Source organism: Undibacterium sp. Ji83W (genome assembly GCF_049340385.1).
Taxonomy (GTDB): Bacteria; Pseudomonadota; Gammaproteobacteria; order Burkholderiales; family Burkholderiaceae_D; genus Undibacterium.
Map to the genome: position 1 here is coordinate 1 of NZ_JBMPOZ010000001.1, position 115,343 is coordinate 115,343.

The 115,343-nt window shown below is 49.7% G+C and carries 96 protein-coding genes and 3 tRNA genes (1 of these 99 running past the window's edge); 26 read left to right on the plus strand and 73 right to left on the minus strand.

Annotated features, from left to right (window positions below; all coding sequences use genetic code 11):
- Positions 1-175: 175 nt before the first annotated feature.
- Positions 176-1,300, minus strand: a complete 1,125-nt coding sequence (locus tag ACO0LD_RS00005; protein ID WP_423002532.1) for a response regulator — start codon at positions 1,298-1,300, stop codon at positions 176-178.
- A gap of 71 nt (positions 1,301-1,371) precedes the next feature.
- Positions 1,372-5,664 carry a response regulator gene (locus ACO0LD_RS00010; RefSeq protein WP_423002534.1) on the minus strand — a complete coding sequence of 1,431 codons (4,293 nt, stop codon included), beginning with the start codon at positions 5,662-5,664 and terminating at the stop codon, positions 1,372-1,374.
- Between the two features lie 547 nt (positions 5,665-6,211).
- On the opposite strand from ACO0LD_RS00010, the gene ACO0LD_RS00015 reads away from it, so the two are divergent.
- The 3 genes from ACO0LD_RS00015 to nth all read left to right on the plus strand — a co-directional run bounded on the left by ACO0LD_RS00015 (position 6,212) and on the right by nth (position 8,899).
- Positions 6,212-7,447 carry a polyhydroxyalkanoate depolymerase gene (locus ACO0LD_RS00015; protein WP_423002536.1) on the plus strand — a complete coding sequence of 412 codons (1,236 nt, stop codon included), beginning with the start codon at positions 6,212-6,214 and terminating at the stop codon, positions 7,445-7,447.
- A gap of 103 nt (positions 7,448-7,550) precedes the next feature.
- A complete protein-coding gene (gene rsxB / locus ACO0LD_RS00020; RefSeq protein ID WP_423004030.1) occupies positions 7,551-8,255 on the plus strand; it encodes an electron transport complex subunit RsxB in 705 nt (234 codons plus the stop codon).
- Positions 8,252-8,899, plus strand: a complete 648-nt coding sequence (gene nth, locus ACO0LD_RS00025; RefSeq protein ID WP_423002538.1) for an endonuclease III — start codon at positions 8,252-8,254, stop codon at positions 8,897-8,899. Before rsxB ends, nth begins: the two co-directional genes overlap by 4 nt.
- Before the next feature lie 93 nt (positions 8,900-8,992).
- Here the strand turns inward: nth and ACO0LD_RS00030 are convergent, their stop codons facing one another.
- Entirely contained in the window at positions 8,993-9,574 is a 582-nt protein-coding gene (locus ACO0LD_RS00030; protein ID WP_423002540.1) for a malonic semialdehyde reductase, read from the minus strand.
- A gap of 111 nt (positions 9,575-9,685) precedes the next feature.
- Between ACO0LD_RS00030 and ACO0LD_RS00035 the strand changes: the two genes are divergently transcribed.
- A complete protein-coding gene (locus ACO0LD_RS00035) occupies positions 9,686-10,114 on the plus strand; it encodes a DUF1841 family protein (RefSeq protein WP_423002542.1) in 429 nt (142 codons plus the stop codon).
- A gap of 96 nt (positions 10,115-10,210) precedes the next feature.
- On the opposite strand, the gene bamC is transcribed toward ACO0LD_RS00035, so the two are convergent.
- From bamC to ACO0LD_RS00135, 20 genes are all read right to left on the minus strand, one after another.
- Positions 10,211-11,374 carry an outer membrane protein assembly factor BamC gene (bamC, locus tag ACO0LD_RS00040; RefSeq protein ID WP_423002544.1) on the minus strand — a complete coding sequence of 388 codons (1,164 nt, stop codon included), beginning with the start codon at positions 11,372-11,374 and terminating at the stop codon, positions 10,211-10,213.
- An 83-nt stretch (positions 11,375-11,457) separates the two neighbouring features.
- Positions 11,458-12,342 (minus strand): 4-hydroxy-tetrahydrodipicolinate synthase, encoded by an 885-nt coding sequence (dapA, locus tag ACO0LD_RS00045; RefSeq protein ID WP_423002546.1) that lies wholly within the window; start codon positions 12,340-12,342, stop codon positions 11,458-11,460.
- Between the two features lie 99 nt (positions 12,343-12,441).
- A complete protein-coding gene (locus ACO0LD_RS00050) occupies positions 12,442-12,960 on the minus strand; it encodes a class I SAM-dependent methyltransferase (RefSeq protein ID WP_423002548.1) in 519 nt (172 codons plus the stop codon).
- Between the two features lie 145 nt (positions 12,961-13,105).
- Entirely contained in the window at positions 13,106-13,765 is a 660-nt protein-coding gene (locus ACO0LD_RS00055; protein ID WP_423002550.1) for a site-2 protease family protein, read from the minus strand.
- A gap of 82 nt (positions 13,766-13,847) precedes the next feature.
- Positions 13,848-14,471 carry an L-threonylcarbamoyladenylate synthase gene (locus tag ACO0LD_RS00060; RefSeq protein WP_423002552.1) on the minus strand — a complete coding sequence of 208 codons (624 nt, stop codon included), beginning with the start codon at positions 14,469-14,471 and terminating at the stop codon, positions 13,848-13,850.
- Between the two features lie 51 nt (positions 14,472-14,522).
- The gene (gene htpX, locus ACO0LD_RS00065; RefSeq protein WP_423002554.1) at positions 14,523-15,398 is read right to left on the minus strand and encodes a protease HtpX; all 876 of its coding nucleotides are present in this window, start codon (positions 15,396-15,398) and stop codon (positions 14,523-14,525) included.
- 75 nt (positions 15,399-15,473) lie between these two features.
- Positions 15,474-16,328 (minus strand): 3',5'-nucleoside bisphosphate phosphatase, encoded by an 855-nt coding sequence (locus ACO0LD_RS00070; RefSeq protein WP_423002556.1) that lies wholly within the window; start codon positions 16,326-16,328, stop codon positions 15,474-15,476.
- 167 nt (positions 16,329-16,495) lie between these two features.
- On the minus strand, positions 16,496-18,790 hold the full coding sequence (locus ACO0LD_RS00075; RefSeq protein WP_423002558.1) for a TonB-dependent receptor plug domain-containing protein: 2,295 nt from the start codon (positions 18,788-18,790) through the stop codon (positions 16,496-16,498).
- A 179-nt stretch (positions 18,791-18,969) separates the two neighbouring features.
- Positions 18,970-20,289: an ABC transporter permease gene (locus ACO0LD_RS00080; protein WP_423002560.1), complete on the minus strand. Its 1,320-nt coding sequence runs from the start codon at positions 20,287-20,289 to the stop codon at positions 18,970-18,972.
- A 60-nt stretch (positions 20,290-20,349) separates the two neighbouring features.
- Complete coding sequence (locus ACO0LD_RS00085; protein WP_423002562.1) at positions 20,350-21,297, minus strand: ABC transporter ATP-binding protein; 948 nt, start codon at positions 21,295-21,297, stop codon at positions 20,350-20,352.
- 225 nt (positions 21,298-21,522) lie between these two features.
- Positions 21,523-23,043, minus strand: coding sequence for an amidophosphoribosyltransferase (purF, locus tag ACO0LD_RS00090; RefSeq protein ID WP_423002564.1), 1,521 nt, complete (start codon positions 23,041-23,043; stop codon positions 21,523-21,525).
- 22 nt (positions 23,044-23,065) lie between these two features.
- Positions 23,066-23,554, minus strand: coding sequence for a CvpA family protein (locus ACO0LD_RS00095; RefSeq protein ID WP_423002566.1), 489 nt, complete (start codon positions 23,552-23,554; stop codon positions 23,066-23,068).
- A gap of 20 nt (positions 23,555-23,574) precedes the next feature.
- Positions 23,575-24,645, minus strand: a complete 1,071-nt coding sequence (locus ACO0LD_RS00100; protein WP_423002568.1) for an SPOR domain-containing protein — start codon at positions 24,643-24,645, stop codon at positions 23,575-23,577.
- A gap of 80 nt (positions 24,646-24,725) precedes the next feature.
- Positions 24,726-26,015: a bifunctional tetrahydrofolate synthase/dihydrofolate synthase gene (folC, locus tag ACO0LD_RS00105; RefSeq protein ID WP_423002570.1), complete on the minus strand. Its 1,290-nt coding sequence runs from the start codon at positions 26,013-26,015 to the stop codon at positions 24,726-24,728.
- Between the two features lie 55 nt (positions 26,016-26,070).
- Positions 26,071-26,946, minus strand: coding sequence for an acetyl-CoA carboxylase, carboxyltransferase subunit beta (gene accD / locus ACO0LD_RS00110; protein WP_423002572.1), 876 nt, complete (start codon positions 26,944-26,946; stop codon positions 26,071-26,073).
- Positions 26,947-27,031: 85 nt separating this feature from the next.
- Entirely contained in the window at positions 27,032-27,829 is a 798-nt protein-coding gene (trpA, locus tag ACO0LD_RS00115; RefSeq protein WP_423002574.1) for a tryptophan synthase subunit alpha, read from the minus strand.
- 124 nt (positions 27,830-27,953) lie between these two features.
- Positions 27,954-29,222 (minus strand): tryptophan synthase subunit beta, encoded by a 1,269-nt coding sequence (gene trpB, locus ACO0LD_RS00120; RefSeq protein ID WP_423002576.1) that lies wholly within the window; start codon positions 29,220-29,222, stop codon positions 27,954-27,956.
- Between the two features lie 60 nt (positions 29,223-29,282).
- A complete protein-coding gene (locus ACO0LD_RS00125) occupies positions 29,283-29,948 on the minus strand; it encodes a phosphoribosylanthranilate isomerase (protein WP_423002578.1) in 666 nt (221 codons plus the stop codon).
- A gap of 88 nt (positions 29,949-30,036) precedes the next feature.
- Positions 30,037-30,300, minus strand: a complete 264-nt coding sequence (locus tag ACO0LD_RS00130; RefSeq protein ID WP_423002580.1) for a hypothetical protein — start codon at positions 30,298-30,300, stop codon at positions 30,037-30,039.
- Between the two features lie 45 nt (positions 30,301-30,345).
- The gene (locus tag ACO0LD_RS00135) at positions 30,346-30,615 is read right to left on the minus strand and encodes a hypothetical protein (protein ID WP_423002582.1); all 270 of its coding nucleotides are present in this window, start codon (positions 30,613-30,615) and stop codon (positions 30,346-30,348) included.
- Positions 30,616-30,842: 227 nt separating this feature from the next.
- On the opposite strand from ACO0LD_RS00135, the gene ACO0LD_RS00140 reads away from it, so the two are divergent.
- Positions 30,843-31,634, plus strand: coding sequence for a WecB/TagA/CpsF family glycosyltransferase (locus tag ACO0LD_RS00140; protein WP_423002584.1), 792 nt, complete (start codon positions 30,843-30,845; stop codon positions 31,632-31,634).
- A 145-nt stretch (positions 31,635-31,779) separates the two neighbouring features.
- Here the strand turns inward: ACO0LD_RS00140 and aceA are convergent, their stop codons facing one another.
- On the minus strand, positions 31,780-33,078 hold the full coding sequence (gene aceA / locus ACO0LD_RS00145; RefSeq protein ID WP_186951700.1) for an isocitrate lyase: 1,299 nt from the start codon (positions 33,076-33,078) through the stop codon (positions 31,780-31,782).
- A gap of 379 nt (positions 33,079-33,457) precedes the next feature.
- Positions 33,458-35,851, minus strand: coding sequence for a capsular biosynthesis protein (locus ACO0LD_RS00150; RefSeq protein WP_423002586.1), 2,394 nt, complete (start codon positions 35,849-35,851; stop codon positions 33,458-33,460).
- Between the two features lie 68 nt (positions 35,852-35,919).
- Here ACO0LD_RS00150 and ACO0LD_RS00155 point away from each other — a divergent pair, with 68 nt between their 5' ends.
- The gene (locus tag ACO0LD_RS00155) at positions 35,920-37,239 is read left to right on the plus strand and encodes an O-antigen ligase family protein (protein WP_423002588.1); all 1,320 of its coding nucleotides are present in this window, start codon (positions 35,920-35,922) and stop codon (positions 37,237-37,239) included.
- Here the strand turns inward: ACO0LD_RS00155 and ACO0LD_RS00160 are convergent.
- From ACO0LD_RS00160 to ACO0LD_RS00180, 5 genes are read right to left on the minus strand one after another with little or no spacing between them, the layout of a single operon-like run.
- Positions 37,228-38,277 carry an acyltransferase family protein gene (locus ACO0LD_RS00160; protein WP_423002590.1) on the minus strand — a complete coding sequence of 350 codons (1,050 nt, stop codon included), beginning with the start codon at positions 38,275-38,277 and terminating at the stop codon, positions 37,228-37,230. The two genes, ACO0LD_RS00155 and ACO0LD_RS00160, sit on opposite strands and share 12 nt — an antisense overlap.
- A gap of 3 nt (positions 38,278-38,280) precedes the next feature.
- Positions 38,281-39,234: a glycosyltransferase family 2 protein gene (locus ACO0LD_RS00165; RefSeq protein ID WP_423002592.1), complete on the minus strand. Its 954-nt coding sequence runs from the start codon at positions 39,232-39,234 to the stop codon at positions 38,281-38,283.
- Between the two features lie 6 nt (positions 39,235-39,240).
- A complete protein-coding gene (locus ACO0LD_RS00170) occupies positions 39,241-40,176 on the minus strand; it encodes a polysaccharide biosynthesis tyrosine autokinase (RefSeq protein WP_423002594.1) in 936 nt (311 codons plus the stop codon).
- Positions 40,166-41,593: a Wzz/FepE/Etk N-terminal domain-containing protein gene (locus ACO0LD_RS00175; protein WP_423002596.1), complete on the minus strand. Its 1,428-nt coding sequence runs from the start codon at positions 41,591-41,593 to the stop codon at positions 40,166-40,168. Before ACO0LD_RS00175 ends, ACO0LD_RS00170 begins: the two co-directional genes overlap by 11 nt.
- Before the next feature lie 5 nt (positions 41,594-41,598).
- Entirely contained in the window at positions 41,599-42,558 is a 960-nt protein-coding gene (locus ACO0LD_RS00180) for a polysaccharide biosynthesis/export family protein (protein ID WP_423002598.1), read from the minus strand.
- A 206-nt stretch (positions 42,559-42,764) separates the two neighbouring features.
- On the opposite strand from ACO0LD_RS00180, the gene ACO0LD_RS00185 reads away from it, so the two are divergent.
- Positions 42,765-43,682 carry a glycosyltransferase gene (locus ACO0LD_RS00185; RefSeq protein WP_423002600.1) on the plus strand — a complete coding sequence of 306 codons (918 nt, stop codon included), beginning with the start codon at positions 42,765-42,767 and terminating at the stop codon, positions 43,680-43,682.
- A gap of 79 nt (positions 43,683-43,761) precedes the next feature.
- On the plus strand, positions 43,762-45,180 hold the full coding sequence (locus tag ACO0LD_RS00190; RefSeq protein ID WP_423002602.1) for an undecaprenyl-phosphate glucose phosphotransferase: 1,419 nt from the start codon (positions 43,762-43,764) through the stop codon (positions 45,178-45,180).
- Positions 45,181-45,198: 18 nt separating this feature from the next.
- Here the strand turns inward: ACO0LD_RS00190 and ACO0LD_RS00195 are convergent, their stop codons facing one another.
- Together ACO0LD_RS00195 and ACO0LD_RS00200 are read right to left on the minus strand one after the other, a co-directional pair.
- The gene (locus tag ACO0LD_RS00195; protein ID WP_423002604.1) at positions 45,199-46,269 is read right to left on the minus strand and encodes a GNAT family N-acetyltransferase; all 1,071 of its coding nucleotides are present in this window, start codon (positions 46,267-46,269) and stop codon (positions 45,199-45,201) included.
- Positions 46,270-47,523, minus strand: a complete 1,254-nt coding sequence (locus tag ACO0LD_RS00200) for a YihY family inner membrane protein (RefSeq protein WP_423002606.1) — start codon at positions 47,521-47,523, stop codon at positions 46,270-46,272.
- A 74-nt stretch (positions 47,524-47,597) separates the two neighbouring features.
- Here ACO0LD_RS00200 and wrbA point away from each other — a divergent pair, with 74 nt between their 5' ends.
- Genes wrbA through ACO0LD_RS00215 form a run of 3 tightly spaced genes read left to right on the plus strand, consistent with a single transcriptional unit; the run spans position 47,598 to position 50,064 of the window.
- A complete protein-coding gene (gene wrbA / locus ACO0LD_RS00205; protein WP_423002608.1) occupies positions 47,598-48,209 on the plus strand; it encodes an NAD(P)H:quinone oxidoreductase in 612 nt (203 codons plus the stop codon).
- Positions 48,206-48,607, plus strand: a complete 402-nt coding sequence (locus ACO0LD_RS00210) for a DUF2069 domain-containing protein (protein WP_423002610.1) — start codon at positions 48,206-48,208, stop codon at positions 48,605-48,607. The genes wrbA and ACO0LD_RS00210 overlap by 4 nt, the downstream gene beginning before the upstream one ends.
- 5 nt (positions 48,608-48,612) lie before the next feature.
- Positions 48,613-50,064 (plus strand): FAD-binding oxidoreductase, encoded by a 1,452-nt coding sequence (locus tag ACO0LD_RS00215; RefSeq protein ID WP_423002612.1) that lies wholly within the window; start codon positions 48,613-48,615, stop codon positions 50,062-50,064.
- A 59-nt stretch (positions 50,065-50,123) separates the two neighbouring features.
- Here the strand turns inward: ACO0LD_RS00215 and ACO0LD_RS00220 are convergent, their stop codons facing one another.
- Positions 50,124-51,740 (minus strand): methyl-accepting chemotaxis protein, encoded by a 1,617-nt coding sequence (locus tag ACO0LD_RS00220; protein WP_423002614.1) that lies wholly within the window; start codon positions 51,738-51,740, stop codon positions 50,124-50,126.
- A gap of 378 nt (positions 51,741-52,118) precedes the next feature.
- Positions 52,119-53,201, minus strand: a complete 1,083-nt coding sequence (locus ACO0LD_RS00225; RefSeq protein WP_423002616.1) for a metallophosphoesterase — start codon at positions 53,199-53,201, stop codon at positions 52,119-52,121.
- Between the two features lie 188 nt (positions 53,202-53,389).
- Here ACO0LD_RS00225 and ACO0LD_RS00230 point away from each other — a divergent pair, with 188 nt between their 5' ends.
- Positions 53,390-54,283 carry a WYL domain-containing protein gene (locus ACO0LD_RS00230; RefSeq protein ID WP_423002618.1) on the plus strand — a complete coding sequence of 298 codons (894 nt, stop codon included), beginning with the start codon at positions 53,390-53,392 and terminating at the stop codon, positions 54,281-54,283.
- A 64-nt stretch (positions 54,284-54,347) separates the two neighbouring features.
- On the opposite strand, the gene ACO0LD_RS00235 is transcribed toward ACO0LD_RS00230, so the two are convergent.
- The 5 genes from ACO0LD_RS00235 to ACO0LD_RS00255 form a co-directional block, all read right to left on the minus strand.
- Positions 54,348-54,424, minus strand: a tRNA-Arg gene (locus tag ACO0LD_RS00235).
- A gap of 113 nt (positions 54,425-54,537) precedes the next feature.
- Positions 54,538-55,884, minus strand: a complete 1,347-nt coding sequence (gene glmM, locus ACO0LD_RS00240) for a phosphoglucosamine mutase (RefSeq protein WP_423002620.1) — start codon at positions 55,882-55,884, stop codon at positions 54,538-54,540.
- Between the two features lie 14 nt (positions 55,885-55,898).
- Complete coding sequence (gene folP / locus ACO0LD_RS00245; RefSeq protein WP_423002622.1) at positions 55,899-56,738, minus strand: dihydropteroate synthase; 840 nt, start codon at positions 56,736-56,738, stop codon at positions 55,899-55,901.
- An 85-nt stretch (positions 56,739-56,823) separates the two neighbouring features.
- Positions 56,824-58,713, minus strand: a complete 1,890-nt coding sequence (gene ftsH / locus ACO0LD_RS00250) for an ATP-dependent zinc metalloprotease FtsH (RefSeq protein WP_423002624.1) — start codon at positions 58,711-58,713, stop codon at positions 56,824-56,826.
- Between the two features lie 123 nt (positions 58,714-58,836).
- Positions 58,837-59,481, minus strand: a complete 645-nt coding sequence (locus ACO0LD_RS00255) for an RlmE family RNA methyltransferase (protein WP_423002626.1) — start codon at positions 59,479-59,481, stop codon at positions 58,837-58,839.
- 32 nt (positions 59,482-59,513) lie between these two features.
- On the opposite strand from ACO0LD_RS00255, the gene ACO0LD_RS00260 reads away from it, so the two are divergent.
- Positions 59,514-59,990: a YhbY family RNA-binding protein gene (locus tag ACO0LD_RS00260; RefSeq protein WP_110253841.1), complete on the plus strand. Its 477-nt coding sequence runs from the start codon at positions 59,514-59,516 to the stop codon at positions 59,988-59,990.
- 152 nt (positions 59,991-60,142) lie between these two features.
- Here ACO0LD_RS00260 and greA read toward each other — a convergent pair whose 3' ends face one another.
- From greA to ACO0LD_RS00280, 4 genes are all read right to left on the minus strand, one after another.
- On the minus strand, positions 60,143-60,619 hold the full coding sequence (gene greA, locus ACO0LD_RS00265) for a transcription elongation factor GreA (RefSeq protein ID WP_423002628.1): 477 nt from the start codon (positions 60,617-60,619) through the stop codon (positions 60,143-60,145).
- Between the two features lie 129 nt (positions 60,620-60,748).
- Positions 60,749-63,967 carry a carbamoyl-phosphate synthase large subunit gene (gene carB / locus ACO0LD_RS00270; RefSeq protein ID WP_423002630.1) on the minus strand — a complete coding sequence of 1,073 codons (3,219 nt, stop codon included), beginning with the start codon at positions 63,965-63,967 and terminating at the stop codon, positions 60,749-60,751.
- Between the two features lie 4 nt (positions 63,968-63,971).
- Positions 63,972-65,126: a glutamine-hydrolyzing carbamoyl-phosphate synthase small subunit gene (carA, locus tag ACO0LD_RS00275; protein WP_423004032.1), complete on the minus strand. Its 1,155-nt coding sequence runs from the start codon at positions 65,124-65,126 to the stop codon at positions 63,972-63,974.
- Positions 65,127-65,449: 323 nt separating this feature from the next.
- Entirely contained in the window at positions 65,450-65,854 is a 405-nt protein-coding gene (locus ACO0LD_RS00280) for a heme-binding protein (protein WP_423002632.1), read from the minus strand.
- A gap of 440 nt (positions 65,855-66,294) precedes the next feature.
- On the opposite strand from ACO0LD_RS00280, the gene ACO0LD_RS00285 reads away from it, so the two are divergent.
- Positions 66,295-66,834 (plus strand): C40 family peptidase, encoded by a 540-nt coding sequence (locus ACO0LD_RS00285; RefSeq protein ID WP_423002634.1) that lies wholly within the window; start codon positions 66,295-66,297, stop codon positions 66,832-66,834.
- 151 nt (positions 66,835-66,985) lie between these two features.
- Here the strand turns inward: ACO0LD_RS00285 and ACO0LD_RS00290 are convergent, their stop codons facing one another.
- Positions 66,986-67,945: a patatin-like phospholipase family protein gene (locus tag ACO0LD_RS00290; protein ID WP_423002636.1), complete on the minus strand. Its 960-nt coding sequence runs from the start codon at positions 67,943-67,945 to the stop codon at positions 66,986-66,988.
- Positions 67,946-68,334: 389 nt separating this feature from the next.
- Between ACO0LD_RS00290 and ACO0LD_RS00295 the strand changes: the two genes are divergently transcribed.
- Positions 68,335-70,458, plus strand: coding sequence for a bifunctional 2',3'-cyclic-nucleotide 2'-phosphodiesterase/3'-nucleotidase (locus ACO0LD_RS00295; protein WP_423002638.1), 2,124 nt, complete (start codon positions 68,335-68,337; stop codon positions 70,456-70,458).
- Between the two features lie 75 nt (positions 70,459-70,533).
- The gene (locus ACO0LD_RS00300; protein ID WP_423002640.1) at positions 70,534-71,268 is read left to right on the plus strand and encodes a tetratricopeptide repeat protein; all 735 of its coding nucleotides are present in this window, start codon (positions 70,534-70,536) and stop codon (positions 71,266-71,268) included.
- Here ACO0LD_RS00300 and ACO0LD_RS00305 read toward each other — a convergent pair.
- The 25 genes from ACO0LD_RS00305 to ACO0LD_RS00425 form a co-directional block, all read right to left on the minus strand.
- Positions 71,262-72,551 carry an NRAMP family divalent metal transporter gene (locus ACO0LD_RS00305; RefSeq protein ID WP_423002642.1) on the minus strand — a complete coding sequence of 430 codons (1,290 nt, stop codon included), beginning with the start codon at positions 72,549-72,551 and terminating at the stop codon, positions 71,262-71,264. The genes ACO0LD_RS00300 and ACO0LD_RS00305 overlap by 7 nt on opposite strands.
- Before the next feature lie 36 nt (positions 72,552-72,587).
- On the minus strand, positions 72,588-73,412 hold the full coding sequence (locus ACO0LD_RS00310) for a response regulator (protein WP_423002644.1): 825 nt from the start codon (positions 73,410-73,412) through the stop codon (positions 72,588-72,590).
- 50 nt (positions 73,413-73,462) lie between these two features.
- Complete coding sequence (locus ACO0LD_RS00315) at positions 73,463-76,198, minus strand: PAS domain S-box protein (protein ID WP_423002646.1); 2,736 nt, start codon at positions 76,196-76,198, stop codon at positions 73,463-73,465.
- 61 nt (positions 76,199-76,259) lie between these two features.
- Entirely contained in the window at positions 76,260-77,066 is an 807-nt protein-coding gene (locus ACO0LD_RS00320; protein WP_423002648.1) for a Crp/Fnr family transcriptional regulator, read from the minus strand.
- Between the two features lie 361 nt (positions 77,067-77,427).
- A complete protein-coding gene (locus tag ACO0LD_RS00325) occupies positions 77,428-78,237 on the minus strand; it encodes a Crp/Fnr family transcriptional regulator (protein WP_423002650.1) in 810 nt (269 codons plus the stop codon).
- Positions 78,238-78,461: 224 nt separating this feature from the next.
- A complete protein-coding gene (locus ACO0LD_RS00330; RefSeq protein WP_423002652.1) occupies positions 78,462-79,181 on the minus strand; it encodes a Crp/Fnr family transcriptional regulator in 720 nt (239 codons plus the stop codon).
- Between the two features lie 402 nt (positions 79,182-79,583).
- A tRNA-His gene (locus ACO0LD_RS00335) sits at positions 79,584-79,659 on the minus strand.
- Positions 79,660-79,828: 169 nt separating this feature from the next.
- Complete coding sequence (locus ACO0LD_RS00340; protein ID WP_423002653.1) at positions 79,829-80,362, minus strand: hypothetical protein; 534 nt, start codon at positions 80,360-80,362, stop codon at positions 79,829-79,831.
- A 235-nt stretch (positions 80,363-80,597) separates the two neighbouring features.
- A complete protein-coding gene (dusA, locus tag ACO0LD_RS00345; RefSeq protein ID WP_423002655.1) occupies positions 80,598-81,644 on the minus strand; it encodes a tRNA dihydrouridine(20/20a) synthase DusA in 1,047 nt (348 codons plus the stop codon).
- 184 nt (positions 81,645-81,828) lie between these two features.
- Positions 81,829-82,218 (minus strand): cupin domain-containing protein, encoded by a 390-nt coding sequence (locus tag ACO0LD_RS00350; protein WP_423002657.1) that lies wholly within the window; start codon positions 82,216-82,218, stop codon positions 81,829-81,831.
- 72 nt (positions 82,219-82,290) lie between these two features.
- Entirely contained in the window at positions 82,291-82,722 is a 432-nt protein-coding gene (locus tag ACO0LD_RS00355; protein ID WP_423002658.1) for a GNAT family N-acetyltransferase, read from the minus strand.
- A gap of 95 nt (positions 82,723-82,817) precedes the next feature.
- Positions 82,818-83,141: a DUF1294 domain-containing protein gene (locus ACO0LD_RS00360; protein ID WP_423002660.1), complete on the minus strand. Its 324-nt coding sequence runs from the start codon at positions 83,139-83,141 to the stop codon at positions 82,818-82,820.
- A 30-nt stretch (positions 83,142-83,171) separates the two neighbouring features.
- Positions 83,172-84,002, minus strand: a complete 831-nt coding sequence (locus ACO0LD_RS00365; RefSeq protein WP_423002662.1) for an amidohydrolase family protein — start codon at positions 84,000-84,002, stop codon at positions 83,172-83,174.
- 77 nt (positions 84,003-84,079) lie between these two features.
- A complete protein-coding gene (yegQ, locus tag ACO0LD_RS00370) occupies positions 84,080-85,444 on the minus strand; it encodes a tRNA 5-hydroxyuridine modification protein YegQ (protein ID WP_423002664.1) in 1,365 nt (454 codons plus the stop codon).
- A gap of 102 nt (positions 85,445-85,546) precedes the next feature.
- Complete coding sequence (locus ACO0LD_RS00375) at positions 85,547-86,416, minus strand: DMT family transporter (protein ID WP_423002666.1); 870 nt, start codon at positions 86,414-86,416, stop codon at positions 85,547-85,549.
- 139 nt (positions 86,417-86,555) lie between these two features.
- Positions 86,556-88,388, minus strand: coding sequence for a translational GTPase TypA (typA, locus tag ACO0LD_RS00380; RefSeq protein WP_423002668.1), 1,833 nt, complete (start codon positions 88,386-88,388; stop codon positions 86,556-86,558).
- 123 nt (positions 88,389-88,511) lie between these two features.
- On the minus strand, positions 88,512-89,444 hold the full coding sequence (gene truB / locus ACO0LD_RS00385) for a tRNA pseudouridine(55) synthase TruB (RefSeq protein WP_423002670.1): 933 nt from the start codon (positions 89,442-89,444) through the stop codon (positions 88,512-88,514).
- 55 nt (positions 89,445-89,499) lie between these two features.
- Positions 89,500-89,889 (minus strand): 30S ribosome-binding factor RbfA, encoded by a 390-nt coding sequence (rbfA, locus tag ACO0LD_RS00390; protein WP_423002672.1) that lies wholly within the window; start codon positions 89,887-89,889, stop codon positions 89,500-89,502.
- Positions 89,890-89,946: 57 nt separating this feature from the next.
- Positions 89,947-92,847, minus strand: coding sequence for a translation initiation factor IF-2 (infB, locus tag ACO0LD_RS00395; RefSeq protein WP_423002674.1), 2,901 nt, complete (start codon positions 92,845-92,847; stop codon positions 89,947-89,949).
- A gap of 47 nt (positions 92,848-92,894) precedes the next feature.
- Positions 92,895-94,454, minus strand: coding sequence for a transcription termination factor NusA (gene nusA / locus ACO0LD_RS00400; protein WP_423002676.1), 1,560 nt, complete (start codon positions 94,452-94,454; stop codon positions 92,895-92,897).
- Positions 94,451-94,936: a ribosome maturation factor RimP gene (gene rimP / locus ACO0LD_RS00405; protein ID WP_422953239.1), complete on the minus strand. Its 486-nt coding sequence runs from the start codon at positions 94,934-94,936 to the stop codon at positions 94,451-94,453. The genes nusA and rimP overlap by 4 nt, the downstream gene beginning before the upstream one ends.
- A 298-nt stretch (positions 94,937-95,234) precedes the next feature.
- Positions 95,235-97,226 carry a pseudouridine synthase gene (locus tag ACO0LD_RS00410; RefSeq protein WP_423004034.1) on the minus strand — a complete coding sequence of 664 codons (1,992 nt, stop codon included), beginning with the start codon at positions 97,224-97,226 and terminating at the stop codon, positions 95,235-95,237.
- Complete coding sequence (gene scpB / locus ACO0LD_RS00415) at positions 97,216-98,472, minus strand: SMC-Scp complex subunit ScpB (RefSeq protein WP_423002678.1); 1,257 nt, start codon at positions 98,470-98,472, stop codon at positions 97,216-97,218. Before scpB ends, ACO0LD_RS00410 begins: the two co-directional genes overlap by 11 nt.
- Positions 98,473-99,057: 585 nt before the next feature.
- Positions 99,058-99,471, minus strand: a complete 414-nt coding sequence (locus tag ACO0LD_RS00420; RefSeq protein WP_423002680.1) for a lysozyme inhibitor LprI family protein — start codon at positions 99,469-99,471, stop codon at positions 99,058-99,060.
- Between the two features lie 51 nt (positions 99,472-99,522).
- Positions 99,523-99,909, minus strand: coding sequence for a VOC family protein (locus ACO0LD_RS00425; RefSeq protein WP_423002682.1), 387 nt, complete (start codon positions 99,907-99,909; stop codon positions 99,523-99,525).
- A gap of 216 nt (positions 99,910-100,125) precedes the next feature.
- Between ACO0LD_RS00425 and ACO0LD_RS00430 the strand changes: the two genes are divergently transcribed.
- The 3 genes from ACO0LD_RS00430 (at position 100,126) to ACO0LD_RS00440 (ending at position 106,141) form a co-directional block, all read left to right on the plus strand.
- Positions 100,126-101,658: an ATP-binding protein gene (locus tag ACO0LD_RS00430; RefSeq protein ID WP_423002684.1), complete on the plus strand. Its 1,533-nt coding sequence runs from the start codon at positions 100,126-100,128 to the stop codon at positions 101,656-101,658.
- Between the two features lie 804 nt (positions 101,659-102,462).
- Positions 102,463-103,992, plus strand: coding sequence for a hypothetical protein (locus tag ACO0LD_RS00435; RefSeq protein ID WP_423002686.1), 1,530 nt, complete (start codon positions 102,463-102,465; stop codon positions 103,990-103,992).
- A 28-nt stretch (positions 103,993-104,020) separates the two neighbouring features.
- A complete protein-coding gene (locus tag ACO0LD_RS00440) occupies positions 104,021-106,141 on the plus strand; it encodes a hypothetical protein (protein WP_423002688.1) in 2,121 nt (706 codons plus the stop codon).
- 851 nt (positions 106,142-106,992) lie between these two features.
- Here the strand turns inward: ACO0LD_RS00440 and aac(6') are convergent.
- Together aac(6') and ACO0LD_RS00450 are read right to left on the minus strand one after the other, a co-directional pair.
- Complete coding sequence (gene aac(6') / locus ACO0LD_RS00445) at positions 106,993-107,436, minus strand: aminoglycoside 6'-N-acetyltransferase (RefSeq protein ID WP_423002690.1); 444 nt, start codon at positions 107,434-107,436, stop codon at positions 106,993-106,995.
- A gap of 153 nt (positions 107,437-107,589) precedes the next feature.
- A tRNA-Met gene (locus ACO0LD_RS00450) sits at positions 107,590-107,666 on the minus strand.
- 129 nt (positions 107,667-107,795) lie between these two features.
- Between ACO0LD_RS00450 and ACO0LD_RS00455 the strand changes: the two genes are divergently transcribed.
- A complete protein-coding gene (locus ACO0LD_RS00455) occupies positions 107,796-108,365 on the plus strand; it encodes an NUDIX hydrolase (RefSeq protein WP_423002692.1) in 570 nt (189 codons plus the stop codon).
- Between the two features lie 89 nt (positions 108,366-108,454).
- On the opposite strand, the gene ACO0LD_RS00460 is transcribed toward ACO0LD_RS00455, so the two are convergent.
- Positions 108,455-109,657 (minus strand): ammonium transporter, encoded by a 1,203-nt coding sequence (locus ACO0LD_RS00460; protein ID WP_423002694.1) that lies wholly within the window; start codon positions 109,655-109,657, stop codon positions 108,455-108,457.
- A gap of 187 nt (positions 109,658-109,844) precedes the next feature.
- On the opposite strand from ACO0LD_RS00460, the gene aat reads away from it, so the two are divergent.
- The 5 genes from aat (at position 109,845) to ACO0LD_RS00485 (ending at position 113,971) form a co-directional block, all read left to right on the plus strand.
- A complete protein-coding gene (gene aat, locus ACO0LD_RS00465) occupies positions 109,845-110,561 on the plus strand; it encodes a leucyl/phenylalanyl-tRNA--protein transferase (protein WP_423002696.1) in 717 nt (238 codons plus the stop codon).
- Entirely contained in the window at positions 110,558-111,289 is a 732-nt protein-coding gene (locus ACO0LD_RS00470; RefSeq protein WP_423002698.1) for an arginyltransferase, read from the plus strand. The genes aat and ACO0LD_RS00470 overlap by 4 nt, the downstream gene beginning before the upstream one ends.
- Positions 111,290-111,350: 61 nt before the next feature.
- A complete protein-coding gene (locus ACO0LD_RS00475; RefSeq protein ID WP_423002700.1) occupies positions 111,351-112,397 on the plus strand; it encodes a quinone-dependent dihydroorotate dehydrogenase in 1,047 nt (348 codons plus the stop codon).
- 15 nt (positions 112,398-112,412) lie between these two features.
- Positions 112,413-113,456, plus strand: a complete 1,044-nt coding sequence (locus tag ACO0LD_RS00480; RefSeq protein WP_423002702.1) for an aldo/keto reductase — start codon at positions 112,413-112,415, stop codon at positions 113,454-113,456.
- A 116-nt stretch (positions 113,457-113,572) separates the two neighbouring features.
- Positions 113,573-113,971, plus strand: coding sequence for a hypothetical protein (locus ACO0LD_RS00485; RefSeq protein ID WP_423002704.1), 399 nt, complete (start codon positions 113,573-113,575; stop codon positions 113,969-113,971).
- Positions 113,972-114,028: 57 nt separating this feature from the next.
- On the opposite strand, the gene ACO0LD_RS00490 is transcribed toward ACO0LD_RS00485, so the two are convergent.
- On the minus strand, positions 114,029-115,003 hold the full coding sequence (locus ACO0LD_RS00490; RefSeq protein ID WP_423002706.1) for a peptidylprolyl isomerase: 975 nt from the start codon (positions 115,001-115,003) through the stop codon (positions 114,029-114,031).
- 232 nt (positions 115,004-115,235) lie between these two features.
- Between ACO0LD_RS00490 and yiaA the strand changes: the two genes are divergently transcribed.
- Positions 115,236-115,343 carry the 5' end (the start) of an inner membrane protein YiaA gene (gene yiaA, locus ACO0LD_RS00495; RefSeq protein ID WP_423002708.1) on the plus strand. It continues 333 nt past the right edge of the window, so 108 of the gene's 441 nt are visible here — the first part of the coding sequence; the start codon lies at positions 115,236-115,238; its stop codon lies off the right edge, out of view.

Consider the following 115,343-nt stretch of genomic DNA (forward strand, 5'->3'; position numbering starts at 1 on the left):
TCAGGCAATCTATCGATATTTACAACAACGAGAGGCCTCATTTAGCCCTCCAATACAAGACGCCCAATGCGGTGCATCGGGCGTCTTTTTTACAATTCTAACTGTCAACCTATTTTAGGACTGGACACTGAAACCTGATCCCGCTCTGAATCTCAGGTAACAGCTGGTCAGCTCCCTAATTCACCGGCACATGCGAATCCGATTCCTTGAATTGATTGGCAATTTGCCGGAACTCTTCAGTAATCTCCAGGAAGGCATCCAGGATATCAGGATCAAAATGCGATCCATGTCCCTTGCGCATGATACTGATTGCCTCTTCATGCGAAAACGCGGGCTTGTAGACACGACGCGATATCAAAGCGTCATATACGTCAGCCACGGCCATCAGGCGCGCAGACAAGGGTATGGCATCACCGACCAGGTTTTCCGGGTAACCTGAGCCATCCCATTTCTCTTGATGCGAATAGGTAATTTCACGGGCAAAGCGCAGAAACTCATTACTCTCGCCCAAATACTTCTCCACCGAGAGGATGGTTTCACGTCCATACACTGTATGCAGTTTCATGACTTCAAATTCTTCAGAAGTCAGCTTGTCGGGTTTCAGCAAAATATTATCGGGAATTCCGACCTTGCCTATGTCGTGCAGTGGTGCCGACTTGTACAGCAAGTCTATATTTTCATCGGTCAGCTCATTGTTGAAGCGCGCATGGTTTTTCAGCTTGCGTGCCAGCGCTGCAACATAGTTCTGGGTGCGGCGAATGTGGTTACCGGTTTCATTGTCCCGGGTCTCGGCCAGCGAGGCCATGGCCATGATGATGGCGTCCTGCATCTTGCCCAGTTTGCGGGTACGGTCCTGCACCAGGCTTTCCAGATGCTTGTTCTGGTCTTGCAATAAATGGCGCGCCCTGACCAGATTCAATTGCGTTGCGACTCTCGCCAGCACAATGGGTGGACTGATGGGCTTGCTGATGTAATCAACTGCCCCCAGACGTAGCCCCATTTCTTCATCCTGCACCTGGCTTTTAGCCGTCAGGAAGATAATGGGGATATCCGAGGTGGCAGGATCTGCCTTCAGACGGCGGCAGGTTTCATAACCATCCATTTCCGGCATCATGACATCCAGCAAGATCAGATCAGGGCCGGGTAAACTGGATGCAATCTGCAAGGCTTTCAAACCATTGGTGGCGATCTTGATTTTGTACTGGTCTTTCAACAGGCCCGACAACAACGAGATATTGTCAGGAGTGTCGTCAACTATCAGGACTACCTGTTTGGCATTTTGATCGAATACTTCATTCATACGTCACCTCGATAAGAAGTAATTGCCCCGCATTCTCGTGAACGCCATGCATCAAACTGGATACCATCAAATCAAAGTATTTCATAACCGAGGTTTTTCGCACTATTGCTTAATAAATTCAGGGCCACATCGTAGTCAAATTGTCTGACTGCGCGCATGATTTGCTTTTGCACGTCGACGCCAAAAGCGTTGGCAATCATATCTCCTGACTCTAACAGCAAGTCGACCGCTTCGCCATCGTAATCACGCAACAAGTTACAGCATTTTACAAGTAAGTCTTGCATGAGTTCATGATCAACCGGTGACAGTTCTACCACCTTGGCTTCGGTTTTGTTTGAGGATTTTTCCAGCGCCAATACCTGGTCTATGGCATTGATGGTGATCAGCATGGTTTGCTCGCACCCAGCAAGCGCAGGTGCCAGTTCCACTATATTGGCATTGTCATGCAATTTCAATTCAAGTTCTGTCGCAAAAGGCTGTATGGCTTTGGCACCTATCAAACCAGCCACTCCCTTGAGCGTATGCGCCAGACGCTCCGCCAGCAAATGGTCACCTGCCTCCAGCGCATTACGGATATGTTGAACAACATTGCGCTGGTCATCGCAAAAACGTGATAACAGCTCAAGATAAAATGAACGGTTGCCAAGGGTGCGACTCAAGCCCTCTTCAACATCAATTCCCTCAATCAGCAAGCTGTTGCTGATGTCTTGTATCGGCACTTGCACATTATCAAAATTGCTGCCAGTTACGTGATCCGGACACCAGTGCGAAATCGCGTGGTACAACTCTTTGGGATTGATGGGTTTGGCGAGATGCGCATTCATGCCGGAGGCAAAGCAGAGTTCGCGCGCCTCCACCATCGCATGTGCCGTCATGGCGACGATGGGCAAGTCATCAAAGCGGGTATCTGCACGGATTAAGCGGGTGGCCTCATGGCCATCCATTTCTGGCATCTGCACATCCATGAAGACCACGCCGTAGTACTCAGGATTGGTCTTGTTCACCATGTCCACAGCAATTTTGCCGTTACCGGCAATATCGACGGCAACACCAGCAGCCTCCATCAATTCACGGGCAATTTGCTGATTGATTTCATTGTCTTCGACCAGCAACACACGCAAGTCCGTATATTTTGGCACCAGGATGCCGTGGCTGACAGGTATCGCGTAATTGGTACTGGAAAATAATTCAACCAGACAATCCACCAGGGTAGAGGCATTCACGGGTTTGGTTAAAAATCCATCGGGTAAAGCAATATCATCGCGGTAGCTGACCTCTTCACGTCCATGCGCGCTGACCAGAACCATCAAGGGAGCCGGTTGCAGGGAACCATCACGTTTCAAATAAGTAATGAGTTCCAGCCCATCCATTTCTGGCATGCGCAGATCAGTAAATACCACGCCATAAGGGTGAGTGAGGCTACATTCCCTGACGGCCTGCAAGGCGGCGGCACCACTATTGACGACATCAATATCGACAGGCAATTCGGATAATATTTCCTGCAAAATTTCAGCAGCAGCAGGATTGTCATCGACAATCAATAAACGCATGCCATTGATGGCACCAGGTACCACCTGGCGCTGCACGACTGGCTGGGCAATACCAAACCATCCGGTGAAATATACGCAAGTGCCGCGCCCGGCTTCACTGCGCAGGGCGATCTCGCCCCCCATTAATTCAACCATGCCCTTGGAAATCGACAAGCCCAATCCTGTGCCACCAAATTTGCGGGTAGTCGATTCATCAGCCTGGCTGAAGGGGCGGAATAATTTATCCGACTGCTCTTCCGACATGCCTATGCCGGTATCTCGTACCTCAAACTTGAGCTTGACCTTGCCGCCCGCCATTTCCAGCGTCTGGCAAGTGACATAAATTTCACCCTGCTCGGTGAATTTAATGGCGTTGTTGATGAGATTGATCAAGACCTGCCCCAATCTCAATGGGTCACCATTCAAATAACGCGGGATATCCGGCGGTGCGCGAAACAAGAATTCCAGCCCTTTTTCATCAGCCTTATCGGTCGTTACTGCAGAGATATTATTGAGCACATCATCAAGATTGAAATCCACCTGTTCAATATTCAGCTTGCCTGCTTCGATCTTGGAGAAATCCAGAATATCGTTGATGATGCCCAGTAAGGAAATCCCCGCCTTGTGGATTTTGTCCACATAGTCTTTTTGCTTGGGATTGAGTTCAGTTCTCAAGGCCAGATGTGCCATGCCTATGATGGCATTCATTGGCGTACGGATTTCATGGCTCATATTCGCCAGGAACATGGATTTGGCTTCGGTCGTCTCTTCTGCGTGACGGCGCGCCATTTCGGCTTCCTTCAACTCATTTTGCATTTGCAGGGTTTGCAGGCGTATCTGCTCAGCCATGCTTTCCTTGAGTTGGGACTCAAGCAGTTTTCTCTGCGTGATATCCGAGACGAAAGACAGGGTAGCCGGACGCCCTTCCCAATCAATCATTACTGCAGACAACTCTACCCAAATGATGGAGCGACTCTGATTATTTTCAATACGGAAGTGATAGTACTGCTCGACATCTTCACCACGCAAACGCCGCGTGTGATGGTCTATCACCATCGGCCTGTCATCTGGATAAATCGCCGTGATGAAAGACATTTGCGCCAGTTGTTCGGCACCATAACCTGTCAGGCTTTGCACACGCGGATTGGCAAAAACAATGCGGCCATCCTGTACCACCAAAATACCTTCTGTCACATTATTGATAAGTTGGCGATAATGCTGCTCAGACTTGCTCAAATCTTCTTCGAGCTGGCGACGGGCAGAGATATCCATGACCACCCACACCGTGCCATGGGTCAGGTTGGTTTTATCAACGGCACGACCTGAAAAATGCACCCAGAACAAGGTGCCATCACTGCGCCGCATTTTCAGCTCAGTCTCGAACGCTTCACCCTTCAGGACAGACTGATTAACCAAAGCCCCTGATTCCAGATAGGCCTCACGCGACTCATAAAATGGCTCCAGCGAAGCACCCAGCACATTATCGCGCGCGACACCAAATATCTGACACAAAGGTGTATTCACCCATTGCACGCGCCCCTGGTTATTCAGGAAAACCATGCCGACGATGGAATTTTCCAATATGGTTTCACGCTCGGCCAGTATGCGCTTAAGCTCGTCTTCCAGTTGGCGGCGCTCAACCATGGCACGTTCAGCCATGCGGCGTGCCAGCTCTGCCTCTTTTAACTCATTCCTGATGTGCAGGGTTTGTACATGCACGCGCGTCGCCAGCCCTTGCGCCTTGGCAAACAAATCCAGGTAACGCTTTTGCTCGTTATAGGCTTCATTCCAATCACCCAGCTCAGTAAATATCTCGGACAATTCCTTGATTGCCCGCAAGGGCATATAGATATAGCCATTGCCACCGACTTCATCAACGGCACGGCGTAAATCACGTATGGCTTCTGGATAACGTTTGTGGCTGCGATGCAGATGGCCACTGACCCACCAGCTATACGGCTTCAAGTGTTTATCCTCAAAGCTGTCCAGCAGGCTCATGGCGGTTTCACTGAGCTTGTCGGCTTCTTCCACCTGGCCACGCATGGCCAGCGTATAAGCAGCTACTGACAGGCAAAATGCGCGGCTGGAATTATCGGCATTCTCACCACTCTTGATGCCGCCTATATACGAGGCGATGGCCTGATACGCCTCTTCATATTTGTCGAGTGATACCTTGCATAAAGCCAGCATGGTCGACACAAAAGGTGCAAGCCAGCGTTCGCTGGAATTGACAGCGATGTCCCTGGCTTCTTGCAACAGGACTTCGGCATCTTCTGCATTGCCACTGACGTAAAAAATTTCACCCAGGTTGGCTGTCACTTGCGCGACGCGATTGGGTATTTGCAATGCACGTGCATCATTCAATGCAGTGTAAAAATGACGTATGGCTTCTTCGGTATATCCCAGCTCCTGCGACAAGATACCCAGGGTGTTATAGACAACGACAGAAATACGGCTGACCTTCATGCGCAAGGCTGGCACGATGCGTGAATGACATAGGGCATAAGCATCCTGCACCTGGCCACGGCGACGCCAGACCGCTACTGTGCCAAACAGTGCAAATGCCATGCCTTCATGCTCATCCACTGATTCAAACAAAGTCGCTGCACGATCAAATACGGGTGCAGCCTGCTCCATGTGGTCATCAAAGTAATCGGCAAAGGCATCAATCAGGTCCGCAGCAATCAATGCTGTAGGGTTGGATTTACCAGGTTCCTGCTGGCGCATGGTGATGGCAATCTTGCGGCCATCTGCCGGGTTATCGCGCATCAAGTCCAGGGCGTCGAGACAAAGCTCACGCCAATGGATTTCTGCTAGAGAACTATCTTTACTCATTCTACTCAGCTCTTCAGAAAGAAATGATGCAATGAAAAATCAAATTGAACCGATGAAAACCTATACATCTCTGCACACGGCCGACACACAGGCTCTGGCGCAGATAGCTATTCTTTTGCCAGGATCTATATTTCACCAGACGCTATACATACTGCAATATTAATGCGAGTGACCTGCTTATGGATGAACATAGCCAGAAACTGTGTCTTTTAACTGAATAAATAAGCAAATCAACCGATTTTAAGTTTTGCTTGAACCAAAGAAAGGATCAAATGAATGGCCAGTTCATGAAAAATAACTTAAATTTCAACATTTCCACAAGAAATCATTGCATATAAATCAATAATTTAACATTAATTCACACCAACAACTTGCGCAAGTCTTTTGCTCAGCCAAAAATTTTTAAAACTGGTTTATGATGCATTGCAACAGTTCGCAACAGTTTGATTAAGTGTTTTTTCTAAGCTTGCTTCGCCCTGTGTCATTTGACCTTAGCTATCCTGTTTTTGCCAAATGAGTGCACGGCCCCCTATTTGAAAGATTCACTATGCTTTATCAATTTCATGAGCTCAATCGCGCCTTTCTGAATCCCCTGACTCAATGGGCAGAAGCATCTTCAAAACTGTTCACCAATCCAGTCTCACCTTTGGCGCACACGCCCTATTCGCAGCGCATAGCTGCCGGCTATGAACTATTGTTCCGCCTGGGCAAAGACTACGAAAAACCAGAATTCGGTATTACGTCTACCACCATAGACAAGCAAGAAGTCGAGATCGCGCAAAGCACTGCCGTCATCAAACCTTTCTGCAAATTGCTGCACTTTAAAAAAGTCCTGAGCGACAAGGAACTGACTAAACTGAACCAGCCCAAGGTATTGCTGGTTGCCCCACTGTCTGGTCACCATTCAACGCTGTTGCGCGATACTGTACGCGGCTTGCTGCCCAAACATGATGTGTATATCACTGACTGGACTGATGCGCGCATGGTGCCCTTGTCTGCCGGCCCTTTCCATCTGCATGATTATATTTATTACGTCCAGGACTTTATCCATTACCTGGGTGCAGGTACACATGTGATTTCAGTCTGCCAGCCAACTGTACCGGTATTGGCTGCAATTTCCCTGATGGCGACTGCCAAAGATCCTTTGTTGCCAAAAACCATGACACTCATGGGTGGCCCTATTGATCCACGCAAATCACCAACACAGGTGAACAACCTGGCAACGGAAAAGAAATTCTCCTGGTTTGAAAACACGGTTATTTACAATGTGCCAGCAAATTATCCTGGCTATGGCCGCAAGGTCTACCCTGGCTTCTTGCAGCATACCGGCTTTGTTGCCATGAATCCTGACCGCCATGCGCAGAGTCACTGGGACTTTTACCAGCACCTGATACAGGGTGATGATGAGTCTGCCGAACAGCATCGTAAATTCTATAATGAATACAATGCCGTACTGGACATGCCAGCTGAATACTATCTGGAAACCATTAAATCCGTGTTCCAGGAATTCCGCCTGCCGACCGGCACCTGGGAAGTTGAAGGCAAGCTGGTCAGGCCGCAAGATATCAAGAACGTTGCCCTGTTCACGGTAGAAGGTGAACTTGATGATATCTCTGGCCCTGGCCAAACCCAGGCTGCGCATGATTTGTGCAGCGGCATACCTGCCAATATGAAACAGGATTATGTAGCGCCGGGCGCAGGACATTATGGTATTTTCTCTGGCCGTCGCTGGCGCGATATCATTTGTCCGAAAATCGGTGAATTCATCAAAGAACATTCTTGATCAATATCTGCCTGGATAAAGCCACGACCCAAGCGTCGTGGCTTTTTTGTTTGTAGGCCCCGATGTTTAGGGGGATAATCACGGCTCCCTATTGTTTCTTGTGATCACCGTGCCAGATTCTCTTGCAGACCAGCTGGAAAATGCCCTGCCGCAAACCCAATGCACCAAATGTGGCTACCCTGCTTGTCGCCCGTACGCTGAAGCCATCGCCAATGGCACAGCCAACTACAATCAATGCCCGCCAGGTGGCCAGGAAGGTGTAGTACGCCTTGCCGGCATACTGGGCAAAGCAGTAATTTCACTGGATATCAGCCACGGACTTGAGCGCGAAAGACCTGTCGCAAAGATAGAAGAAGCCTACTGCATAGGCTGCACCCTGTGCATACAGGCCTGCCCGGTCGATGCCATTATCGGTGCGCCCAAACAAATGCATAGCATCATCAGTGAGTTGTGCACCGGCTGCGACCTCTGTGTTGCCCCCTGCCCCGTCGATTGCATCAGCATGCTCCCCATCACGACAGGGCAGACTGGCTGGAATGCCTGGAGCCAGACACAAGCAGATCAATCACGCCAACTCTATACTTTACGCAATCAACGCTTGGTACGAGAAAAACAGGAAAATGATGACCGCCTGGCTGCCAAGGCTGCCGCCAAGCTGGTTGCACTGGAAGCAGAACCTGCGATGAGTGAGGAAGACATCGCCAGCAAAGAGCGCAAGAAAGCCATCATTGCAGCAGCCATAGAGAGAGCACGCATCAAGAAGCTGCAAGCGCAATCCGAAGATAAAGCAGAAGGTAATGAACAATGAATGCAGCAAAGCGCCAGGTCATTTTTGAACGACTGCGACAGCAAAACCCTCATCCGACCACAGAGCTGGAATACACAACGCCATTTGAATTATTGATTGCCGTTCTGTTGTCGGCACAGGCCACCGATGTGTCGGTGAACAAAGCCACCCGCCTGCTTTATCCGGTGGCCAACACGCCCATGAAAATCCATGCTCTCGGTGTTGATGGGCTGATCCCCTACATACAAACCATAGGCCTGTTCCGCACCAAGGCCAAGAACGTGATCGAGACTTGCCGTATCCTGATGGCTGAGCACAACAGCGAAGTGCCGCGTCAGCGCGAAGCGCTGGAAGCCTTGCCGGGTGTAGGCAGGAAGACCGCCAATGTAGTCATGAATACGGCATTTGGCGAACCAACCATCGCTGTGGATACGCATATCTTCAGGGTATCGAACCGCACTGGCATTGCACCCGGCAAGAACGTCGATATCGTCGAACAGAAATTAATGAAGTTTGTTCCGGCAGAATTCAAACAGGATGCCCATCACTGGCTAATACTGCATGGCCGCTATACCTGCATCGCCAGAAAACCCAAGTGCTGGAATTGCATGATTGCCGATCTATGTGAGTTCAAGCAAAAAACACCCCTGCCTGAAACGGTCTGAACAATCTGGAAAACGAAGACAAAAAACAAAGCGCCTGCAAAAAATTGCAGGCGCTTTGTTTTATTTCAAATGTTTAAGCAGCAGGCAAGATGATCAGACGATCTTGCAAGCCTCATCAAAACTCAAACGTGGTGAACGTGGGAACAGTTGCTGCGCATCGCCATAACCCAGGTTGCAAATGAAGTTCACCTTGATGGTGGTACCAGCGAAAAATGCCGCATTGAGCTTGTCTGCATCAAAACCTGACATAGGACCGCAATCCAGCCCTACTGCGCGCGCTGCCAGCATGAAGTAAGCCCCTTGCAGCGATGAGTTACGGAAAGCCGTCGCATCGATGTTGGCCTGGTTGCCAGCGAACCATGAGCGGGCATCCGCATGCGGGAATAACTGTGGCAACTTTTCAAAAAACTCCATATCCATACCTATGATGGCAGTTACGGGTGCTGTTTTGGTTTTTTCAAAATTGCCTTGCGAAACGCAGCCCAGCAATTTTTGTTTTTCTGCATCTGACCTGACAAACACGATACGTGCCGGTGAACAATTGGCGGAAGTAGAACCCCACTTCATCAAATCATATATTTCTTGCAATTGGGTATCTGTGACCGGTTTATCCAGCCAGGCATTATGAGTCCGTGCATTGGTGAACAAGGTGTCGAGTGCGTCTTTGGATAACATGGAGTGTTCCTTTCAAATAATCGGTGGATAATAACCCAAGTCGTCAAAAGCTTCAGGGCAGCAAAAGAAAATACCTTTTACAATAGGCGCACTTTTTAATTTGGACTTGCCATGTTCACCCCTAGCCAGCACGATGTACGCCGTTTTTTTTGTGAAACCTTCAGGAAAACCCGCGAAAACCTGATACTGACGCCTCTGGAAATCATTGCCTCTGACTGGATCAGACAACATCCTGAATATGACCATGATCTGGCAGACGTAGAGCAGGCCCTGCAAGCCAACTACAGCGTGGATCAGGGGCAGAGCAATCCATTTCTGCACCTGTCCATGCACTTATCAATCGCCGAGCAAATCTCGGTTGATCAACCGCCTGGCGTCAAACAGGCATTTCAGATACTGGCCAGAAAACATCAGTCTGAACATGAGGCACACCATGAAATCATGGAATGTCTGGGTGAGATGATCTGGAATTCACAAAGGACAGGCCTGCCACCAGATGGACAAGCGTATATTGAATCGCTAAAGATGCGCTGCAGTTAAGCTAGCAATCGGCTATACCAGAATTTGCAGATACATTTTCTGGCAGCACATAGCAAAAAAGCGAGGCTGAGCCTCGCTTTTTCATGTGACAAGCAATTACTTCAGTTGATCGTTCAAGAGTTGCAGGATCTTGTCTGCTACTGGTGAAGACTCCACCTTGCCGTCGCTGCCATGCACGGATACCTGACTGGTTTCGCCGGTAGTCGTGTTCTTGACCAGGATGCGGTATTTCTGCGCATTCTTGGCGGCATCGCTGGATGAGCCGAACGAGAACAGACGGGAGAAGAAGCCTTCGCTGGCACCTTTGGTCTTGGCATCGATGTCCTGGTCAACATAACGGACAAAGTACAAGCCCTGGGAACGGTCACGGTCTTCTACTGTGAAGCCTATGCGATCCAACGCCAGGCCTACCCTGCGCCATGAGCGGTCAAATGCCTCATCCACCTCAACAAAAGTTTTGCCATCGACCTTCAGCAATTGCGCGTGTGGTTTGCCTGGTGCGCTAGGTGTCGCCACTGCTGTCTTGGCTTTTTCACCATCAGAACCCAGACGCACCATCAGGCGCGACAGGAACTCTGCTTCGAGACCAGGGTCAGCGGCACGTGGTGTCCATACCGTACCATCTTTTTGCGCACCAACCAGCACTTCTTGCGCGCCGCGGTGGCTGATATAAATTTCTACTTCGCCATTTGGACTACGTTCAATACGGGTGCGGAATTTATCGCGCTCGCCTGTGGAGTACAGAGAGTCCAGCACTTTACCCAGGGTACTACGGATAATATCCTGAGGGATTTTGGCGCGGTTTTCTGCCCAATCGGTTTCCATGACGCCAGCTTCCTGATTTTCTACATTGATCAGGAAACCCAGTTCTTGCCAAAAGTCTTTCAACTGCGGCCACAAGGCTTCAGGTGTGTCTTTGACTACCAGCCAGCGGGCATTGCCATTGCGCTCTATACGCATGTTCTGTACTTGTTTGACCGCAACTACGCCAGAGTTGCTGGCGACTTTGTTTCCTCTTTCCAGGTTATAGCTTGAGGCTGTAGCACTGCTTTTGTTTGCTTCAGGGACGGAAAAACGACTGTCGCGTCGAATTTGCGTCAAGTCTGGTGGCACCTCAAGGGATGCGGTCGTTGCCTTACTGGCGCTTCTATAGTCGATCCGGTTTGGTTCGAGAATATTGCCGATTGAACTACAGCCAGTCAAACCTGCCAGCGCTAATGCGCCTATGATGCCGTTTTTAGCAACAAAGCTTTTTGCCATGTGAAAGTCCCTACGTATTAGTATCAAGTATCAATTAAAACTGCGTGAAGCAAACGTGCAAGTTTCCCTGCCGTTCAGGGGAATCATTGTAATACACCAGCCTCACGCATCGCTGCGCGAACCGTTTCATGATATTGCTCAGCCATGGTCACTAAAGGCAAACGAATACCAGTTGGTATCAAACCCATTTCCACCATCGCCCATTTCACTGGCAATGGATTGGGTTCAATAAACAATTTATTGTGCAAAGGAATCATGCGGTTATTGATGGCAACGGCTTCCTTGACATCACCGCGCATGGCAGCTGCACACAATTCATGCATGGCTTTAGGGGCAACATTGGCCGTGACGGAGATATTGCCTTTACCACCATACAACATCAGCGCCACTGCAGTTGCATCATCACCCGAATAAACGGCAAAAGATGCAGGTGCAAGGCGTATCAAATCTGTGCCTCTGGCAATATTACCTGTTGCATCCTTGACACCAATAATGCCAGGAACTTGCGCCAGACGCAGTATAGTCTCATTCGACATGTCTGCAACCGTACGGCCAGGTACATTGTACAAAATGACAGGGATATCAACCGATTCAGCAATCTTTTTGAAGTGCTGATACATACCTTCCTGAGTAGGACGGTTGTAATACGGTACGACTTGCAAAGAGGCATCAGCACCCGCCTGCTTGGCGAACTTGGTCAGGTTGATTGCTTCTTCCGTCGAATTACCACCGGAACCGGCAATGATAGGGATGCGTTTATTGGCATGTTCTACCGCCACGCGTATTAATTCGCAGTGTTCCTCAACAGAAACAGTGGGAGACTCACCTGTCGTACCAACGATGACGATGCCGTCTGTGCCTTCGGCGATATGCCAGTCTATCAATTTGCGCAAACAAGGCAAATCAAGACTGCCATCTGCATGCATGGGGGTTACGATCGCAACCAGACTACCCTGAATCTTTGTCATGTTAATGCAAGAAAAAAGTAAAACCCTGATTGTAGCGGATACGCTGCTAATCGGGGCGCAAATAGCTGGAATAAGCCTCTAAACTTGTGAGCATTTACTTCAAAGTTTATCCAAAACACTGATTTTTTCAGTTTTCCTGGCACAAATACGCTGCACCATGGCCGGTTTTGGCAGCCCGACATAGCCATCTTCGTAAGCAATGACAGACATAGTCACTGTGGGATTAGACTGCATTTGCGCGAGAAGTTCGGCCGGACGCAATAAAAAAGCGGGATTAGAGGGTTTACCAAAATTTTCATTACCGGTAGCAAAGGTTTCGTAAATCAGCAGACCATCCGGCTTCAGGCTGGCGAGCAAATGCGGGAATAATGGCCGATGCAGGTAATTGCAGACGATGATAGCGGCAAAACGATGCTCAGCAAAAGGCCAGTCGTATCCGGCATCTCCAGCTTCCAGATCATGGAGCTGCGTCTCGATACCAATATCATTCAGCGCTGGGAACCCTTGCCCATCCCTGTCCAGCCCAAGAACGCGCACATCCAGGGAGTGAATGTAAAAACTATTTCTACCGCTGCCGCAGGCCAGATCCAGCACCAAGTCACTTTGTGCCTGCAGCAAATGAGAAAACCGCTGCAACCATGCAGAAGGAGCCCCGCCCTGATGAGCAATAACCTCAGCCAGCCTGGTCTGCGTCATCAGGTGCCCGCCCTTGCAAAATCAAAACTTTGCATAATCAGTACAAATCAGTGTGCGATCAGAATACTTAAGTCAACAACATGATAAAAGGAGATGCCAGCAACTGCAAAACATAGCCACCCAATGTCATCACTGGAATCATCCAGTACTGCAATACCTGTAGCAATGCCAAGCCTATCAGGATAAAGAAACAGTAAGGCTCTATCTTTGCAAACTTGTACGCCTGCGCATGAGGCAACAGGCTCAGCAATATCTGCCCACCGGCCAGAGGTGGCAGCGGCAATAAATGAAAGGCAAACATGGCCAGGTTAGTCACCACACCAGCACGCGCCATTTTTGCAAAAAAAGGCTCCTCAACCGCCAGGGCAACCAGTGCAATGGACAACAGCAGCCACACAAAGCCCATCAGCAAATTAACTGCAGGTCCAGACAGGGCTATCCATTTCAAATTTCTTTTAGGATCGCGCAGCATGGAATAATTCAAAGGCATGGGTTTGGCATAGCCAAACAAAAAAGCACCCTGTGTCACCAGATAAAGAACGACAGGAATGACCAGCGTTCCCATAGGATCAATATGCACCAGGGGATTAAAACTCAAACGCCCTTGAGCCTGCGCCGTTGTATCACCGAAATAGCGTGCTGCATAACCACGTGCAGCCTCATAAAGCGTAATCGCAAAAACGACAGGTAGTGCATAAACCAGAACGGTTTGTATCAGTTCATTCATGAATCAGCTCTAAGTGGTTACAAAGCAAAAAAAATCTCATCAGTGGTGCAACGGAACAAGTTTGTCACTTATCCCTTGCAACTTAAAGACCAAAAAGAGCAATATCGCCACGTCCCTGGCGTACCAGTTCCGGGGTGCCGCCAGTCATATCAATCACGGTCGTCGGCACCAGACTACAAGCCCCGCCATCGATCACCAGATCAACCATTTTCGACAGTCTGTCCCTGACTTGTTCAGGATCAGTCAAAGGCTCTTCTTCATCAGGCAAAATCAGTGTTGTGCCAAGCAAGGGTTGCTTCAACTCTTCCAGCAAGGCATGGGTGATGGAATTTTCTGGCACGCGCAAGCCTATGGTCTTGCGTGAAGGGTGACTCAGGCGACGCGGCACTTCCTTGGTGGCTTCCAGTATGAAAGTATATGGACCGGGTGTCGCGGCTTTCAACATGCGGTACTGGCTGTTGTCCACTTTGGCATAGAGTGCGATTTCCGAGAGGTCGCGGCACAGCAAGGTCAGATGATGTTTTTCATCAACACCACGGATTTTGCGCAGACGCATGACTGCGTCCTTATCATCCAGATGACAAACCAGCGCATAGCAAGAATCCGTAGGCAAGGCAACGATGCCGCCATTATCAATAATCTGCACTGCCTGCCTGATCAACCTCAGTTGCGGATTATCAGGGTGAATTTGAAAAAATTGGCTCATAAAAAGAAGAAAGGCGGTAGCTGGGCTACCGCCGCAAAATAATGACTAAAATTAACGCATGTTCTGTAATGCGGCAATACGTTGTTCAAGTGGCGGATGCGAAGAGAATAAAGCACTCCAGCCTGGAGTATCACTAATGCCGGACGCCGCCATGGATTTTGGCAACTCACCCGGCTGCAAGCCACCCAGCCTTGCCAGCGCATGCATCATGGGCTGGCGGTTACCCAGCAAGTTCGCTGAACCGGCATCTGCCCGAAATTCACGTTGACGCGAAAACCAAGCGACGATCATTGACGCAGCAATCCCGAACAGGATTTCACATACAAACACCGTGATCATATAGCCTATACCCGGCCTGTCATCATCGCCATTGCGAAATACTGCTTTATCGACGACATAACCAACCACCCGCGCCAGGAAAACGACAAAAGTATTCAGCACACCCTGTATCAAGGTCATGGTCACCATGTCGCCATTGGCAATATGCGCAACTTCATGACCGAGTACACCTTCTACCTCTTCCCGCGTCATGCCATCCAGCAAGCCGGTTGAAACAGCAACCAGCGCTGAGTTTTTAAAAGCACCGGTGGCAAAGGCATTTGCCTCGCCATTATATATCGCCACTTCGGGCATGCCGATACCGGCTCTTTCTGACAGCGCTCTGACAGTATTAACCAGCCATAGCTCCATGGAAGTAGACGGAGTTTCAATGACCCTGGCGTCCGTTGACCATTTTGCCATAGGCTTACTGATCAGCAAGGAGAAAATAGCACCAGTAAAGCCAACTACCAGAGAAAATGCCAACAGTGTCGACAATTGCAGGCCATTCGCGGTGAGAAACCGGTTAACGCCCAACACTGAGAGCACAACTGACATGACGGCGACAACCGCCAGATTTGTCAGCAAGAACAGGACTATACGTTTCATGAGCATCTCCCATAGGAACACACGATTCATACCCTGTTAAATATGGCTTAAGCCCGCGTTTTCAAGGCGGCATTTTCAAGTCAGAGACCACTGCTCCCACACTGGCCGGGCCATTTTTGGCAAAGCTGGCAAGCGCCCTATATCCACCTCTGCATCTTGTGGGGAATGAAAATCAGAGCCACGTGAGGACAAAAAGCCATAATGGGCAGCAATCCTGGTGTATTCATCATACTGATCTACCGTATGACTGCCCGTCACTGTTTCTATTGCCAGGCCACCAAGATTTTTGAATTCGCTAAAAAAGGCATCGTATGCCAGCGGACTCAGATCATAGCGTCCAGGATGCGCCACCACGGCCACGCCACCAGCACCACGTATCCAGCCTACCGCCTCAGTCAGCGTTGCCCAGCGATGCGGCACGAAACCGGGCTTGCCATCCGCCAGATAATGCCTGAACACATCGGACACTGTGGCGCAGGCACCAATCTCCACCAGGTAACGGGCAAAGTGAGAACGCGAAATCAGGTCAGGATTACCGACATATTTGAGCGCACCTTCATAGCTGTTTGCTATTCCGGCCTTGCTCAACAGTTCTGCCGCCATATCGCGTGCGCGGCGCTCACGGCCCGAGCGCGTTTGCGCCAGGCCATTGACCAGATCAAGATTGGTTTCATCAATATTGAGACCAACGATATGAATAGTCTTGCCAGCCCAGGTGATAGAAATTTCGACGCCAGCGATGTAGCCCATGCCCAGATCAAGGGCGGCTGCGCGCGCTTCAGGGATGCCGCGCACTTCATCATGGTCAGTCAGCGCCCAGACGTCGACGCCATTTGCCTTGGCACGTTCTGCCAGTTGTGACGGCGTCAACACACCATCAGAGACGATGGAATGACTATGCAAATCGACATTTAATTCTGGAGATAACATGGTGAATACTGTGAAAAATCAGGCTGACGGTGTTCATTATTTCCAGACTGCCTGTTTTAGCCAGGAATTAATTGTGTATATACACCTATGCACCGTCTTACCAAAGTATTGTACTCCCCATGGCAGGATCGTGCTGCACTGCACGATATTTTGCCTGATCATCTCATCTACAGCTTCATCTCTACCCGTAATGTCCATGTGGTATAGGTTTTGGATGTGTTGTAATCAATACGGTTAAGTGCGTCCGAATTAACTATGCTACCGCTCTGGTAATCATTGGCCCGCAGATTATTGGCTGCCAGACGCACTTGCAGGTTCGGGTTGAATTTCCATAATCCATAAAAATCCAGCTGGCGTTTTATGCCGGTCTGATTGATTTGCACGTTACTGCTTTGTATCACGTAGGCTGGCGTCCAGTTAATGTTGCCACCAACAGTCAGCGGAATACCTGCCGGACGATAATCCAGGCCAAAATTCGCAGTCTGCGTAGGTTGTTGATCAAGGCGATTATTCGGCCCAACTATATCATCCACACTGGACCAGAAATGGCTATAGTTACTGCGCACATCAATAGCCGGGCCATCGGGGAAAAATTCTTGCAACTGGAATTTCGCTTCCAGCTCTATGCCTTTTGTGGTTGCATGACCGATATTAATAGGCTTGGACACCTGGCGTGTCTGCAGTACACCATCGACCACAGATGTAACCGGATCTGTGCGTCTACGAATCAGATTATTGATATCACGAACAAAAAAATTGGCACTAATGATGCCAGCCCTCGTCAGATAATGCTCAAAGGCGAGATCAATACCTTTGGATAACTCCGGCTTCAAGAATGGATTGCCGGTACGGTCAGGGCGGTAGAAACTATTCTGATTGGAAATGCTGGTCACAGCGATCAAATCATTCAATGCTGGCGCACGGTAACTTTGAGTCAGGCTGGCCCTGACCTGGTCTTTGCCAGCGCCAGGAATGCGCCAGACGCCGTGCAACACCGGGCTCCAGACCCTGCTGGTATTTTCTATTGCATTACCACCCACTGTGCTGCTGGTTTTGATACCTTCCCAGCGCAAACCTGCATAGGCGGAGAACTGTGGACTGATATCAAATTCATCCTGCGCAAAAACAGCCAGGCGACGGGTATTTGCATCCAGGTTATCACCAGATTCGGCAAACTGCGACTTTCCATTATCCAGTGAAATGCGGGTCTGGCTGCGCTTACCCATTTCCAAGTCCCAGCCAGCGGCCAGTGTATGGCCTTCACCATAAGGCATGGTAAATTTACCGCCGGTATTGATACTGCTGTCCTTGGTATTGTTGACATCACTAATCAAGTCAAGTTGCTTGCCGTCTTTGTCAAACTGATAGCGCAAGGAATTGCTATCCATCTTGCCCAGGCCGCCACCAAATTTGATATTCAGTTTGGAATTACCTTCAAACTTATGCTGCCAGTTACCGAAGCCGCGCAAGAATGTTGTTTCTGCATGCGAGGCTGAGGTTGCCAGCGCAAATGGCTCGGTAGTGATGGACGGATCTTGAGTACGCAAAGTCGCATTAACATCACTTCGATTATTGGAGTCACTACGCGAACTCATCAAAAATGGCTGCACCATCAGCGTGTCACCATTTTCAAATTTATAGTTGAAACGTGGCGTCAAATGTATGCCCGTGGTTTTGCGATTGGTTTGATCATATTGATTTTGTATCAAAGTATCATTACCAGCGGGATTTTTTTCATTGGTAAAAGTACTGCCATCGTCATGCTGGCGATTCTGAAAAACAGAACCACTCAAGGCATACGACAAACTACCAATTTCACCAGGTACCGTCACAGACACATTCGGTGCCAGCCTGCCCTGCTCATAACCGAGGGACAATTTCAGATCGATATCTTTTTGTTTGTATTCTTCACGCAAGACTATATTGATTGTGCCAGCTATCGCCTGGGTACTGTACTCAGCAACCGAGCCACGGATAATTTCTATACGCTCGACCTGGTCAGGCGTCAGGCTATCCATGGAGAAACCACGTGGTGCACGTTCACCATTGAGCAGGATCTGGGTATAGCCATTGCCCATGCCGCGCATGCGTATGTCGCCGCCACGTCCGGGCCGCCCACCTACGGTGACGCCGGGCAAGCGTTTTAACACCTCTCCCAGATTGCTATCGCCATTCCTGTCCAGCTCTTCCCTGCCGAAAATAATCTTGGCCGCAGTAGATTGACGGCGTTCTTCCTGGTCAGTCCGACCACCGTTGATAGTGACTTTTTGAATAGTGTCTTTGGAGGCTGCTGCGTCTGTTTTTTTGTCACCTGCCTTGGCTTTGATCTTGGCGTCCTGAGTATTTTCTTCAGTATTTTTTGTGGTTTCAGGAGGAGTAGTTTGCGCATAAGCAAACGTGGTCACCGAGAAAACACTGGCAACAGCCAGCGTCAGGGTACGCAATCTAAATTTTGGATACATAGGCTTCAAACATGAAAATACAAAACTGCTTGAGCGCAGGCGAACCCCGCGCTCTCATGTCGAGATTGTATTTTTAAGCAAGCTTGAATACCAGCAAAGACAGGCTCATATTTGTATAGAATTGAAACAGTGAGCCTGTCATGGTTACTTTGTGATACCAGACAAGAATTATGGTTAATTCAAGCCTTACGGAAACGCCAAAGAGCAATCACGCCAAAAACAGCCGCAAAAGCCAGTTGAACGCCCATGGCAGGCAAGGCAGCATCCAAACCCAGACCGCGCCAGGTCATGGCATCCAGGCCATCCACCGCCCAACGTGTAGGCACGATCAGCGTCAGACTTTGCAACCATTGCGGAAACATGAAAGAAGGCATCCAGGCTCCACTAAGCATGACCATGATCAAGGTCGCAAATACGGAAATGCCACGTGCTGCTTCAGGTGTTTTCCCAAAAGCAGCAATCAGCAAACCAAAGCTTGCCGTCATCAACGAGAAAGAAATCACCACGCCTATGAAGCCGGGCAAGCTCCCCGCTATATGCACATTGAATACAAAAACGGCGACCAGGAAAATAAAACACATGAGGAAGCAAGCGATCAGCGCGCATGATAGCGCCCTGGCGATCAATACTGTATTCAAGCCAACTGGCGCAGCCAATAAACGATTCCACAAACCCATGCGCCTGGCCAGGAGTATGCCTATGCCAGCATCAATCGCCATGAATAAAATAAACTGCACGCTCATGCCTGCAAATGAATGTGCATAGCCATTGTATTTGTTGGTGACGGGGTCGCCCGCAGTCATGGCCTGATCTTTGGTGACGAAGGGCATACTCAAACCACCATTTGCCGCAGAAGCAGACGAACTTGCTGCACTTGCCGCACTTGCATCTTTATCCGCCTGCTGGCTTAGCTGGAATTTTTTCACACTACCGAGCAAGTCGTGCAACTCCCCTTTATTTTTATTTGCCTCATCCATTTTTTCCAGGTCTTGCAAAGACTGGTCAATAAAGGTCGTTCCGGTCTTGCCACCAAACATTTCGGCACTGACACTTTGCATGACTTGCTGGGTCAACATGCCCTTGACCATGGCCAGCACCGCTGTTTGTGATGGGTCATAAAAAATGTCCAGTTCTGGTTTTTCCCTGCCACCAAACAACGCACCACCGGCACGTTCACCAAATTTCTCCGGTATCAGCACGGCCATATTCAGCTTGCCCTTCAACACCAGGGCCTTGGCTTCTTCGAGAGGCAATTCCTTGACAGATAACGTGGGCTCGTCTTTTAAACCTTTCAGTATTTTTTGGCTGATGACATGATCATCCTGGCTGACCACTGCAATTTCTATTTTGGCCGCATCTTTCGTATCCTTGCCACCAGTGACGAATCCAAAGAATGCACCCAGCAAGATGGGCATCACAAGATTAAGCAATAAGGCGCGTCGGTCAGCCAGAAAAAGGATCAGGTCTTTTCGGATCAGTGCGATCAAGGCAGTCATCATAGTTCCTCAGTATTTCGCATTCTTATGGGATAGGGCATCAAGAGTGAATCAAGAATAAAGTCAGTCGCGCAAACTGCGTCCGGTCAGGGTCAAAAATACCGCTTCCAGATTGGTCTTCGCAGTCGCAAAATGATTGGTCTTGTAACCGGCTTTTACCAGCCAGTTGAGCAAACCAAACGCCACATCATGCTCAGTCAATGTCACATCCAGATGCTTGCCCTGGTCAGACATATGCACGCTATCCACGCCTGGCAAGACACTCAGGGCAGCCACATCCAGCTCAGAGATAGGTGTATTCAAATCCAGTTGCAATGCCGCTTTTGCCGGCAGACGGCGGTATAAATCTGCCGGGGTTTCATTGGCGATGACTTTGCCATGGTCGATAATGACGATGTGATCAGCCAGACGCTCAACTTCTTCCATGTAGTGACTGGTATAGATCAGCGTGCGACCTTGCGCCTTCAATACATCGAGGCTGTCAAAAATCGCATTGCGGCTTTGCGGGTCAACACCCACTGTAGGCTCATCGAGTATCAATAATTCGGGGTCATGCAAAAGTGCGGCTGCGATATTCAAGCGACGCTTCATGCCGCCTGAAAAAGTCGAAGGTTTATCGCCTGCCCTGTCAGCCAGATTAACCAGCTCCAGCACAGCATCGCAACGCTGTTGCAGCTTGCTACCAGAAAGTCCGTACAAGGCACCAAACAACTTGAGATTTTCTCTTGCCGGCAACTCGTCATACAGCGCCAGGTCTTGCGGCACCAGGCCGATTTTGAATTTGACGGCATTATTGCCGGCCCCCATGGTCTGACCGTCAAGCAATACCTTACCTTGTTCCGGCTGCAATAATCCGCAGATCATGCTGACCGTGGTTGATTTGCCTGCCCCGTTTGGCCCCAGCAAACCCAGGGTTTGCCCACGCTCAATTGAAAATGAAATATTGTCGACCACCTTGCGTGCACCATAAGATTTAGTCAGATTCTGTACATCCAGCAGCGTGCTAGCCATGGGATTTGCCTTAGTGGAGAACAATTGAAAACAATTTGAAGAACCAGTATCAGCAATGGTAATTCAAACAATGCTTTTTCAGCAAACAAGAATCCAAGCTATGCACGAGATTGCAACAGATATAGCCTCGGAAAATACCAAATGAACAAAAAAGCCTGCACACTTCAAGCGTACAGGCTTTTTAAATTCAAGCGGCCAAGTCTATAGCCAGCTCTTATTCTTCCATCAGTCGGCGCGATCTGCCAGATTCAAGTTCAGTTGCGAACGCAGCAAGTCTTCGGTATCTGGACGTGGGTTATTGCGTGCAGTCTCCAGTTTGTCGAGATAACCTGACGTGACATCACCCGTGATGTAAAAACCATCAAAGCAGGAAGCTTCAATGTTTTTCAACAGCGGATTAACATCGGAAATTGAACGCTTCATGGCAGCCACATCTTGATACACCAGGGCATCGGCAGTGATTTCACGGCAGACTTCTTCTTCGCTACGGCCATAGGCGATCAATTCACTGCGGGTAGGCATGTCGATACCATACACATTAGGGAATTGCACCGGTGGCGCTGCAGAAGCAAAAATCACGCGCCTGGCACCAGATTCACGTGCCATTTGCACGATTTCACGGCTGGTCGTGCCGCGGACGATGGAATCATCGACCAGCAAGACACTCTTGCCCTTGAACTCAGAACCAATGGCGTTCAGCTTTTGACGTACTGATTTGCGGCGCACTGCCTGGCCTGGCATCATGAAAGTGCGGCCTATGTAGCGATTCTTGATAAAGCCTTCGCGATAATCCAGATTCAGTTTTTGCGCCAGCTCCATCGCTGATGGGCGGGAAGAATCCGGGATAGGCATGACGACATCAATTTCACCATCGCGGAATTGATTGCGCACTTTCTCTGCCAGGTATTCACCCATTTTCAAGCGGGTCAGATAGACTGAAGCGCCATCGATAATGGAGTCAGGGCGTGCCAGGTAAACATATTCAAACGCGCAAGGATTCAGGCTAGGATTATCTGCGCATTGCTGGGTATGCAGTTTGCCGTCCATGTCGACGAACAAGGCCTCACCAGGTTCTACGTCACGCAAGAACTTGAAGCCCAGGCCTTCGAGTGCAACTGATTCGCTGGCGATCATGTATTCCGCGCCATTTTCAGTTTGCGACACACCGACGCACAAAGGGCGGATACCAAATGGATCACGGAAAGCCAGCAAGCCGTAGCCAGAAATTTGTGCGACAACGGCATATGAACCACGCACACGCCTGTGCAGCATGGCAACGGCGCGGAACAGGCCTTCAGGATCAAGTGAGTAGCCGCTGGTGACTTCCTGTATCTGATGTGCCAGGATATTGAGCAAGACTTCAGAGTCAGAATCAGTATTCAAATGACGGCGGTCATTTTTGAACAGCTCAATTTTCAACTCAACAGCATTAGTCAGATTACCATTGTGTGCCAGCACGATACCAAACGGTGCATTCACATAAAACGGTTGCGCTTCTTCTTCACTGGTGGAACCGGCAGTTGGGTAACGTACCTGGCCGATACCAACATTGCCAGGCAAAGAACGCATATTGCGGGTACGGAATACGTCACGCACCAGGCCATTCGCTTTATGCATGGCGAATTTATTACCATGGTTTGTTGCGATACCAGCTGCGTCCTGACCGCGGTGCTGTAACAACAACAGCGCGTCATAAAGCAATTGATTGACAGGATTATTTGAGAATACGCCTACGATGCCACACATGGTGGACTCCTAAAAAAAACAATTAAAACTTTACATGCTCCGAAACCGAGACTGGCAACAGCGGGATCACCGTGCGCGCTGCAGTTTCTGCAAGGGGGCTAAGCCATGCATGGGTCCAGAATGGCTGTTGCGGTATGGAAGTCATACCGCACACCAGCACGGCAGCCAACACCAATATGCAACCACGCGCCAGACCAAACAGCCCACCCAAACCACGATCTGCCAATGTCAGGCCACTGGCCTTGATCATGGCATCCACCGCCATCATGATCAGCGCCATCAACAGGCGCACACCGATAAACAGGGCGATAAAGGCAACAATCAGACGCAGCATCTGGCCAGGCACCATGGATGGCAACCAGCTCGCCAATACATCACTATAGGCATTGGCAATCACAAATGCGACCACCCAGCTGACCAGTGACAAAATTTCTTTAATTAATCCGCGCAATGTACTGATCACGATAGAGCAAACCAGGACCAGCAGCACGAGATAATCAAACAATGTCACGCCAGATATTCCTTACTTACTCAGTTGGGCGGCAGGCTGGCACTCAGGCCTAGCTTGCTTAATTTGGCGCGCATTTTATCTGCCTCTTCTTTGGAAGCAAAGGGACCTACCCTGATCCTTGTCACTTCACCATTCGTGGTGATGATTTTTTGCGTATATGAATGAATATTGGCCGCGTTCAGCTTGGCTTGCACTTCATCCACTTTGGATTGCGTGGAAAACGCGCCAGCCTGTACTGTGTAAGATGATTTTTCTGCCGGTTTGTCTGCAGACTCAGGTTTGCTGACAACAGGCTTGGCGGCTGGTGGTGCTTTACCTTCGAGTATGGCCAGCGCCCGCGCTGCCTCATCGTCTGCATTAACAGGTTTGGCAACGACGGGTTTTACTTCAGTTTTAGCAGGCTTGGCTTCAGCTTTAGCCTCGTTTTTTGCCGCTGCTACATCCTTCTCCGCCGGTTTGACCGGAGCTGGAACTGACTTGACCTCAACTTTTGATTCAGGTTTCGCTTCCGCTTTTACAACAGGCTTGGTTTCTGTTTTTGTTTCAGGCTTAATTTCAGACTTAACTTCAGGTTTGACTGGTTTAACCGTTGCTGGCGTAGTCTGGGCAAGCGCATTGATACCTGTGGTACCCGCAGCAGTCGCAGGCTTGACCTGTCTGTCAGCACCGTCAGTTGCAGCGACTTTGTTTTTTGGTGCAGCAGGTACTTCTATGATTTCTTCAAGCGGCTGATCCGGTGCTGGTTTTTTTGATTTTGGCACGACTGCATCGGCATTGATATCCGGCGCCTTATCCTTGGATGGGATACGGATATTGATATCGTCCGCCAAAGGTTTAGGATCCGAGTCAAGGATCATAGGCAAACCTATGATCGCTGCCAGCGCCAGCGCAACAGCACCTATCAGACGACGTCTGGCGCGTTTTTTCTCTGGCAATATGGGATCATCGACCTTGGAGCGCCTTCTGGGCTCAGCCTTTTTTGTCCTGGAACGAGTTTCGATACTCTCTTCTTCAGCGCGGGAACGGAATTCACCGCTATCCTGAGTATCGGAAGTTTCTTGCTTCTGTGTAAAACGCGAGAGCAAACCCATGTGCAAATTTCTGGTTGGTTAGCTAACTGGTCTATCATCACGACCATCACGATCGTCGACAAACCAGTTCGCAAAAAACATCAATGGAGAGCAGAACGACGGGCGCGCATCACACCGGCTACCGTCAGAAAGGATCCAAAGACCACTATTCTATCATTTTCGCCCGCTTTGCTGATCGCGTCTGCATATGCCTGCTCTGGCGTATCGAAACCAGTGACGGTTTTTTCAGTATCTGCCAGCACTCCCGCCGCAATCAATTTGTCTTTCAACACCTCAACTGGGGCCGCGCGCGGTAAAGGCAAGGCCGTGACACACCAGTGATCGACTTTTTCTTTCAATTGCGCAATCACACCATCTATATCTTTATCCAGCATGGAACCGAATACGGCATAGGTATAGGCATGAAAACCCATATTGTCGAGATTTTGCGCCAGGGTAGCGGCGGCGTGCGGATTATGCGCCACATCCAGCACCACCGTCGGGCGGCCTGGCATGACCTGGAAACGGCCAGGCAAATCTACCATCACCAGCCCAGTACGCACTTCTTGCGCACCGACTGGCAACTCAAGCTTCAAGGCTTCCAGCGCGGCCAGCACGGCAGATGCATTCAAGAGCTGGTTGGCACCGCGCAAACTGGGGTAACCAAGGGAATTACGGCGCTGGTTGCGTCCGGCAAAATTCCATTGCTGTTTGTCGCCGTTATAATTGAAATCACGGCCAAACAGCCACAGATCAGCACCTATGGCGTTGGCATGATCAATCAGGGACTGGGGCGGCAAAGGGTCGCCACAAATGGCGGCCTTGCCTGGCCGGAAGATACCGGCTTTTTCAAAGCCTATCTTTTCACGGGTATCACCAAGATAATCTACGTGGTCGATATCAATGCTGGTCACGATGGAGACATCAGCATCAATGACATTCACGGCATCCAGGCGGCCGCCGAGGCCCACTTCCAGTATCACTACATCGAGCTTGGCATCGGCCAGCAATTTACAGATTGCCAGGGTAGTAAATTCAAAGTAGGTCAGTGAGATATCGCCACGCACTTCTTCTACCGCATTGAAAGTGGAGATAAAGACATCGTCCTTGACCATCTCACCATTGATGCGGGCACGCTCATTGAAGTCAAGGAAATGCGGCTTGCTGTACAGGCCAACACGATAGCCGGCTTGCATCAACACGGCTTCCAGCATGGCACAGGTAGAACCCTTGCCATTGGTGCCTGCGACCATGATGACGGGACAATCATAATGAATTGCCAGCTTGTTTTTGACCGCTGCAACGCGATCCAGGCCCATATCGATTTCTTTGGAATGGCGGGTTTCGAGTACGGCCAGCCAATCAGCCAGGGTGGCAGGTAAATTTGTCATAAGATAAAAAAAGCCCGAACAAAATGCTTCGGGCTTATTAGGTATTCAATATATATCAGGTGGATACTGCTTCAGCAGGCTGGTTTTGCAACAAGGCCAGCAAACGCGCAATCTCTTCACGCATCTTGCGACGGTCAACAATCATGTCGATCGCGCCTTTTTGCAGCAGGAATTCAGAACGCTGAAAGCCTTCTGGCAATTTCTCACGCACGGTATTTTCAATCACGCGCGGGCCGGCAAAACCAATCAAGGCCTTGGGTTCAGCAATCACCACGTCACCCAGGAAGGCGAAAGAAGCAGACACGCCACCCATGGTAGGGTCAGTCAGCACTGAGATGAACGGCAATTTCTTTTCAGACAATTTAGTCAGCATGGACGTGGTTTTTGCCATTTGCATCAGGGACAACAAGCCCTCTTGCATACGTGCACCACCAGTAGCGGTAAAGCAAATGAAAGGTACTTTTTGCTCCAGCGCAGCCTGCACGCCACGCACGAACCGTTCACCAACCACAGAACCCATGGAACCACCCATGAATTCAAATTCAAAACAAGCTGCCACAACAGGCACTGCCATGATGGAACCACCCATGACAATCAGGGCATCGGTTTCACCGGTAGTTTCCAGTGCATCTTTCAGGCGATCAGGGTATTTTTTGCTGTCTTTGAATTTCAGTGTATCGATAGGCAAGACTTCCTGGCCAATTTCATAACGGCCACCGGCGTCGAGCAAGGCATCCAGACGTTCCCGTGCGCCTATGCGCAAATGATGGCTGCATTTTGGGCAAACATGGATATTGGCTTCCAGATCAGAACGGTAAAGCACCGCTTCGCAAGAGGGGCACTTGACCCACAAACCTTCGGGAATCGACTTACGATTTGCAGATTCCGAGCGTTGTATGCGCGGTGGTAACAGTTTTTCTAACCAACTCATGTTTTCTCCTTATGGCCGCCAGGCTGTCTTTTTAACAACCCGGCATCAGGTTCATTCTGGTAAAAGAACCAGTCAGGCGCGTATTTTACTCGTCCAAAGCCTGTCTGACACCAGAAATAAAGCTTTTCACTGCAGCAACAGCATTTTCACGCGGGGTATTTTCCAGTTCCTGGATGATACGCGAGCCTATCACCACCGCATCCGACACTGTGGAAATGGCTTTTGCCGTCGCCCCGTCTCGTATACCAAAACCCACACCTACCGGGATTTTGACATGCTTTTTAATACGCGGGATCATCGCGGCAACAGCATCCAGATCCAGCGCACCAGAACCCGTGACACCCTTCAGCGACACATAATACACATAACCACTGGCAATTTTACCAACTTGCGCTATGCGCTCATCGGTAGACGTAGGAGCCAGCAGGAATATGGTATCCATCCCTTGCTGCTGCATTTTACTTGCAAATTCTTCACATTCTTCCGGCGGGTAATCCACTACCAGCACACCATCCACCCCAACCTCAGCAGCCTTGGCAATGAATGCATCCTGGCCCATGCGCTCTATAGGATTGGCATATCCCATGAGCACAACTGGTGTCTTTTGATTACTTTGCCGGAATTCGCGGACGAATTGTAATACATCCCGCAAGCCAACTCCAAATTGCAGAGCCCTTTCAGAAGCGCGCTGTATGACAGGGCCATCTGCCATGGGATCAGAAAACGGCACACCCAGCTCGATAATATCGGCGCCCCCCTCGACCAAGGCATGCATCAAAGGCACAGTTAAATCAGGTGCCGGGTCACCAGCGGTGATGAAAGGGATCAAACCTTTTTTATTGCTGGCCGCCAATGCAGCCATGGTATTTTGAATTCTTGACATCTTGTCGGTCCTCATCTGATGCACTATTGGCAAGGCAATGGCATCAATCTCAATTCTTGATAGGGAAGGCATACAGGCAGCATCTCTCTATGTATGTGCCTGTATGTCATTGCGCAATAGCGAATCAGAACTTCAGCCCTGCCCGCTCGGCCACGGTGTGCATATCCTTGTCGCCACGCCCCGACAAATTCGCCAGGACTATCTGATCCTTGGGCAAAGTCGCTGCAAGTTTGGCTGCATAGGCCAGGGCATGGCTGGATTCCAGCGCAGGAATGATGCCCTCGATACGACAGCAATCATGAAAAGCCTTGAGCGCCTCATCATCAGTAATGGTCACGTATTGCGCACGGCCACTTTCTTTCAACCATGCATGTTCTGGCCCCACACCTGGGTAATCAAGGCCTGCCGACACAGAGTGCGTTTCTATGACCTGACCGTTGTCATCTTGCAGCAAATAAGTACGATTGCCATGCAGCACACCGGGTGAACCTGCCGTCAGCGAAGCAGAATGCTTGCCGCTTTCCAGCCCCTCGCCTGCCGCCTCAACACCAACAAGCCTGACTTGCTGATGATCGATATACGGATAAAAAATACCCATGGCATTCGAGCCACCGCCTACGCAAGCCACGACATAGTCTGGCTGCCGTCCGGTTTGCTCAGGCATCTGCCATAAGCATTCCTCACCGATAACAGACTGGAAGTCCCTGACCATCATGGGATAAGGATGCGGGCCAGCCACCGTGCCTATGATATAAAAAGTATTGTCGACATTCGCCACCCAGTCACGCATGGCTTCATTCAGCGCGTCTTTCAGGGTCTTGGAACCAGACTCGACTGGTACCACAGTCGCCCCCAGCAATTTCATGCGGTATACGTTTTGCGCCTGACGCTTGACGTCTTCCGAACCCATGTAAACCACGCATTCCAGACCAAAACGGGCGCAGATGGTGGCAGTAGCCACGCCATGCTGACCTGCACCGGTTTCAGCGATGACACGTGGCTTACCCATGCGCTTGGCCAGCAAAGCCTGGCCGATCACATTATTGATCTTGTGGGCACCAGTGTGATTCAAGTCTTCACGCTTGAAATAGATTTGTGCCCCCCCCATCAAATCAGACCAGCGCTTGGCGTGATACACAGGCGACGGACGACCGACAAAGTATTTCAATTCATTGCGAAACTCGGCCAGAAACTCAGCATCATGCTGGTACTTGGCGTAGGCTTCTTTGAGTTCTGTCAGTGCATGAGTCAGCGTCTCGGACACAAAAGTACCACCAAACTGACCAAAATGGCCACGTGAATCGGGTAAATGATATTGGGCTGACTGATAAATTGCCTGACCGGCGATAGACTGGCGCTCGAACTGAGCATCCAAAGACTGAAGTTCTTTCATTTTCTTTCCTTCAAACTGGCTTGAAAGCGATGCGCCGGGTGCATACCCTACGCAACATCACTATTCCTGATTGTCTGCCAGACGCACCGCAGCAATAAACGCGCGCACGCTGGTCTCATCCTTGATACCCTTTGCCGCTTCGACACCACTGCTGATATCGACCGCAAACGGGCGAACCTGACTAACTGCGCCAGTCGCGTTCTGTACGCTCAAGCCACCACTTAAAACGACCCGAGGCGCGAGCTCTTTTGGAATGAGAGACCAATCAAAAACCTTTCCACTACCGCCATACCCATCAACATGGGTATCTAGCAATAAACCACTGAATAAAGGACTAGCCTTACGATAAGACTGCTCACATTCTAGCAAATCCTCAGGCCTTGTGTCAGTTTTGACGCGATAAGCACGAATAAAAGGACGATTGACACTGGCAGCAAGGCTGGCACATTGCTCAGGTGTTTCATCACCGTGGAATTGCAGCAATTGCAGAGGAGCTTGTCTTATCACTTCCTGAAGGCTTACTTCATCAATATTCACGAACAGGCCTACCGACATGACAAAGGGAGGAATTTCGCGCAGCAAAGCCCCCGCAGTATCAGGTGTGACATAGCGTGGGCTGGGTGGATAAAACACAAAACCCAGGGCATCAGCCCCAGCCGCGACAACAAAGCGCACATCTTCTGCTCGGGTTAAGCCGCAAATTTTGATTCTGGTTCTGTGACGCATGGTACTTCCTAATGTAAAAACTCTTCCAATTCAAACTATTGCAAATTTTTGCCGCGCTCCGCAATCGCCAGTGTCAAACAGTGGCAGCTTACTTCGCTTCCGTATTATTCTTAAAAAATTGAGGCAGCATTAATTTTTGTCTGTACACAAATCCAATAAGAACAAACCCTATCAACACCACAATAAAATATGGCAAACCTAAGCTGGCGTTGATAGCAGAACCTGCCAGCCAAGCATATAAAACATACCAAGCTGCGTTACTGCCGTGACGGGAGCGATATGCAAGCCAAGCCGGAAGAACTAAAACTGTCAATACAATGAGGAAACTTAGCTCACTTATATCATCGAACATAGTCAGACTTCTTTAGGTTGAAGGGCCAAAAATCATTACTCAGGATTAACTAAAAACCAACACTAAATACAATACAACGGTAGCGACAAACAGTATGAGCACATGACTCGTCTTATTTTTTTGGTTAATTACAACTGCATAAGTAGTAAATCCAAACGCAGCGCAGAATATCTTCAGGATTTGGGCAGCGACCGCAGACAAATGCGTTTCTGCAGGAGGTTCTGCCAAGATGCTAATTACAAAACCAACAATTCCCAAACAGATGACTAACTTTCTTTCCAAAGTTAGTCGCTGTTTGAACTGCATATTTTCCATAAGCTTCCTTTAATGCCATCAACAAGCCAAGCGCAAGCGATTAGCACTGCAAAGTAGAATGTTTCGCATCAATTATCACAATATCAGGATATTCTGAAAAATGCTCGTTTATAAGAAACTAGGAAATGATAATTGGCACACGCGATTTTCGAGCGCTTGAATATATACAACGGCTATCATTTTATTGAAGCATGCGATAATCGCTTTCCATTCCAGTCATACACGCCATGAATTCACCTGAGACAAAACCGCCCATCACCCGGCTATTCGGACTGGATATCTGCAATATGCGTTTTGCAGAGGCCCATCAGCATTTGCTGGAAGTTGCCAGCAACCGTGATCATGCCAGCCGTGTGGTGGTGACGCCGAATGTGGATCACATGACCAAGCTGGAATATGAGCCTGAGTTCAAGACCCTGTATGCAACTTCAGATTATATTTTTGCCGATGGTATGCCGATTATCTGGGCCAGCAAGATGTGCGCCCTACCCCTGCCAGAACGTGTAACTGGTGCAGATCTGTTTGTGTCGCTATGTCGTGGCTGCATAGAAAAAGACTTATCGATTTTTGTTTTGGGCGGCATGCCAGGGCAAGAAAACATGTTGCTGGAATCCTTCACCAAAACTTACCCTGGGTTGAAGGTCGATATTTTTTGCCCGTCCATGCAGTTCACTGCTGATGGCACGGAAAGTGATCAGGCAATACAACGCATACAGACTGCAAAACCAAATATCCTGTTCATTTGCCTGGGCATGCCCAAGCAGGAAAGACTGGCATTTCGCTATCGTGCGCAATTCACTACTGACAATGTGCCATTGATATTGTGCGTAGGTGCGGCCATGGAATTTGCACTGGGGCAAAAAAAACGCGCACCACTGTGGATGCAAAAGATAGGCATGGAATGGTTCTGGCGTCTGGCCAGCGAACCGCGCCGCTTGTGGCAGCGTTATACGACACAGGCCTGGCGCTTTGTCGGACTCTTGCTGCGCGAGAGAAGAATACAAAAGCAAATGCGCTGAAACCTCAGATCAAAGCAAACCAAGAATACAACACGTCAGACAATAAAAAAACCGCACAGATAAGAATCTGTGCGGTTTTTTCTTGGGAGCTTATTTGCTACTAATTTATTGCTACTAATTTTATTGCTGATACTTACGCTACTTCTCAGGCTACTTTCTTCGCATCGAAGAATTGCTCATCTTCAGTAGAACCATGCAAAGCTGTTGTAGAAGATTTACCTTGCTGGATAGTTTGTGTCACTGCATCAAAGTAACCTGTACCAACTTCACGTTGATGTTTAACAGCTGTAAAGCCTTTTTCTGCCGCTGCGAATTCAGCTTCCTGCAATTCAACGAAAGCAGACATCTGGCGACGTGCGTAGCCATGTGCCAGGTTGAACATGCCGTAGTTCAATGCATGGAACCCTGCCAATGTGATGAACTGGAATTTGTAGCCCATTGCGCCCAGTTCTTTCTGGAATTTGGCGATCGTTGCATCGTCCAGGTTTTTCTTCCAGTTGAAAGAAGGTGAGCAGTTATACGACAGCAATTTACCTGGGAACTTGGCGTGGATAGCGTCAGCAAATGCCTTAGCGAATTCCAGGTCAGGTTTACCAGTTTCACACCAGATCAAGTCTGCATATTCTGCATAGGCCAAGCCACGGGAAATCGCTTGCTCCAGACCTGGTTTGGTTTTGTAGAAACCTTCAACTGTGCGCTCGCCTGTGCAGAAAGGCTGGTCGTTGGGGTCAACGTCAGAAGTCAGCAAATCAGCTGCTTCAGCATCGGTACGGGCCAAGATCACGGTGGATGTGCCCATGATGTCGGCAGCCAGACGTGCTGCGTTCAGCTTTTCAATGGCTTCACGGGTAGGCACCAGAACCTTGCCGCCCATGTGGCCGCATTTTTTAACAGAAGCCAGTTGATCTTCAAAGTGAACGCCAGATGCGCCCGCTTCAATCATGGCTTTCATCAATTCAAAAGCATTCAATACACCACCGAAACCGGCTTCAGCATCAGCTACGATAGGTGCGAAAAAGTCGATGTCGTCTTTGCCTTCAGACCATTGAATCTGGTCAGCGCGTGTCAGTGTGTTGTTGATGCGCTTGACAACCAGGGGTACGGAATTGGCTGGGTACAAGGATTGATCAGGATACATTTCGCCAGCAACGTTGGCGTCGCCTGCGACTTGCCAGCCAGACAGATAGATGGCTTTCAAGCCAGCTTTGACCTGCTGCATGGCCTGGTTACCAGTCAACGCACCCAGGGCATTGATGAAAGGCTCGTTATTGACCAGATCCCACAATTTGATCGCGCCGTTTTTTGCAATAGTATGCTCGACCTTCATGGAGCCACGCAGGCGAACGACTTCTTCCGCCGTGTAATTACGCTTGATACCGATCCAGCGTGGATTGGTATCCCAGTCTTTTTGCAATTCTGCTACTTGTTGTGCGCGAGTTGTCATGTTTCTCTCCTGTGGGCAAATCAAATAAAAAAGTGAATCCGTTGAGAGAAATAATAGAGTATTTTTTGCGTAGCAACAAGGTCTTATATAAGACATATGACAAATATTTAATCGTTTAAAATCAAATACTTAAAATTACTTTTTTGCGATGTGAAATTATATTTCTTAGAATGAGAAAAATAATTTGTGCAGTGAGGTAGTTATTTTTCATAATGTGAAAAATTGAGTTCACATTATAAAATTCGGCGATTCAATTTTTTACATAAAGAAAATTAAGTTTCAAATTCCTTCAGGAAACTGCAAATTTTTTGCTCAGAACGCGCTTATTTCAACCATATTCTTTTCGTGCCACTATTTCAGCGCGATGATTTGGGCACACTCACTCCAGCACAATTTCATACCAGGGCGACGGAAAATCAAACTCCAGTTCAAAACCATCTGTTTTTTTACTGATCGCAGTATTTGCCAATGCCTTCATACGCACGCCATTTCCATCCAGGGGATAGACCGTGATCTTTTTACTTTTGCTGGCATGGAATAGTTTGACTGGTATCCGTTCCAACCAGACAGGTGCAGCGCCATCAAGTGACCCTGATGGTTTTCTGGCCGTTGCCAGGTCAGGCTCCAGCGTCCACCAACCGGACTTGCCTTCATAACTGATCAATTGCTTGGGGCGCTCAGGTTGCACGCCTGGCTGTGTAGTCGCTGTTGCTCCACTCAAGACCAGCAACAGATGGCGACTATCCTTCAAGGGCAAGGCGTCACGGCTAGTCATCATGATGACACCATATTGCCGCCCTTTTTCTAAAAATGCGGGCAGGTATTTGTCTGTATCCATCACGGCTGAAACTAGCGCCTTGCGTCCTGCAAACAAGCGCGTATAGCTTGTATCGGCTGCCAGCCACGGGCCAGACTCGCTATAGCGTAATTGCCCGCCGGGTGCAGCCCAATTCATATCATCTTCACGCCATAGCCCGGCAGTATGCTGTGATGGTGCCGCTACTCTGGAGAGCGTGCCATACAACATGGCCACACGCATAAAAAAAGCATGTTTATAATCGATACCATACTGCGCCTGCAAATACGCTGGCAAGCCACCACCACTGACACCATCACGCAAGGCACCCAGCATGGTGCGCTCTTCAGGTGCCAGGTTTATATTCATCTGCGCTGGCAATGGCCGTACCTGGTATTGTCTGAACATGGCAGCTGCCATGCCACTTACCGCCAGTTGACCACTATGCCCGCTTAATCCAAAACTGTCGGGCACTGAACGCCATTGATCCCCATCTATATAATGAAACAGAAACAACCCATCCCAATCCTGGGCACTGGCGACTGCGCTCATGACTGGCAGGATTTCTGCTGACTGTTGATTTGGAAATGCCTGGTTAAATTCACTGACGACGAAGGGCTTGCGTGCATCACGTACATAGGCACGCTGCAGTAGCGATTGCCAGCCCTCACGCAAGACTGAACTATTGCGGATGCGCCAGTCATTCCTGTCCCATTCCTTACGCGGAAAGTCATAGTGATCGACATAGAAATGTTCGTCGACATAATCCATCTGCTGTTGCGCATCGGCGAGTGCGACACCACCGAAATACATTTGCGTACCAGTCACTGGCAACAAGTCCCCTGCTTCTTGTCGTATGGTTTTGCGGATAAGGTTTAAATATTGCTGATCAAGATCGGACAAAAACCGTACATAGTCCAACACCCTGCGGCCATTACCCTGTTGATGTGGCCGGTATTGCTGCTGCAAAGACTCTGGCGTATCCCAGCCCAATTTGTTGATGGCCCGTCGTGAAAAGCGCTGCACACCGGCGACCCAGCCTTCACCATATTCAAGTATGGCGGCTTCAGACGACTTGACATTAATAACGCCTTTGCGCGTCAATGAACAACTATCCCACAGCTTGCAGGCACTATCTGCATGTCCATGCTGACGCAGCACCCACTTTTGCCAATGCTGCTGTAAAGCTCTTTCATATTCACCAGTCAGGCCATCAAGCTGACCACGCTGCCAGGCACCCAATAGTGAAGATTCATTATTGATTTCCACCATGGCCAGGGCGGGTTCGTCCTTGAGATCCAGCCTGCGCAGTAGCTGCTGTACATATTCAGCCTGCAGGCTGATCATGCGTGGTTCAAATAAATGCAGGGGATGGCTGGCGAAAGGCATTTGTTCACCTGCCATCAAAGGCGTGACCTGATCAACGGCGGGACGAAATTGATAACCCACATGCAAATTCAGATTGATGTACAGCCCTTCAGCCTTGAGCGCGTCAATAAAGACGCGCAAACGCCGCAAGGCAGCTTCATTGAAGCTGGGATATGCCGCTGTAGTCAAAATGCCACGCGGCTGATCCAGACTATCGCTGAGGATACTGTCCAAATGGTGCAGGCGCACAGCATTAAAACCCAGTCGGCGCAAACGACGGGCTATTTTTTGTGCATCTTTTTCTTCAGGAAAGTTTGCAGCACTGGACAGGCTGATACCAAAGAAGCGCACGCGTGCATCGTCTTTTGTACCTGCCCTGCCATCTGGTCCCACCCGGTAAAAATGCCCCTGCTTGACGAATACCCGGTCACCTGCTTCCAAAGGGTGATTCATACCACCAAAATCCACCACCGGCGACAAGGCATCTTCATTAACCTCAAAGCGGTACCAGGCAATGTCACCTGCGACAGCGAAAGACGAATGGAAACAAACAAGGCTCAGCAGCGTCAATCTGAAGACGAAAAAGGCCTGCAATCGAAAATACTTCATAGTTTGGGTCGCAACAGACAAGGTAGCCATTAGAATATCGCACAAACACATGACATTAGTATTGAGAAATGCAAAATTTGTCCGTACTGCCCGGCAATACCAGCCTGAACCTGCTGGAAACCAGAATCGTCAAACTGATGATCATTCTGTTCGTGGTTTTTTCCCTGTTACCTTATGGCATCTCCTGGGACTACACCGGTTCATCTGCACTGACCATGGAAGGCTCACTAACCACCAAATTGCAATGGGGTGGTCTGTTTCTTTTAGCATCCTTCATCCTGTATCGCCATTTGCCTGAAGCCTTGCAGGATATACGGGCGATGAACCCTTTTCTGGCCATCGTGCTGGTCTGGTGCCTTGCATCCAGCATCTGGTCCCCCCTGCCCTCAACCACTTTCAAGCGTGCCATACAGCTCTATGGACTGGTGATGATAGGTTTCAGCATACAAATGGTTGAACACCCGCTGAAAACGATGGTGAATTATGTCTTGTACACCTTGACGGGTATGTTGATACTATCTTTTTTCATGGCGGTTGCAGTACCCAGCATAGGTATAGATTACGATCTGGGCGGTGCCTGGCGTGGAGCATTGTCTCAAAAAAATGAGCTGGGCCAGGTGGCAGCTCTCAGTATCTTGCTATGGCAGATCAAGGCTTGCACAGAAACCGTGGGTATCAGAAGCCTGGCGCTAGGTATATTATTTTCATTTTTTATGCTGGTGATGAGCAAGAGTTCAACCAGCATGATCATCACCTTGCTGACCTCAGGTGTTTTCCATTTGCTGCGCAAGCGACACATTTCATCTTCTTATTCTTTGACACGTGCCAGTATGGTGATCATTTGCCTGCTGACCATTGCTGTGTATGCTTTTTTTATGCAAGAGTCGCGTCTGCCCACCTGGCAAGAAGCGGCATCACCGATAGCTGGCCTGTTTGGCAAAGGCACGGATTTGACTGGCCGCACTGACGTCTGGCAACTGGTAGAGATGGAGATTAACAAGCACTATTTATTTGGCCTGGGCTATGGCGCGTTCTGGCTGGGGCCAGACAGCCTCTCTCAATTTGTGATTGATGCGCTGCACTGGATACCTTTGCAGTCCCACAATGGGTATCTGGATATATTAAATGAACAAGGCCTGGTTGGCCTGATCCTGGTCGTTTTGACTTTGTTGATGCAAGCAAAAATGCTAATCACCCTGTCCCACCAGGACAGGCAACAAGCCGCCTTCTGGTCCGCCATGCTGGTTGTCGTTGTCATTACCAATTTCACGGAAAGCAGCCTGTTTCGCGGCTTTGTGTTCCAGAACGTATTCTTTATCTTCAGTCTGGTGGCCGTCAGTTCTTCCAGCCGTAGGTTGAAGCTGGTCAAACAGGCGTCAAACCATTAATTTGCGACCGAGGTTCTGGAAAGTTTGTTCAATGTAACGATAAGACAAATGAGATAGCACCAAAGATAACAGACTGATCAGGGCGATACTTGCTAGTGTCCCCAGCTCTGGCAAAAAGTGTGCGACGCTATGCGTCACCAGCCAGTGATACAAATACAGGGAATAACTGATACGCCCCAGATAGACAACTGGCGGCCATTGCAAGAAACTACTTACCCTGTTTTTGCCGTAGACAAGAGTCGGGAACATGCAAAACAAAGCAAGGCCCTGTATGGAATAGCGCAAAGACTCGCGAAATTCCTCACTGCGTATAGCCAGTGTCAGCACAAGCAAAAATACACCCAGGAAGAAAATCCGTGTGCGTGACAATTGCTGCGCAAAGTCAGGGTAGCGAGCAAATACCAGCGACAGCGCGACACCATACAGTATGGAATCGGCACGGGTATCAGTTGCTGTATAAATCCTGTAATGCGGCAAATGATCCAGCCCTATGGCCAGCACAAGATAGATACGCCAGGCCAGCATCGCCAGCAGAATTGCTGCTATCAGACTCAAAAAGCGTTTAGGCAGGCTGACAAAAGCCATAAAGAGAACCGGGAAGACAAAATAAAAATGCTCCTCCACCGCCAGTGACCAGGTAATCGCCAGCGGCTGCTTGATCAGTTCACCGCTAAAGCTGGAATAAATACCGTAGTAATTCGCAAAATAAAAAAACACCGAGGCGACCTCTTCCCAAGGTGGGTGCTCTCCAACAACCGCCATCAGCGTCAACGATATCAGCACAAACACCAACAAAGCTGGTGTCAGCCTGAACAGCCTGCGCACATAAAAATTACGTATGCTCACACGGCCACTGGCATCCCACTCTGCCAGCATCAGCTTGGTGATGATGAAGCCGCTGATGAAAAAGAAAATGGTCACACCCAGGCCGCCAGGAAAAAGATGGCCAAAGCCTATATGCGACATGAAAACCAGTGTAATGGAAACGGCACGCAAGCCATCCAGAGTCTGCAAGCGTTGGGATTGATGAACCGTCATGACTTACTTCTTCGCTGGCTGGCTGCCATAGGCATGGCTGGCACTACCCCAGAAATAACTGAGCTTGCCCAGTTGCGAAGCCGCCACCCTGAGCCAGGTAAAACTGCGCAGAAATTTGAAGGGTAATAGCAGCAATGCAAAGAGCAAGGCCAGAAAAAACTGGACGCAAGCGCGGGCGCTGAGCATTAGCGCAGAACTGATTTTCTTGCTACCTTCTTGCATCGCCAGCTCGGTTCGGATGAATAATTGTCCGGTACGATAAGACCTTTGAAGCAACCATTTTGCCGTGGCCCTGTCCGCAGGAATAAATTCATCTGCAGGCGCCTCATCACACCAGACCATGACAGCACCCAACTTATCCAGGCGGCGGAACAGCATGGTATCTTCACCACCAGTTGTACCAAAAGCGGGATCAAACGGGCCTATGCCATCTTTTTGTGAAGCAGCTATATCCTGCAGTATTGAGCGACGGACCAAGACATTGCCGCTACGGGCATCCTTATGATCTATTTTTGTGCCGGTAGGCATGCGGCGGCGATCAAAGTAGCCGCCATTGCGTATCCATGCCGGTGTGCTTTCAGAATATTCAGGCAATACCGGGGCAAACACGACATCTGCCTGCTCAGTTTTTTGCACTTTCAATAGCTGCTCCAACCAATCGGATACCGGGACTTCGTCGTCATCGATCATGACTATCCAGTTACCGCTGGCTGCAGCTATTGCAGCATTCCTGGCTAATGAAATATTTGAATTTGCCAGATTAATCGTCTTGAGTCTTTTGTCGAAACTGGCAGCCATTTCGCCAAGCACTTTTGCTGCAGACTGATTACTGTCATTATCCACGACGACCAGCTCCATCTCCACATCACGCAAAGTCTGCGTCAAAATGGCTTGCAACAAGCGTCGCAACAAATCTGGTCTTTTATAGGTACAAATACAAATACTCAGTTCAGGCATATGAACTCAGCTTTTTCTGCGGAACAATCTGGACAACAAACGCATGGCCCAGGTAAATGGCGCAAACCGGCTTGCACCTGCGGGCTCATACTGATTAAAAATCGTTCCCAGCACTTCCACACCGGCTGCTTGCATATCAGCTTTGGCCTGACGCAACTCATCGACATAGGTATGGTCTTTTCTGGCGACCAGCAAGACGCTACCCGTCTGATGAGCAACCATTTGCGCATCAGATGCGAGAGTCGCCGTGTGCGTATCGACCACAAAAGCATCAAACTGATTGGAACAAGATTCGAGCAATTCGCGCATGCGCGGGGCGCGTAAAATTTCCAGAGGATTTGGTGGTTGCGGCCCGGCCGGCAAGAAATGTAAATTCGGCATCAGCTGTATCAAGGCATCGGCTGCCGTGATACGCCCGGCCAGTACTGACGACAAACCATCCGGTTTACCAAGCGAAAAGTACTCATGCAGATTGCCACTGCGCAGATCAGCGTCAACGAGCAAAGTGCGCTTGCCGACTTGCGATAAGGCGATTGCCAGACTGGCGGCCATATAGGATTTGCCGTCGCGACGCGCCGGGCTGACCAGGGTGATCTTGATCTTGTCTTGCCCACTGAATTTCAAAAGCAGTTCACTGCGCAGGCGGCGGATTTCTTCAGCCTCTTTACTGAAGGGAAAATAGAAAAATTTCAGGGACTTGTCGGCACTGCCGTTCATCAAGTCCTTGGTAGAATAACCGAATTGCTCACCCAAAGCCTGATCAAGCTGTATCTGGGTCAAGTAGCCAAGCGCCAGCGCGGCATCACCAAACCTGAGTTTCTTTTCTTTTTGCAGTTGCGCGACCTGGTCAATCTGCTCAGGCGTGAGCAAGCCTTTTTGCAGGAACAACTCACCAAGTCGTCCTATTTTTGAGGCTGGCTGGTTCATGGATTCAGCTTGCATGCAAACCACCTTGTCCATTGCCAGTCAATTTTTCATCGAATCCAATTTTTGCCATCACGGGTTCATCAAATTCACGCTCCAGGTCTTCCAGACAACGCACCCGCCTGTTCATCAATTCAAGCAGGAAGGCCAGACCAAATCCAAACACCAGGCCAGCCAGCAAACCAAATACCAGATTATTGCGTAGCAAAGGTTTGGCATGCTTCTCAGGCAATTCTGCCCATTGCATAACTGAGGCATTTGAAATGGCCACATTACTGGTCATCAGCAACTCATCAAATTTTTGAATTGCGGCGTTGTAGATTTTTTGCACACTGTCGAGCTGGCGCTGATAGGAGCTGATTACATCTCGGTGTTTCTTGTTTTCAAAAGTCTTTTTCTGATACGCCGCAATTTCTGTTTCGATGACTTTTTCTTGCTGCGTCAGGCGGGACTCTGAAGCACCCAGCATTTCAAATGCAGTGGCAGATTCTTTTTTCAACTTGTCCAGCAAAGCCTGGCGCTCGTCATTGATCGCCATATATTTGGGGTGACGCGCGCCCAGGGTGATTTTGGCATTCGCCAATTGCGTATCAAGCGAGATCAACGCTGCCTTCAGGCCAGATATATGGCCTATACCTGCAATTTCGGGAATATCGGATTCAGGATTACCTTCCCGCACCAATTTTTCCAGAGACTGGCGTTTGGCTTGCGCTTCTACTCTTTGCAGTTGTATGTCAATCAGGCGCACACTCAATGCATTCATTTGCTTGGATTCGAGGTCGGCTCTTTCATCGACATCGACGATCTGGTATTCCTGCTGATAAGCGGTCAGTTTTTTTTGCAACTCGTCAATCTGCCTGCTCATGGATTCGAGCTGGGCATTGTATTGATCGCGCCGCGCTCTGGCTGGCGCATTCATCATCTCCAGCGACAGGTCTATATAGGCTTTGACTATGGCGTTGGCAACATCCTTGGCATGCCTGGGGTCGCTAGACGAATACTGGATTTCTATGACGCGGCTATTCTTGTGCGGTGAGACATCGGTATTCCTGACGATGGTTTCAGCGAGCGCGCGCAAGCCACGCTGCTCGCCATATCTCTGCACAAAGCGCTTGGCTTCAGGCGTCGTCTGCAAACCCAGTGCCTGAATAACACGCTCGGCCACCTGCACGCTCTTGATGACATCAAATTGAGTTTGCAAATAACTTTCATCTTGCATGGGGTGGAATTGCCGTCCACCGATGGGGTCATTGACGCGGTAATCGATGAAAATATCAGCCACAGCGACATAAGTTTTTGGCAACATCAAACTGGCAACTGCCGCACCAACAACCGCGACTATCATGACGAAGGCGATCAAAAGCTGGCGTGCCCGCAGCATCGCGCCTATCTGGGCAAAGGACAAGACCAATTCACTGGGAGAGGTTTTTATCATAGACGTCAGAATATTCTTTCGTTGATAAACACCACATCACCCGGCAACACCTTGTCAGTGATACCCGACGAAATTTCGCGCAATTCACCAGTTTCTGTTTTGCGATGGATGATGATACGCCGCACCGAGCCTCTGTCAGTAACACCACCACCTATGGACAATACCCGCATGACATTCAAATCGTCTTCCATAGGATATTCGCCAGGGCGGCGTACTTCGCCATAGACATAAAAGTTTTTTTGCTGGGGCACGAATAAAACATCATTCGGTTGAATTTTTTGTGCCAGTTCAGGTGCCAGTTTCGTCGCATCCAGCTCCAGTTTGATAGAGGCATACTCTTGCAGTTCAGAAGCAGGCTTACCTGGTTCACGACGCAATATGCGCAAACTCTTTTCACCTTTTTGCGAGACCCCACCAGCCAGGCTTAAAGCTTCCAGAATACTGATTTGTCCTTGCAGCGGGTAGCGCCCTGGCCGCAATACCTCACCCAGCACAGAAAAAGTCCTGCTAAGCTGCTGCATGACCTTGATGGAAACTCTTGGGTTTTTAATGTACTGCCCTTGTTCCAGTTTTTTTGCAAAGATGGCGGCAATTTCTGTTGCAGTCTTACCCTTGACTTCTACCGTACCAACCAGGGGCAAGGTGATGACACCACTCTCCCCTATGGTGACATCGGCAGTCAGATCTGGCTGCCCAAATACGGTAATCAGTAATTGATCACCCTCACCTATGACATCTGAGGCAGCCCCTGCTGGCAGTTCATCCGCAGTATTTCTTGCAGGTGTCGGGACTCTGTCTGTCTGGGGCAATTGCAAAAGCTGGCTTTCCAGTTTCATGCCATTTGCCGGAACAGTTTTCATTTCTTGCGCTTGCAATTGCCCAATAAAAGCAAAGGCCAGCACTGCGGTCAGCAGTTTGCGGGCAGTTATTTCAGAATAAGCAGAAAATTTGGACCAAATTATCATCTGACTTGGGACATTTCATAGAAAGAACTTCATTTTATATTGCAATAGTAAGAATAGATGCAAATTTTTGTCAGGACAACAAAACCCTGTAGCAATAAGGTACAGCATTAATAGCATTGCTATTTAATTACAAAAATTAACCTTTATTGAATTGTGGGCAACTCAAAGCTCAGTTAACATGCAAATAAAAGTAAGAAAGACTAATTATGCAAAGCCCGAGCACACAGCCATCCGCAAGCCCTGCCAGAGTGGTCCCTCTGGTCATTATTGCGCCGGTGCGTGATGAAGCCGACCTGATCAGGCTGACGCTGGACTCGATGGTAGCGCAAACAGTCAGGCCCGTAGAGTGGATCATCGTCGATGACGGCTCACAGGATGGTACTGCTGATATCGTGCGCGAATATGCTGCCAAGCACCCATTTATCAGGCTGGTCCAGCGCCCTGACCGTGGTTTTCGCAAGGTGGGTGGCGGTGTAGTCGCCGCCTTTAAATTTGGCATTACCCAGATTGAGCATCAGGACTACGAATATATCGCCAAGCTGGATGGCGACATGTCTTTTGGCCCCAGGTACCTGGAGTGCATGTTTGAGCAATTTGCCCTTGAACCCAAGCTGGCCGCTGTGTCCGGCAAGGTCTATCGTGAAGAAGAAGGGCAAAAGATAGAAGAAATCATCATCGATGAGCATGTCGCTGGTCAGTTCAAGCTTTACCGCAGAACGGCATTTGAAGAAATCGGTGGTTTTGTGGAAGAAGTTTTGTGGGATGGCATCGATGTTCATACCGCCCGCATGAAGGGCTGGACGACCAAAAGCTTTTTGCATACTGACGCCATACTCATGCATCACCGACTGATGGGCTCGTCTGACAAGAATGTGTATCGCGGTCGCCTGCGCTGGGGGCGGGGTATCTGGTTCATGGGCTATCACCCACTGTATGCCCTGGCCTCAGGCATTTTCCGCATGCGTGAGAAACCCTTTGTCATCGGTGGTTTACTCATCATTGCTGGCTATCTTGGTGCCGCGATTAAACGTGCGCCCAGATATGACAACCCAGAATTCAGAGAACACCTGCATCGCTGGCAGCTTGGACAGATCAAGAAACTATTATCAGGGCAAAAAAAATAAACATTCGTGCGCCGCAATTTGTGCGAAAAGAATTTATAGCGCATCAATCCCAGGAATATAAGCGAAAAGCCCCACAACCATGCTCAATGCTTCACCCGCCTCCAACACCTCACAATCAGCGCAAATTCTGGCTGCGTTCACAGGCATTGCGTTTGGCATAACAACTTATCTGACGCTACTTGGCATCATCCTGTATTCCGACCATAGTGATATAGAAATTTTTGGCGTACGCATGCTGATTGCTGGTCTGAGCAGCATCATCGTTTTCTCCAGCCAGCAATTACTGGGGACACTGCAAGAAAAGCACGTCCTGGCCGCCTTCCCCAGCATTACTGCACGCTGGTTTGTGGTCTTCATGATCGTGCTGATGAGCGCCTATGTCGACAAGTCTGCCGAAAGATTGTCACGCGCCATCATGCTGATCTGGCTGTTCACCACGCCATTCACGCTTTTGCTCACTGCGCTGATCATGCGCAAGCTGGCAGTGTATTACTACTCCAACCCTACAAGAAGGCGCAAGGCGGTGCTGATCTGGTCAAATTCAGCCTGCTCTGACTTGGTAGATTCACTGCGCAACACGCCATTGGCTGCAATTGACTTCGTCGGATTCTTTGATAACAGGAATGAGTCGCGCCCACCCAGCAATCTGGAAAGACTGGGGGACTTGAGTGACGCCGCCGCCTGGATAGTTGATGCTGAGACCGGTCATGTCAATGTCGATGTGGTCTTCATAGGATTGAACACCAAGGAACCACCAGAACTGGCAGAAATTATTGCGATTCTGGAGGACAGCACCGCTTCCACTTACTTTGTGCCAGAATCGCTGATTTTTGGTATGCCGGGCATACAATTGCGTGAATTGGCTGGCCGCCCGGTGCTGGCCTCAACAGAAACGCCGTTCATAGGCTTGGCTGCCCTGCCCAAGCGCATGCTGGATTTATTCGGCTCTTTCTTTGGGCTGATTGCTTTGTCGCCGATATTGTTGTTGATAGCGATAGGCGTCAAACTGAGCTCACCCGGGGCTGTGTTTTTCAAACAAGTCAGGTATGGGATAGCGGGCCGCCCTATCAATGTCTACAAATTTCGCAGCATGCGTCAAAGTAATCCGAATGAGCGCATAGTACAGGCCACCGTTGGCGATCCACGTGTCACCAGGTTTGGCCGCTTCCTGCGTCGTTCTTCCCTGGATGAATTGCCTCAGTTATTCAATGTACTCAAGGGTGAAATGAGCCTGGTCGGGCCGCGCCCCCATGCGGTTGAACACAATGAGTTATACCGCAAGCTGGTCAGTGGCTACATGTTCCGCCACAAGATCAAACCTGGCATCACTGGCTGGGCGCAAGTCAATGGTTTGCGTGGTGAAACCGAGACCCTGGAAAAGATGGAAGAACGTATTGAATATGATCTTTACTATATCCAGCACTGGTCTATCTGGCTGGATATAGTGATTATCTGGCGCACCATCAAGGTTGTGCTTGGTGATAAAAACGCATACTAGGTATTTTATTTACTTATTTTATTTCGCAGCCTGGCGTAATTTACGCAAGTGCTGCCCCAGGCTGGATGCTTTCAACATTTGCTTGCCATGATAGAGACCAGCCTGCACTTTGCTCAAGATAGCTGGTGAACTGACAGCCCCTTCACACAGTTGATGCGCACCTGTGGCGAAACGTAATTTGTAAGCCTGGTCTCCCCTGCCCAAATCTATCGTAGTTATTGCGGTTTGAGCAGCATGTCTGGCGCATTGCGCCAGTAAAACCAAGCCTGGTGAATATTCAGCAAAGTCTGTGTGATACCAGGGAAACCAGTAATGCAATACCTTGCTGGAGCGCATACCAAAATGCGCCGCGATCAGGGTGTCACCAGCATACAGCGTCGATAACATGCCTGCAAAATCAGGCGTATTTGCAGCCCTGATTTCGTCCATCACCTGCCTGACCCAATCCAGTCTGAAAATATCGTGCTCTACCCCGACTGTGCGCTGAAACTGATCACGCTTACCAGCGATCAATGCAGCAAAATCAGCAGCGCTGGTGCTCTGCAACTCAAAGCGCAGCTCACCAAATTTTTTGCTGAGTTTGCGCTCATTGGTTGCCACTTTTTTAAAGAGTGATGCATCACGCTTCTCTGTCAGGCGCTGCGCATAGGCATCAAATCCACCCGTTAAATCCAGAATATGCGACTGGCTTTGCGTCCATGCATATTGATTGAACTTTCCCAAATCCGATGGCATGTGGTTAAAGGTGAAGTAGCGGCATTGCATCGCGCTCAAGACATCAGCAATGCGCAAATCCAGGGGTGCCTCACATATCGGCCCCTGATAGTCAGCCAGAAAATCACCGATGGAGACAGCGCGGAAGCTGCTCAATGCATGAAAAGGCCACACACCCACGATAATGCCAGCATCTTCGCCTACCAGGATACGGGCATCATCCCTGGCATTGGCGATAATGGAGGTAAAAGCGGGAGCATAATAAGGACTATTGTAGATAGGGCTTTGACTGCGAAGGTTTTGACTGCGCAACTCAGCCCAGCGCGCCGACAAAGGCGCGTCGAGTTCTTTTGCGCTGATCAAACGGAATTTCATTTAAGCCTGCTCCGCCGGATAAAAATAAGTCTGCAGGCTTTGTTGCAAACCATTTTCTATACTTTGATCAACCAGGCTGGATAACTGGCTCTCGCGTGTTGAATCAAAGACGAACAGGCGATAAATATCGGACAAGCGCAAGCTGGCAGGATTAACCAGCATGATCCACAATTCAGCCCCTGCTTCGTTTTTGCGTAACCAAAAACGGCTACGTGAAGCCGTAGTTTCCACCTTCACCCTGGCAACCCAGCCAGTTTCTGCCATGCGTTCCAGCAAGCCCTCAATTTCATCTATGCCCAATCTGGTATCGGTACGTATTGTATTCACGCTAACGGCTGCGGTAGCATCAGCCAGACGGGCATCGACCAGTACCTGCAAGATACTGACGGCATCTTCAAAAGCACTGCCAGGCGTAGGCACATGCCACCAGCGCTCAAATTTAACGACTGGCAATGCAGCGGCGATGACCGCACCTATGAGTATGATCAGCCAGGAAACATAAATCCAGACCAGAAACAGCGGAACGGCCGCCAAGGCACCATACACGATGGTATAGGTAGGAAACTGAATGACGAAGCTGGCAAATATACGTTTGGCAATTTCAAAAGCCACCGCGGCAAACAAACCACCCCAGGCAGCGTCACGCCACTCAACTGAACGATTTGGCACCACCAGATACAGCAAGGTGAACGCACCTGTTGTAAAGGCAATCGAAGTCAGGGTATAAAATACAGCCCCTAAAAACGGCACAGAACCAACCACACCACTAGTAGCAGTGAATAGATAAGAAGTACTGGAAATAGAAACACCAACCAGCAAAGGCCCCAAAGTGACGATGGCCCAATACACCAGCAGTCTTTGCAAGGCCGGGCGCGAGCGCTTCACCTGCCAGATCTGGTTGAATGATTTGTCTATCATTGCCATGGTGGTAATGGCTGTCACCATCAAGGCCACTCCACTGATGGCAGAAACACGGGTCGCCTTGGTGGCAAATTGCGTCAGATAGCCCAGGATGGTATTAGAAATCCCTTTGGGCATCAGACTTTGAATAAAATACGCCTCCAGCGAAGTGCGAAAGGTATTAAATAGCGGAAAAGCCGTAAAAATGGCAAAAGCCACGGTCAAAATCGGTACCAGGGCCAGTACCGTGGTAAAAGTCAGGCTACCAGCAACCTGTGGCAAACGACCTTCCTGCAAGCGCTGCAGGGCAAATTTGAAGAGATTGAGTATTTGTTTCCACGACAGACCACGCATAGTTTTTGCAGCTAGAGATATAAATGCCTCGATTTTAACGAGAAACCAGGAAAAAAGACTTCTATAATACAAGCATGACTACACAAGAACTCACGATTTTAGTTTTATTTTACTCACGGCATGGCAATACCAGAAAAATGGCAGAATTTATTGCCCAGGGTATAGAAAGCGTACCTGGCTGCAATGCCCGCCTGCGCACAGTGCCGGCCGTTTCCACGGTAGCAGAAGCAACGGCCTCTGACGTGCCAGCAGATGGTGCGCCGTATGTGGAACTGTCAGACCTCAAAGAATGCGCCGGGCTTGCCATGGGCTCCCCTACCCGCTTTGGAAATATGGCTGCAGCATTAAAGTATTTTCTGGATGGCACGGCAGCCGACTGGTTATCCGGCACGCTGACTGGCAAGCCAGCCTGCGTATTCACCTCCACAGGCAGTATGCATGGCGGCCAGGAATCGACCTTGCTCAGCATGATGCTGCCTCTCATGCACCATGGCATGCTGATGCTGGGCCTGCCATATAGCCACGCTGAACTGATGACAACCTCAACTGGTGGCAGCCCCTATGGCGCGACTCATTGGGCTGGTCAGGACGGCGCGCAAGCTATCTCGGAAGATAGCCGCAAACTGGCTATCGCATTAGGCAAACGTCTGGCAGAAGTCAGCAAAAAATTACAGGCTTCAGCATGAGCACGGCAACACCAGAAAAAAAATATTACCTGCTCGCTTCTGCCAGTCTGATTGCCTTGCTGCTGCTCTGCATCAGCTGGGAATGGTTTTTGGCACCATTGCGCCCGGGTGGCTCATGGATGGTACTCAAGGCCCTGCCACTGCTAATACCTTTGCGTGGCGTATTGAAACGCGACAATTACACCATGCAGTGGTCGTCCATGCTGATCTGGCTCTATTTCACCGAGGGCATAGTCAGGGCATATAGTGACCGTATCCCCCTTTCCATGGCTTTGGCTTGTGGAGAGGTCGCACTGTCCATGTTGTTTTTCATCGCCATCATCCTGTATTTGCGGCCCTTGAAAAAAGCCGCCAAAGCGCTGGTGAAAGCAAAAGCAGCAAAGACAGCGGCTGAGTGATAAAAATGAGTCAAGTCGATATCGTGCAAACAGAATTTCTTGCCGCCTGCACCAACATTCTGGGCAATGATTTCGTCATCACAAATGCAACCGACCAATACCCGTATTTGATAGACTGGCGTCAGCGCTACCTGGGCAAGGCACTGGCCGTGCTGTTGCCTCAATCCACCAATGAAGTGGCAAGCCTGGTGCGGCTATGCGCAGCACATCAAGTCGCTTGCGTGCCTCAGGGTGGTAATACTGGCCTGGTATTAGGCAGCATACCCGACCAGTCCGGTCAGGCTGTGGTCATTTCATTGAAACGCATGAATCGTGTGCTGGCTGTTGATGTCGCCAATAACACGATCACTGTAGAAGCTGGCTGCCTTCTGGCGCAGGTACAGGACGCTGCCAGCGCAGAGCAAAGATTATTTCCCCTGTCTCTGGCCTCAGAAGGCAGTTGCACCATAGGCGGCAACCTCTCAACCAATGCTGGCGGCACCGCAGTTCTACGTTATGGCAATACCAGGGAATTATGCCTGGGACTGGAAGTCGTCAACGCCCAGGGTGAAATCTGGAATGGCTTGCGCGGCCTGCGCAAGGACAATACTGGCTATGACCTACGCGACTTGTTTATAGGTGCTGAAGGTACACTGGGCATCATCACTGCCGCAGTGCTGAAATTATTCCCACAGCCACGCGCGCAAATTACCGCATTCGTCGCACTAAAAAATGCTGATGATGCCTTGCAGCTGTTAAACCAGTGTCAGTATGCACTAGGCCCTACCCTGACTGCGTTTGAATTGATATCTGACTTCAGCCTGCAACTGGTACTTAAACACTTCCCTCAACTGCAGCATCCATTCGGGCACAGCCATCCTCTCCGTTATCCTCGCAACTATCCTTATTATGCGTTGGTGGAAATATCTGATCACGAATCAGAAAGCCATGCGATTGCACTCGTGGAGCAGGTTTTGGAACAAGCGATCAATGATGGCCATGCCGCTGATGCCGTCTGCGCAACATCTGTCAGTCAATCCAAATCTTTATGGCAGCTACGAGAACACATTTCAGAAGCACAGGCCAAGGAAGGCAAGAATATCAAACACGATATTTCCATACCTGTTTCGCAAATCCCCCGTTTCATACAAATCACGGATGCAGAATTAACAAGCGCATTTCCCGACTGCCAGATCGTTTGCTTTGGTCATATGGGGGATGGAAATTTGCACTACAACGTCTCTGCACCAAATGGCAGCAGCGATGTTGACTTCATCCAGCAACAAGCAGCAGTCAATCGCATAGTCCACGACCAGGTGCATCAATTTAAGGGATCGATTTCTGCCGAACATGGCCTGGGAATGTTGAAGCGGGATGAGATCAAACTCTATAAATCCGAGCTGGAATTATCCATGATGCGTGCCATCAAGACAGCGCTGGACCCACAAAATTTGATGAATCCTGACAAGGTTTTATAGTGCGCCTCAATGGCCCACCATGCCCCAATGCGATTTACAGCATTGAGGCATCAAAATCTTCAATTACTTAATTGTCGTGGCGTAAAGCGCCGCGCTTGCGGCCCTGCTACTTCTGCAACTTGCATGGTGGATGGCAGGTGAAACACACTGACTGCGCGCGCCAATTCTACCGCCTGCTCTTCCATGCTTTCAGCTGCTGCTGCTGCTTGTTCAACGAGCGCCGCATTCTGTTGCGTCATTTCATCCATTTGCGTGATCGCCAGGTTCACTTGTTCTATGCCTGAACTTTGTTCCTGGCTGGCTGCTGTGATCTCGCTCATGATGTCGGCCACATGCTGAACACTGGTGACGATCTCGTCCATGGTCTTGCCGGCCTCATCCACCAGCTTACTACCCTGATCGACTTTGTCCACCGAATCGCTGATGAGGGACTTGATTTCTTTGGCGGCACTGGCACTGCGTTGCGCCAGGTTACGCACTTCTGCGGCGACCACGGCAAAGCCACGACCCTGCTCACCTGCACGGGCAGCCTCTACCGCTGCATTCAAAGCCAGAATATTGGTCTGGAAGGCGATGCCGTCAATGACACCGATGATGTCAACAATCTTGCGCGAGCTTTCCTTGATCGAGCCCATGGTACTCACCACTTGGCCAACCACAGCACCACCTTTGACGGCGACGCCGGATGCAGATACCACCAATTGATTTGCCTGGCGCGCATTGTCGGCATTTTGCCTGACGGTACTAGTCAGTTCTTCCATGGAACTGGCTGTTTCTTCCAGGGAGCTGGCTTGTGATTCTGTGCGACTGGACAAATCGGCGTTGCCAGAGGCGATTTCTTGGGAGGCAACGGTGATGGTTTCGGTACCTGTCTTGATCTTGGAGATCGTATTCAAGAGGTTTTCCTGCATCATCTGCAAGGAATGCAGCAAGTCACCTATTTCATCGGTGCCACTTGCGTCCACGTGCTGCGTTAAATCACCATTGGCAATTTGATCCGCGATAATGGCGGCACGTTTGATAGGACCGGCAATGGTTCTGGCAATCAACCAGGCAGCGATAGAACCTATCACTATCGTCAGAACGCCGATGATCAGCATGCCCAGCCTGGCATTTTTGTAATTAGTCAGGGATTCATCATATGCCGTTTTCATGGCCTTGTGCTGCTGGCTGGCCAACTCGGTTAGAGCCTGCATCCATTTTTCATTTGGCGCATTAAATTCTGTCTGCAATACCGAGGCCGCATCGAAATAATTCCCTTCTGCAACCAGGCCTTTGATTTTGTTGGCAATCGCCAGCACCTGGCGTTTTTGATCAACAGAATTTTGCAGCGTATCTTTTCCGTCTTTGTCGTCGATCAGTTTTTTTGCTGCGAGTTCGGAAGCATCATAGCCTTCCAGTATCTTGGCCAGTTTTTTAGTTTCACGATCTGCTTCAGCCATGTCGCTGGGCGCTGTCATTTTCCGCAACACTAAAGCTAGCGCCCGACCTTGCTCGCGCATATCAGTGGCTGCATCCAGGCTGGCAACCTTGGTATTGAAAATATAGTCAGTTGAAGCCTGTAACTGACTGAGCCGGAACAAACCAAGAACGAGCAGACCGCAGGACAGCAAAATGACCAGACCAAAACCCAGGGCCAGGCGACCGCTAATCTTCAAACGCGACAATTGATTCATACATTTTCCTGAGTATCCGAAAGAGACGGAGGGTGGAAATCAGACTCACATGAAAAGAAAAAATCGCGGGGGCATGTTCACCCTCTTTTTTACGTCCCCATGCATTCTAATTTTTATATTTTCAACATGAAAAACTTCAGAAAAACCCTGCTTCAAATTGCAACGAGTAATAACAATTTGATTATGCTCGCATAGAATCCTGATCAAATTCCCTGCTTCACAAGAGGTATTGCTTGATCAGAGTATAGCCTGAAAGACAGGCTGAGCAAATGCGGCAATGATGGCGAATTGCAACATCGGTTTGAAATAAGCGCTTGATGCATGGACAGTAAACGCTTGCAGGCAAGGTACGAAACCCCTGGTTTTCACTCTTAAAAACTACGCTTTAGCAGTTACACATTCAGGAGTCTTGAACGAAGTGGTGGAAATTGCCTGCCCATCGTCAAAACGCAACAAACGTTCCGGCCATTGCAAGGCAGCCAATTTGCAATCCGATTCAGGGAAATCCTGGTTTTTTCTCGCCGCCCAACGACCACCAACAGAAAAATCCACGCAATACACATTGCGGTGCTTGCCATGCCATGCCAGAGGTGAGGTATCTTCAAACAAATCCTCTCCCCCTTTACCAACGTGGGAACGATCAAATGAATGAAAACGACGCCAGTAATGGCCAACAACGACAGGTACCTGTTCATCATAATCTTTCCACCACTGCACACGTCCGACGAAACGCCATTTGCCGCCTGAATAAAATGGCGTATGCCATTTACATTCAACACCGGAAGTCAACACGCGCAAAGGATTATGCATCTGCATCAGCGCATCGTGAGCAGCATGTGCATGCATAAAAGGCGGTTCATGATGTGGATTTTCCAAACCCGGTAGATGAGCCGCCAACTCCGCCTGCATGGACATTTTTAATTCCTGCGCCAGTTGATGCGTGTCAGCATCCCACCGACGATCATTTTCTATGACATTACCAATAGACAAATGACGTATCTGTTCCAGATACTCAGGGATCCAGGCGGCATGAACCACACGCAGATCATCCCGCTCCAGAGCGATAGGCAAAGACAATAGAAAAGCAATAGTGTCCGCTTTTTTTGCAGCATCAAGCCGCTTGAAGGGTGCGTACTTGGGTTCATCCCAAGTCACCCTCTCATCAAAAAACCAGCCCGCACCATCTTTCGCGCTGCCGCGCAAAAGATTCATTTCATGGTTACCCAATACCGCCACTGCGCTGCCCGTTCTGATCAGACGCTCAACTAGTGCTAGTACGGCGGGACTATCCGGGCCACGGTCACAGAAATCCCCGACAAAAACCAGGCTGCGCCCATCCTTGTGCCCGCCATCTGCATCATAGCCAAGATGTTGCAGCAAGTTAGTAAGTGCATCATATTCGCCATGGATATCGCCAATAATATCAAGCGGGCCAGGTGGCAGTTTTTGAATCAAGCTCATCACTATCCTTTTTATCTGATCTTACCAACACAGGTTTGCACTAGAAACATCAGAACTCAAAGCTCAAGCTGCGGCATGATTGGTTTTAATGAAAATACGCATCGAATCAATCTGATCTCATATAAATGATAGCATCAAATTGATTCGATGGTAAAATATTTTCAGTGATAACTTACCATCCAATAACAATGATGCATTTGCACACACTACCTGCTGCCCAGCGCGAACGGCTGGCATATATAGAATTTCAATTGTGGTTTCTGGGGACAGTAACGCGCAAAGGCGTCATGGATCGCTTTGGCATAGCGTCGGCGGCGGGCACACGCGACCTGGTTTTGTACCGGGAACTGGCCCCCGACAATGTGATGTATCAAGGAAAAATGTATCACTACCGGGACAGCTTCCAGCCACTCTTTCAACATCAGCCAGACAGGATATTATCTGCGCTGTGCTCTGGATTTGGCGATGGCGAACGCAGTACAGGTGAAGCACTTTTACAGCACGATATTCCCAGCCGCCTGAATCAACCTGCACTGCGAGAATTGGCAATGGTAACTCGCGCCATTCGCGGCCAATATCCGCTCAGACTTACCTATCACTCAATGAAAACCGGCCCATCCATCAGGGAAATTGTCCCACTGGCACTGGTAGATTCTGGCTTGCGCTGGCATGTGCGGGCATACGACCGAAGCAAGCGTGAATTCCGCGATCTGGTACTGACACGCATGGATGACATCATCAACATACAGCAAGGTGACCCAAACCATGCAGTGCAAGAGCATGAGCGACTCACTGCCGATAAACAATGGCAACAAATAAGCCATATTGAACTACAGCCACATCCCTCGCATCCCCACCCAGAGTCCATCATGCGCGACTACGGCATGACGGACGGCAAGTTGCAAATCAAATTGCGCGCAGCCATCGCTGGCTATGTTCTGCGCCTGTGGCAAGTCGATTGCTCAGCGGATAGCAAACTTGATGGAACCAACTTCAGATTGAAACTGGCTGATCTGAGTGTACTTGATGGTGTAAAAAATGCAGTGTTGGCACCGGGCTATCAGGAAACGAAAGAGCTATAGGAATTGAGTGTTCAGAAAACGAAAAAGCCCAGAATTGTAATCTGGGCTAAGTCTTTGAATCTGTTGGCCTGTCCAGCACGAATCGAACGTGCGACCCCGAGCTTAGAAGGCTCGTGCTCTATCCAACTGAGCTATGGACAGTCTTGTTGATGGCTAGCAAAACTGATGTTTGCAAGCCCAAAAACTGAAGGCTGAATAGTACATGGTATCGCTCTCACTTTCAAGAATGAAACCACTTCTGACAGCGAATTTACTTAGATTGCTGGTGGAATGCAATCTGCCAGGCGGCGTGCAGTAGTCGATGCCAGTTCTGCGTCTTCCGCTTCAACCATGACGCGCACCAAAGGTTCGGTGCCGGATGCGCGTATCAGCACCCTGCCCCGGTCTGCCAGTTCGGCTTCAACCACTTGTTTCTCGGCAACCAGTTTCTCATTTTTTTGCCAGTCGAAACCAGCGGGTACTTTAATGTTCAATAAGGTCTGCGGGAATAACTCCAGATCATCAAAGCATTCATCCAGGTTTTTGCCATTGCGCCTTAATGCAGACAACACCTGCAAGGCTGAAACTATGCCATCACCGGTAGTATGCTTGTCCAGGCACAGGAGATGGCCTGAACCTTCCCCCCCCAAGAGCCAGCCGCGTTCCTGCATTTGCTCCAGCACATAGCGGTCGCCTACTTTGGCGCGGGCAAAGCCTACACCCAGTTTTTTGAAGGCGACTTCGACTGCCATATTCGTCATCAAGGTACCGACCACGCCATCAACTTTACCGATCGCCATACGATCGAGAACCATCAGGTACAGGAGCTGGTCACCGTTATAAATCTTGCCGTGCTTATCTACCATCAGCAGGCGGTCGGCATCACCATCCAGGGCAATCCCCAGGTCAGCATGGTTGGCACGTACGGCCAGGGACAAGGCGTCAGGCGATGTCGCCCCGACCTTATCATTGATATTGAGGCCATTCGGTTGATTGCCGATGGCGATGACATCCGCACCCAGTTCATGGAAAACATGCGGGGCGATATCGTAGGCGGCACCATGGGCACAATCGACAACAATTTTCAAACCGCGCAGATCCAGTTCTGCCGGGAACGTGCTTTTGCAAAATTCGATGTAGCGCCCATTGGCATCACTCAAGCGGCGCGCTTTGCCGAGTTTTTCTGAACTCACGCATTGCATGGGGCGTTCAAGTTCGGCTTCGATGGCCAATTCAACTTCATCGGCCAGCTTGTTGCCATTGGCAGAAAAAAACTTGATGCCATTGTCATCAAAGGGATTATGTGAAGCGGAAATAACGACGCCCGCAGACAGGCGCAATGCACGTGTCAGGTAAGCCACTGCCGGAGTTGGAGCAGGGCCTGAGAGCATGACATCGACACCTGCTGCGGCAAAGCCGGCTTCCAGCGACGCTTCCAGCAAATAGCCTGAGATGCGGGTGTCCTTGCCTATCAAGACTGTGGGGCGGGCATCGCCAGTGACATTGGCTTGCGCCAGCACCTTGCCTGCAGCAAAGCCCAGACGCATGACAAAATCAGGCGTAATTGGTGCAACACCCACTTTGCCGCGTATACCATCGGTACCAAAATATTTTCTGCTCATATTCTTCCTGCCCATCAAGGGGATAATACATCCCAGATTTTGTATGCATCGACAGTTTCTGCCACGTCATGCACACGAATAATGTTTGCGCCCATTTGTTTTGCCAGCAGGGCTGCGGCGATGCTGCCTGCCATGCGTTCTGGCGCCGCCCTGCCCGTCAAGCCACCTATCATGGATTTGCGGGATACGCCAACCAGCACAGGCAAGCCCAGCTCTTGCTGGAATTGATGCAAGTGCCTGAACATGGCCACATTATGTTCCAAAGTTTTGCCAAAACCAAAACCGGGGTCAAGGCAAATACGATTTGCTTCCACACCTGCATCTTCCAGCGCTTTCATGCGCTCACGCAAAAAGCGCGTTACGTCCTGATTGACATCAATATAATCGGGGCTAACTTGCATGTCTTCAGGCGTATTTTGCATATGCATGACGCATAAGGCAGCATCTGCATTTTGCACGGCAGCGATAGATTCAGGTGAGCGAAAACCCTGGATATCATTGATCATGTCGACACCAGCAATCAGCGCCTCTCGCATGACTTGCGGCTTATACGTGTCTATGGACAAGGGTTTGCCACAATCGCGCAAAGCATAGATCACAGGCATGACCCGGTTCAATTCTTCGTCCAGCGGCAAAGGGGCAGAGCCTGGGCGGCTGGATTCACCACCGATGTCGATGATATCGACGCCATCTTCTATCATCTGTTCAGCGCGGGCGATTGCGCTTTCCAGGTTCAGGTATTTGCCGCCATCAGAAAAAGAATCAGGCGTGATGTTCAGCACGCCCATGACCAGGGTTCTGGCTTGTGTTCCGCTCAAAGGATAGCGAAAACGGCCACATTGGAAATATTTCATTTTTTAAAAAGACTAAGGGTGAGGAATAATCCCCACCCTTGTACAAGAAATTCAAAAATTAATTGTGTATTTTTTGTACGTCAGCTCAGGCTGGTGCAGTTGCGCTTGGAGATACGCCACCAGAAGAGCTACCAGAAGAAGGACGGCTGCTCGTTTGTCCTTGTTTTGGCGGACGTGGGTCCACACCATTCATGATGTCATTGACCTGGTCTGCATCGATGGTTTCCCAATCCAGCAAGGCCTTGGTCATGGCTTCTACCTTGTCGCGGTTTTCTTCCAGAAGTTTACGAGACAAAGCATATTGGGTATCCAGAATACTGCGAATTTCCGCATCCACTTTTTGCTGAGTTGCCTCGGAAATAGTCTTGGATGGACCGCCAAAATAACCTTCACTCTGACTATCTTCATAGACCATCACACCCATGCTGTCAGACATACCAAAGCGCGTCACCATCGAACGTGCCAGCTTGGTTGCACGGGAAAAGTCGTTGGAAGCGCCCGTAGACATTTGGCCAACGAAAATTTCTTCTGCAATACGACCACCAAACAAAATGGAAATTTCTTCCAGCATTTTATCTTTGTAGCCGCTGATCTGATCATGCTCAGGCAATTGCCAGGTCAGACCCAAGGCAAAACCACGCGGCATAATGGTGACTTTATGGACAGGATCAGCCTTAGGCAGAAGTTTGGCGATCACAGCATGACCGGACTCATGATAAGCCGTGTTCCTGCGCTCATCTTCACGCATGACCATGGAACGACGTTCTGGACCCATGTAGATTTTGTCTTTTGCATCTTCAAAATCCATCATTTCGACCAGACGCTTATTGCGTCTTGCGGCGAACAAGGCTGCTTCATTGACCAGATTGGCCAGGTCAGCACCGGAGAAACCAGGAGTACCACGCGCCAGAATATCGGCCTTGACGTCAGCAGAGATAGGCACCTTACGCATATGAACATTAAGGATTTGTTCGCGGCCACGAATATCCGGCAAGCCAACAGAGACTTGACGGTCAAAACGACCGGGGCGCAACAAAGCTTTATCCAATACGTCAGCACGGTTGGTTGCAGCAATCACGATAACGCCGGAATTCGCTTCAAAACCATCCATTTCAACCAGCATCTGGTTCAGTGTCTGTTCGCGCTCATCATTACCACCGCCCATACCGGCACCGCGATGACGGCCAACAGCATCAATCTCATCAATAAAGATGATACAAGGCGCATGTTTTTTGGCGTTTTCAAACATGTCACGAACGCGGGAAGCACCTACACCGACGAACATTTCAACGAAATCAGAACCAGAGATGGTGAAGAAAGGCACTTTTGCCTCGCCCGCAATCGCACGGGCAATCAAAGTTTTACCAGTACCTGGAGGACCAACCATCAGCACGCCGCGTGGAATACGACCACCCAGTTTTTGGAATTTGGTAGGGTCGCGCAAGAAATCAACGATTTCGCTGACTTCTTCCTTGGCTTCATCGCAACCTGCGACGTCGGCAAAGGTGACGTTATTATTAGTGTCATCCAGCATCCTGGCTTTGGATTTACCAAAGGAGAACGCACCACCTTTACCGCCACCCTGCATCTGGCGCATAAAGAATACCCAGACGCCGATCAGCAACAGCATCGGGAACCAGGAAATGAAGACTTGAGACAGGAAAGACTGCTCTTCAGGCTGTTTGACATCAAACTTGACGCCACTGTCCACCAAATCACGGATCAAGCCCTTGTCGAGCACTGTGATCTGGGATTTGACTTTAATGCCTTCAGAATTGGTCGCCACGATGGAGCGATTGGCTTCATCGATGGTGGCATCCTTGATGTGCTTGGATTTGACCTCATCCAGGAACTCGGAATACGGGATGGACTTAACGCCAGCACCGATACCTTTTCCATCAAACTGCTTAAAAAGTGTAAAAAGCACCAGGGCAACAACCACCCATATAGCAGCTTTTGAAAACATATTATTCACGAGAACTCCTTGAAGGCAGGATGCGCCATTTGATACTGTAAACGTTCATTCTACCCCCATTGGGTAGAGCTTGCTAGCCAGCATATGTTGGCGATATTGATGATTATCAAGAGGTAAATGCAATTATTCGGGGTTTTTCAAGCCTCTGCCGAGCAAAAATATCTCGGAAGACTTGTCTTTACTGGCTTTTGGCTTCTTATTGACCACTGTTTTGAATTCATCTTTAAATAGTGTGAAAATGTTGTTATAGCTAGGTCCGTGGAAGCATTTCACCAGCAAAGCACCACCTGGTTTGAGATGTGCCTTGGAAAAAGTGACTGCCAATTCAATAATATATTCGACACGGGCAGAGTCAACGGTTGAGTTACCAGACAGATTTGGGGCCATATCTGATAAAACCAAGTCAACTTTGCGCCCTAACAATTTAGATTCCAATTGATCCAGCACTTCATCTTCACGAAAATCGCCTTGTATGAATTGCACGTCAGCGATAGGGTCCATAGGTAACAGGTCGAGGGCAAAAATTTCGCCCGTGATGCCGCCACCTTCTTTACCTGCCAGCTTATTCCTTACATACTGTGACCAGCTACCAGGTGTTGCACCCAAATCAACAATAATTTGCCCTGGACGTATCAGTTTTTCAGATTCATCTATTTCTTTTAGCTTGTAAACGGCGCGCGCACGATAGCCTTCCTTTTGTGCAAGTTTCACATAAGGATCATTAATATGGTCGTGAACCCAATTTTGATTGAATTTATTCTTTGCCATTCGCGTAAAATACTGCTTTTAAAGGAATTACTATGTTAAAACTTACGCCCGCTGAAAGAAGCGAACTCCGCTCCGAAGCACATGCACTGAAACCTATCGTATTAATCGGCGAAGCTGGATTGACTCCTGCTGTTATCAAAGAAATTGATGCTGGCCTGAATGCCCATGGCCTGATCAAGGTACGCGTATTTGGCGATGATAGAGAAGCACGCATAGGTATGTACGATACCATCTGCGCCGAGCTGAATGCAGCCCCAGTACAACATATAGGTAAACTTTTGGTGGTTTACCGTCCAAAACTGGAAGGCACAAAAGAAACCAAACTGGTTAAAAAAGGTAAAGGCATGCGCGAAGTTACTATCGTCAAGCCTAGCCCAAGTGGAACCAAAAAACCGACTGTATCCAAAGTCATGGTCAAAGGTAATGAACGTGTTACCCAGGGCGGCAATATCAAACGTGCAAAACCACGTCAAAGCAGTGCAAAAAAATCATCGCTTGCCAATAGCTGAGCCTGAATACCTCTGATATCTGATCAGTACTCAACCCGGCCAAACCAGGCCGGGTAATATTTCTGCCTGAGAATACGTCTTTCAAGTCACTCTACATCGCTTTACATCTACTCATATTCATTTACCGAATATAAACTCAACAAACCTCAATACTAAACGTACAGTACGTCCAGCACTTCATATTCACGCACACCGGCGGGTGCTTGCACGCCAACCACATCGCCAGCGTACTTGCCGATCAAGGCACGTGCGATAGGCGAAGTAATGGAGACCTTGCTCAATTTCAGGTCGGCCTCATCTTCACCAACGATCTGGTAACTGACTTTTTGTGAAGTTTCCAGGTCTTCCAGATGCACGGTAGAGCCAAATACGACGCGACCTTCTGCGTCCAGCGCACTAGGATCAATGATTTGCGCAGAACCCAGTTTGCCTTCCAGATCGGCAATACGTCCTTCGATGAACGCCTGACGTTCTTTGGCAGCATCATACTCGGCATTTTCAGACAAGTCGCCCTGCGCGCGCGCCTCAGCGATCGCATTGATGACACTTGGGCGCTCTTTAGTCTTTAAAAGATGCAATTCTTTCTTAAGCAATTCTGCGCCGAACTTGGTGACAGGTACTGTACTCATATCATTCACACTCATAAAAGTAAAAATACAGAGGCCACGTCAGACACCAGCACTACCGATGCCTTTGTGACCTCTGTATCGAAGTTCAAGCTTCCCTGGGATTACTGCCCGGGGACACTGTTATTTCTATCAGTTTAAGGTTTTATGCAGACCTTGTAAATCATAAACATGTAATTCATTGAGATGGCGCATACCTTCGACTGCAGCTTCGGCACCGGCTATGGTCGTGAACGTTGTTGCACGGGCAATCAATGCAGAGGTACGAATAGCGCGTGAATCTGTAATTGCATTGCGCTTTTCTTCCACAGTATTGATGACCATGGCGATGTCATTGTTCTTGATCATGTCCACGACGTGTGGGCGACCTTCAACAACCTTGTTCACGATCGACACCGGGATGCCTTCAGCCGCTATCGCCGTTGCCGTACCACGGGTAGCAACGATGGAGAAGCCCATCTCAACCAGATCACGGGCCACTTTCACGCCACGTGGTTTATCACTGTTCTTGATGCTCAGGAAAACCTTGCCGGAAGTTGGCAATTTCACGCCCGCACCCAATTGTGATTTCACAAAGGCTTCACCAAAGGTTTTACCTACACCCATGACTTCACCAGTCGATTTCATCTCAGGGCCGAGGATAGTATCAACGCCTGGGAATTTCACGAACGGGAATACCGCCTCCTTGACACTGAAGTATGGTGGCACGACCTCCGCACCTATTCCTTGTGAATCGAGAGACTGACCAACCATGCAACGGGCAGCAATCTTCGCCAGTTGCAAGCCAGTGGCCTTGGATACATAAGGCACGGTACGTGATGCACGCGGGTTCACTTCCAGCACGAACACGACATCTTTACCCTCTTGCTGCTGAATCGCAAACTGCACATTCATCAGGCCGACAACATTCAAACCTTTAGCCATCAAGGCAGTCTGGCGCTTGAGTTCAGCAATGGTCTCTTGTGACAGGGAATATGGTGGCAAGGAACATGCGGAGTCACCAGAGTGCACGCCTGCCTGTTCGATATGTTCCATGACGCCACCGATGAAGGTACGCTCACCATCAGACAGGCAATCAACGTCAACTTCAATCGCATCATTCAGGAAGCGATCAAGCAAAACTGGAGAATCATGGGATACCTTGACGGCTTCACGCATATAGCGCTCAAGATCACGTTGCTCATGGACGATTTCCATCGCACGGCCACCAAGCACATAAGATGGACGCACCACCAGCGGATAACCAATCTCTTGTGCCAATGCCAGCGCATCAGTTTCAGTACGCGCAGTACGGTTAGGCGGCTGACGCAAGCCCAGGTCTTGCAGCATTTTCTGGAAGCGTTCGCGATCTTCAGCAGCATCGATCATGTCTGGTGAAGTACCAACGATAGGCACGCCATTGGCTTCCAAATCGAGAGCGAGCTTCAAAGGTGTCTGACCACCGTATTGCACGATGACGCCGACCGGCTTTTCTTTTTCAACGATCTCCAGCACATCTTCCAGCGTCAATGGTTCAAAATACAGACGATCGGAGGTGTCGTAATCAGTAGAAACAGTTTCAGGATTGCAGTTGACCATGATGGTTTCATAACCATCTTCGCGCAGTGCAAATGCCGCATGCACGCAGCAATAATCGAACTCAATACCCTGGCCGATACGGTTAGGGCCACCGCCCAATACCATGATTTTTTTCTTGTCGGTAGGATTCGATTCGCACTCTTCTTCGTACGTCGAATACATGTAAGCTGTATTCGTGGCGAATTCACCGGCGCAAGTATCAACGCGCTTGTAGACTGGGCTCACGTTCAAAGCCTTGCGCTTTTCACGAATCGCTGTGTCAGTCGTTTTCAGCAATTTTGCCAGACGGCGGTCAGAGAAACCTTTTTGCTTCAGTTGCAGCATCAGGGCTTTATCGACGCTGTCGAGTGACTGCTCATCCAGCCACAATTCAATATCCACGATATCCTTGATCTGCACCAGGAACCATGGATCGATATGCGTCAGTTGATGTACTTCTTCCAGCGTAAAGCCCTGGGCAAAAGCATCGCCGACATACCAGATGCGGTCAGGTCCAGGCTCACCGAGTTCTTTTTCCAGGGTTTCACGGTCCTGGGTTTTTTCATTCATGCCATCGACGCCAACTTCCAGGCCACGCAGGGCTTTCTGGAAAGATTCCTGGAAGGTACGGCCAATCGCCATCACTTCGCCAACAGATTTCATCTGCGTCGTCAGGCGGTTATCTGCCTGAGGGAATTTTTCAAATGCGAAACGCGGGATCTTGGTGACGACGTAATCAATCGAAGGCTCGAAAGAAGCTGGCGTAGCACCGCCAGTAATTTCATTACGCAATTCATCCAGCGTGAAACCAACTGCCAGCTTGGCAGCAATTTTAGCGATTGGGAAACCAGTCGCTTTCGATGCCAGCGCAGATGAACGCGACACGCGCGGATTCATCTCAATGACGATCATGCGGCCATCAGCAGGGTTGATGGAAAACTGCACATTGGAACCACCAGTATCAACACCAATTTCACGCAGCACTGCCAAAGAGGCATTACGCATGATCTGGTATTCTTTGTCGGTCAGTGTCTGCGCCGGTGCCACCGTGATGGAGTCACCGGTATGCACACCCATAGGGTCAAGGTTTTCGATGGAGCAGACGATGATGCAGTTGTCGGCCTTGTCGCGCACGACTTCCATCTCATACTCTTTCCAGCCTATCAGCGATTCTTCAATCAGCAATTCGTTGGTAGGCGATGCTTCCAGACCGCGCTTGCAAATGGTCTCGAATTCTTCTGGATTATAGGCAATACCACCACCCGTACCACCCATGGTGAACGATGGACGGATGATAACAGGGAAGCCAACATCCTTTTGCACAACCCAGGCTTCATCCATAGTATGGGCTACGCCGGAACGTGCAGAACCCAGACCAATCTTGGTCATGGCGTTCTTGAATTTCAGGCGGTCTTCAGCCTTGTCGATAGCTTCTGGTGAAGCACCGATGAGTTCGCAATTGTATTTGGTCAGCACGCCATTGCGATGCAGATCAAGTGCGCAATTCAGTGCAGTCTGGCCACCCATGGTCGGCAGAATCGCATCAGGTTTTTCCTTATCGATGATGCGTTCGACGACTTGCCAGGTGATAGGCTCGATGTAAGTCACATCGGCCATTTCCGGGTCAGTCATGATGGTCGCCGGATTGCTGTTGACCAGAATCACGCGGTAACCTTCTTCACGCAAAGCCTTGCAGGCCTGTGCGCCGGAATAATCGAATTCGCAAGCCTGGCCAATGATGATGGGGCCAGCGCCGATAATCAAAATACTTTTTATGTCGTTACGTTTTGGCATTCTCTTATTCTCCTGTCTTTGCCTTGGCCATCATCGCGGTGAAGCGGTCAAACAGGTAGGCAATATCATGCGGACCTGGTGAGGCTTCAGGGTGACCCTGGAAGCAGAAAGCTGGTTTATCAGTGCGGGCAAAGCCTTGCAGCGAGCCATCAAACAAAGACACGTGGGTGACGCGGCAGTTGGCTGGCAAAGTTGCGGCATCCACTGCGAAGCCATGGTTTTGTGAGGTGATCAACACTTGCTTGGTATCCAGATCCTGCACAGGATGGTTGGCACCGTGGTGACCAAATTTCATCTTGAGCGTTTTAGCACCGGATGCCAGCGCCATGATCTGATGACCGAGGCAAATACCAAAGGTAGGAATGCCCTTCTCTATCAACTCCCTGGCAGCAGCAATCGCGTAATCGCAAGGCTCAGGGTCGCCAGGACCATTCGACAAAAACACGCCATCAGGGTTCAGTGCCAGCACATCGGCAGCACTGGATTGCGCAGGCAATACAGTAACCTTGCAGCCGCGCTGAGCCAGCATGCGCAAGATATTGCGCTTGACGCCAAAGTCAAAAGCGACGACATGGAATTTGGGATCTTGCAACTGGCCGTAACCCTGACCTAATACCCACTCAGCCTCAGTCCAGTTGTAAGCCTGCTTGACAGACACGACCTTGGCCAGATCCATGCCAGACAGGCCAGGGAAAGACTTGGCCAGAGCGATGGCTTTTTCAGCATCAGCACCCACCAGGATGGCACCGCCCTGCGCACCTTTTTCACGCAAAATACGCGTCAGTTTGCGGGTATCAATACCAGCAATAGCAACGATGTTTTGAGATTTGAGGTAATCAGAGAGGGTTTGTTCAGAGCGGAAATTCGATACCAGCAAAGGCAGGTCTTTAATGATCAAACCGGCTGCATGGATTTTGTCAGACTCTACGTCTTCGGCATTGACGCCGGTATTACCAATATGCGGATACGTCAGGGTAACGATTTGAGAACTATAACTGGGATCAGTCAAAATTTCCTGATAACCGGTCATTGAGGTATTGAAGACAACTTCACCTGTCGTTTGACCGGCAGCGCCGATCGAATATCCAGTGAAAATGCTTCCATCGGCGAGAGCAAGTATAGCTGTGTCCTGGCCGGAACGAAGAAGGGACTGCGGAATGGGCAGCAAGGGCAACTCCTGTATTGTTACCGCCGCTGCGACGCCCCAAGCTGTCGTTTCCCTGACCGCGCAAGAATTGCCGCGCGGCCTGGAAAGATGATGGAGCGATGTGAATTTGGGTAGGCGCTACGGCGAGATTTCGGATTAGTTAAACCCTCGAATTATAGCGCGAAACGGCCCATCAGGCAAATGCGAAATGCCTGATGGGCCGTTAAATTGCCTGCAAACTCAAGAGTAGTACGGGCGTTCGCAAATCAAGTCACTACTATTTTCCTTGAAACTCCCACTAAAACCTGGTCCGCTAAAAATACTGATAATAAAAATTACAGGCCCAGCGCAGCAATACCCGCTTTGGCGATTTGCGCATCTTCTGCCGATTTCACGCCAGAAACACCAACCGCGCCAACGCATTGACCATCAACAATAATTGGTACGCCACCTTCGAGCATACCTTCCAGAGGTGCGCTCAGGAAAGAGAAACGACCATTATTGATAATATCTTCATAGATTTTTGATTCGCGTTTGCCCAGGGCGGCAGTAGCCGCTTTTGCTGGCGCAATTTGCGAAGAAATAGGGGCGACGCCATCCAGGCGCTGCAACCACATCAAATGACCGCCATCATCCACGATGGCGATCACGACGGGCCAGTTATTGGCTTTGGCTTCTGCTTCGGCAGCAGCGGCAATTTTTTTGACATCATCCAATGTCATCACAGGTTTTGTTTGCATAAATACCTCTCCATTAAAGTCAGCGGATTGTACGCCAAGCAATTGCGCTTAGGTATACAAACAGTTTTTACCAATTTAGCAGGACTTACGCAAAACCGCCCCAGCTGCGTTGCAGCTCCAGTAGTTAGTAAAATTCGGTACTAAAGTACTGTCTTCGTCACTACGGTGTAGTCGGGGCTTCAGGCAATATGTTGCCTGCCGACGTAACGAACCGCCCTTGCAAGGGCGGTTTCTTGAAGCGATAGCCTTGCTGGGACAATTTTGCATAAGTCCTGATAAAGGCAGATAAAATTATGATTTAAATAAAATCCATGCAACAAGATTGCTTTCATAGCAAGCCAGTGGCTGAAACTTATTGTTACGCAGAAAGGTATCCCAAATAGTTTACATTTTTTCTGAGTTCGCTTAAAGTTGAGCGGTTTTTCCAACCAGGTGCAAAGATGCTAATAACCGTTTCCAGACTATCAAGGAAAGCCAAGTTAGTGCTTATCTCGACTACGCTGCTCGCCGCAGCGGCTAACCCAGCCTGGAGCGCAGACAATCCCTTCCCCGAATCCTCAACCGCCTACACCAAACTGCAGGAAATCAAGCAACGCGCATCTGACCTGACAGTCAAAGCCATGGATTTGATGGGCATACGTTACAAGCGCGGCGGCAACTCTCCGGAAAATGGTCTCGATTGCAGTGGTTTTGTCAGATATGTATTCAAGGATGTGGTCGCAGCCAATTTACCGCGTACCTCGGCAGAAATCAGTAAAGTAGGTGAACACGTAGAGCAAAAGGATTTACAGCCGGGTGATCTGGTTTTTTATAACACGCTCAAACGCGGCTTTTCCCATGTAGGAATTTATCTGGGTGACAACAAGTTCATCCACTCCCCTTCAGCAGGCGGCCAGGTCAGGGTAGAAAGCATGGACATCGCCTACTGGAAAAAACGCTTCAATGGCGCACGCCGCATCAATGATGACGATGCCAAATAATCAAAAAGTATTGCCAATACAATAAATACAAACGCTAAATCAAGCTAAATTATTTAGCTTCAAGCGATAATCTAAAAAAATTTCCAGCCCTGGAAAAAATAAAGGCAGAGCAATTCATGCCCTGCCTCATTCAAATCAAGCACGCCAGCGATCAGCGTTCCTGCATCGCTTTAATCTTTTGCTTAATCTCAGGCATCATCGCCATTGCCGCTTTTTCACCAGCCAGTATGGCCAGGTTACGACCATTAAAGTCATTCCCCTTCATGCCTGGCAATTCGGGACGGATAACAATCTCAGCCTGTTTCAATTCATATTGATTGATGCTTTGCCCCATGATAGCCACGGTTTGCAGCAAAACATCGAGGGTAGCATTTGAAACCAGGGGCTCTGGTGGCGCAGAAATATTGACTGCGATAACCAGGTCAGCACCCATTTCACGGGCAAATCTCACTGGCACGGGCGATACCAGGCCACCATCAACATATAGCCTGTCATTGATTTTCACAGGCTGGAATACGCCAGGCACTGCAGATGAAGCGCGCACTGCCGCACCTGTATTACCGCGCTGGAACAACACGGCATGGCCAGTTGCCAAATCAGTCGCTACCGCACCAAATGGCTTGCGCAGTTTTTCTATCGGCGCCTGTGCCACCAGACGGTTCACATAAGCTTGCAAGGCATCGCCCTTCAATACCCCGCTAGACTTGGAAAACAATGGCAGTGACCAATCAGAGATGGTTACTTCATCCATATCCAAAGCCATTTTTTGCAAGGCAAACCCGTTGTTGCCAGCCGCGTACATGGCTGCCACCACGCTACCCGCGCTGGTACCAACCACTAGATCAGGATTGATGCCCTGCGACTCCAGTGCCTTGATCACACCAATATGCGCAAAACCGCGCGCAGCGCCGCCCCCAAGCGCCAGGCCTATGCGCAAAGGCCTCAGTGTCTTTGCCACCGGTATGGCTGGAGCAGCCACGGTGCTTGCTTGCTGCGGCGACGTATTGCAGGCAGTTAAACCAAATGCCAACAATACTGGCATGACAAGGCGAACCAGGGCTGGTTTATTGCTGACAAACAAAGCTGGAATGAATGAAGAAATATGCGGCATGTGATTTCTGACTGGATAAATAAATAGTGTGCGGCCCCAAGCTACTGAGGATATTTTGCAGGTGCGTGATTATATTTCTAATTGACCTGCTGCACAGATCAACTCCCAAAAAAACTGGCGAAAAGATCAATGCAAACAAGATTAGCAAAGGCTTCCCTGCGCTTCACTCCCAGACAAACATCATAAATTCATGATACACATAATTAGTTTACATATATGTCATGCCATAGAAATAATTAGTATTGATAATCCCGCACTTGTCGTGCAATTGCCGACCTGACTATTCGCGAGATTCCGCCGTCATGCGTTGACTCGGTGTCTCCATCAGTTAAGTACTTACTTAATATCCGAAGCATCTGAAGCATCTGAAGCTATTTTTGAAAGATTTTATGAAAAAAATTTCCTGGTTACCGCCACTCACTCCAATTGCAGCATTAGTGGCAATTGCCCTGGCAGGCTGCGGTAGCAGCAATCCGGCTACGACAACCAACGTAACGCCCGTAGTTGACCCTAATAGCATCCCAGAGGGAACAGTCGTCAAACTGGCCTTGCTGGAAACTACAGACATCCACCAAAACATACTGAGCTACGATTACTACGGTTTGAAAGCGGATACCAGCCTCGGCCTGGAAAGAACGGCCTCACTGATCAAAGACGCACGTGCAGAAAACCCCAATAATATTTTGCTTGACGATGGTGATGTCATCCAGGGTACCTTGCTGGGTGATTACCAGGCACTGGCTGCGCCTGTCACTTGCAGTGGCACACTGGCTATTTATAAAGTCATGAATGCACTGAAATACGATGGTGCCGGCCTGGGCAACCATGAATTCAATTATGGGTTGGGCTTTTTGAGCCAGATCACCAATACTGACTTTGGCTTGCCTGATGTCAGTAAAGCTGGCACTTGTGGCGCGCCTAACTTCCCACTGGTTTTATCGAATGTTGTCGGTGCCAGCAGCCAGAAGCCCATCTTCAATCCTACTTCCATCATCAACAAACAATTCGTCGCTACCAAGCCTGATGGCAGCAGCATGAATGTCAAACTCAATGTCGGCATCATGGGTTTTGTACCGCCACAAATCATGGACTGGGATCAAAAATCCCTGGCGGGTAAAGTCGTCGTCAATGGCGTGCAAGAATCTGCCAACAAATATGTACCTGAGTTGCGCGCCAAGGGTGCCGACCTGGTCGTCGCCCTTTCGCATGGCGGCCTGGATGCCTCGCCGTATAGCCCCAAGATGGAAAACGGCAGCCTGCACCTGAGCACAACCGGTATTGATGCGTTGATGCTGGGCCATGCTCACTTGATTTTTCCTGCACCTAAAGAAGTCGGAGCACCTGCGATAGATGCTTCGCTGGCCGCCCTGCCCGCTGCGATTGTCGATAGCAAAAAAGGCTTGGTGAATGGCGTGCCTGCAGTCATGGCACAAAGCTGGGGTCGCCGTCTGGGCATCATACAACTGACACTGAAATACCAAAGCGGCAAATGGGTAGTACAAAAAGACCTGACCAATGTAGAAGCGCGTGGCTTCAAGTACAAAGATGGCACCAACATCATTGATGCAGATGCCTCTATCGCACCTCTGGTTGATACCGAGCACAAAGCCACCATCAACTATGCGACGCAAGCCCTGGGCACGACGACAGACTTTGAAATGTCAGCCTACTTTTCACTGGTCGGTGATGTCTCTGCCATACAAATCGTCAATCAGGCGCAAATCGATTATGTGAAAAACTTCATCGCCACTTCAAATGATGCGACGATAGCCAGCTACAAATCCATCCCTGTCATTTCGTGCAGTGCGCCATTCAAGGCTGGTCGCAATGGCCCGACTGACTTCACCGACGTTGCCCCTGGCGCCAGCGCGGCATCACCATTTGGTTTGCAAGTACGCAACCCTGGCGACCTTTACCTGTATGGCAATAACAATCTGCAAGCCGTCAAAATCAAGGGTTCTGATTTGAAGAACTGGCTGGAGACTGCAGCAAAACAATTCGGCCAGATCGACCCTGCACTGACGACAGAACAAGATCTGGTACCGTCTTATTCAACCATCTACAACTACGATGTGTTCTATGCAGACAATAATGCACTGATCTACCAGATCGACGTTACCCAGCCAGCAGGCAAGCGCATCGTCAACCTGACGTATGCAGGCAAGGCCATAGGCGACAATGATGACTTTATCGTAGCCACCAATGACTACCGTGCAGGTGGTGGCGGCAACTTCCCTGGCATTGATGGCAGCAAAACCATTATCAAATCGCCAGATGCCAACCAGGCGGTGGTCAGCGATTTCGTTAAAAAACAAGGCAAGATCACTGCTGCAGCGAACGGCACTGGTCAAAGCTGGAGCTTTGTTAAAGTAACGACCAAAGGCCCTGTTATTTTGCGCTCTGCCCCGGGCAAAATATCCGTGGCACAAGCGCTGGGTCTGGCTCGCGTCAAGTCAGAAGGCGCACTGGATGCCAGCGGCTTTGCAAAATATGCGATAGATTTGAGCAAGTAAAATTCACTAAAAACAGTAGCAATGAATAAGCGTGCACTTCAAATCGAAGTGCACGCCTGCTCTCTTGGCGACACTATGTTGAACAAATTTAAAATCAGAGCAGGCATTTTATTGGCCTGCAGCCTATGCGCTTGCGCACCGGTACCAACCACGGCAGAAATCGAATCAGCTGGCATACAGGCCATGCATGCGCAACTGCCATCTGCCATCGCATCACTGGAAAAATGGGCCAATGCCGGCAATGTCGTGGCACAGCGAGAATTGGGTCTGGCGTATGCGATTAAACCCGAACAGCAAGCCCTGGCATTGCTGTGGCTGGAACGTGCCGCAAAAAATCAAAATGGCGATGCGGAAGCCCAGTTTCAACTTGCCGAAGCTTATTATAAAAGCCGCTTAGGGCTGGCAAAGAATGAGCAGCAAGCCTGGAAATGGTATGAAGCAGCGGCAAATAATGACTATGGCAAAGCCAGTTTCATGCTGGCGCGTATGGCTAAATATGGTCAGGGCATGCCGCAAGATCTTGCGCTATCTGTCAAATGGCTGGAGAAAGCCAGTGAGCAAGGCAATGCCCAAGCCATGTTCCTGTTATCGAATGCCTATGCGGCGGGCGAAGGTGTTAAACAAGATCTGGCACTGGCCAGAAAATGGCTGGAAGAATCTGCAGAACTTGAATACCCGGTTGCGATTCAGGCGCTAGCCATGGAACTGGAAAGCGGCAGCAAGCATGTCGAAAAAGACCCGCTGAAAGCCAGGCATTTAATTAAAGAAGCATCAGACGAGCGCCTGATGCGCTGGAACAGATATCAATAAAAAAACGTCGCCAGCATCGATATCACAGCAAGTGCCATCATACCGGTGGCCAGCCAGCCTAATATTTTCAACCTGCGGGTAATCACAAATTTGCCCATGATGTCGGTCCTTGCTGCCATCAACATCATGATCAACATGATGGGCACAGAAATCACGCCATTGATGACTGCACTCCAATACAGCGCCTTGATGGGGTCAATCGCAGTGAACCCCAGTGCTATGCCTATGACGGTAGAAAGCACAATGATGGCGTAGAACTGCCTGGCCTGCATGGGCTTGTCTTCCAGACTGCTTTTCCAGTTGAAAGCACCTGCCATGGCATAAGCTGACGAACCAGCCAGCACAGGTATAGCAAGCAAACCCGTACCGATAATACCCGCACTGAATAACATGAAAGCAAAATCACCAGCAATGGGCCGCAGGGCCAGCGCCGCCTGGGCTGAGGTCTGGATATCGGTAACACCATGCAAGTTCAGGGTGACGGCAGTAGTCAATATGATGAAGAACGCCACCAGATTGGAAAATGCCATTCCTATGTAAGTATCAAGCTTGATACGCTTCAAATTGGCTGGCGCTTGCTCAGGTGCATGGATCAATGGGCGCGCATGCGGATCAGCGCGCATTTCCTCGACCTCTTGCGAAGCTTGCCAGAAAAACAGATAAGGGCTGATGGTGGTACCAAACAATGCCACCACAGTCGTGATGTATTCTTTTTTCCAGGATAGTTGCGGCAAGACTGCGCTCAGCAAGACTTTGGACCAGGGCGTATGCACGACAAAGACGGTGGCGACATAGGCCAGCAAAGCCAGTGTCAGCCATTTCAAGAAACGCACATAACGCTGATATGGGATAAAGACCTGCAGCAGCAAAGACAATACGCCAAAGCCTATGGCATACAAATGCGCCTTGCCGCCTATGAGTAACTTCAATGCCTCACCCATGGCAGAAATATCGGCAGCAATATTGATGGTATTGGCGACCAGCAAAAGACCGACAACGGCATACAATAACCAGGCAGGATAATGACTGCGTATATTGGAGGCAAGGCCATGACCACTGACCCTGCCTATGCGGGCACTGACGATTTGTATACCCACCATCAAGGGGTAGGTAAACAATACCGTCCACAACATATTAAAACCGAACTGCGCACCCGCTTGCGAATAGGTGGCAATGCCACTAGGGTCATCATCTGCTGCACCAGTGATCAGGCCAGGCCCCAGTTTTTTTAACAGGGACGGTTCTTTGGCGTCTGCTGACGAATCTGAAGTCGGTTTATTCATATTCTGATTTTTAAATGCGAGTGCTTGCTTTTGATCTTATGGTCGTCGATGAGTGACATCCATACCTACACCACGGTATCCGGCAAAACGGCTGTCCGTATCAAAAAAGGGTTCCCCACTAACCTGCAGGTATTGTATCGTGCCATCCGGCTTGCTGCGCCGGTAAATAAAATCCAGAAATGGCCGGCGATTGGCAATATTGTCGTCGAGTTGTTCGCGTTCATCGACATCCCAGCCTTCCATCCCACCCTTTGGCGTATTACCCAGCATGTCTTCCACCTGTATGCCCAGCATTTCAAATACTGGCCCTGATACACTGGTGAAATTGCCAAACTGATCCTGCTCCCAATACCAGTCTGATGAGAGTTGGGTAAAGCTTTTAAAGCGCGCTTCGCTGACACGCAACTCTGCAGTGCGCTCCAGCACTGTCTGTTCCAGGCGCTTATTATAAGTATCCAGTTTTTGGTATAGCAAGCGCACTTCCAGCATATTATGTATGCGTGTTTGCACTTCCTGCAGGTCAAAAGGTTTGCTGACAAAATCCTTGGCACCCGCTTGCAAGGCACGCAGCTTATGTCCCGGCTGGGCAGTAATCACCAGCACCGGCAAATAGGCGTCAGCAGCGATGTTCTTTAATTCTTCCATGACTTCAAAACCATCCATGCCGGGCATTTGCAGGTCCAGCAATATCAGGTCATAGTTGTGCTCTATATGCAGTGCGCACACGGTACGCGCGTCCATGGTCGTGGTGATATCGGTATAGCCTATGTTACGCAACATTTGCTCCAACAACATGACATTAGCTTTTTGATCGTCAACGATCAGGATGCTGGCCTTGAGAATTTCGACTGCTTCAAGCATTTCACTCTTTCAAAATCGTTCCCGCATCGACATTACATTTCACTACATTTTCAGCCCAACTCAACTGCACTCTTTATACGATTACAGTCAATGTCACCCTTCTTGCGATCCAGACCATGTTCTTTGGCATGATGCAGCGCCAGATCCAGCGCGTCCATGAACTCATTTACCTTGATGGGCTTGGTCAGATAGCGGAAAAAGCCAGCATCCAGCCCTTTCTCTATATCGCGGGGCATGGCATTTGCAGATAAGGCCATGACAGGTATATGCGCTGTCAGCGGGTCATTTGCCAAAATCTTGAGCGCACCAAAACCACTGAGACCAGGCAGATTAATATCCATCAAGATCACATCCGGTTTACATACCTGTGCCGTGCTGATACCCAGATGCGCATCCACTGCTGTCAACAGTTTGAGATCGCTGCGACGGGCAATCAATTGCTCAACCAGAGCCAGGTTGGCAGGATTGTCTTCTACATATAACAAGCTGCGTTGCGACGAGGCATAAGTTGCTGGCCGCTCATCACCTGGCTCGGCGACAAACTCGTCTGCGCCTTCATCATGCAAAGCTGGTGCTGAAGCCAGGGCTAACTCTATCCAGAACACACTACCAACACCGACCTCACTTTCCACACCGATCGAGCCGCCCATGAGTTCAACCAGTTGCTTGGTCACGACCAGGCCTATACCGGTTCCCTCTTCATTGCCAGCATCTTGCCCCAGGCGATTGAAGGGTTGAAACAATTGCGCGACCTGGTCTGGCGATAAACCCTTACCGGCATCCTTGACGCAGATACGTATGCGGTTCTCGCCATGCATGGCATATTCGACCGTGACCGAACCTTCATGTTGATTGTACTTAATCGCATTTGACAACAAATTCACCATGACTTGCTTGAGCCTGGTACGGTCAGCAAATACATATAGCGGCACCTCGATAGCCGGAAAAATCATTTCTATGCCGCGCGTCTGGGCTTGTGGCTCTATCATGGACTGGCAATCCAGCAGGACATCGGCAAGCAAGATGGATTCTTTTGAAATCGTGACCTTGCCCGACTCTATCATCGCCAGATCAAGGATTTCATTGATCAAACGCAGCAGATACCAGCCAGCTTGCAATATCTGGTCTATCGATAATTTCTGGTTGTCCGACGGTGGTGGATTGTCTGATGCCATCAATTGCGCAAAGCCCAGCACTGCATTGAGTGGCGTGCGCAATTCATGGCTCATGCTGGATAAGAATTCTGACTTGGCCAGATTCGCTTTTTCAGCAACCGCCTTGGCCAATTCCAGTTCGATATTGTTATTCTGCAGTCTTTGTTCGAATAATTTATATTCAGTGACATCGCGGGCGGATGCAAATACGCCCTGCAATCTGCGTTCACGGTCATATATCGTGCTGGCGTTATAGGAAATTTCGGTTTCCTTGCCCTCTTTCGAAATCGCTGTCAGTTCACAATTACTGACCTTGCCAGTTTGCAGTGCGCGCTTCATTGCCAGCTCTGCTGCTGCGGGTTCGGTAAAATAATTTTTAAATGGTGCACCGATCAATTCATCACGCGTACAACCGGTGATGGCTTCCATCTGATGATTGACGTCGCTGATGACACCATTCAAGTCTGTCGTGATCAGGGCATCAATATTGGCTTCAATTAAAGAGCGCGTATAAAACTGTTGATCACGCAAACGCTGGTCAAGCAAGGCTTGCTCTGCTTCCACTTGCTTGCGGGCGGTATTATCTGTGCCTATCAAAAGGCTACCTATGACAACGCCCTGCGCATCACGTAATGCCGTAACTGACACGATGGCTTGCAAACGGCTGCCGTCACGACGGATATAGGTCAGTTCATGATTATCTTCCAGGCTACGCAAGGCTTTAAAAATCAGCGCATCATAACCCAGGGCAACTGGGGTATTGAATTCTGCACTCAGCGCAGTTGCCCTGGCGGCGAGTTCGTCTGCATCAGAGATATCGGCAGGGCTGATCAGGTTGACGACATCGGCAGCATCATATCCCAGCATATGTTCGGCACCAACATTAAAAATCTGGATAAGACCCTGGGCATCAGTCGCAATAATCGAAAAATTCTGGCTATTAAAGATGGCATCCTGCAAGGCCCCCATCTTCAGTAAAACTTCTCGCACCTTGAGTGAGGTTTGTTCACCAGCCATGCGACCCAGCGTTGCGCGACGTATCTGCAAAGCCCACAGCAATAAAAATACCAGTAAAAAACCAACGCTGCCAACCACCAGTTTGATGCGAAATGCCGCTTTTAATTTACGCTCATCGAGCAAGACCTGTTCATCGACTATCGCCTCAGTCAAAATATTTTGCACCTTGGCAGATGCCAGCAAACCCGTATTAAACAAGGCCCTGGTGGCAGCAAAACCATGTGCGTCAAATTGTTTTTGGCTTTCTCGCATGATGAGCATTCTTTCATCAACGGCCTTGTGCAACTGCTGTATGCGTGTCTGTTGCTGAACATTGTCCAGTGTCAGGCCATCCAAATGTGCGATAACAATCGCGATATCATCAAATCGTTTATTGCGCTGTGTTATGAAAGTATCTTCTTTTGTCAGGAAATAGGCTTTTTGCCCATTCTCTGCCTCAGACAGTTTGACACTCAGTTCGCTGAGATCATCAATCACTTTGCGTGTATGGTCTATAGACTTGACTGCATCAAAAGGGACAGCAATATTCCATGCAATACCGCCTATCATCAACAAGGCCAGCAAGGTAATACCAAAGCCGATTAAGGTCAGACGCTCTACCGAGATTGCCTTCATATATTTTCATTCACAGCAATCCTTCGTTAAATGTCGAATATTTCGAATTTCAGAACAACAATTACAGACCGAGGTTGCTTTGTATTTTGCTCTGCACATAGCCAGTTTTTCTGACCATGGTGGCAGGTGCAACAGGGATGGCTTTACCCTGGCGCTGCAATACATCAGACAGCAAACGGGCAAATTCTTTCTTGACCACGCCATAGCATTCACACACGTGGTCTTCGAGGCCTGCCCGGTCAACGACGGTAATATGCCCACGGCGGTAGCTGATAAAACCGTAGTTTTGTAATTTACCTGCCGCTTCCGTCACCCCTTCGCGCCGCACACCCAGCATATTGGCAATCAATTCCTGCGTGATGGTCAGGTCATTGCCCGACATGCGATCCAGCGTCAGTAAAAGCCAGCGGCACAACTGCTGTTCAACGGAATGGTGGCGATTGCATACTGCCGTTTGCGACATTTGCGTAATCAATGCCTGGGTATAGCGCAGCAACAGGCGCAACACTGGCCCGGCACGATTAAATTCTTCCAGCAAAATATGCGCCTTCAGACGATAACCAAAGCCGCCAGTCTGCACGATCGCTCGGCTAGGTGTGGTGTCGCCACCCATGAACAGCGAAATACCAACCAGACCTTCATTACCGACACCGGCAATTTCTGAAGAGCCGCCGTTTTCCAGTAAATAATGCAGTGAAACAATCGCTGTTACAGGGAAGTACACATACTGCAATTTGCCGCCCGACTCGTATAAAACATCACCAAGCAGCATGGAAACCAGTTCCAGATGGGGGGCCAGGCGATCGAATTCTGTATCCAGTAATGCCGCCAGCAAATGGTTTTGATTCGGGTCTATCTGATTGTCCATATCGAATTCCTGCCTAATTTAGAATGAAGGACAAGGCACAAAACCTACCCAGAAAAATCTGTTCAGCATGCCCCGCGTCCGACTCTATGGCATTTATGCTTATAGTGTCTGTTCGATATCACACATATAGAAAAAATAATGCGAAGAAAACTAAGCGACTCTTGCCCGCTCAGTTTATTTCGCATGCACAGCCCATCTTAATTCCGACTTTGCATTGGAAGCTGCACTATGTCAGTTTCAAGAAAATAGTTACGTACGCTAGCGTACATACAACCGCAAATCAGGCATTAATTTTTGCGACATTCCACATTATGTTTAATTGAGAAGCACTGACCGCAAAACAATTGCGTCAATATTGAATTTAATTATCTTTCCAACCCTGGCCAACTTGCCCCGGAACAGAACGAAGCACTGCTGCGCGCCGGTCTGATTCGCCCAATACATGCAAGGGATCACCACGAGGGATGTCAGCAAGCAGGCGATCGAACTCCAGTTTGACGACGCCATAACATTCACAGACCACCTTTTCCAGCCCTGGGCGATCTATTACGTCGATACGTCCACGGCTGTACTGTATCAAACCCAGTCTTTGTATATTGCCCGCTGCAGCCGTCACGCCTTCACGCCTGACACCCAGCATATTGGCAATCAGTTCCTGCGTCATGGAAACAGAATCCGAAGGCAGGCGGTCCAGGCTCAATAGCAACCAGCGGCAAAGTTGCTGCTCTATGGAGTGATGGCGATTGCAGACCGCAGTTTGCGTCATTTGCGTAATCAGTGCCTGGGTATACCGCAACAAAAGACGCAAAAAAGGCCCTGCGCGATTAAATTCATCTTTCAAGAATTGTGCCTTGAGGCGATAGCCATGACCTGCGCATTGCACCACAGCGCGGCTGGGTGTGGTTTCACCGCCCATGAACAAGGAAATACCGAGTATGCCCTCATGACCGACAATGGCAATTTCAGCGGAGGCTCCGCTTTCCAGCACATACAACAAGGAAACGATGGAGGTAGTTGGAAAATAAACGTATTCCAGGGCACCACCGGCCTCATACAAGGCTTGCCCAAGCGGCATTTCCACCAATTCCAGGTGCTGGGTCAGGCGATCAAACTCTGCTTGCGGCAAAGCGGCGAGCAAGTGATTTTGCAGAGGGTTATGCGGGATGGTCATGGGTGGGGCTCTGAGCTGCCAACTCGATTGCGAGTGACATGGATTGTATAGACCGGATTATCTATCTACAGAGTAGCAGGTATAAGGCTGGCGTATGTGCGCAATCGCGCATATAGCTTCGATTTATATCAACTTATTGTTCAAACAAGAAAATAGTTTTGTTTTTGCGGGCAATATGACTGCCCTCAGCAAGCAGATTACAACACGCGCAGGCTAAAGCAAGCTTATTGAAAGGGAATGGAAGTGAGTAGTCGGGTAAATTCTTTTTGTACGACGAAATAACATTCGCAAACCACTTTTTCCAGGCCTGGTCTGTCCAGCACGATAATCGCACCACGGCTATAGCAAATCAAACCTGCGCGCTGCAAATTGCCTGCAGCCTCTGTCACTCGTTCACGACGCACACCCAGGGCATTGGCAATTCTTTGCTGAGTGATATTCACCGACTCTGAAGATAGTCTGTCCAGGCTCAACAACAGCCAGCGGCACAATTGCTGCTCTACCGTATGATGCAGATTGCAAATGGCGGTCTGCGTCATTTGCGTGATCAGCGCTTGGGTATAACGCAATAATACTCGCAGCAAAGGGCCAGCGCGGTCAAACTCTTGCTTCAGCAATTGCCCCTTGAGGCGATAGGCAAAACCGGCATTTTGCACAACAGCACGGTTAGGCGTGGTATCGCCGCCCATGAATAGAGATATGCCGACCACGCCTTCATGGCCAACAGCAGCAATCTCGGCGGAGACACCATCTTCCAGCACATACAGCAATGAAACAATGGCAGAGGTAGGGAAATAGACAAACTGCTGACGCACACCAGCCTCATACAAGACATCACCGACCGCCATAGTGACGAGCTCAAGCCCGTCAGACAATGACGCAAACTCCGCAGCAGGCAAGGCCGCGAGCAGGTGATTTTGCATTGGACTGGGGGATGTTTGCATTAATGTTTTTGGCCTTAAAATTCCACCAGGTATTTTGTCACATAGACAAAGCTGTGTAGCGGAGCGCAAGCCTATCACGTCATGTAAAAATTTTATGCGCGATTGCGCACACATGCGATCAGGAATAAGTGATTTAGCGAAATATTATCCAACGCAAGGTCACGAATCAACAATCCATCAAAAGCCGTATGGACGATTTTCAATGCTGGTATCAGGCAAAAGCAGACATGAAACTGGAGTTTACGCCTCAAGGCAAATACGGAAATTGCTCAAATTTCTGCAATCGTGAAGGTAATGAAGAGGCAATGAAGTGCTGGGATTTGAAGACGAAGCTGAAAAGCAAAAAGCCCGGTAATTAACCGGGCTTTTTAAAGCTAAGCTTTGATTTGCTTAGCGAAATTTTGGGGTGACCGATGGGGTTCGAACCCACGACAACAGGAATCACAATCCTGGACTCTACCAACTGAGCTACGGCCACCACTGTGTATCTCGTACAAATATTGCAGTGCAAGAGAGCTACGCATTATACGAGGAATTTGGCTTGCTGGCAATAGCATTCTTGGGTAATCAGGCTCAGGGCTATTTAACTTATGCCAACACAGCCTGTGCTGCCTGCCTTGTATCCCACACCCCACACGGCTGATTCATCAGAATTTGCCGCCACCGCCCGCGCCCTCACGCTGCCGCCCCATGCCGCTTTTGCGCTGCGGTGCTTCACCACTCTCCGGGCGCTTGGCTTTGCCAGCGTCTGCCGTGGTGCGCAGGGATGCATTGATAAACATTTGCAGGGCCTGGCGTTGTTTGTCATCCAGCGCGTCGCTCAGGGTCAGTACCAGTTCGCGCATTTGCTTGTTTTCTTGCAAGGTGGTTTGCTCTTCTTGCTCGATTTGCGGGTTCAGGTCACGCAATTCAATATTATTTTGTTCCAAGCGCAATTCCAGCTCTGTTTGCATGCGGTTCCTGCGGACATCGCGCTGATGCAGCATGGACGACAGCTTGCTTTCTGTTTGCTGCCACAGCAATTGCTGGTTGGCATTCAGATTCAACTCTTTTTTTAATTCGCCTGCCTTGGCCAGCAAACTGTCCAGGCGCACTTCCATGACTGGAGTCGCATGTGCAAGAGAAGTAAACAGGGTAAAACAAGCTGAAAAAACGATGTTGCGTAAGTTGATAGAGTACATATCATTCCTGCCAATAAAAGTAGCGGGCATAAAAAAGCCCACGCATATGAATGCGTAGGCGAAATCTCACTGAGGTAGTGAGTTGAAGGAGCGTGCAATGAAACATAAGCAATATATTCCGACAAGAACTCAACTCAATGATGTATTACAAATTCTTACGAATACTCGCGTTTGATTTACAAATTAGCTCATGTATCGAGCTTGAGTAAGCTGCACACACAAACCCACTACTTGCTTACACCGCAACAGAGACTGGCATTTCCTGACTTCTGTCAAATGCAGTAACGCTTTGCATGGCAAGGGCCGCTTCCAGTAATAATTCAGGCTTGCCAGAAGCGAGTCTCTTACTATCAGACAGTATTTGACGGAACACGCGCGCACCCACCAGACCCATCATCAAGCCCAGCATATGGCGGATGATGGTATTCAGGCGCAAGCCTTTGCCGCCATTGCCATGCAATTCCAGCTGTTGATAGATGTAAGGAATCATATGCTGCAGGATTTCTTCCCTGCTCTTGACTGGACTGTTATCACCATAATAGCGCTCATCAAAGCTGGCCATGAAATAGGGGTTGTGATATGCCTCACGCCCTATCATGACACCATCGACATGTTGCAGATGCAAGTCCATGTCTTCCAGGGTTTTGACGCCGCCATTCAGAATAATTTCCAGGTCAGGGAATTCTTTTTTCAGGCGATAGGCATAGTCATATTTGAGCGGAGGGATTTCGCGGTTTTCTCTGGGCGACAAACCCTTGAGTATGGCAGTGCGGGCATGAACGATAAAGGTCTTGCAACCTGCGTCAGCGACGGTACCGACAAAGTCACGCATGAATTCATAAGAATCCACTTCATTGATGCCTATACGATGTTTGACAGTGACATCAATGGAGACCACATCCTTCATCGCCTTGACGCTATCAGCAACCAGTTGCGGCTCTGCCATCAGGCAGGCTCCAAATGCACCTTTTTGCACGCGTTCAGACGGGCAACCGCAATTCAGGTTGATTTCATCATAGCCCCATTGCTCACCCAGTTTGGCTGCATGCGCCAGATCAGCCAGTTCGCTACCACCCAGTTGCAGGGCAACCGGATGTTCTCCTGGATTAAATTCCAGATGACGTTGGACATCACCATGCAAGAGTGAACCTGTCGTCACCATTTCGGTATACAACCAGGAGTTGCGGGTGATATGGCGATGGAACTGGCGGCAATGCCTGTCTGTCCAGTCCAACATGGGGGCCACGGATACGCGGCGCGGGGGTAGTGCTTTTGTATTCACAATAAAACAAGGCGGCAATTCACAATGCCATATTGTACCTTGTCATGGGGAAATCGCCTTCAATTGGAACGAATGGAACGAATGCGGAGCGACCCCACGACAACAGAAATCACAATCCTGGATGCTACCAACTAGATCAACAGTAAAGAAAGAAGACTGTTGATTAAACTCAACCACACCTAAATCAGGCTTTAAGCGCTGGCTTGTGCTGCGTACCTTCGCCACGCGTCATGAACAGCATGCGGCTGGGTGCAAAAATTTTTGCCGTATGCCAGCGCCCCTTGGGCACCAGCACCGCCTCCCCTGCCTTCATATGTATATGCTGGACCGCGTCGTCGAGCTCAATGAGGAAATCGGCAAGACCTGATAGCAAATACACGAATTCATCTGCATGTGGATGCATTTCCCAACTGGGCCAGTCGGCTTCGCAACTGAATTCACTGATCAGCCAATGCTTGCCAAAAGCCTCAATATCCGACTCAGGCAAGCTCCAGAATGCAGGGCCACCTGCCATGACTGTCGCCATACCATCGGCAGCCAGCGCAACATAGGTTTTTTGGGATTCTATTTTCATGCTTAGCCTCCTTAAAAATATGGCTCTTGTGCAAAAATATTTGGTATTGCTGAGCAATAACCATCAGCCGATTTACTCTGCAATAATGCCTGAAGTCACTGCTTGTGCATGGTCTGCAAAAATAGCCATGGCTGTCTTCATGGGATGGAAACCCAGTTTTTGATAAAAACCTTCCTTGCCAGGATTGGCATACAAGATGATTTTCTTATGGCCCTGCGATTTCTCCACCAAGTGATCCACGATAGCCTTACCCAGTTTGATACCTTGAAACTCAGGATGGATAGCGATATCACAGATATATGAGCAATCAAGGCCATCTGCCAGGGCACGGCCCACGCCTACCAATTGATCACCGGCATACACAAAACATTTATACATGCTGTTGGAAAACACGATTTCCAGATTTTTTGCGGGTTTATTGCCGAGAGGAGCAATCCTGTATAACTCGGACAGCGCCTGCCAGTCGACTTCATCTTGCACAGTGACCCATGTCAAATCCACCATCTTGTCCTCGCTGACTTATCTACATATCGGCATCTTGCAACAATATCTTTAGTATTTAGACAATACTACATTAATAAGTTCAATGGAGTTTAAGGTCAGAATAAAAGCATGCCAATTGCCAGGCAATTGAAGATGACCGTGCCGGCAAATGCCAGCCGGAAAGAGGGTTTGATGGTCTTGTGGCGAAATAATTTTTGCGCCAGCATGGCACCCGGCCAGCCACAAGCCAGGCCACACAATAACAAGCTACGCTCGGAGATTCTTGACTCACGTTTGCGCGCCGCCGCTTTATCCAGGCCATACATGATCAGGGTGATGATGCTCATGGCAACATAGACGATGGCTACGCCCAGCCATTGCAACTTTTGATTACTACGCAACAAAGAAAAGACTTCTGCAATTTGATCAAAAAAATCCATGCCATCGCGGTAGGGGTGAAAGAGCCCGGATTATTGCAGACCAAACATCGCCAGTCCATTCTTATACGCAATGCGTTCTGCAATATCTGCTGGCAACTCACTCAGCATGCGACGATAAAAAGCCATCAACTGCGGCACATCATCCCAACGCGAAGTCACCCAGGTATCAGTGCCAAGCACGAACCTGTCGGGGTAACGCAAAAACAGGCGCTTCCATTGCGGATTCAGGCTGCCGTTTTGCTCAAGATCGGAGCGAAAAGATAATTCACCGACCAGGTTTGGATATTGCGCAAACATGGTCTCGACTTTATCCAGCGAAGTGCTCATGCCAGTGTGTGCCCAGATCAGTTTGACGCCAGGCGCATGATGCAAAATACGTTCTATTGCATCTTCATCGGAATGCGCATGCAGCCACAGGTCGCGCGCCTTGGCCAGCCTGGCAATTTTCGCCATATAGGGCGCATCAGCATCCTTGCCGAAGATATGAAATTCCCCTATGCCGCGATAGATGCCGCGCTGCAGCTCTTTTTCAACGAAGCGCTCTATCTCGGGATTGGCAAACCAGTCATGCCTGTCGGGCTGTACTCTGTAGGGACGCAGGAAGGGAATGATCTTGATGTCAGGTGCATTTTGCGCGATCAAATCCAGCGTGCCATCATTTGGCCGACTGGTCGCCAATACGGCACGTATGCCAAGCTGACGCCACAAGGCAATAACACGCTGCGGCGACCAGGTGCTGCGCGCTTCGATGTTGTAATGCATGTGGGCATCGAATATGGGCAAGGGCTCTGCTGCTGCTGCAATAGCCGACATCATGAGCAAAGAGCAGGTCAATAAGAAATTCTGTAATTGCTTTTTCATAACCGTGCTCCCTTGCCAAATTTGATACCCCTTTTGAATCAAGAATACACGCTATGAAGGAGGCGTCAACTCCATGATTACAACATCCTGGCAATCAGGGCTTTTTCATGCCTGGCATCCAAAGGGATACGCACCTTATGCCCTGCCCCGCCTATGATATTCAGGGGCTGATTGTCAGCATTACGCATCTCAGCCAGCTTGATCATTTCATTGCCATTCGGTGAAATGATTTCTATCTCATCGCCAACAGCAAAGCGGTTTTTGACTTCGACTTCTGCCCAACCATCTGTCACTTGCAAGACCTGCCCCACATATTGACTGCGGTGTGCTTTTGACACACCTTCCATATAATTTTGATGCTCCTGCGTATGATGGCGCTGATAAAAACCATCGGTATAACCACGGTTGGCGAGACCATTCAATTGACCCAGCAAATCGGCATTGAAGGGACGGCTAGCCACAGCATCATCAATTGCGCGTCTATAGGTTTGGGCGGTGCGGGCAACATAGTAGATAGATTTGGTACGGCCTTCGACTTTCAGTGAATCGATACCGATTTTCGCCAGGCGCTCCACATGCTCAACGGCGCGCAAGTCTTTGGAGTTCATGATGTAGGTGCCGTGCTCATCTTCGAGTATAGGCATGAACTGGCCGGGCTTGCCGCCCTCTTCTATCAGATACGGGCGGTCAGCGAGTGGATGGCGTGGCATATCACCCATGGCAGAGAAAGACTGATTGGCTTCTTCCAATGCTTGTTGATAATTGAACTGGATACTCTCGACCAGGATGCGCGCCAGGTCACCGGTTTCATTTTCGGTGGCATTTTCGACCTTGTAGTCCCAGCGGCAGGAATTGGTGCAGGTACCCTGGTTAGGGTCACGATGATTGAAATAACCGGACAACAAACAGCGCCCAGAATAGGCGATGCACAAGGCACCGTGCACGAAAACTTCCAGCTCCATATCCGGGCATTGCTGGCGGATTTCTTCTATTTCATCGAGTGACAATTCACGTGACAGGATGACGCGGGTCAGACCCATTTTTTTCCAGAATTTGACGTCCGCCCAATTCACGGCATTGGCTTGCACAGACAGATGTACGGGCACTTCTGGCCATTTTTCACGCACCATCATGATCAGGCCGGGGTCGGCCATGATGAGTGCATCGGGCTTCATGTTGATGACCGGCTCCATGTCGCGCAGATAGGTTTTGAGTTTGCTATTGTGCGGGAAGATATTGCTGGCAACAAAGAATGATTTGCCGCGCGCATGGGCACCGTCTATGCCCTGCTGCAATACATCAAGAGTAGAGAATTCATTATTGCGGGCACGCAGGCTATAGCGTGGCTGGCCTGCATACACCGCATCGGCACCGAAGTCGAAAGCAGCATGCATTTTTTCCAGCGAACCGGCGGGCAAGAGAAGTTCTGGGGCTTTGAGCATGGCAAGAAAATCCGAAAAGAAAAATGTTCGCGATTTTAGTGCCATCTTCGAGGCCAGGAAAAATTTACCTGGTCATTATTTGATATACATCAACCCTCATAGTCAGGCATCGTTGCCACGCATGGCAGTCAACTCATTGAACACCAGCGCAACCAGTACGACTATGCCGCCATAGATACTGGCAGTAGCTGGCACCTCGCCTGCGCCCAGCCAGGCCCAAATTGGTGCCAGCAAGACTTCAAGCAGAGACAGCAAGGCAATCTCCGGTGCGGTCAGGCTATTCGATGCCCTGACCATCAACATGCAGGGTAAACCCAGTTGAAAGAAACCGAGTATCGCCAGGATGCCAATATCATGCAGCGATGCATGAAAAGGCCAGGCAAATGGCAGCATCATCAGCGCAGAGATGGTGCCGCCCAAAAACACTGCCGGCACCAGATCAACCGCGTGGCCGCCCTTTTTGAGAATGATGACATTTGCCGACGCCGCCAGAGGTATGCCAAAGGCGATCAACATGCCAATCAGGCCGCGTTCATCTACTTCAGAAATGCTGCCAACAAACATCCAGCCCATGCCTATGCAGGCTGCCGCAATCGCCCACCAGGTACGCGCCGGTATGCGCTGGTGCAAGACCAGCCAGGCCAGCAATGCCGTGAACAAGGGCGACAGGCTCTCCATGATAGAGGTATTGGCGACCGTGGTCATGGTCAGCGCAATCATGAAGCAACTATACATGGTGGCCCACATGCAGCCAGACAAAAAGCCTATCTTGCCCAACAGTTTAAGACGTGGGACAAATGCCCATTTGTATTGCCTGAGCATGACGCCAGCAATAAATACGGCGGCAAAAAAACTGCGCCAGAAAGTAACTTCAAAATTACGCGCAACCTCGAGATGACGGGTAAATACACCGGCAATACTCCACAAGGTCGCAGCGCAAATCATCAGCATCACCGCTTTGCGGTGAGACATCTTATTTTGCATATGGATCCAAATAAAAAAACCCGTTTGACCCTGGCCAAGCTGGCTAGAGCAAAACGGGTTGATCTTAATGTGGCAGGACTAGATTACCAGCTGCCACATTAGTCAAAACAGATCAGCAGCGATCACCTTATTCGCGTGATGCTTTTTTACGTTCGTGCTCTTTCAGGAAGCGCTTGCGCAGACGAATACTCTTAGGTGTAACTTCAACCAGTTCATCATCATCAATAAACTCAACCGCATATTCCAGATTCAACTGGATAGGTGGAACCAGGCGTACTGCTTCATCCGTACCGGAAGAACGTACGTTGGTCAACTGCTTGCCCTTGATCGGATTCACAACCAGGTCATTGTCACGGGAATGGATGCCGATGATCATGCCTTCATACACTGGGTCATTATGGCTGACGAACATACGGCCACGGTCTTGCAATTTCCAGATAGCGTAGGCAACTGCTGCGCCGTCATCTTGCGAGATCAACACGCCATTGCGACGGCCAGCAAGTTCACCCCTGGTGTTATCCACTGGTGCGTATTCATCAAACACATGGCTCATCAAGCCTGTACCACGTGTCAATGTCATGAATTCGCCCTGGAAGCCGATCAGGCCACGTGCAGGAATACGGTATTCCAGACGGACACGACCTTTGCCGTCCGGTTCCATGTTTTGCAGGTCACCACGACGACGACCCAATTCTTCCATGACACCACCCTGGTTGGCTTCTTCAACGTCAACAGTCAGGTTTTCATATGGCTCATGACGTACGTCATCTACCATTTTGAAGACCACGCGTGGACGGGATACTGCCAGCTCGAAACCTTCACGGCGCATGTTTTCGATCAGGATAGTCAGATGCAACTCACCACGACCAGAAACTTCATACGTGGAATCATCACCTTCAGCCTGCACAACGCGCAAGGCCATGTTGGATTTCAATTCACGTTCCAGACGGTCACGAATTTGACGTGTCGTCACGAATTTGCCTTCGCGGCCAGCCAATGGTGAGCTGTTAACCATGAAGTTCATGGTCAGTGTTGGTTCATCAATCTTCAGCATAGGCAAGCCATCAGGCGTGTCTGGTGCGCAGATAGTAGAGCCGATACCGATTTCTTCAATACCGTTGATCAGGACGATGTCACCAGCCAGTGCTTCGTCAACCAGTACGCGATCCAGGCCCTGGAAAGTCAATACCTGATTGATACGCGCTTTGGTTGGTTTGTCGCCAGGACCATTCATCCAGACTACGTCTTGCAATGCCTTGACACGACCACGCAGGATACGGCCAACACCGATTTTACCAACGTAGGAAGAGTATTCCAGGGACGTGATTTGCAATTGCAGAGGACCATCTGGATCATCTTCACGCGCAGGAACGTGTTTCAGGATAGCGTCAAACAAGGGTTCCATATTACCCTCGCGCACTGTGTCTTCCAGACCAGCATAACCTTTGAAACCGGATGCATAGATGATAGGAAAATCAAGCTGCTCATCGGTTGCGCCGAGTTTGTCGAACAATTCAAAAGTCGCATTGACGGCTTTTTGCGCGTCAGCATTTTCACGGTCAATCTTGTTGACGACAACGATAGGTTTCAAACCCAGAGCCAGCGCTTTACGCGTAACGAAACGCGTTTGCGGCATTGGGCCTTCTTGTGCATCAACCAGCAACAAAACGCTGTCTACCATGGACAAAACACGTTCTACTTCACCACCAAAGTCAGCATGGCCAGGAGTATCAACGATGTTGATATGTGTGCCCTTGTATTCAACAGCACAGTTCTTGGACAAAATAGTGATACCGCGCTCTTTTTCGATATCATTCGAATCCATAACACGGGCATCAACCTGCTGGTTGTCGCGGAAAGTACCGGACTGACGCAATAACTGGTCAACCAGGGTGGTTTTGCCGTGATCGACGTGAGCGATAATGGCGATGTTACGGATAGCGCGTTTTGAAGTAGACATGATAGCGTTCTTATTGGGTAAATCTATTTGGTAAATCGGATAACCTGCGATTATAACATGCTGCAGCGCAAAAGTAGAAAAACTCCTATTATTTCAAGGAGTTGCTACCGCGCGATGACACAATTAATGTTCAGTGGCAATCAGGCGCTCGGGCGCGAGTATGCCGTATTCCTGTAACTGTGCTGAACCAAGCAACTGCCCGTCCGATTCACGATAGACGCGAACGCGGCCAGTTTCAATGGGTAATGTGACTTCTTCTTTATTTAATGCCAGACGCTGCCCATGCAAGAAGCGACGTGACAGCTCATCTGTGAGGTAAACCGGATCAAAGCTGGACAATAAGGCATCAACCGGATCCAGCAATGCCAGACGTTCTGGCTCTGGCAAGCTTTCGAGATACTCCAGGCTAATGGATTTCTCCAATACCAGATGACCCACACCGATACGGCGCAATTCTTTCAAATGTGCGCCACAGCCCAATACCGCGCCTATGTCTTCGCCCAGCACACGTACATAGGTGCCCTTGCTGCATTTGACTTTCAGGCTCAGGAAAGGTGCTTCATAGGCCAGCAATTCCAGCTCATGAATGATGACGCTGCGTGCTTCGCGTTCCAGTGTGATGCCGGCACGCGCATATTCATACAGAGGCTTGCCATCACGCTTGAGTGCCGAATACATAGGTGGTACTTGCTGGATAGGGCCAGTGAATTGCTTTAAAGCATGCTGGATTTGTTCCAGGCTGACCGCTACCGGTTTTTCTTCCAGCACTTCGCCTTCAGTATCCCCGGTTGTAGTGGTAATACCCAGATGCACGACCGTAGTATAAGTCTTGTCAGCTTCCAGCAAATCCTGGGAAAACTTGGTGGCTTCGCCAAAGCACAAGGGCAACAAGCCAGTGGCGAATGGATCAAGCGTACCGGTATGCCCGGCTTTGGCTGCATTCAGAAAACGCTTGGCCTTGATCAGGGCATCATTACTGGAAAAGCCAACTGGTTTATCCAATAGCAATACACCGTGCACAGGCACGCGCTTTCTTTTTATCTGCGGAGTCGTCATGTTGTCAGCAGCCTGTTACCAGGCTGCGCACTCACTGTGTATCTATAGTCAGGAATTACTCTTCGCCGTCGTCTTTGGCGCGGGTGGCATTGGCTTCATCTATCAGTCTCGACATGGCGATACCACGGATGGTGGATGTGTCATGCACGAAATGTAGTTGCGGCAAGGTATGGATGTGCAGACGCAAACCCAGTTGATTGCGCAGGAAGCCAGATGCTTTAACCAAAGCTTCTATGGTATTTTTGACGGCGACAGGGTCATCCACCAAGGTGGTGAAGTACACTTTTGCATGGGCGTAATCAGGGGTTAACTGTACTTCAGTCAAGGTGATCATGCCGACACGCGGGTCTTTTAATTCAGACCAGATGATTTCTGCCAGGTCACGTTGAATCTGGTCTGCTACACGCAGGCCACGACCGGGGATATTTTTGCTATGTTTTGCCATAATTTTCTTACATCTCCATAAACCACAACCCCGGAACTAGTCCGGGGTTATCTTGAGTTACAGAGTACGTGCTATCTCTTGTACTTCAAATATTTCAAGCTGATCACCAACCTGAATCTCGTTGTAGCCTTTCAGTGAAAGACCGCATTCCAGACCGGCTTTGACTTCTTTGGCATCGTCTTTGTAACGCTTGAGCGAATCCAGCTCGCCTGTCCAGGTAACCACGTTGTTGCGCAGTAAACGGACAGAGGACGTACGCCTGACCACGCCATCGGTAACCAGACAGCCGGCAATCGCGCCAACTTTGCTGACCACGAAGACTTGACGAATCTCGACCATACCAATGATCTGTTCGCGCTTCTCTGGAGCCAACATGCCGGACAAAGCTGCTTTGACTTCATCTACTGCATCGTAAATGATGTTGTAGTAGCGGATGTCAACGCCGTTAGACTCTGCCAATTTACGGGCAGAAGCATCAGCACGGGTGTTAAAGCCGATGATGACCGCTTTGGAAGCGACAGCCAGGTTGACGTCGGATTCGGAAATACCACCAACTGCTGCATGCACGACTTGTACGCGCACTTCGCTGGTTGACAGCTTGACCAGGGATTGCACCAGCGCTTCTTGCGAACCTTGTACGTCGGTCTTGACGATGATAGGCAAGTTTTTGACTTCGCCTTCGCCCATGTTTTCGAACATGTTTTCGAGCTTGGCAGCTTGCTGCTTCGCCAGTTTGACGTCACGGAATTTACCTTGACGGAACAAGGCAATTTCACGCGCTTTGCGTTCATCAGCCATGACCATGACTTCTTCACCGGCGGATGGCACTTCTGTCAGACCTTGGATCTCTACCGGGATGGACGGGCCAGCCTCTGAGATATTCGCGCCATTTTCATCCAGCATTGCACGGACACGGCCATAAGCTGAACCAGCCAATACCACGTCACCACGTTTCAAAGTACCGGACTGCACCAGGATAGTGGCAACAGTACCACGACCTTTATCCAAACGCGCTTCGACGACCAGACCTTTGGCAGGTGCATCTTTCGGTGCTTTCAATTCCAGCACTTCAGCTTGCAACAAAACGTGTTCCAGCAGGGCATCTATACCCAGACCAGTTTTTGCAGATACCTGTACGAATGGTGAATCACCACCGTATTCTTCAGGCACAACGCTTTCAGCGATCAACTCTTGTGTCACGCGGTCTGCATTGGCACCTGGTTTATCAATTTTATTGATAGCAACCACCAGAGGCACGCCAGCTGCTTTCGCATGGGCAATCGCTTCTTTGGTTTGCGGCATGACGCCGTCATCCGCTGCCACGACCAGAATAACAATGTCCGTCGCCTTGGCACCACGGGCACGCATCGCGGTAAACGCTTCATGGCCTGGTGTATCAAGGAAGGTGATCATGCCACGTGGTGTTTCTACGTGATAAGCACCGATATGCTGCGTAATGCCACCGGCTTCACCAGACGCGACTTTGGCGCGACGGATGTAATCCAGCAAGGATGTTTTACCGTGATCAACGTGACCCATGACAGTGACCACAGGTGCGCGCGGGAAGGATTCATATTCGCCGTGCTCTGTGGTATCCGTCAGCATGGCTTCAGGATCATCCAGTTTTGCAGCAAAGGCTTTATGACCCATCTCTTCAACCAGGATCATTGCTGTTTCCTGATCAAGTACCTGGTTGATGGTGCACATCTGGCCCAATTTCATCAAATGCTTGATGACTTCGGATGCCTTGACTGCCATTTTATGCGCCAACTCAGCCACAGTCAGGGTTTCAGGTACAAACACATCTTTAACGATGGCTTCTACCGGCACCTGGAAATTGCTTTCGCGGTCATCATGATGACTATTGCGACGACCTTTAGGGCCACCCTTCCAGCCATCACGGCCACCAGAAGTATCACCACGTGTTTTCAGACCACCGCCACGTTTCTTGGCTGCGTCTTCTTGCCAGGTCGAGGACACATTGGCAGATTTGATTGCCTTCTTGTCGCCAACAGCTGGTTTTTTCTCGTCTTTTTTCTCTACTGCTGCACCAGGCTTTTTCTCAGCCACTTTTTTATCAGCAGGCTTGTGCAAAGTACCTTCGGCAACCTTAGGTGCTACGACAGGAGCAGGTTCTGGTGCTTTGGCCGGGCGACGTGCCGCGTTCATCATTTCTTTGATTTGCGCAACTTCGTCAGCCACCGCTTTTCTGGCTTTTTCAGTAGCAGCAGCACGCTCGGTTGCTTCTTTAGCGTCGGCTACGGATTTTTTCTTCGCATCTTCTGCTTCGATACGTTTTTTGTCTTCGTCAGCAGCGGCTTGAGCGGCTTGCACAGGCTTTACCTCTGCAGGCTTGGCATCTGCAGGCTTGGCGTTAGCACTGGCATTGAGCGCCTTGGCGGCAGCAGCAGCTTGCTCAGCCCTGGCTTTTTCAGCTTCTGCTTTGGCAGCTTCTGCCAACTCAGCGTCACGCATGGCTTGCGCCTGGGCTTCTTTTTCAGCTTCCAGCTTGGCCAGACGTTCTTGCTTCTCAAGCAATTCAGCTTCCTGGCGTGCGATCAGTTCTGCTTCGTGGCGCGCTTCTTCATCGAAGCGAGCCTGTTCTGCTGCATCCAGCACCGGTGCAGGAGTCTGCGCTTCATCTGCGGGAGCATCATCACGTTTAACGAAGGTACGTTTTTTACGAACTTCAACCTGAATGGTACGAGACTTCCCAGTCGCATCGGCTTGCTTGATCTCGGTCGTTTCCTTACGAGTCAAGGTTATTTTTTTCTTTTCAGTGTCCGCAGAAACGCCGTGGGAACGACGCAGATGCTCCAGGAGCTTATCTTTGTCTTCCTTTGTCAACGAATCTGACGTTGAGCTCTTACTGACGCCCGCTGCACGCAATTGCGTGAGCAGCAAATCTGCTGACATCGTTAGCTCGGTGGCAAATTGGGCTACATTGTTACTCGCCATTCAGTCCTCTTTTTCTATGTGCGCGTTATGAGATTGAAACCCGTGAATTACTTAGCTTCTACGAGTTTCCAGGCTTTGGCTAACAAAGCCTTGGCCTGATCATCATATTTAGCGTCGATGAGTTTCATCTCATCATCGGTCACATCTTCAAATGCATCTTTAATTAATTGACGGGTGCGGTCGACAGATAATGCCAAAATCGCGCCAAATTCGTCATAAGCCAATCCAGCGAAAGCCGCCAGGGTCTTGATACCAGCCAAACCCAGCTTACCTGCCGTCACGCGGGTCATACCTTCGAGATTGACTAATTCATCTTCCATACCTTCGAGGCCTTCTTCAGAAGCAATTGCTTCTGTCAACAAAGCATCACGAGCGCGGTTACGCAACTCATTGACGGTATCTTCATCAAAGGCTTCGATTTCCAGCATTTCGCTGATAGGTACGTAAGCGATTTCTTCCAGACTGGAGAAACCTTCGTCAACCAGGATGTCGGCGACTTCCTGGTCAACGTCGAGTTTTTCCATGAACAGGCTGCGGATGCCGGCAGTTTCTTGCTCGGCTTTATTCGCAGACTCTTCAGCAGTCATGATATTGATTTGCCAGCCTGTCAATTCAGCTGCCAGACGAACGTTTTGTCCACTGCGGCCGATAGCAATTGCCAGGTTTTCTTCATCAACTACCACGTCCATGCCGTGTTTTTCTTCATCCACCATGATGGATGAAACATTGGCTGGTGCCAGTGCGCCGATCACGAATTGCGCCGGGTCTTCAGACCACAGCACGATATCAACACGCTCACCACCCAGTTCGCCAGTTACAGCCTGCACGCGTGAACCACGCATACCGACGCAAGTGCCGATAGGGTCAATACGTTTATCAGCGGTAAACACAGCGATTTTTGCACGCACACCAGGGTCACGTGCAGCAGACTTGATGATCAGGGAACCTTGCTCGATTTCTGGCACTTCCAGCTCGAACAGTTTCATGATGAATTCTGGCGCTGTACGCGACAAGATGACTTGCGGGCCACGGGCATTGCGGTCTATGCGCAAAATGTAGGCACGAACACGGTCACCAACACGCAGATTTTCTTTAGGGATCATCTGGTCACGTGGCAAACGCGCTTCAATCTTGCCGGACTCAACCACGGCTTCGCCGCGTTCCATACGCTTGATGGTACCTGTTACCAGGGAATCACCACGCTCCAGGAAGTCAGCCAGGATTTGCTCACGTTCCGCATCACGGATACGTTGCAAAACGACTTGCTTGGTATCTTGTGCAAAACGGCGGCCAAAATCGACCGATTCAATTTCTTCTTCGATGTAATCATCGACCTGAATTTCAGGGTCGTCTTCCACTGCTTCAAAATGCAGGATTTCCTGATCTGGCAATTGCAGGCCTGCTTCATCCGGCACCACGTGCCAGCGACGGAAAGACCTGAATTCACCAGTATCACGGTCGATTTCTACGCGAATATCGACTTCACCGGGAAAACGTTTTTTTGTCGCTTGCGCCAAAGCATGTTCCAGCGATCCGAAAACAACCTCTTCATCGACGTTCTTTTCACGCGCCAGCACATCCACCAATAACAACAAATCACGACTCATGCTTTGCGACTCCTAAAATCCACTTGCGGCACGAGGCGTGCCTTATCCACATCGGCGAGCGTAAACTCCAGCATGGCCGACCCATCTTTTACTTCAAATTCCAGCTTCAGATTTTCACCTTCAGGTTCGTGCAAGACGCCTTCGAAAGTTTTGCGATTTGGCGTGCCCGGCATGGGCATACGCAATTTCACATTGGCTTTCTCACCAGCAAAACGCACATAGTCAGCGATTTTTTTGAGTGGTCTGTCGAGACCAGGAGAAGAAGTCTCAAGGCGGCTGTAGTTGACATTTTCAACCGTCAGCACATGCGATAACTGGTGACTGACTTTTTCGCAGTCTTCCACCGTGATATTGCCGCGCTCCAGATCCTCCGGCAAATAATCAATATAAACCCGGAACAAGCCACGCTCGGCCTGTTCAAAGTCCACCAGATCATATCCGGTACCGTTGACGGTCTTTTCTATCAAATCCAACAAAGCCAAACTTATTCTCCGAAAAACACACTGACAATTTGCAAACCGGGCAAAACCCGCTACAGGCCTGGCGATTCGGGCTATTGAGCGTTGCGCCGCAACTCTCTCAACACGATATCAATCGCAAAAACCAAAAAAAAATGGGCAACTGCCCATCTTTTTTTGTAGCGCCCCGATTTTAAATTCAAATAAAGGCAAAATCTGCTAACTACAAGATTATAAACGATAAATTACCTCGTCGCAATGGAAAACGAGGTAATTTCAACACGTCCCGCTACTGCAAAACGCTTGAAACGACCGAAAAACATTATGCGCCACGTGAGCGCCTGCGCGCCGCAATTCCCTGGCCTATGGCCTGACCACTACCACGGGATGTAGGGCCACGACGCTGTCCAGCATCCGGGAAACCCAATGCGGTTTGCAGTGGATCTGGCTGGCGGCTACGTTTTTTGCCGTTAGCGTTGTTGGCGTTGTTACCAGCGCCGTTACCTGGTCCGTTACCTGCGCCATTACGCGGATTACCTGCATTACCGCCAGTTTTGTTGCCGTATGCATTGTTGCCGTTAGCATTACCGCCACGACCCGCACCATATTCAGCACGCTCACTACGCCCACTGGACATAGGGAAACCGACTTGCTTCTGGCTAAATGGGCCAGTACCAAAACCTGGCGCCTTATTACCAAATGGCTTGCCACCCCTGGTTGGCGCAACAGGTTTATCGCCACCGGCTTTTTCCAGGCCGCTCAGCTTCAACAAGGCACGGACTGCATCTTCTTCCAGCTCTTCCCAACGACCACGTTTGAGATTGGCAGGCAAAGTCATGGCACCATAACGGGTACGTATCAAGCGTGAAACCGTCAAACCGACCGCTTCAAACATACGACGCACCTCACGGTTACGACCCTCACCAATGATGACGCGATACCACTTATTGACACCTTCGCCACCACCATCAGTGATTTTGGAGAATTGCGCCAAACCATCTTCCAGCTCAACGCCAGCCAACAGACGCTGACGCATACCCTCTTCCAACTCACCCAGGGTACGCACAGCGTATTCACGCTCGATACCATAACGTGGGTGCATCAGACGGTTTGCCAGATCACCAGATGTGGTGAACAGCAACAAACCTTCAGTGTTGTAATCGAGACGCCCTACTGCCAGCCACTTACCAACCTTCATGGTCGGCAGGCTTTCAAATACGGATGCACGGCCTTCTGGATCACTGTTACTGACAATTTCGCCAGCCGGTTTGTGATAAATCAGTACGCGTGGCGGCTTTTTACTGACTTTGCGCATAATGGGCTTGCCATTGATACGCACCTGGTCAGTCGGCAGAATTCTTTGCCCGATATGGGCTGGTTCACCATTCACAGAGACACGGCCAGCAACGATCAGTTCTTCCATGTCGCGGCGTGAACCCAGGCCGGCTTCAGCCAGTACTTTATGCAATTTAGGCGCATCATCATCTGCAGTCAGATCACGACGCACTGGCTTGCCACGGCCTTTGCCTTTGGCATCATCGGCACTACCCGAGTCAAACGCCTCGGAAGTAACGAAGGAAAACACGTCATCAGCATTATTGCCAGTACCTGGACGGCCACCGCGAGTTTGTTGCTGTGGACGCTTGGATTTATTGGCACCTGCCTGACCAGCATTTTGACGCGGGCCACGTTCATTGCGATCACCACGCTCAGTACGTTCGGTGCGCTCGCCACGATCTGGACGCTCTGCGCGGTCGGTACGCTCACCACGATCAGCGCGAACTGGGCGCTCAGTTTTTTCACCGCCCTCTGTTTTTTCGCCGCGCTCTGTCCGTTCTGTCCGCTCGACCCTTGGCGCACGTTCTGTGCGAGGTGGGCGTTCGCTGCGGGGTGCACGTTCGCTGCGCTCGGCTGCCTGCTCAGTACGTACGACTGGCTCGGCAACTACAGGAGCTTCAGACACAACAACTACCTGATCTTCGACAACATCTGCGGCCTTGGCTTTGGCACGACTGGCGCGAGGTGCTGCCCCAGGTTCTTTAGGGGTACGCGGCGCGCGCGGGGCGCGTGCTTTTTTAACTGGTGCTTCTGCAGCATCAACGGCTGATGCTGTCACTGCTACAGTTGCCATCGCTGCTTCTGTAGCCCCTGCTGATTGCTCTGCATTCTCTTGCTTAGGCTTGGATCGGCTTACACCAGTACGCGGGGCACGCGCAGCGCGCTTTGCCGGTTTTGCGTCATCACCACCAGCAGGGCCATTGTCATTTGCGCCCGCACCATCAGCTTGGTCAGCATTCACATCTTCAGGATTCATTGGATTCATTCTTCAGTTCTATTGGAGGCAACTGACTCGCTGCAGCGCCCGGTACACTATCCGGTGCCGCAGTATCGGCGACCTGATCACTCAATTGCGTGACAGGTTGAGAATCTCCCCCAACCTCACTTATTTCTTCACTTATTTCTTCAATTACTTCTTCGCTTATATCTTCGGTAATTTCTTTTACTATCTCTTCTGATGCGTCTACAATTTTTGCTGCGCTTGCGGCCTCAGCCAGCTCTTCAGCAGGAACATCTACTGCCCCACCATTTGCAGGCAACTCATTGTCTGTCGCAACATCAACAGTCACTGCATCTAACTCAGTGCTAACGCCAGCATCTTCTTTCAATTCTTGCTCAGGCGCAATTTTTGCATCCTGTGCGGTCTCGACCTGCGGTTGCTGCTGCGCATCTTGAACTTCTTGCGTATCTTGCACTTCTTGCGGCAATGACTCTAATTCAGCATCTGCAAGCACCTCAGCAGTATCCGCTGACTCTTGCGCAAGTTCCTCAACCGAGTCCGCCATTGCTGCCAAATCAGCATGCTCAACATCAGCGGCATCCACTCCAGGCAACTCAATATCCCTAGCTTGTTCAGAGACAGATTCACCATCAGCTACAAGCTCTGATCCCAAGGCATCTGCCTCAACAGCAGCAAACATGCCACCACCCAAAGCCGCCAATTCAGGAGCCAACTCTTCTTCGGCATCCCGCTTAACCTGCTGCAAAGGCGGCAATTGGTCCAGCGAAGACAAACCAAGGTCATCCAGAAATTGCTTCGTCGTAGCAAACAATGATGGCCGACCCGGCACATCCCTGTGGCCTATGGATTCTATCCAGCCACGGTCTTCCAGGGTCTTGATCATTTGCGACGCCACGGTCACGCCACGAATTTCTTCTATGTCACCGCGCGTCACCGGTTGGCGATAAGCAATAATCGCCAGGGTTTCCAGCGTCGCTCTAGAATACTTTGGTGGTTTTTCCGGGTTCAACCTATCTATATAGGCGCGCATTTCTGGCCTGCTCTGAAAGCGCCAGCCTGTCGACAAAGCTACCAGCTCTATGCCCTTGTCAGACCAGTCCTGGCGCAAACCTTCCAGCATCAGTTTGATGGTATCCGCGCCGACCACATCACCTTGATCATCCGCATCCTGGAACAGCTTTTTCATGGTATTGACTGTCAGCGGCTCAGGCGCGCATAACAAGGCTGTTTCGAGGACTCGCTTTGCCTCAGCTGTATTCATGCAATATTAAAGTACACGGGTTTATTTGTTTTTAGTTGATGTCATGCAGCAAGGCAACTGATACACCAGTTACCATCTTTGCCATTACTCACACCAGTATTGTATTAAATTTGTTGCCACCAACCTGGTAGCAACGCCCTTCATGCGGGCGGCTGGGACTGCATGGAGCGCGCAAAGAACTTAGCAGCGCACAATCCCTAAAATTAGTAGACACTGGATTGTAGTCCAGAAATTAGCAGACGATCAAAAAATATCGTCAATAACCAATAAAAAAGCCACGCTGTAACGTGGCCTTTCTCAATAATTCTGTCTGCAACGGGTGAATAACGCGCATTAGCTGCACACACCCCAAATCTGCACCAAACCCGGAAAGCCAACCACAAGCCCTCCAACAACATCCTGCATATGACTGCAAGGGCGCGAGATTACCATGCATTTGGGAAGTTTGCACGGGAAAATACGGCGCAAGCAAAAAGAATTAAAGCAAACAGGGAAATGGGGATCACACGACCACAAAACCCTTAAGAAGGAGCAAAGCTTCCTTGATACACCCACCCCATCTCACCAGCTTACGCAGAAAGAGCATCAACGCAGGGTCTTTTCAGACTCTTCGATCTCAGCCAACTCTGCTGCTCTTTTTGATCTTGCTTCCAACGCACAAGAACTGGCATTTAGCGTCGCCGAGGTGCCGTCACCTTGCCTCATATAAAAATCACAATTTGCCTCGGTGTACTTAAGCCACAAACGTTGCGTCTCTTGCAAACGTTTCTTCAGATCAGGGCTAAGAACAGCCATCAATCTCTTGTAGCTTGCATTCAATTGCTTGTCTACCCTGCCATATTCTGCCGAGATGCAATTCAACATATCGGAAGTAACTCCACCAGATTTATCGATACACGCATTGAACGTCGCATTCTTATTTGGCTCTGTCGCTCCATACGCGGGCACTACAGAAATGCTTAATAAAAATGAAAGTACCACTGCAATTTTCTTCATCATTTCACCTTGTAAATTTATAATTCATGAGATTACCTTACAATTTTCAGTTTGTTAAGTCTGCCGCGCATAACTCACCGTCAGCATTTCCCACTGATGGCCATCAGGCTCATTCCAGTAAATCATATTCCCGCCATAATCAGTGTTGATTTGCATATCCATGGGCCCACGCACAGAACTGCGATAAGGGATGCCGGCAGCCTTGATACGCCCCAGTATTTCATCAAACTGCCCCGGACTGACCCGGAAGCAAAAGTGATAGACAGGGAAATCTTCATCAGTCTGGATAAAATCCAGCGTCAAGCCCTCATTCACAAACACCGGCGCAAATGGCCCCAAAGCCGTTGGCGCCCAGGGCACACCCAGCAAATCGGCCAGCAGCTTTGCCGAAACCAGCTTGTCATGCGAAGGGACTATAGTGTGATCCAGCTCAATAGTCATGGCAGATCTCCTTGCTAAGTTAAATTCAGACTTTGCAAAAATAGTTTTCATTTTACTCATTTTTTACTGAATGTGCCCCGCAAGGGAAACTATCCTTTTTTCAATCTGGCAAAAATCGATGACAAAGCCTGTACTCACACCGCAAACTTGCAATAAGTACACAATCAGCTTAGAGTAAAGTATCGCGATCCAAACCACCTGACCAGGAATGGATGTATGAACCAGACTATGGCAGCATGCATGCAAACGCTCAAGAACCCTTTTGAGGGCACATCGGCTGCCATCGTCAACGGCAATGATGACGACAAAACTCAACTGGCAGAAACCCTGCGCAGAGGCCAGAACCAGTCGCTGGAAATGATCGCCAAAGGTGCGGCACTGACAGACATACTGTCCCAACTGATGCTATTGATAGAGTCGCAATCGCAAGGTGTGTATTGCTCTGTGTTACTGCTGGATGACGATGGCATACATATACGCAATGGCGCCGGCCCCAGCCTGCCGACAGAATACATGCAAGCCCTGGATGGTTTTGAAATAGGCCCCACCGTCGGCTCATGTGGCACAGCCATGTACCGCAAAGAAATGGTCGTCGTCAGCGACATCATGAGCGACCCCTTGTGGGAACCGTACAAAGCCTTCGTCGCCCCACATGGATTCAGGGCTTGCTGGTCTACTCCCATCTTCCTGGACAAGAACATGTTGCTCGGCACCTTTGCCATGTATTACCGCGAAGTGCGCAGCCCCGGGCCGGATGACTTGAAACTGATCGACGTTGCCACCCACCTGGCTGGCATCGCCATAGAACGCAACCGCAAAGAACGTGAACTTGCCAGACATCGCGACCACCTTGAAGAACTGGTCGCAGCACGCACGGCAGAACTGGTGGTCGCCAAAGACCGTGCAGAAATCATCAATCTGGAACTCAGCAAAACCAATGCCGAACTGGCCTGCACCCTGAATACCCTCAGCCTGACCCAGGCAGAACTGCTCAGGCGCGACAAGCTGGCCGCCTTGGGTTCTTTAGTGGCAGGCATTGCCCATGAACTCAATACCCCAATTGGAAATGGCCTGATAGTCGCCAGCACACTGGCAGAACGCACCAGCGACTTTTCCACCACCTATGCCCAGGGCCTGAAACGCAGCACCCTGGAAAAATACATGGCCGACGCCAGCGAAGCCAGCCTGATCCTGCAACGCAACCTGCAGCGTGCCGCCGACCTGGTCAGCAGTTTCAAACAAATCGCGGTTGACCACACCACCGCCGACAGGCAAGAGTTTTCAGTCGCAGAACTGATCACAGAAATCAGCCAGACATTCAGCACACCAATGAGGCAGCAATCCATACAACTGACGTGCAACATTGCCGACGACATGCAAATAAGCAGCCTGCCCGCCCTGCTAGGCCAGGCCATGCAAAGCCTGCTCAGCAACTGCCTGACACATGCCTTTGAAGGCAGGGACAAAGGCAGCATCCATATCACCGCCCACTGCAAGGCAGACAGCAGCGCAGAAATCAGCATCACAGACAACGGCACAGGCATACCACCCCACAACCTGCAACGCATCTTCGACCCTTTTTTCACCAGCAAACTAGGCGCAGGCAGCTCCGGCCTGGGCCTGTACATCGTACACAACATCGTGTGCGGGGTGTTGAATGGGAAGATAGAGGTGGAAAGTGTAGTGGGTAACGGAACTACATTCAGGATTGTTTTGCCATCATGTATACAAAGTGAGGTTCTTGGCTAAGAATATAGACACAAAAAAATTTCTTAACGGATATTTTCGCCAAAGACATACAGTTTATTGTGAACTTCAACAATCACAACTCCATTGATATCCCCCCTTAATCTCGACATCACAGAGCGCGCCATCGTCAAATAGACAGGCACTTGGCTTGACATCGCCCATGCAGGCGATTCACCACCGCGCCAGCCACCTACCCTTGAGAGGGTATGAAACCCGCAGCTTAAAATTTGCTTTTAAAATATCAATTTATTAATTGATTAAATATAAATAATGGTGTATTTTGCATCATAACTTGCAAATCCCTGAGCCTTGTCGTTGAGTCCAGCCAAATATCGCATCGGTGGGATTCGCATCTCCGTATTAGTGGAACCTCCCATCCCCAGGTTTCAGCAATTGCTTCAAGAAAATTGAAATTAAACGTAGGCGCTCCTTATTTGACGCACGATTGAACTTGAGAAGCCATGTCCAATACTAGCTTACCCGACGTTATCCAAAGCGCGCCCAGCGCTGTCCCCCGACATCAACGCCGGGGGACAGCGCACCACAATGCTTGACTCTTTCCTGAATTATCAAAAAACGGCAGTTTGATCGTTGATGGAGGCCATACCGCACCGTCTCGGGTCAGATTGGATATGCAGTCCATGGACGCTTTTATTCGCTTTTTTTTACGCTTTTTTACGCTTTTTTTAATTAACGGTGCTAAGTCTTTTGTTGGATATACGGCATATGCGCAAATAGTTATGCAAGAGCTAGCCTTCCGTCAGAAGTGCCAATAAATTTCTTCATCCAAAGAATGGAATGTTTATGAAAAAAATCATCCTGCAGCGCCGTTTCTTAATAAGTTCAATAAGCTCGGCTGCTGTCATAGCAATTGCTGCCATCGCCATCATCACTGCACTTCCCTCAAGCGCTCTGGCACAACAGAACCCGGCTCCAAGTACCGTAAACTGCAACGCCAGTTCCACGTGGGTCAGCAATCCATCCTTGCCGGGCGACGTGCAGAATACCGATAATTGCAGTTTTCAGCAGTATATGTGGCAGGCCATGCTGTATTTGGTGCAGCCAGTGGCAACGGGCAGCAAGGTTCTGCAATTTGAAACCTTTATGCCCAGTTATGGCATTTTTGTTGATCCGGGCAAGACCCCAACCCCATGGGGAAAAGTACCCAAACCGACGTATTGCAAAGGGCCATCCACCTTAAAGCAGAATTTAAAACAGAACTATGTTTTTTCCAACCTGACCTTGCAGGCGGGAGTTGGACAACCATTGATCGACAAATCGCTGAACCGGGTATTTTATGGCGTAGCGGTCAATAAACCGAGCTATGACTTCATCACCGGTTGCGGCCTGTACCAGGCGCAGTGTAGTTTAAGCCTTGCGCCAGATCTGGTCGATCCGGTTGGCTACAAGGTGGTGGACATTCCAGCTTTGTACCCGAATTTGGAGTTTCCGACAGGCGCAATGCAATTGAAAACCGCATGGAAGATTTTGACGGCCGACGAACTGGCAGGCAAGACCTTTTATAGCACGAAGGGCTCGGTTCAGGCACCCGACAAAAACTGCATGGAGAATGTGGACCTGGGGCTGGTGGGCATGCACATCGTGAGCAAGACGCCAACCCAGCCAGAGTTTATCTGGGGTACCTTTGAACACCGCAATAATGCGCCGTATTGCTCCACGACCGGTGCCAAACCCCCTCTGGGCGGAAACTGGACTTTTTACAATCCCAACTGCACTGGCGGCAACTGCACCCCCAATCATTATGCCGAAGGCAAAGCCACCCAGGTGTGCACCATGCACCCCTGGGGCGACCCGACCATTGGTACCATGCCCAACAATTTGAATTGTAGCTCCACCCCGCCGCCTGGCTATATCTGTGACCCGGATACCCAAAAGTTTGTCATACAGCCCAGCACCGCTAATTTGCAGGCATTGGATTTATCTGTGCAAAAAATGCTGGCCGCATTGCCTGCGGGTGACGCCAATAAATTGTGGGCCAATTATTCACTGGTCGGCAATGTATGGACAGCCAAGGGGACTTTACCGCCCTCGATGCAGGTACAGGTCGGGTCCTTGTCGGGCGCAAACAATAGCATGGAAACCTATGTGCAAAATGGCGTCTCCAATATTCAAAATCCCTACAATTGCTTCAGTTGCCATAATCAGGATGGCAAGAGTCGAGGCCAGTCACTGAGTGAGGCGATAAAAGTTCAGTTGCCGCCAGCCGGGCTTTCCCACATTTTCAATTTACTGAATCTGAAAACCAAGGGTTGCAGCACAGGCGTGCTGCCAAGCAACGCAATGTGCGCCGCCAACGGTGGCCCTAAAAAATAAAAACCGTTTTCAAAAAAGAGGAATTGACATGAGCTATTTGACCTATCCAAGATTGCACTTTAGCGGTGGCTTTCTGGCTGATCCAAGCACGGTAAACAATACACCGGACAACTATACCGATGCGAATAATGAGATCACAAAGTTGCAGCTTTACTGGAACCCGAATGGCACCGGTATTTTTGATTTTCAAAGCTGCCTGGTCACCAAGGTAGTCTATGGCCCCGGCGATGAAACCACCGACCCCGCTGTTGATCCTGTGATTGGCCAACCAGTCATTGCCGCGTATGCGATGGCAGCACCTAAACTGGTTGACCTCGACCCGGATCAGCAAAATACCAGCGAAATATGGGGGCTGAGCCTGCAAGTGGCGGGCGTTAGCGCCAACCCGGCATCGATCAGTGATTTTGTCCGCGGTGATTATGTCGCTGGTTCGTATAACGCAGTCTGGGCGCAGGCAATCAACGGCCCACGTAGCTCGGGCAGTGGTTGCGGGGTATATCAATCAAGCCTGACCAATTTGAGTTGGACGACTGCGGCAAAACCGCAGTCAAAATTTCTCAGTTTGCTCCAGCAACAATCGCCGAAACAATTGAGCGTCAATTTTGTGGTGAATGCGCATAATAATGCGCCAGTGATCTATCTGTTCAATGCTGCCACCCTGCTGGCATTGGTGAAAAATGACGTGCCCGTCAATATCGCCGCCAAATTACTACCCATGACCAAATATTACATGAACCTCGATAGTAAGGGTGTGCCGGCCAACCTGGGCCAGGTTCCGACTGAATCGTATGTGAATAATCGTCTCACTATTTTGCTGGGGCAAGCCGACGCCGATACCTATCGCGCCACTATCCTGAAGATTACATTGGCACCGCCACCGTCGCCAGTGCCACCGCCTAACATCAACACTCTGTTCCCAACCGGTTTGTTAACTGGCACGATAGGGCCGCTCGCTACGGCGACTCCCGTTTTTTACACGCCATCACGCATGATGGCGCCGCTTACGGTGCCGAATAGCAATGTCCAATGCAATTTTGCCCCGTTCTGCACGCAAGAGGTCAACAAAAGCGATGGCAGCAAGGAGGTATTGATCACCGTTAATCTGGGCAATTCGCTCGTCACCGACAAGCCCGGTTATAACGATCCAGCGCAGGGTTTCGGGGTTGCATTGTATGCGTTAGGCGAACTGTTTTTGGTCTATTTTGATCAACACCAAGGAACAGGCATTAGCTTGAGCAACGCTGTTCCCATCGCGGCCTTACCTAATGACCCGGCTCAGATGGCAGAACTGATGACAGTCAGCGGTGGCATACTGACGGTGAATGTTGATCCAGCTTTGTTGCCACCTGGCCTGACTGTGCAACAGGCGGAACAGAAAGTGCTGACTATGCCCCTGGGTCTGATTGGCAAAAAATCCTTAGGGCCAAGCATCTGGCTGGCAGAAAATATCAATGGCTATAATTTGCGTGCCGATCAGTTTGTTTTCAGGATGAACCCCGGCACTACATCAGGGCCCAACAGTGCAACGGCGCTGGTTCGCTTATATGCCACCAAGTTTGGTCAACCTGCGGCCAATATCGGCCTCCAGGCAACCCTGATGTCGCCGGAAGATTCCGTGGCCTACACCAGCAATACCATGGGTACTGGCGGTACCTCTGGATTGAAGAACATCGCGGTACCGCAAAATGCCTTGTCCTTCAACACGGCGCCTTTGATGACCAATGCGCAAGGCATGGCCGAATTGAAAATCGTAGGCACTGACCCTGGTTTCCCGCGCGCCAGTCAAAACGTCGATGGGCAAATTTACTTTGTGCGCTACAATTTTGCCGATCAGGCTATCGCAAAAAACTACACCCAGCACCTCGACGATTTGATTAGTATCCTGCTGTTTAGCCAGCAGACCTTCCCCGAAAACCCGACCTGGGATAATTGCATTCAATTCATACTGCCGCAGTACGCCAAGCTGTATCCCATCATGGGCCGTTTCAAGCTGGACGACTATGCGACTGTGGTTCAATATGCCGAGCCTATCCGCACCGTGCTTGCAAAACCCATGGATGATGCCTTGCATATGCCGGTCATCCGGGATTTATCGATTCAGCGCACGCAAATTATCCTGGACTGGTTCGCCAACCATACGCCCAAATAAGGCATGATCCATTGCGTCTATTCGCTCGCATGATTTTGCAAAGATTATTGATATTTGCTCGCATGATTTTGCAAAGATTATTGATATTTGCTCAGACTCGACGTGCGTGCGATTACGTTATTCTAATCGCACGCACGTGGACTAACCTTAAAAGGTAAATAAATATGGCAGAATTCATAAAGCTAGTCGAAATTCTAAGATGGCCATTAGTTATACTGGTTGTGTATTTTTACTCTAGAGAGTCGATATTTAATTTCATATCCAGATTCGGTCACGTAGAAATCAATTCAAGTGTCGCTAAGATCATACTCAAGAAGCTCGAAGTCGAACAGAATCTCTCTAGCACTCAGATAAAAAAACTACGTGGATTGACTGGTCATGACCTTTGGGCTCTCAATGCTTTTATTAATCCTCAAGATGACTCTTACAAATACGTGAATAGATTTAATCCAACCAGGAAAGCAATAGTGTTTTCGTTCTTGGAAATGGGGCTACTTGAAATCTCTGGCGAAAAAGAAGATCGAATAGTGAGGCCGACTAAATTGGCATCTGAGGTTATTGATGCTGCAAACAAATTGTTATGACATAGCCCCGCGTATTCGCACATATGATCTTGCAATGATTATTGATCAATGGTGGATACATCTTCCGTCACATCGGCATTTGACTTGGTGTCGGAGTTGTTAAAGGTGGGATTTGTGGCGGAGATTACTTACGGTGACTAAATATTTCCACAAGCCCGCGTAGGTGTAAGCTTCACGTATTCGCACGCATGACAGTCACAGCCAACTAGCATTGAGGAAAATGTCTCTATGACGATTCCTCATGTATTCAAAATACATCCACTGGGCTTATGCCAAACTCTTCTTGAAGTAAACGACTCTCTCAGTCTCAGCAAAACCAAGCGCTGAGTGCATGTCGTGGCTGGCGGTATTTTCCAGCAGAGCGTCAGATGCAAATTCGCTGCAACCCTTATTTTTTGCCCAGCGTTCTGCTTCAGTAACCAGGGCGCGGGCGATTCCTTTTTTTCTTGCTTGTGGCACGACAAACAAGCCCTCAAGAAAAGCAACAGGACTTGTGTCGGTTCCATTGACATAATCACTCCTGAGTGACACTTCGACCATACCCAGCGCCTCACCTGTCTCGCCAAACTCAATAAACTGCGCATAGCGCTCTGGTGATTCCAGCAATTCAGCCATTTCAGCAAGATGCTCGTCTTTTGTACCGTCTGGCCACAATTGCTGCCTCAACGCCAACCAGGCTGCTTGATGCAAGTAACTACAAGGAATTGGCATAATGATTTAACACCTGTCAAAATTCATGTCTATTTTTGAAAACTACTGCATGACAAATAGCAATCTACGCAGGCATTTCCAGCGGCAAGAATGATTGTCTCACTGTGCAAAGCAAAAAGTCCTTGATCATTTCTGATCAAGGACTTGAATACTTGGTTGCGGGGGCAGGATTTGAACCTACGACCTTCGGGTTATGAGCCCGACGAGCTGCCAGACTGCTCCACCCCGCGTCTGAAGAATGAAACTATACATGATTTTGCTGCTCCGCGCAATTCTTTTCTAGGATCAGGACTTTTGCCGCACTTTTGCGGACAGGTGTTACACTTTGCAGATTCGCCAATTTTGACTCTTTTTTGCCCATGAAATTCTGTTCTGAATGCGCGTCCCCGGTGGTCTTGCAAATCCCTGTTGATGATACTCGCGAGCGTTTTGTTTGCCCGGCTTGCGGCACTATCCATTATCAAAACCCGAAGATGGTGGTGGGTTCTATTCCCGTCTGGGAAGAAGATGGTGTCACCAAGATATTATTGTGCAAGCGCGCAATAGAACCGCGCCTGGGCTTCTGGACCCTTCCTGCAGGTTTCATGGAAAACAATGAGACTACGGCGCAAGCGGCGCAGCGTGAGACTGAAGAAGAAGCTGGTGCCAATATCAAATTGCATGAGCTGTTTTCTATATTGAATGTACCGCATGTGCATCAGGTGCATTTGTTTTACCGCGCTACTTTGCTGGATCTGGATTACGTCGCGGGAGTCGAGAGCCTGGAAGTGGCGTTATTCTCTGAAGAGCAAATCCCCTGGGATGACATCGCCTTTCCTACCATTGGACATACGCTGAAGTTTTTCTTTGAAGATCTGGCGAAGGTCAAGGATGGTGGGCGCTTCCAGATGCATGAGCATGATATTTTCAGACCCATGCGGGATGGATGAAATGAAATTGGCTGGACTGACATCAAAAAAATGGGCGAGGTTTTAATCACCCATTTTTTTCGTCGTTATTTCCGTTATTATTTTCGTTATTACCAACTGGTTTCGCGTTCGGCAGTCGATGAGATTTTGTGTATAGCCAAATCTGCACCTTCAAATTCTTCTTCAGGATCAAGGCGTATGCCTATGAGTTTTTTCAGGCTGGCGTAGATGATATAGCCGCCGACAAAGGCAATTGCAACGCCCATGCTGGTGCCCAGTAATTGCGACATGAAGCTGACCCCACCAAGGCCACCCAGAGACTTTAATCCAAAGATACCGGCTGCTATGCCACCCCAGGCACCGCACAGCCCATGCAGGGGCCATACGCCCAGTACATCATCGACCTTCCATTTGTTTTGTGTCCAGGTGAACATCCAGACAAAGATGGCACCGGCTATCCCACCTGTGACCAGTGCGCCCAGCGGATGCATGAGGTCAGAACCGGCACAAACAGCAACCAGGCCAGCTAACGGGCCGTTGTAGACGAAGCCTGGGTCATTCTTGCCAAGGATGAAGGCGACCAGCGTGCCGCCTACCATGGCCATCAGTGAGTTCATAGCGACCAGGCCATTCATTTTGTCCATTGTTTGTGCGCTCATGACATTGAAGCCAAACCATCCCACTGTCAGTATCCAGGCACCCAGCGCGAGGAAAGGGATGCTGGATGGTGGGTGGGCTGCAATCGCGCCATTCTTCATATAGCGGCCACGACGTGCGCCCAGCAGCAATACGGCGGGCAAGGCCACCCAGCCGCCAAAGGCATGTACGACGACGGAACCGGCAAAGTCATGGAATTCTTCAGAGAACATTACTTTGAGCCATGCCTGTATACCAAAACGCTGGTTCCAGGCTATGCCTTCAAAGAAGGGATACAACACCCCCACCAGCAAGGCTGTAGCGATCAGTTGCGGGTGAAATTTTGCCCGCTCGGCAATCCCGCCTGAGATAATGGCGGGAATGGCAGCGGCAAAGGTCAGCAAGAAAAAGAACTTGACCATTTCAAAGCCGTTTTTGGCGACCAGCACCTCGGCACCGGAGTAAAACTGTACGCCGTAAGCGATGGTATAACCGACAAAGAAGTAGGCAATGGTGGATACGGCAAAATCAACCAGTATCTTGACGAGAGCATTGACCTGGTTTTTCTTGCGCACGGTGCCTAATTCTAAAAATGCAAAGCCCGCATGCATTGCTAGTATCATGATTGCGCCAAGCAAGATAAACAAAGCGTCCGCGCTGCTATTTTGTGCATTCATGCAAAATGTCTCCCAATATAAGTGCAAATTTGTATCAAAGGTGCACTGATAAAGCAAAATACATTCCAATTTGGTGCAATTTATAAGTGATTGATTTAATGCGAATTTTTAAACCAGGTTATTTAATGAATAAGTTTGATGCACTGAAAAATGGCACTTTTTTGGTGCAAGCAATATTGGGGGCTGTGTGATCCCCTGGCTGGAAACGGATAGCCCCTTCCCCCACCCCAGCACCGCACTGACAGAAAAAGATGGTGCTGCAGGCTTGCTGGCAGCAGGTGCGGACTTGTCGGCAGAGCGGTTGTTATATGCATACAAGAATGGCATCTTCCCGTGGTTTTCTGATGGGCAGCCTATTTTGTGGTGGTCTACCGACCCGCGCATGGTCTTGCAGGTGCAAGACTTCAAATTATCACTCAGCCTGAAGAAGCGCCTGCGCCAGGTCAGCAAAGACTCGCGTTGGGAAGTGCGCTTTGATACTGCCTTCGAAGATGTCATGCGCGCCTGCGCCGCACCACGCAAAGAAGGCACTGGCACCTGGATTTCTGAAGATATCGTGGCTGGCTATAGTGACTTGCACGAGCTGGGATATGCCCATTCCATAGAGGTGTGGCTGGATGGTGAACTGGTGGGTGGAGCTTATGGCGTTTGCATAGGCCGCATGTTTTATGGTGAATCGATGTTTGCCAGGGTCACGGATGCATCCAAAATAGCCTTGGCACACCTGGTATTTTTCTTGCGTGAACATGGGGTGAAAATGTTAGACTGCCAGCAAGAGACGGCACATTTGGCATCTCTGGGCGCAAAAGCGATCAACAGAACCGAATTTTTACGCTGGGTGGAACATGCCAGTGCCTTGCCAGCGATTAGCAATTGGACCATAGCCAACAAGATCAGCCCGTGACCCAGCTTAACGAACTCCCCTTCGCCAGCATACAGTTTTATGCGACAGCGCCCTACCCTTGCAGTTATCTGGAAGGCTTGCAGGCGCGTTCGCAAGTGGCGACACCTGCACATCTGATTAATGCCGATGCGTACTCAGAGCTGGTGAAGAGTGGTTTTCGACGTAGCGGGATTTTCATTTACCGGCCGCATTGTGATAACTGCCAGGCCTGCACTCCAGTACGCGTGCGCGTCAATGAATTTGAAACCAACCGCAGCCAGCGCCGCGCCTGGAAGAAGCATGGCAACTTGCATGCACGTGTCAGCAGCCTGAGTTATGTGCACGAACACTACGAGTTGTATCAGCGCTACCAGGGTGAACGTCATTCTGGCGGCGGCATGGACAACGACAGCCGCGACCAGTATGCGCAATTCTTGCTGCAAAGCCGCGTGAATACGCGCCTGGTTGAATTCAGGGATGATAAAGATGTCTTGCGCATGGTCAGCATTATTGATGTGCTGACAGATGGCTTGTCGTCGGTGTATACCTTTTATGACCCGGATGATGCGACTGCATCCTACGGCACTTACAATGTCTTGTGGCAGATAGAGCAAACGCGCTTGTTAAAGCTGCCCTATGTCTATCTGGGTTACTGGATTGCTGCCAGCCCCAAGATGGCTTACAAGACCAATTTCCGCCCTCTTGATGCCTTGATGCAGGGGCGCTGGCAGACCTTGCGGGAGCTGTGAAGCTATCCCTCCCGCCTGCCGATCAAATTTTATTTTCAACTTTTCTTCCTCAGCTATTTACATGTCTGCAAAACTTCTTTACTCCCTGATCCGTCCTGCCTTGTTTGCCATGGACCCGGAAAATGCCCATCACCTGACTTTACCTGCTCTGCAACGTGCCAACAAACTGGGCCTGAGTGGCTTGCTGAGCAGTAAGCCAGTAGAAGATGCGCGCACTGTCATGGGTGTGCGTTTTCCTAATCCGGTTGGCCTGGCCGCTGGCCTGGACAAGGATGGTGCGTATATTGATGGCCTCGCGGCCATCGGTTTTGGCTCCATAGAAATTGGTACGGTCACGCCTCGTGCGCAGGCAGGTAACCCCAAGCCACGCATGTTCCGCCTGCCGCAGGCTGATGCGATTATCAACCGCATGGGTTTTAATAATGGCGGCGTCGATGCCTTTGTGAAAAACGTGCAGGCTTCGCGTTTTTACCAGGACAAGCAAGGTGTACTGGGCCTGAACATAGGCAAGAATGCCGATACGCCTATAGAACGCGCTGCCGAAGATTATCTGCATTGCCTGGCCAAAGTTTATCCCTATGCCAGCTATGTGACGGTGAATATCTCCTCCCCTAACACCAAGAACCTGCGCCAGTTGCAAGGTGCGACCGAGCTGGATGCCCTGCTGTCACAGTTGAAAGAAGCACAGCAAAAACTGGCCGATGAGCATAAGCGCTATGTACCGGTTGCCCTGAAGATCGCTCCAGATATCGATGCAGAACAGATCAAGACCATAGGTGACGCCTTGTTACGTCACAAGATAGACGGCGTCATTGCGACCAATACCACCATCACCCGCGATGCCGTACAGGGCTTGCCACATGCAGAAGAAACGGGCGGTTTGTCTGGCAAACCCGTGTTTGAATTATCCAACCGCGTGATCCGCGCCTTGAAGGCAGAACTGGGTAATGAGATACCCATCATCGGTGTGGGCGGGATTTTTTCTGGTGCTGACGCAGTGGCTAAAATGCAGGCGGGAGCGGCACTGGTACAAGTGTATTCCGGCCTGATTTATCAAGGCCCCGCATTGGTAAAAGACTGCGCAGATGCCTTGCGCGGACATAAATAATTAATCTATACGATCATGAAGAAAATTTTACTTGGCAATAGCCAGCTGAATGTATCCACCATCTGCCTGGGCACGATGACCTTTGGCGAACAAAACACCGAGGCAGAAGCGCATGAGCAGCTTGATTATGCGCTGGAACGCGGTATCAATTTTATCGATACGGCAGAAATGTACCCGGTCATGCCACGCGCTGCCACACAAGGCAAGACCGAGCAATATATAGGCAGCTGGATAAAAAAATCCGGCAAGCGCAGCGAAATCGTGCTGGCAACCAAAGTTGCCGGCCCATCACGCGGCATGGGCTGGATACGCAATGGCGAAAATGATTTGAATGAAAAAAACATTCGCGCCGCCATAGAAACCAGCTTGCAACGCCTGCAAACTGACTACATCGATCTGTACCAATTGCACTGGCCAAGCCGCAATGTCCCTATCTTTGGACAAAAACAATTTGACCCTACGCTGGAAAGACCGTGTACAGATATTGCCGAGACTGTGGCAGTGTTGAACGCCCTGGCAAAGGAAGGCAAGATACGCGCCTTTGGCGTATCGAATGAATCATCCTGGGGTGTCAGTGAATTTATCAATCAGGCAGAACTGCAAGGCGCGGCGAACATCGCCAGCATACAGAATGCCTACAACCTGGTGAACCGTTCATTTGAACAGGGCCTGGACGAAACCTGCTTCCGCGAAAATGTAGGTTTGCTGGCCTATAGCCCGCTGGCATTCGGGCAGCTTACCGCAAAATACACTGACGATGCCAAAGCCCATGGTCGCCTGACAATATTCCCGCCGACCTGGAGCCCGCGCTATATGCGTGCCAGCGTATTTGAAGCCAGCAAACGCTATGCGGCCCTGGCGCGTGAACATGGTTTGACGCCAGCACAACTGGCACTGGCCTGGTGTTATTCGCGCAGCTTTGTTGCCAGCACCATCATAGGGGCAACCAACCTGACGCAGTTGAAAGAGAATATTGATGCGCTGGATGTAGCTCTCAACGATGAACTCATACAAGGCATCAACCGCATTCATGAAGAGCTGAGCAACCCTGGTCAGTAATATTATCGTGGGTGGGACATCAGAAAATCACTACTCCGGCAAGGATTTTTTACCTGGCATAAAATGCAAGCGCAATTGCAGCAAATGCCTATTGATCCTTTTACCGGAGAACCGAGATGTCCCAATTGCGTATTAATATCATCAAGTCCCTGATCTGTTTTTTTGCCATAGCTGCTCTGCTGGTCGTTTTTTTGCGCAGCCTGGTGCCCAATATTTCCCCTTTACATGTCTTTCCTTATATAGCACTGGGAATTTTTGTATTTGCTTTCGCTTTATATTCGACGATCATCATCCGGGGCGGCTTCAATCAATGGAGTATCAATAAAGGCGCTATCGACCCAGCCTGGCTGTGGTTTGCTGCGAATCCGCCTGGCCTTGATTCCTTCGCCAGTAGCAACACCCCCGCGACACTGACACAAGATGCAATCAATGCCAGCGTAGCGACAAGTATTGCATGCAGTGTTGACATAGCCAGCGCCTGCTCAGTATCAAGCATGGACAGCGGGAGCTATTAGCAAACCTCCAGTAAGGCAAACGCATGACGCCTGAATAAGGCGTTGCCTGCATCATGCCTACGATTGTTTTTGCGGCCTGACCGGCAGCGGCACATTACACAGGTCGATATGCCCTGCCGGCACTTTGTACCAGTCCCCCCCTCGGTTTCTTTGCGCTTCAATAATCGATTTAAATGTTGCCGTGTCGGTGCGTATGATTTCCAGCTTGCTGCGTTCTGCGTCTGGCACATCGGCAGCCAGTTGCATGCTCTTGATGGGGGTGCGCTCTTCAGCTTTTTCGTAAAAACCCAGGGGACCAGTACCACGTGGCAAGGTCGTCAGTAATTCCATGCCTTGCACGACACGGCCAACGACTGTGATATTCCTGTCCAGCTGTCTTGGTGCATGCCCGGTTACCACGTATAAAGATGTGCCATCACCGCTATTTGCGTCCGTGCCACGAGCCACGCCTACGCTGGCATAGCAATGCGCCAACCAGGCTGCACCTGCCTTGGGATCACGTCCTGCAGGGAAGCCATTCGCATGTCCCACTTGTGGCGCATAGCCATCGACATCAGGCAAGCGGGTAAACGGCAAATTGCTGGGATATTTGACAGTGAATTCACCATTGAGCTTGCGCTTGGCTGTTTTGACTTCCCGTTTCTCATCAGGGTCAGCCCATTGAGCAACATAATTCTCTTGTGAACGTACAATAGCCAGGCCATCAAAATAACCTTCGCGCACTAATGCCTTGATGTTTTGCGTATGATTGGGGGCAAAATTTGGGGCCAGCTCTATCACGACACGGCCTTTTTCCAGATTCAGATACAGGGTATTGTCAGGATCAAGCGGACGCCAGTCTGCAGCGCTGGAATTTTTAAGGATATCTCCCAAATTCAACTTGGAAGCCTGTGCTACCTGCGTTACGTTGGCAGGCACGCTCTTGGCTTTCGCCTTTGCATAAGCGTGGGCAGTAGCAGACAAAAACAGACCCGCGATCACGCAAGTCACCAGGGATTTTCCAGCGGGCACAGCAGCAAAACGTAAAGGCATTATTTGACTCCGGTAAGGTGCGCAAGATTAGCGCAATTGCCGCTTAGGCAAGAATGGGTGACCTTACGCGAATGAGACTGTTTTGTCCATATACCTGAAATATATCTATTATCTTTCCATTCAATTATTTGGCCCGATTGTTTTATTTCCGAGTTTTTCTCATTGTAATATTGCAAAAACCTGGCGAATCCGGTAAAACCTGAATCAATCTTTTACATCAAGGAGTCCTTGTTTGAAACCTCAACTTCAAGCACCTACCGGTGCGTTTGTGGGCGCATCCTGGGCCGCATTGTTTATAGGTGCCGCCACCTATTTTGCAGGCGTCTGGAATGCCGAAATG

Bases quoted from the DNA above. Each gene is read 5' to 3' on its own strand.
- ACO0LD_RS00005 (WP_423002532.1), bottom strand. From the start codon at position 1,300: ATGAATGAAGTATTCGATCAAAATGCCAAACAGGTAGTCCTGATAGTT.
- ACO0LD_RS00010 (WP_423002534.1), bottom strand. From the start codon at position 5,664: ATGAGTAAAGATAGTTCTCTAGCAGAAATCCATTGGCGTGAGCTTTGT.
- ACO0LD_RS00015 (WP_423002536.1), top strand. From the start codon at position 6,212: ATGCTTTATCAATTTCATGAGCTCAATCGCGCCTTTCTGAATCCCCTG.
- nth (WP_423002538.1), top strand. From the start codon at position 8,252: ATGAATGCAGCAAAGCGCCAGGTCATTTTTGAACGACTGCGACAGCAA.
- ACO0LD_RS00030 (WP_423002540.1), bottom strand. From the start codon at position 9,574: ATGTTATCCAAAGACGCACTCGACACCTTGTTCACCAATGCACGGACT.
- ACO0LD_RS00035 (WP_423002542.1), top strand. From the start codon at position 9,686: ATGTTCACCCCTAGCCAGCACGATGTACGCCGTTTTTTTTGTGAAACC.
- bamC (WP_423002544.1), bottom strand. From the start codon at position 11,374: ATGGCAAAAAGCTTTGTTGCTAAAAACGGCATCATAGGCGCATTAGCG.
- dapA (WP_423002546.1), bottom strand. From the start codon at position 12,342: ATGACAAAGATTCAGGGTAGTCTGGTTGCGATCGTAACCCCCATGCAT.
- ACO0LD_RS00055 (WP_423002550.1), bottom strand. From the start codon at position 13,765: ATGAATGAACTGATACAAACCGTTCTGGTTTATGCACTACCTGTCGTT.
- ACO0LD_RS00060 (WP_423002552.1), bottom strand. From the start codon at position 14,471: ATGAGCCAATTTTTTCAAATTCACCCTGATAATCCGCAACTGAGGTTG.
- htpX (WP_423002554.1), bottom strand. From the start codon at position 15,398: ATGAAACGTATAGTCCTGTTCTTGCTGACAAATCTGGCGGTTGTCGCC.
- ACO0LD_RS00070 (WP_423002556.1), bottom strand. From the start codon at position 16,328: ATGTTATCTCCAGAATTAAATGTCGATTTGCATAGTCATTCCATCGTC.
- ACO0LD_RS00075 (WP_423002558.1), bottom strand. From the start codon at position 18,790: ATGTATCCAAAATTTAGATTGCGTACCCTGACGCTGGCTGTTGCCAGT.
- ACO0LD_RS00080 (WP_423002560.1), bottom strand. From the start codon at position 20,289: ATGATGACTGCCTTGATCGCACTGATCCGAAAAGACCTGATCCTTTTT.
- ACO0LD_RS00085 (WP_423002562.1), bottom strand. From the start codon at position 21,297: ATGGCTAGCACGCTGCTGGATGTACAGAATCTGACTAAATCTTATGGT.
- purF (WP_423002564.1), bottom strand. From the start codon at position 23,043: ATGTGTGGCATCGTAGGCGTATTCTCAAATAATCCTGTCAATCAATTG.
- ACO0LD_RS00100 (WP_423002568.1), bottom strand. From the start codon at position 24,645: ATGGGTTTGCTCTCGCGTTTTACACAGAAGCAAGAAACTTCCGATACT.
- folC (WP_423002570.1), bottom strand. From the start codon at position 26,015: ATGACAAATTTACCTGCCACCCTGGCTGATTGGCTGGCCGTACTCGAA.
- accD (WP_423002572.1), bottom strand. From the start codon at position 26,946: ATGAGTTGGTTAGAAAAACTGTTACCACCGCGCATACAACGCTCGGAA.
- trpA (WP_423002574.1), bottom strand. From the start codon at position 27,829: ATGTCAAGAATTCAAAATACCATGGCTGCATTGGCGGCCAGCAATAAA.
- trpB (WP_423002576.1), bottom strand. From the start codon at position 29,222: ATGAAAGAACTTCAGTCTTTGGATGCTCAGTTCGAGCGCCAGTCTATC.
- ACO0LD_RS00125 (WP_423002578.1), bottom strand. From the start codon at position 29,948: ATGCGTCACAGAACCAGAATCAAAATTTGCGGCTTAACCCGAGCAGAA.
- ACO0LD_RS00130 (WP_423002580.1), bottom strand. From the start codon at position 30,300: ATGTTCGATGATATAAGTGAGCTAAGTTTCCTCATTGTATTGACAGTT.
- ACO0LD_RS00135 (WP_423002582.1), bottom strand. From the start codon at position 30,615: ATGGAAAATATGCAGTTCAAACAGCGACTAACTTTGGAAAGAAAGTTA.
- ACO0LD_RS00140 (WP_423002584.1), top strand. From the start codon at position 30,843: ATGAATTCACCTGAGACAAAACCGCCCATCACCCGGCTATTCGGACTG.
- aceA (WP_186951700.1), bottom strand. From the start codon at position 33,078: ATGACAACTCGCGCACAACAAGTAGCAGAATTGCAAAAAGACTGGGAT.
- ACO0LD_RS00150 (WP_423002586.1), bottom strand. From the start codon at position 35,851: ATGAAGTATTTTCGATTGCAGGCCTTTTTCGTCTTCAGATTGACGCTG.
- ACO0LD_RS00155 (WP_423002588.1), top strand. From the start codon at position 35,920: ATGCAAAATTTGTCCGTACTGCCCGGCAATACCAGCCTGAACCTGCTG.
- ACO0LD_RS00160 (WP_423002590.1), bottom strand. From the start codon at position 38,277: ATGACGGTTCATCAATCCCAACGCTTGCAGACTCTGGATGGCTTGCGT.
- ACO0LD_RS00165 (WP_423002592.1), bottom strand. From the start codon at position 39,234: ATGCCTGAACTGAGTATTTGTATTTGTACCTATAAAAGACCAGATTTG.
- ACO0LD_RS00170 (WP_423002594.1), bottom strand. From the start codon at position 40,176: ATGCAAGCTGAATCCATGAACCAGCCAGCCTCAAAAATAGGACGACTT.
- ACO0LD_RS00175 (WP_423002596.1), bottom strand. From the start codon at position 41,593: ATGATAAAAACCTCTCCCAGTGAATTGGTCTTGTCCTTTGCCCAGATA.
- ACO0LD_RS00180 (WP_423002598.1), bottom strand. From the start codon at position 42,558: ATGATAATTTGGTCCAAATTTTCTGCTTATTCTGAAATAACTGCCCGC.
- ACO0LD_RS00185 (WP_423002600.1), top strand. From the start codon at position 42,765: ATGCAAAGCCCGAGCACACAGCCATCCGCAAGCCCTGCCAGAGTGGTC.
- ACO0LD_RS00190 (WP_423002602.1), top strand. From the start codon at position 43,762: ATGCTCAATGCTTCACCCGCCTCCAACACCTCACAATCAGCGCAAATT.
- ACO0LD_RS00195 (WP_423002604.1), bottom strand. From the start codon at position 46,269: ATGAAATTCCGTTTGATCAGCGCAAAAGAACTCGACGCGCCTTTGTCG.
- ACO0LD_RS00200 (WP_423002606.1), bottom strand. From the start codon at position 47,523: ATGCGTGGTCTGTCGTGGAAACAAATACTCAATCTCTTCAAATTTGCC.
- wrbA (WP_423002608.1), top strand. From the start codon at position 47,598: ATGACTACACAAGAACTCACGATTTTAGTTTTATTTTACTCACGGCAT.
- ACO0LD_RS00210 (WP_423002610.1), top strand. From the start codon at position 48,206: ATGAGCACGGCAACACCAGAAAAAAAATATTACCTGCTCGCTTCTGCC.
- ACO0LD_RS00215 (WP_423002612.1), top strand. From the start codon at position 48,613: ATGAGTCAAGTCGATATCGTGCAAACAGAATTTCTTGCCGCCTGCACC.
- ACO0LD_RS00220 (WP_423002614.1), bottom strand. From the start codon at position 51,740: ATGAATCAATTGTCGCGTTTGAAGATTAGCGGTCGCCTGGCCCTGGGT.
- ACO0LD_RS00225 (WP_423002616.1), bottom strand. From the start codon at position 53,201: ATGAGCTTGATTCAAAAACTGCCACCTGGCCCGCTTGATATTATTGGC.
- ACO0LD_RS00230 (WP_423002618.1), top strand. From the start codon at position 53,390: ATGATGCATTTGCACACACTACCTGCTGCCCAGCGCGAACGGCTGGCA.
- glmM (WP_423002620.1), bottom strand. From the start codon at position 55,884: ATGAGCAGAAAATATTTTGGTACCGATGGTATACGCGGCAAAGTGGGT.
- folP (WP_423002622.1), bottom strand. From the start codon at position 56,738: ATGAAATATTTCCAATGTGGCCGTTTTCGCTATCCTTTGAGCGGAACA.
- ACO0LD_RS00255 (WP_423002626.1), bottom strand. From the start codon at position 59,481: ATGGCAAAGAATAAATTCAATCAAAATTGGGTTCACGACCATATTAAT.
- ACO0LD_RS00260 (WP_110253841.1), top strand. From the start codon at position 59,514: ATGTTAAAACTTACGCCCGCTGAAAGAAGCGAACTCCGCTCCGAAGCA.
- greA (WP_423002628.1), bottom strand. From the start codon at position 60,619: ATGAGTACAGTACCTGTCACCAAGTTCGGCGCAGAATTGCTTAAGAAA.
- carB (WP_423002630.1), bottom strand. From the start codon at position 63,967: ATGCCAAAACGTAACGACATAAAAAGTATTTTGATTATCGGCGCTGGC.
- ACO0LD_RS00280 (WP_423002632.1), bottom strand. From the start codon at position 65,854: ATGCAAACAAAACCTGTGATGACATTGGATGATGTCAAAAAAATTGCC.
- ACO0LD_RS00285 (WP_423002634.1), top strand. From the start codon at position 66,295: ATGCTAATAACCGTTTCCAGACTATCAAGGAAAGCCAAGTTAGTGCTT.
- ACO0LD_RS00290 (WP_423002636.1), bottom strand. From the start codon at position 67,945: ATGCCGCATATTTCTTCATTCATTCCAGCTTTGTTTGTCAGCAATAAA.
- ACO0LD_RS00295 (WP_423002638.1), top strand. From the start codon at position 68,335: ATGAAAAAAATTTCCTGGTTACCGCCACTCACTCCAATTGCAGCATTA.
- ACO0LD_RS00300 (WP_423002640.1), top strand. From the start codon at position 70,534: ATGTTGAACAAATTTAAAATCAGAGCAGGCATTTTATTGGCCTGCAGC.
- ACO0LD_RS00305 (WP_423002642.1), bottom strand. From the start codon at position 72,551: ATGAATAAACCGACTTCAGATTCGTCAGCAGACGCCAAAGAACCGTCC.
- ACO0LD_RS00310 (WP_423002644.1), bottom strand. From the start codon at position 73,412: ATGCTTGAAGCAGTCGAAATTCTCAAGGCCAGCATCCTGATCGTTGAC.
- ACO0LD_RS00315 (WP_423002646.1), bottom strand. From the start codon at position 76,198: ATGAAGGCAATCTCGGTAGAGCGTCTGACCTTAATCGGCTTTGGTATT.
- ACO0LD_RS00320 (WP_423002648.1), bottom strand. From the start codon at position 77,066: ATGGACAATCAGATAGACCCGAATCAAAACCATTTGCTGGCGGCATTA.
- ACO0LD_RS00325 (WP_423002650.1), bottom strand. From the start codon at position 78,237: ATGACCATCCCGCATAACCCTCTGCAAAATCACTTGCTCGCCGCTTTG.
- ACO0LD_RS00330 (WP_423002652.1), bottom strand. From the start codon at position 79,181: ATGCAAACATCCCCCAGTCCAATGCAAAATCACCTGCTCGCGGCCTTG.
- ACO0LD_RS00340 (WP_423002653.1), bottom strand. From the start codon at position 80,362: ATGTACTCTATCAACTTACGCAACATCGTTTTTTCAGCTTGTTTTACC.
- ACO0LD_RS00350 (WP_423002657.1), bottom strand. From the start codon at position 82,218: ATGAAAATAGAATCCCAAAAAACCTATGTTGCGCTGGCTGCCGATGGT.
- ACO0LD_RS00355 (WP_423002658.1), bottom strand. From the start codon at position 82,722: ATGGTGGATTTGACATGGGTCACTGTGCAAGATGAAGTCGACTGGCAG.
- ACO0LD_RS00360 (WP_423002660.1), bottom strand. From the start codon at position 83,141: ATGGATTTTTTTGATCAAATTGCAGAAGTCTTTTCTTTGTTGCGTAGT.
- ACO0LD_RS00365 (WP_423002662.1), bottom strand. From the start codon at position 84,002: ATGAAAAAGCAATTACAGAATTTCTTATTGACCTGCTCTTTGCTCATG.
- yegQ (WP_423002664.1), bottom strand. From the start codon at position 85,444: ATGCTCAAAGCCCCAGAACTTCTCTTGCCCGCCGGTTCGCTGGAAAAA.
- ACO0LD_RS00375 (WP_423002666.1), bottom strand. From the start codon at position 86,416: ATGTCTCACCGCAAAGCGGTGATGCTGATGATTTGCGCTGCGACCTTG.
- typA (WP_423002668.1), bottom strand. From the start codon at position 88,388: ATGTCTACTTCAAAACGCGCTATCCGTAACATCGCCATTATCGCTCAC.
- truB (WP_423002670.1), bottom strand. From the start codon at position 89,444: ATGACGACTCCGCAGATAAAAAGAAAGCGCGTGCCTGTGCACGGTGTA.
- rbfA (WP_423002672.1), bottom strand. From the start codon at position 89,889: ATGGCAAAACATAGCAAAAATATCCCCGGTCGTGGCCTGCGTGTAGCA.
- infB (WP_423002674.1), bottom strand. From the start codon at position 92,847: ATGGCGAGTAACAATGTAGCCCAATTTGCCACCGAGCTAACGATGTCA.
- nusA (WP_423002676.1), bottom strand. From the start codon at position 94,454: ATGAGTCGTGATTTGTTGTTATTGGTGGATGTGCTGGCGCGTGAAAAG.
- ACO0LD_RS00410 (WP_423004034.1), bottom strand. From the start codon at position 97,226: ATGAATCCTGAAGATGTGAATGCTGACCAAGCTGATGGTGCGGGCGCA.
- scpB (WP_423002678.1), bottom strand. From the start codon at position 98,472: ATGAATACAGCTGAGGCAAAGCGAGTCCTCGAAACAGCCTTGTTATGC.
- ACO0LD_RS00420 (WP_423002680.1), bottom strand. From the start codon at position 99,471: ATGATGAAGAAAATTGCAGTGGTACTTTCATTTTTATTAAGCATTTCT.
- ACO0LD_RS00425 (WP_423002682.1), bottom strand. From the start codon at position 99,909: ATGACTATTGAGCTGGATCACACTATAGTCCCTTCGCATGACAAGCTG.
- ACO0LD_RS00430 (WP_423002684.1), top strand. From the start codon at position 100,126: ATGAACCAGACTATGGCAGCATGCATGCAAACGCTCAAGAACCCTTTT.
- ACO0LD_RS00435 (WP_423002686.1), top strand. From the start codon at position 102,463: ATGAAAAAAATCATCCTGCAGCGCCGTTTCTTAATAAGTTCAATAAGC.
- ACO0LD_RS00440 (WP_423002688.1), top strand. From the start codon at position 104,021: ATGAGCTATTTGACCTATCCAAGATTGCACTTTAGCGGTGGCTTTCTG.
- ACO0LD_RS00455 (WP_423002692.1), top strand. From the start codon at position 107,796: ATGAAATTCTGTTCTGAATGCGCGTCCCCGGTGGTCTTGCAAATCCCT.
- ACO0LD_RS00460 (WP_423002694.1), bottom strand. From the start codon at position 109,657: ATGAATGCACAAAATAGCAGCGCGGACGCTTTGTTTATCTTGCTTGGC.
- ACO0LD_RS00475 (WP_423002700.1), top strand. From the start codon at position 111,351: ATGTCTGCAAAACTTCTTTACTCCCTGATCCGTCCTGCCTTGTTTGCC.
- ACO0LD_RS00480 (WP_423002702.1), top strand. From the start codon at position 112,413: ATGAAGAAAATTTTACTTGGCAATAGCCAGCTGAATGTATCCACCATC.
- ACO0LD_RS00485 (WP_423002704.1), top strand. From the start codon at position 113,573: ATGTCCCAATTGCGTATTAATATCATCAAGTCCCTGATCTGTTTTTTT.
- ACO0LD_RS00490 (WP_423002706.1), bottom strand. From the start codon at position 115,003: ATGCCTTTACGTTTTGCTGCTGTGCCCGCTGGAAAATCCCTGGTGACT.